The organism is Roseofilum sp. Guam (assembly GCF_017746735.1).
GTDB lineage: Bacteria > Cyanobacteriota > Cyanobacteriia > Cyanobacteriales > Desertifilaceae > Roseofilum > Roseofilum reptotaenium.
In genome coordinates, this window is the sequence record NZ_JAGHZN010000005.1 from 1 (window position 1) to 115,343 (window position 115,343).

Annotated in this window: 97 protein-coding genes and 2 pseudogenes; 58 read left to right on the forward strand and 41 right to left on the reverse strand. The window is 44.8% G+C overall.

Annotation, left to right across the window (positions count from 1 at the left end; translation table 11 throughout):
* Positions 1–42: 42 nt before the first annotated feature.
* From J7529_RS02355 to J7529_RS02370, 4 genes are all read right to left on the reverse strand, one after another.
* Entirely contained in the window at positions 43–216 is a 174-nt protein-coding gene (locus J7529_RS02355; protein ID WP_318727662.1) for a hypothetical protein, read from the reverse strand.
* Positions 209–469: a type II toxin-antitoxin system Phd/YefM family antitoxin gene (locus J7529_RS02360; RefSeq protein WP_318727663.1), complete on the reverse strand. Its 261-nt coding sequence runs from the start codon at positions 467–469 to the stop codon at positions 209–211. The genes J7529_RS02355 and J7529_RS02360 overlap by 8 nt, the downstream gene beginning before the upstream one ends.
* Before the next feature lie 80 nt (positions 470–549).
* Positions 550–1,785, reverse strand: coding sequence for a DUF4365 domain-containing protein (locus J7529_RS02365; RefSeq protein WP_318727664.1), 1,236 nt, complete (start codon positions 1,783–1,785; stop codon positions 550–552).
* A gap of 24 nt (positions 1,786–1,809) precedes the next feature.
* Complete coding sequence (locus J7529_RS02370) at positions 1,810–2,121, reverse strand: DUF29 domain-containing protein (protein WP_318727665.1); 312 nt, start codon at positions 2,119–2,121, stop codon at positions 1,810–1,812.
* 101 nt (positions 2,122–2,222) lie between these two features.
* Here J7529_RS02370 and J7529_RS02375 point away from each other — a divergent pair, with 101 nt between their 5' ends.
* Positions 2,223–3,179, forward strand: a complete 957-nt coding sequence (locus J7529_RS02375) for an MDR/zinc-dependent alcohol dehydrogenase-like family protein (protein ID WP_413038798.1) — start codon at positions 2,223–2,225, stop codon at positions 3,177–3,179.
* Positions 3,180–3,231: 52 nt separating this feature from the next.
* On the opposite strand, the gene J7529_RS02380 is transcribed toward J7529_RS02375, so the two are convergent.
* The 3 genes from J7529_RS02380 to J7529_RS02390 form a co-directional block, all read right to left on the reverse strand.
* Positions 3,232–3,990 carry a class I SAM-dependent methyltransferase gene (locus J7529_RS02380; protein WP_318727667.1) on the reverse strand — a complete coding sequence of 253 codons (759 nt, stop codon included), beginning with the start codon at positions 3,988–3,990 and terminating at the stop codon, positions 3,232–3,234.
* 78 nt (positions 3,991–4,068) lie between these two features.
* A complete protein-coding gene (locus J7529_RS02385; protein WP_318727668.1) occupies positions 4,069–4,530 on the reverse strand; it encodes a DUF29 domain-containing protein in 462 nt (153 codons plus the stop codon).
* Positions 4,531–4,557: 27 nt separating this feature from the next.
* Positions 4,558–6,801 (reverse strand): transglycosylase SLT domain-containing protein, encoded by a 2,244-nt coding sequence (locus tag J7529_RS02390; RefSeq protein WP_318727669.1) that lies wholly within the window; start codon positions 6,799–6,801, stop codon positions 4,558–4,560.
* 497 nt (positions 6,802–7,298) lie between these two features.
* On the opposite strand from J7529_RS02390, the gene J7529_RS02395 reads away from it, so the two are divergent.
* The 3 genes from J7529_RS02395 to J7529_RS02405 are packed head-to-tail and all read left to right on the forward strand — an operon-like array spanning position 7,299 to position 10,608.
* Positions 7,299–8,774 carry a leucyl aminopeptidase gene (locus J7529_RS02395; RefSeq protein WP_318727670.1) on the forward strand — a complete coding sequence of 492 codons (1,476 nt, stop codon included), beginning with the start codon at positions 7,299–7,301 and terminating at the stop codon, positions 8,772–8,774.
* A gap of 59 nt (positions 8,775–8,833) precedes the next feature.
* A complete protein-coding gene (locus J7529_RS02400; RefSeq protein WP_318727671.1) occupies positions 8,834–9,940 on the forward strand; it encodes an AAA family ATPase in 1,107 nt (368 codons plus the stop codon).
* Between the two features lie 11 nt (positions 9,941–9,951).
* Positions 9,952–10,608, forward strand: a complete 657-nt coding sequence (locus J7529_RS02405; protein WP_318727672.1) for a DUF3226 domain-containing protein — start codon at positions 9,952–9,954, stop codon at positions 10,606–10,608.
* A 53-nt stretch (positions 10,609–10,661) separates the two neighbouring features.
* On the opposite strand, the gene J7529_RS02410 is transcribed toward J7529_RS02405, so the two are convergent.
* Together J7529_RS02410 and J7529_RS02415 are read right to left on the reverse strand one after the other, a co-directional pair.
* The gene (locus J7529_RS02410) at positions 10,662–13,859 is read right to left on the reverse strand and encodes an efflux RND transporter permease subunit (protein WP_318727673.1); all 3,198 of its coding nucleotides are present in this window, start codon (positions 13,857–13,859) and stop codon (positions 10,662–10,664) included.
* Positions 13,860–13,985: 126 nt separating this feature from the next.
* Complete coding sequence (locus J7529_RS02415; RefSeq protein ID WP_318727674.1) at positions 13,986–15,494, reverse strand: efflux RND transporter periplasmic adaptor subunit; 1,509 nt, start codon at positions 15,492–15,494, stop codon at positions 13,986–13,988.
* Positions 15,495–15,690: 196 nt separating this feature from the next.
* On the opposite strand from J7529_RS02415, the gene J7529_RS02420 reads away from it, so the two are divergent.
* The gene (locus tag J7529_RS02420; RefSeq protein ID WP_318727675.1) at positions 15,691–16,761 is read left to right on the forward strand and encodes an ABC transporter permease; all 1,071 of its coding nucleotides are present in this window, start codon (positions 15,691–15,693) and stop codon (positions 16,759–16,761) included.
* 38 nt (positions 16,762–16,799) lie between these two features.
* A complete protein-coding gene (locus J7529_RS02425; protein ID WP_318727676.1) occupies positions 16,800–17,363 on the forward strand; it encodes a Uma2 family endonuclease in 564 nt (187 codons plus the stop codon).
* Here J7529_RS02425 and J7529_RS02430 read toward each other — a convergent pair.
* Entirely contained in the window at positions 17,339–18,091 is a 753-nt protein-coding gene (locus J7529_RS02430; RefSeq protein WP_318727677.1) for a hypothetical protein, read from the reverse strand. The two genes, J7529_RS02425 and J7529_RS02430, sit on opposite strands and share 25 nt — an antisense overlap.
* Positions 18,092–18,187: 96 nt before the next feature.
* On the opposite strand from J7529_RS02430, the gene J7529_RS02435 reads away from it, so the two are divergent.
* Together J7529_RS02435 and J7529_RS02440 are read left to right on the forward strand one after the other, a co-directional pair.
* Complete coding sequence (locus tag J7529_RS02435; protein ID WP_271941027.1) at positions 18,188–18,523, forward strand: hypothetical protein; 336 nt, start codon at positions 18,188–18,190, stop codon at positions 18,521–18,523.
* Positions 18,524–18,593: 70 nt separating this feature from the next.
* Complete coding sequence (locus tag J7529_RS02440; RefSeq protein ID WP_318727678.1) at positions 18,594–21,326, forward strand: efflux RND transporter permease subunit; 2,733 nt, start codon at positions 18,594–18,596, stop codon at positions 21,324–21,326.
* A 303-nt stretch (positions 21,327–21,629) separates the two neighbouring features.
* On the opposite strand, the gene J7529_RS02445 is transcribed toward J7529_RS02440, so the two are convergent.
* Positions 21,630–23,318 carry a DUF2079 domain-containing protein gene (locus J7529_RS02445; protein WP_318727679.1) on the reverse strand — a complete coding sequence of 563 codons (1,689 nt, stop codon included), beginning with the start codon at positions 23,316–23,318 and terminating at the stop codon, positions 21,630–21,632.
* 18 nt (positions 23,319–23,336) lie between these two features.
* On the reverse strand, positions 23,337–23,723 hold the full coding sequence (gene gloA, locus J7529_RS02450; RefSeq protein ID WP_271941031.1) for a lactoylglutathione lyase: 387 nt from the start codon (positions 23,721–23,723) through the stop codon (positions 23,337–23,339).
* A 113-nt stretch (positions 23,724–23,836) separates the two neighbouring features.
* On the opposite strand from gloA, the gene eno reads away from it, so the two are divergent.
* Positions 23,837–25,129 (forward strand): phosphopyruvate hydratase, encoded by a 1,293-nt coding sequence (gene eno, locus J7529_RS02455; RefSeq protein ID WP_413038796.1) that lies wholly within the window; start codon positions 23,837–23,839, stop codon positions 25,127–25,129.
* Positions 25,130–25,351: 222 nt separating this feature from the next.
* The gene (locus J7529_RS02460) at positions 25,352–26,116 is read left to right on the forward strand and encodes a phycobilisome rod-core linker polypeptide (protein ID WP_271941037.1); all 765 of its coding nucleotides are present in this window, start codon (positions 25,352–25,354) and stop codon (positions 26,114–26,116) included.
* Here J7529_RS02460 and J7529_RS02465 read toward each other — a convergent pair.
* A complete protein-coding gene (locus J7529_RS02465) occupies positions 26,105–27,049 on the reverse strand; it encodes an RluA family pseudouridine synthase (protein ID WP_318727680.1) in 945 nt (314 codons plus the stop codon). The genes J7529_RS02460 and J7529_RS02465 overlap by 12 nt on opposite strands.
* Before the next feature lie 730 nt (positions 27,050–27,779).
* Here J7529_RS02465 and J7529_RS02470 point away from each other — a divergent pair.
* Positions 27,780–30,506 carry a CHASE2 domain-containing protein gene (locus tag J7529_RS02470; protein ID WP_318727681.1) on the forward strand — a complete coding sequence of 909 codons (2,727 nt, stop codon included), beginning with the start codon at positions 27,780–27,782 and terminating at the stop codon, positions 30,504–30,506.
* A 58-nt stretch (positions 30,507–30,564) separates the two neighbouring features.
* Here the strand turns inward: J7529_RS02470 and purQ are convergent, their stop codons facing one another.
* Together purQ and purS are read right to left on the reverse strand one after the other, a co-directional pair.
* Positions 30,565–31,233, reverse strand: a complete 669-nt coding sequence (purQ, locus tag J7529_RS02475; RefSeq protein ID WP_318727682.1) for a phosphoribosylformylglycinamidine synthase subunit PurQ — start codon at positions 31,231–31,233, stop codon at positions 30,565–30,567.
* A 12-nt stretch (positions 31,234–31,245) separates the two neighbouring features.
* Positions 31,246–31,503 (reverse strand): phosphoribosylformylglycinamidine synthase subunit PurS, encoded by a 258-nt coding sequence (gene purS / locus J7529_RS02480; RefSeq protein WP_271941042.1) that lies wholly within the window; start codon positions 31,501–31,503, stop codon positions 31,246–31,248.
* Between the two features lie 105 nt (positions 31,504–31,608).
* Between purS and J7529_RS02485 the strand changes: the two genes are divergently transcribed.
* The 5 genes from J7529_RS02485 to J7529_RS02505 all read left to right on the forward strand — a co-directional run bounded on the left by J7529_RS02485 (position 31,609) and on the right by J7529_RS02505 (position 35,451).
* Positions 31,609–32,163 (forward strand): peroxiredoxin, encoded by a 555-nt coding sequence (locus tag J7529_RS02485; RefSeq protein ID WP_318727683.1) that lies wholly within the window; start codon positions 31,609–31,611, stop codon positions 32,161–32,163.
* Positions 32,164–32,298: 135 nt separating this feature from the next.
* On the forward strand, positions 32,299–32,508 hold the full coding sequence (locus tag J7529_RS02490; protein WP_318727684.1) for a type II toxin-antitoxin system HicB family antitoxin: 210 nt from the start codon (positions 32,299–32,301) through the stop codon (positions 32,506–32,508).
* A complete protein-coding gene (locus tag J7529_RS02495; RefSeq protein WP_318727685.1) occupies positions 32,501–32,728 on the forward strand; it encodes a type II toxin-antitoxin system HicA family toxin in 228 nt (75 codons plus the stop codon). The genes J7529_RS02490 and J7529_RS02495 overlap by 8 nt, the downstream gene beginning before the upstream one ends.
* 211 nt (positions 32,729–32,939) lie before the next feature.
* A complete protein-coding gene (locus J7529_RS02500; protein WP_318727686.1) occupies positions 32,940–33,488 on the forward strand; it encodes an NUDIX hydrolase in 549 nt (182 codons plus the stop codon).
* Between the two features lie 82 nt (positions 33,489–33,570).
* Positions 33,571–35,451, forward strand: coding sequence for an ABC transporter ATP-binding protein (locus J7529_RS02505; RefSeq protein ID WP_318727687.1), 1,881 nt, complete (start codon positions 33,571–33,573; stop codon positions 35,449–35,451).
* Between the two features lie 319 nt (positions 35,452–35,770).
* Here J7529_RS02505 and ppc read toward each other — a convergent pair whose 3' ends face one another.
* Together ppc and J7529_RS02515 are read right to left on the reverse strand one after the other, a co-directional pair.
* Positions 35,771–38,869 (reverse strand): phosphoenolpyruvate carboxylase, encoded by a 3,099-nt coding sequence (gene ppc, locus J7529_RS02510; protein WP_318727688.1) that lies wholly within the window; start codon positions 38,867–38,869, stop codon positions 35,771–35,773.
* Between the two features lie 290 nt (positions 38,870–39,159).
* The gene (locus J7529_RS02515; RefSeq protein ID WP_271941056.1) at positions 39,160–39,402 is read right to left on the reverse strand and encodes a hypothetical protein; all 243 of its coding nucleotides are present in this window, start codon (positions 39,400–39,402) and stop codon (positions 39,160–39,162) included.
* A 351-nt stretch (positions 39,403–39,753) separates the two neighbouring features.
* Here J7529_RS02515 and J7529_RS02520 point away from each other — a divergent pair, with 351 nt between their 5' ends.
* Both J7529_RS02520 and J7529_RS02525 read left to right on the forward strand, forming a co-directional pair.
* Positions 39,754–42,888 (forward strand): hypothetical protein, encoded by a 3,135-nt coding sequence (locus tag J7529_RS02520; RefSeq protein WP_318727689.1) that lies wholly within the window; start codon positions 39,754–39,756, stop codon positions 42,886–42,888.
* 60 nt (positions 42,889–42,948) lie between these two features.
* On the forward strand, positions 42,949–44,466 hold the full coding sequence (locus J7529_RS02525) for an MBOAT family O-acyltransferase (RefSeq protein WP_318727690.1): 1,518 nt from the start codon (positions 42,949–42,951) through the stop codon (positions 44,464–44,466).
* An 84-nt stretch (positions 44,467–44,550) separates the two neighbouring features.
* On the opposite strand, the gene J7529_RS02530 is transcribed toward J7529_RS02525, so the two are convergent.
* The 7 genes from J7529_RS02530 to J7529_RS02560 all read right to left on the reverse strand — a co-directional run bounded on the left by J7529_RS02530 (position 44,551) and on the right by J7529_RS02560 (position 49,059).
* Positions 44,551–45,156: a hypothetical protein gene (locus J7529_RS02530; RefSeq protein ID WP_318727691.1), complete on the reverse strand. Its 606-nt coding sequence runs from the start codon at positions 45,154–45,156 to the stop codon at positions 44,551–44,553.
* A gap of 201 nt (positions 45,157–45,357) precedes the next feature.
* Entirely contained in the window at positions 45,358–45,912 is a 555-nt protein-coding gene (locus J7529_RS02535) for a Uma2 family endonuclease (RefSeq protein ID WP_318727692.1), read from the reverse strand.
* Between the two features lie 31 nt (positions 45,913–45,943).
* Positions 45,944–46,498: a Uma2 family endonuclease gene (locus J7529_RS02540; RefSeq protein ID WP_318727693.1), complete on the reverse strand. Its 555-nt coding sequence runs from the start codon at positions 46,496–46,498 to the stop codon at positions 45,944–45,946.
* A 23-nt stretch (positions 46,499–46,521) separates the two neighbouring features.
* Positions 46,522–47,301 carry a photosystem II S4 domain protein gene (locus J7529_RS02545; protein WP_318727694.1) on the reverse strand — a complete coding sequence of 260 codons (780 nt, stop codon included), beginning with the start codon at positions 47,299–47,301 and terminating at the stop codon, positions 46,522–46,524.
* Positions 47,302–47,315: 14 nt separating this feature from the next.
* Positions 47,316–47,840 carry a hypothetical protein gene (locus J7529_RS02550; protein ID WP_318727695.1) on the reverse strand — a complete coding sequence of 175 codons (525 nt, stop codon included), beginning with the start codon at positions 47,838–47,840 and terminating at the stop codon, positions 47,316–47,318.
* Positions 47,841–47,908: 68 nt separating this feature from the next.
* On the reverse strand, positions 47,909–48,514 hold the full coding sequence (locus J7529_RS02555; RefSeq protein WP_318727696.1) for a paraslipin: 606 nt from the start codon (positions 48,512–48,514) through the stop codon (positions 47,909–47,911).
* Positions 48,515–48,555: 41 nt separating this feature from the next.
* Complete coding sequence (locus tag J7529_RS02560) at positions 48,556–49,059, reverse strand: NfeD family protein (RefSeq protein ID WP_318727697.1); 504 nt, start codon at positions 49,057–49,059, stop codon at positions 48,556–48,558.
* A gap of 228 nt (positions 49,060–49,287) precedes the next feature.
* Between J7529_RS02560 and arsS the strand changes: the two genes are divergently transcribed.
* Positions 49,288–50,274 (forward strand): arsenosugar biosynthesis radical SAM (seleno)protein ArsS, encoded by a 987-nt coding sequence (gene arsS / locus J7529_RS02565; RefSeq protein ID WP_271941082.1) that lies wholly within the window; start codon positions 49,288–49,290, stop codon positions 50,272–50,274.
* Positions 50,275–50,486: 212 nt separating this feature from the next.
* Positions 50,487–51,686, forward strand: a complete 1,200-nt coding sequence (locus J7529_RS02570) for a Coenzyme F420 hydrogenase/dehydrogenase, beta subunit C-terminal domain (protein ID WP_318727698.1) — start codon at positions 50,487–50,489, stop codon at positions 51,684–51,686.
* 74 nt (positions 51,687–51,760) lie between these two features.
* Here the strand turns inward: J7529_RS02570 and J7529_RS02575 are convergent, their stop codons facing one another.
* Positions 51,761–52,492, reverse strand: coding sequence for a hypothetical protein (locus J7529_RS02575; protein ID WP_318727699.1), 732 nt, complete (start codon positions 52,490–52,492; stop codon positions 51,761–51,763).
* A gap of 324 nt (positions 52,493–52,816) precedes the next feature.
* Here J7529_RS02575 and J7529_RS02580 point away from each other — a divergent pair.
* The 3 genes and pseudogenes from J7529_RS02580 to J7529_RS02590 all read left to right on the forward strand — a co-directional run bounded on the left by J7529_RS02580 (position 52,817) and on the right by J7529_RS02590 (position 58,137).
* Positions 52,817–55,224: pseudogene (locus J7529_RS02580) on the forward strand (CHAT domain-containing tetratricopeptide repeat protein).
* 145 nt (positions 55,225–55,369) lie between these two features.
* Positions 55,370–56,890: a cyclic nucleotide-binding domain-containing protein gene (locus tag J7529_RS02585; RefSeq protein WP_318727701.1), complete on the forward strand. Its 1,521-nt coding sequence runs from the start codon at positions 55,370–55,372 to the stop codon at positions 56,888–56,890.
* 371 nt (positions 56,891–57,261) lie between these two features.
* Positions 57,262–58,137 (forward strand): glycosyltransferase, encoded by an 876-nt coding sequence (locus J7529_RS02590; RefSeq protein WP_271941098.1) that lies wholly within the window; start codon positions 57,262–57,264, stop codon positions 58,135–58,137.
* A 25-nt stretch (positions 58,138–58,162) separates the two neighbouring features.
* Here J7529_RS02590 and cobN read toward each other — a convergent pair whose 3' ends face one another.
* Complete coding sequence (cobN, locus tag J7529_RS02595; protein ID WP_318727702.1) at positions 58,163–62,179, reverse strand: cobaltochelatase subunit CobN; 4,017 nt, start codon at positions 62,177–62,179, stop codon at positions 58,163–58,165.
* Between the two features lie 223 nt (positions 62,180–62,402).
* On the opposite strand from cobN, the gene J7529_RS02600 reads away from it, so the two are divergent.
* From J7529_RS02600 to J7529_RS02635, 8 genes are all read left to right on the forward strand, one after another.
* Positions 62,403–64,667 carry an ATP-binding protein gene (locus J7529_RS02600; RefSeq protein WP_318727703.1) on the forward strand — a complete coding sequence of 755 codons (2,265 nt, stop codon included), beginning with the start codon at positions 62,403–62,405 and terminating at the stop codon, positions 64,665–64,667.
* Positions 64,667–65,371 (forward strand): N-acetylmannosamine-6-phosphate 2-epimerase, encoded by a 705-nt coding sequence (locus tag J7529_RS02605; RefSeq protein WP_318727704.1) that lies wholly within the window; start codon positions 64,667–64,669, stop codon positions 65,369–65,371. The genes J7529_RS02600 and J7529_RS02605 overlap by 1 nt, the downstream gene beginning before the upstream one ends.
* A 24-nt stretch (positions 65,372–65,395) precedes the next feature.
* Positions 65,396–65,965 (forward strand): TerD family protein, encoded by a 570-nt coding sequence (locus tag J7529_RS02610; protein WP_271941109.1) that lies wholly within the window; start codon positions 65,396–65,398, stop codon positions 65,963–65,965.
* A gap of 185 nt (positions 65,966–66,150) precedes the next feature.
* Complete coding sequence (locus J7529_RS02615; protein ID WP_318727705.1) at positions 66,151–69,417, forward strand: SpoIIE family protein phosphatase; 3,267 nt, start codon at positions 66,151–66,153, stop codon at positions 69,415–69,417.
* 40 nt (positions 69,418–69,457) lie between these two features.
* Positions 69,458–69,874 (forward strand): hypothetical protein, encoded by a 417-nt coding sequence (locus J7529_RS02620; RefSeq protein ID WP_318727706.1) that lies wholly within the window; start codon positions 69,458–69,460, stop codon positions 69,872–69,874.
* A gap of 9 nt (positions 69,875–69,883) precedes the next feature.
* A complete protein-coding gene (locus tag J7529_RS02625; protein WP_318727707.1) occupies positions 69,884–70,363 on the forward strand; it encodes a hypothetical protein in 480 nt (159 codons plus the stop codon).
* Positions 70,364–70,476: 113 nt separating this feature from the next.
* A complete protein-coding gene (locus J7529_RS02630) occupies positions 70,477–71,574 on the forward strand; it encodes a HEAT repeat domain-containing protein (RefSeq protein ID WP_318727708.1) in 1,098 nt (365 codons plus the stop codon).
* 54 nt (positions 71,575–71,628) lie between these two features.
* Positions 71,629–72,255, forward strand: a complete 627-nt coding sequence (locus tag J7529_RS02635) for a transglutaminase family protein (protein WP_318727709.1) — start codon at positions 71,629–71,631, stop codon at positions 72,253–72,255.
* 188 nt (positions 72,256–72,443) lie between these two features.
* Here J7529_RS02635 and J7529_RS02640 read toward each other — a convergent pair whose 3' ends face one another.
* The 3 genes from J7529_RS02640 to J7529_RS02650 all read right to left on the reverse strand — a co-directional run bounded on the left by J7529_RS02640 (position 72,444) and on the right by J7529_RS02650 (position 77,426).
* Positions 72,444–73,256 carry a phytoene/squalene synthase family protein gene (locus tag J7529_RS02640; RefSeq protein WP_318727710.1) on the reverse strand — a complete coding sequence of 271 codons (813 nt, stop codon included), beginning with the start codon at positions 73,254–73,256 and terminating at the stop codon, positions 72,444–72,446.
* Between the two features lie 249 nt (positions 73,257–73,505).
* Positions 73,506–76,940 carry an ExeM/NucH family extracellular endonuclease gene (locus J7529_RS02645; RefSeq protein ID WP_318727711.1) on the reverse strand — a complete coding sequence of 1,145 codons (3,435 nt, stop codon included), beginning with the start codon at positions 76,938–76,940 and terminating at the stop codon, positions 73,506–73,508.
* 258 nt (positions 76,941–77,198) lie between these two features.
* Positions 77,199–77,426 carry a hypothetical protein gene (locus J7529_RS02650; RefSeq protein ID WP_318727712.1) on the reverse strand — a complete coding sequence of 76 codons (228 nt, stop codon included), beginning with the start codon at positions 77,424–77,426 and terminating at the stop codon, positions 77,199–77,201.
* A 275-nt stretch (positions 77,427–77,701) separates the two neighbouring features.
* Here J7529_RS02650 and J7529_RS02655 point away from each other — a divergent pair, with 275 nt between their 5' ends.
* The gene (locus J7529_RS02655; RefSeq protein WP_318727713.1) at positions 77,702–78,931 is read left to right on the forward strand and encodes a nucleotidyltransferase family protein; all 1,230 of its coding nucleotides are present in this window, start codon (positions 77,702–77,704) and stop codon (positions 78,929–78,931) included.
* Between the two features lie 2 nt (positions 78,932–78,933).
* On the opposite strand, the gene J7529_RS02660 is transcribed toward J7529_RS02655, so the two are convergent.
* Complete coding sequence (locus tag J7529_RS02660) at positions 78,934–80,727, reverse strand: ABC transporter ATP-binding protein (RefSeq protein WP_318727714.1); 1,794 nt, start codon at positions 80,725–80,727, stop codon at positions 78,934–78,936.
* Between the two features lie 5 nt (positions 80,728–80,732).
* Positions 80,733–81,371 carry a 2OG-Fe(II) oxygenase gene (locus J7529_RS02665; RefSeq protein ID WP_318727715.1) on the reverse strand — a complete coding sequence of 213 codons (639 nt, stop codon included), beginning with the start codon at positions 81,369–81,371 and terminating at the stop codon, positions 80,733–80,735.
* Between the two features lie 51 nt (positions 81,372–81,422).
* Between J7529_RS02665 and J7529_RS02670 the strand changes: the two genes are divergently transcribed.
* From J7529_RS02670 to J7529_RS02710, 9 genes are all read left to right on the forward strand, one after another.
* A complete protein-coding gene (locus J7529_RS02670) occupies positions 81,423–83,237 on the forward strand; it encodes an asparagine synthetase B family protein (protein WP_318727716.1) in 1,815 nt (604 codons plus the stop codon).
* 57 nt (positions 83,238–83,294) lie between these two features.
* Complete coding sequence (locus tag J7529_RS02675) at positions 83,295–83,459, forward strand: lasso RiPP family leader peptide-containing protein (protein WP_318727717.1); 165 nt, start codon at positions 83,295–83,297, stop codon at positions 83,457–83,459.
* A 137-nt stretch (positions 83,460–83,596) separates the two neighbouring features.
* The gene (locus tag J7529_RS02680; RefSeq protein WP_318727718.1) at positions 83,597–84,640 is read left to right on the forward strand and encodes a hypothetical protein; all 1,044 of its coding nucleotides are present in this window, start codon (positions 83,597–83,599) and stop codon (positions 84,638–84,640) included.
* Positions 84,633–84,977: a hypothetical protein gene (locus J7529_RS02685; protein ID WP_318727719.1), complete on the forward strand. Its 345-nt coding sequence runs from the start codon at positions 84,633–84,635 to the stop codon at positions 84,975–84,977. Before J7529_RS02680 ends, J7529_RS02685 begins: the two co-directional genes overlap by 8 nt.
* Entirely contained in the window at positions 84,974–85,171 is a 198-nt protein-coding gene (locus J7529_RS02690; RefSeq protein WP_318727720.1) for a hypothetical protein, read from the forward strand. The genes J7529_RS02685 and J7529_RS02690 overlap by 4 nt, the downstream gene beginning before the upstream one ends.
* A gap of 44 nt (positions 85,172–85,215) precedes the next feature.
* The gene (locus J7529_RS02695; protein ID WP_318727721.1) at positions 85,216–85,398 is read left to right on the forward strand and encodes a hypothetical protein; all 183 of its coding nucleotides are present in this window, start codon (positions 85,216–85,218) and stop codon (positions 85,396–85,398) included.
* Positions 85,399–85,406: 8 nt separating this feature from the next.
* Positions 85,407–86,477: a hypothetical protein gene (locus J7529_RS02700; protein WP_318727722.1), complete on the forward strand. Its 1,071-nt coding sequence runs from the start codon at positions 85,407–85,409 to the stop codon at positions 86,475–86,477.
* The gene (locus J7529_RS02705) at positions 86,474–87,247 is read left to right on the forward strand and encodes an SAM-dependent methyltransferase (RefSeq protein WP_318727723.1); all 774 of its coding nucleotides are present in this window, start codon (positions 86,474–86,476) and stop codon (positions 87,245–87,247) included. Before J7529_RS02700 ends, J7529_RS02705 begins: the two co-directional genes overlap by 4 nt.
* The gene (locus J7529_RS02710; RefSeq protein ID WP_318727724.1) at positions 87,244–88,479 is read left to right on the forward strand and encodes a cytochrome P450; all 1,236 of its coding nucleotides are present in this window, start codon (positions 87,244–87,246) and stop codon (positions 88,477–88,479) included. The genes J7529_RS02705 and J7529_RS02710 overlap by 4 nt, the downstream gene beginning before the upstream one ends.
* Here J7529_RS02710 and J7529_RS02715 read toward each other — a convergent pair.
* From J7529_RS02715 to J7529_RS02730, 4 genes are all read right to left on the reverse strand, one after another.
* Positions 88,462–88,677 (reverse strand): Nif11-like leader peptide family natural product precursor, encoded by a 216-nt coding sequence (locus J7529_RS02715; RefSeq protein ID WP_318727725.1) that lies wholly within the window; start codon positions 88,675–88,677, stop codon positions 88,462–88,464. The genes J7529_RS02710 and J7529_RS02715 overlap by 18 nt on opposite strands.
* 125 nt (positions 88,678–88,802) lie before the next feature.
* The gene (locus J7529_RS02720) at positions 88,803–89,990 is read right to left on the reverse strand and encodes an FAD-binding oxidoreductase (protein ID WP_318727726.1); all 1,188 of its coding nucleotides are present in this window, start codon (positions 89,988–89,990) and stop codon (positions 88,803–88,805) included.
* Positions 89,991–89,992: 2 nt separating this feature from the next.
* A complete protein-coding gene (locus J7529_RS02725; protein WP_318727727.1) occupies positions 89,993–91,450 on the reverse strand; it encodes a cobyrinate a,c-diamide synthase in 1,458 nt (485 codons plus the stop codon).
* 59 nt (positions 91,451–91,509) lie between these two features.
* A complete protein-coding gene (locus J7529_RS02730; protein WP_318727728.1) occupies positions 91,510–92,199 on the reverse strand; it encodes a pentapeptide repeat-containing protein in 690 nt (229 codons plus the stop codon).
* A 150-nt stretch (positions 92,200–92,349) separates the two neighbouring features.
* Between J7529_RS02730 and J7529_RS02735 the strand changes: the two genes are divergently transcribed.
* Positions 92,350–92,976: a Uma2 family endonuclease gene (locus J7529_RS02735; RefSeq protein WP_318727729.1), complete on the forward strand. Its 627-nt coding sequence runs from the start codon at positions 92,350–92,352 to the stop codon at positions 92,974–92,976.
* A gap of 156 nt (positions 92,977–93,132) precedes the next feature.
* Here the strand turns inward: J7529_RS02735 and J7529_RS02740 are convergent, their stop codons facing one another.
* The 3 genes from J7529_RS02740 to J7529_RS02750 form a co-directional block, all read right to left on the reverse strand.
* Positions 93,133–95,196, reverse strand: a complete 2,064-nt coding sequence (locus J7529_RS02740; RefSeq protein ID WP_318727730.1) for a pentapeptide repeat-containing protein — start codon at positions 95,194–95,196, stop codon at positions 93,133–93,135.
* A gap of 120 nt (positions 95,197–95,316) precedes the next feature.
* Positions 95,317–95,790, reverse strand: coding sequence for a nucleotidyltransferase family protein (locus tag J7529_RS02745; protein WP_318727731.1), 474 nt, complete (start codon positions 95,788–95,790; stop codon positions 95,317–95,319).
* A gap of 16 nt (positions 95,791–95,806) precedes the next feature.
* Positions 95,807–96,583: a DUF1350 family protein gene (locus J7529_RS02750; protein ID WP_318727732.1), complete on the reverse strand. Its 777-nt coding sequence runs from the start codon at positions 96,581–96,583 to the stop codon at positions 95,807–95,809.
* A 218-nt stretch (positions 96,584–96,801) separates the two neighbouring features.
* On the opposite strand from J7529_RS02750, the gene gmd reads away from it, so the two are divergent.
* From gmd to J7529_RS02775, 5 genes are all read left to right on the forward strand, one after another.
* On the forward strand, positions 96,802–97,830 hold the full coding sequence (gene gmd / locus J7529_RS02755) for a GDP-mannose 4,6-dehydratase (protein ID WP_318727733.1): 1,029 nt from the start codon (positions 96,802–96,804) through the stop codon (positions 97,828–97,830).
* Between the two features lie 19 nt (positions 97,831–97,849).
* On the forward strand, positions 97,850–98,800 hold the full coding sequence (locus J7529_RS02760; RefSeq protein WP_318727734.1) for a GDP-L-fucose synthase: 951 nt from the start codon (positions 97,850–97,852) through the stop codon (positions 98,798–98,800).
* A 119-nt stretch (positions 98,801–98,919) separates the two neighbouring features.
* Positions 98,920–99,285 carry a hypothetical protein gene (locus tag J7529_RS02765; protein WP_271941191.1) on the forward strand — a complete coding sequence of 122 codons (366 nt, stop codon included), beginning with the start codon at positions 98,920–98,922 and terminating at the stop codon, positions 99,283–99,285.
* A gap of 236 nt (positions 99,286–99,521) precedes the next feature.
* Complete coding sequence (locus tag J7529_RS02770; RefSeq protein WP_318727735.1) at positions 99,522–100,079, forward strand: 5-formyltetrahydrofolate cyclo-ligase; 558 nt, start codon at positions 99,522–99,524, stop codon at positions 100,077–100,079.
* Positions 100,080–100,182: 103 nt separating this feature from the next.
* Positions 100,183–100,551 (forward strand): 2Fe-2S iron-sulfur cluster-binding protein, encoded by a 369-nt coding sequence (locus J7529_RS02775; RefSeq protein ID WP_318727736.1) that lies wholly within the window; start codon positions 100,183–100,185, stop codon positions 100,549–100,551.
* A gap of 13 nt (positions 100,552–100,564) precedes the next feature.
* On the opposite strand, the gene J7529_RS02780 is transcribed toward J7529_RS02775, so the two are convergent.
* Entirely contained in the window at positions 100,565–101,095 is a 531-nt protein-coding gene (locus tag J7529_RS02780; RefSeq protein ID WP_413038797.1) for a class I SAM-dependent methyltransferase, read from the reverse strand.
* 276 nt (positions 101,096–101,371) lie between these two features.
* Here J7529_RS02780 and J7529_RS02785 point away from each other — a divergent pair, with 276 nt between their 5' ends.
* The 11 genes and pseudogenes from J7529_RS02785 (at position 101,372) to J7529_RS02840 (ending at position 111,727) form a co-directional block, all read left to right on the forward strand.
* Positions 101,372–101,875 carry a thermonuclease family protein gene (locus tag J7529_RS02785; RefSeq protein WP_318727737.1) on the forward strand — a complete coding sequence of 168 codons (504 nt, stop codon included), beginning with the start codon at positions 101,372–101,374 and terminating at the stop codon, positions 101,873–101,875.
* 45 nt (positions 101,876–101,920) lie between these two features.
* Positions 101,921–102,754 carry an inositol monophosphatase family protein gene (locus J7529_RS02790; protein ID WP_318727738.1) on the forward strand — a complete coding sequence of 278 codons (834 nt, stop codon included), beginning with the start codon at positions 101,921–101,923 and terminating at the stop codon, positions 102,752–102,754.
* A gap of 49 nt (positions 102,755–102,803) precedes the next feature.
* Entirely contained in the window at positions 102,804–103,724 is a 921-nt protein-coding gene (locus J7529_RS02795; RefSeq protein ID WP_318727739.1) for a J domain-containing protein, read from the forward strand.
* Positions 103,724–104,959, forward strand: a complete 1,236-nt coding sequence (locus tag J7529_RS02800) for an ATP phosphoribosyltransferase regulatory subunit (RefSeq protein WP_318727740.1) — start codon at positions 103,724–103,726, stop codon at positions 104,957–104,959. Before J7529_RS02795 ends, J7529_RS02800 begins: the two co-directional genes overlap by 1 nt.
* Before the next feature lie 167 nt (positions 104,960–105,126).
* The gene (locus J7529_RS02805; protein WP_271941213.1) at positions 105,127–105,357 is read left to right on the forward strand and encodes an indolepyruvate ferredoxin oxidoreductase subunit alpha; all 231 of its coding nucleotides are present in this window, start codon (positions 105,127–105,129) and stop codon (positions 105,355–105,357) included.
* Positions 105,317–106,537 carry a hypothetical protein gene (locus J7529_RS02810; RefSeq protein ID WP_318727741.1) on the forward strand — a complete coding sequence of 407 codons (1,221 nt, stop codon included), beginning with the start codon at positions 105,317–105,319 and terminating at the stop codon, positions 106,535–106,537. The genes J7529_RS02805 and J7529_RS02810 overlap by 41 nt, the downstream gene beginning before the upstream one ends.
* 49 nt (positions 106,538–106,586) lie before the next feature.
* Entirely contained in the window at positions 106,587–106,829 is a 243-nt protein-coding gene (locus tag J7529_RS02815; protein ID WP_318727742.1) for a hypothetical protein, read from the forward strand.
* Between the two features lie 212 nt (positions 106,830–107,041).
* Positions 107,042–108,949 carry an EAL domain-containing protein gene (locus J7529_RS02820; protein WP_318727743.1) on the forward strand — a complete coding sequence of 636 codons (1,908 nt, stop codon included), beginning with the start codon at positions 107,042–107,044 and terminating at the stop codon, positions 108,947–108,949.
* Positions 108,931–110,517 carry an AMP-binding protein gene (locus tag J7529_RS02825; protein ID WP_318727744.1) on the forward strand — a complete coding sequence of 529 codons (1,587 nt, stop codon included), beginning with the start codon at positions 108,931–108,933 and terminating at the stop codon, positions 110,515–110,517. Before J7529_RS02820 ends, J7529_RS02825 begins: the two co-directional genes overlap by 19 nt.
* 86 nt (positions 110,518–110,603) lie before the next feature.
* Positions 110,604–111,151 (forward strand): annotated as a pseudogene (locus tag J7529_RS24615) (Uma2 family endonuclease).
* 321 nt (positions 111,152–111,472) lie between these two features.
* On the forward strand, positions 111,473–111,727 hold the full coding sequence (locus tag J7529_RS02840) for a hypothetical protein (RefSeq protein WP_318727746.1): 255 nt from the start codon (positions 111,473–111,475) through the stop codon (positions 111,725–111,727).
* A 263-nt stretch (positions 111,728–111,990) separates the two neighbouring features.
* Here J7529_RS02840 and J7529_RS02845 read toward each other — a convergent pair whose 3' ends face one another.
* Positions 111,991–114,894: a GUN4 domain-containing protein gene (locus J7529_RS02845; RefSeq protein WP_318727747.1), complete on the reverse strand. Its 2,904-nt coding sequence runs from the start codon at positions 114,892–114,894 to the stop codon at positions 111,991–111,993.
* 42 nt (positions 114,895–114,936) lie between these two features.
* Positions 114,937–115,248, reverse strand: a complete 312-nt coding sequence (locus J7529_RS02850) for a hypothetical protein (RefSeq protein ID WP_318727748.1) — start codon at positions 115,246–115,248, stop codon at positions 114,937–114,939.
* Positions 115,249–115,343: the final 95 nt, after the last annotated feature.

A 115,343-nucleotide genomic window follows, 5' to 3' on the forward strand; every position in this document is an offset into this window, starting at 1 on the left:
TAAATCTACTGAATATGCTTTCATTGCCTCTTCCTACCTCTCCTATTTCTTCACCTTATATTGTACCTCATTACAGCGCTTCGCGCTGTAAGGATCTTCTTTAATCGCATCCAGAATCTTTGTCACTTGCTTTCCTAGCCCGGACGAGGCTATTTTTCTGGCATCTTTTTCTGCTTGCTTAGTAAACACGATCTCCCATTCATCTATTTCATCCATTTAAAATATCTCTAATTATTGATTCATCAATACAATCTTCTATGGGAGTTTGTCCACCCTCTTTAATAGATTCAGACATCCCAGATATAGATTGCAAATAAAGAGTTTCTTGAAGTGCATTCCAATCTTTTTCACTAATCACAATAGCATTACCGGCTGAACCTTGTAATAAAATCGGCTGATCATTTTGAATCGCTCGATCAACCAATTCATCAATTATATCAGCGTATTGATTTTGTGAAATGGTTTCCATTTAATTCCCCTTCTTGATAGACCAATGATAAACTAAGCGAAGCAACTCATTATATGGTAACTCATGATTCCATGTTCTCCTTAGTTAACTTTTTCAAGTTCAAATTCTAAACGAAGCCAGTCTTGTTGATAACCATTAATAGCTTCATTTACTAAATAATCTCTATTTCTTTTTGTCCAAGTTTCTAAACCTTTCTCTGAGAAAGGGAGTAAAATATTATAAGCCATAGTCATTAAGCATTGAAAGCGTTGACTCAAATCACTACATTCAGTTGGGGCTGCATCAACATGATTTGCCTGTAAAGATAATTGTTTCATGTCCATCTCTAGTTGTGACATACGATTTATATAAGCATCTTCATCTATTTGTTTTTCCTTAAAGAGATCTGTTAATTGAATTGATTCGTCCGCAATAGGTTTTGTGCGAATTAAGATATCATGGATTGTATCTAAGTAGACTTCCTTGGTAAGCTGATTGTTAGTAAAAAAAATCGCACGATCTGAATAATCTTGGTTCCAGTCAATAACAGTTTCACGATCAATGTCTTCTCCTTCTAGCTTAATAGGAGAGAACTGAGGGGCAAGTTTCTTGCAAATCCATTGGGTTCTACAAATCCAGTTTCCAGAGCTTACATCATCTGGAGAAAGATACAAGAACAACCAAATCACGTGAGCCTCTTCCCCTTGCCAGCGCCTCTTCATTTCCTTAGTTGAATGGTATTGGCTAACTCTTAACTCAGAAGTAGCTGTTTTCACAATTTCTATGATTTCAGATGTTGTATATTCTTTACTGAAAAGAATCTCCGCACGATATCTCTTTGCTTGAGCATGACTGAGATCTTTAAGTGAAAGTATTGTATAGTCGTTAGTTGCAGCAAATTTATTGATAAAACTTTTTATTTTTTCGAGGGATTGAGTATTGATTTTCTGCTCAAATGGAACCTTGAGCTTCCATCCTTTTGAAGTGTTTTCTATATTGGTCTTATTCACTGCTTGCCAATACGCATTTTCTCCTTCATCATCATATAAAATCACTAAAACCGGTAATGAATGCTTCTGCCAGTATTCTAAGTGTTCTCTCTTGCCACGAAAAACAAATCCATGAGCCGTTTTTTCCTTAAACCAACTCTTTCCAGATTTGATCTGGAGAGCAATTAGCTTACCTGTTGGTGTATTATTCTCAACAACTTCAACGTGAGCATCAATACCATAGTCCTCTATAGGTTGCTCACGAAAGATCCACCCTAAGCGCTTCAAGAGAAGTTGAGTCCCAGCAACTCCAATCCTTCCAGTATGAGAATTTGAATCAGTTTTCATAATTGAGGGAATATCTAGGATAATCTAGCCAACTTTTAAGAATGTCGCATGTGCGATATAATATTTATTGCCAGAATAACTATACTGAAAACTACGGATAAATGTCAAGCGATTATCATAGGCGCTATCAACATAACACCACTTGAGTAGATGTTCGAGCAAAACTTCTAAGCGATTTTCCAGTTGCTGCCGCTCGCTGCGTCCCAATGCTAAGATTTTCTCTTCAATATTTTCCCAATCTATTGCCTCTAAATCCCCGTTGGCAATCAAGCGAGATGGTTTCTCAGTCCAGAGGACAAAATCCTGTTCATATAGAGAAGTTTTGATGGCCTTCACTCTCTATGACTCCGAAACAAATTGGATTGTTAATTACTTCAATCTATTTTACAATTATTTTACCCATTAGCCATGACCAGCGCGAAGCACTTATATTAATGATGAAAGGAATCTGGCTCGAAAATCAAAACCTGCAACTGCGAACCGACTTACCCACCCCCACTCCTCCAGAGGGAGAAGCATTAGTCAAAGTGTTGCGGGCGGGAATTTGTAATACAGATTTAGAACTGATGCGTGGATACTATCCCTATACGGGGATTCTCGGTCATGAATTTGTGGGTGTTGTGGCGGAAGGGCCGGGAAATTTACTCAATCAACGGGTGGTGGGGGAAATTAATGCCAGTTGTGGAACCTGTCGTTTTTGTCAACGCGGAGAACCCACCCATTGCGAAAATCGGACGGTCTTAGGAATTGTGAATCGGAATGGGGCGTTTGCGGATTATTTAACGTTGCCGGTTAAAAATTTACACCCGGTTCCGGATACGGTGGACACCAATGCAGCCACATTTACAGAGCCGTTAGCGGCAGCTTTGGAAATTCAAGAGCAGGTATCGATTACTGCTGAAGACCGGGTTTTAGTGGTTGGAGATGGTAAGTTGGGGCAATTGGTGGCTCAAAGCTTGGCCCTGACGGGATGTGACCTATTGGTGATTGGTCGCCATCGGCAGAAGTTAGCCAATTTAGAAGCTTTAGGAATTAAGGTAGGGTTTGCAAATGATGTACAAGATGGTACATTTGACCGAAGTATAGAATGTACGGGAAATCCAGAGGGATTTGCGATCGCCGCCCGCGCCCTGCGTCCACGAGGAACTCTTGTCCTAAAAAGCACGTATGCCGGCAACCTAACCCTGGATGCTTCCACCCTCGTCGTCAACGAAATTACCTTAATTGGATCGCGCTGCGGTCCCTTTGACAAAGCCCTGGCTCTACTAGAGAAACATCAAATCGATATCAACCGTTTAATCCAAGCAGAATATCCCCTTAGTGAAGGTCTAGAAGGATTTAAATTGGCTCAACAAAAAGGAGTCTTGAAAGTGTTATTGAATATGGAAAACTAGGCAATAGTAAAGGAGTAGGGCGCGTTAGGCTGTCGCGAACGCACCTATGATATTAAAATCGAGAAGGACGATATAATACAGAAATATCTTGCAGTCGTTTTGCCTCTTCCATAAAATGGGGATTTTTAAACACTCGATTATTTTGATTCCATTGCGGATCTTTCACCTTAAATGTCGATAAGCAATCCTTGAGGACATCATCCTGATCTCCCCAATTAATCCATTCCTGGCTTAAACAGTGCAAGCCTGCCCGATCGCAATACTCTGCAAACAGTTGAGCGGTCATACTTTCAGCTCGCATATGGGGATTAGGAAAACTGAGATTTCCGGAACTATCCTTAAAATGACCAATATTAGAATGATGGAAAAATCCAGCTCCATTCGGCTTAAGCTTTCGCCCTAACTGCATTAAGTAAGCTTGCATCACATCAGATTCAGCATGAACCAGGGAATCAAAGCTGAAGACAAAATCAATGGAGCGATCGGGAATCATATCTAAAGACTTTCCATCATTCACATAATAGTTAATGTGGGAATAGTTGGCGAACCGTTTTTGACAAATTTCAATACAGGGTTCAGCTAAATCAACAAGGGTTAACTCTTGACAATAATCCTTAAAATAGGTGGTAAACCGACCATAACCTGGGGCAATTTCTAAAATGCTGCCCGTGGGAATAAAGGCTTGAATGCGAGGATACAGCGTTCCCCACCATAAAAACTCTGTGCCGCCCCAAGCATGAGACCATTCATCACCTCGATCGGACCAGCTATAATTTGACCAAAATTCTAGATTATATTCAACGGTTGGCATAGTTTAGGAATGGGTAAGGTTGGTTCAAGATAGTTGAAAATCAGTTCTCAAGAAACTTTCCTGATTTTACTATGATTTTTATGAATTCCAAAATTTTTCCGTTAGCAAAACCTCTAAATCTTCTGGGAACGGGCAGATTTCAGGAAAATCGATCTTCGGGTAAATATCTTCAACATCCGATCTCGCATCTTCCCAGATTTCCACGAAAATCTCGGCAAAATAAGTTTTGAGACTTGGTGAGCTACGCAACAAACGCCGGAGCTGTTTACGCTGCTCCTTAATGGTTAGCTCCCATCCGCGATTATCATAGGCACTATCCACATAACATCGCTTTAAGAGATATTCAAGTAAAACTTCTAAGCGATTTTCCAATTGATGCCGTTCGCTGCGTCCCAAGGCTAACAGTTCTTCTTCAATATTTTCCCAATCTATTGCTTCTAAATCACGATTACCAATAGAACGAGATTGTTCTTCAGTCCAGAGGACAAAATCTTGTTCATATAGAGAAACTGCTCTCCGATTTCGCACTTTATGATTCATGGTTTATCCAGTTAAAATATCCTTCACTTAGTTGATCTTTTCCATTTTTTGGATAATTTCTGGATTATACAAGCGCAAATAATTCCAGTAATTTCCAAATACGGATTTGACATAGCCATAGGTTTCAGGAAAGGGGATTTTTTCCACAAATTCATCAGGATCGCGGAAACCGAAACGGTTCAGCCAATCGGCCACATTTCCCGGGCCGGCATTGTAACTCGCTACAGCCAACAAGGAATTATTGCTATACTCGCTGTGGGTATAGTCTAAATACCAGGTTCCCAACTTTATATTATCATTGGGATTGTCCAACTGATAACTGGCAAGATTGATTTTACCGGCGATCCATTCCCCAGTTTCTGGCATCACTTGCATTAATCCGGTAGCGCCAACGACGGATTGAATTTGGGGCATAAACCGAGATTCTTGGCGAATGAGAGCCGTGACTAAAAGGGGATTGAGTTGCCGATCTTTTGACCAACTTTCAATGGATTCTAGATAGGGAAAAGGATAGAGGGCTTGCGAATAGGCGAGTTGTTGACGGAGCATTTGATATTGTTTTTGCTCTTCAGGATCGTCCCGCCATGCCAGGCTATTGAGCATGAAGATTCCGTCTAAATAATCGCCAACTTGCAAGCGCAGAATACCATCAGTAAACTGCTGGGCAACAGTGGGTTCCATGGTATTGGTAAATTCGACTTGCCACAGCATCCAAGCCTCTCGATCTTGTCCCAGTTGATGAAGTTCTTTCAGGGTTTCAGAACCGGCGGGTAATAGGGGGCGAGGGATGCTATATTCTACGTCGGGTTCGAGATAGCGAACGCTGGTAAAGTCGCCCACATTCCATCCAAGCATGAGAGCCGATCGCCAGGCATAATAGGATTCAGGGTAGCGCTGTAGCACATATTCAAAGGCAGCTTTGGCATCCCGCTCCCTGCCCAGTTTTTTTGCCCATTTTCCTACCCAAAAGGCGGCTTCGGGAGCGTACTCTGTCTCCGGGTTTTCTACGGTGATTTCCTGGGCAAGTCTCCAGGCTTGCAATAAGTTACCCTTGTCGGCTGCATCTTCGGCTTGTTGCCATCTGAGTTTGGCTGCTTCTTCTGATTGACTATATTGGGTTAAAATGGACTGCTGCGCCTGTTTTGCAGATTGGGAACTTTTGAGCGCGTCTAACACTTTGCCTTGTTCTACCAGGGCTGCGGCGGCTTTGTGGGGAAACCGATCAATGACAATATTCAGATACTCTTGTGCAGGTTGCAGATCGACTAACCGGGAAAGATGAATTAAGCCTTGGGCGGTTTCTTTTTCATTGGGATAACTACTATACAAGAATTTATAGGCGGCGATCGCCTCTTGGGTTTTGCCTCCAAGGTGTAATCCTCTACCAGCACGATATCGGTTTTTAGGCGTGGGAGGCGCTTTAGCATAGGCTGCACCAGCTTTGCCATACTCGATTTTTTCCCAATAACCAAAGGCAATAATTTCCCAATCTTCAGGGGTAAGTTGGGCGCTATGGGTTTTAGTGAGGCGATCCAGGAGTTCAGTATAGTCAGGTTTATAGAGGGCATGTTTCGCCAGCAGGCGCAATAGAGGTAACGAGTTGGGATTCGTCGCCAGTTGATTCGCCGCAATTTCTACGGTGCGGGGATGGGCAGGAAATTTGGCGATCGCCTCTTCCCACAGTTTAGGATTAGTTTTGCCTAACTCATAGAGTGCTTCAGCCGCCACAGGGTGATTGGGATGGGTGGTTAAAATCTTTTGCCAAGTCGCTGCGGCTTGCGTGTTTTCCCCTGATTGAGTATAAGCTTGGGCGCGTTCAGAAAGAATATGAGCCGCGAGGAGGGGGTAACGGGCTTCTAAATTCTCTAAACTGGCGATCGCCGCTTCGGGTTGATTTTGAGCTAACTGATCCATCGCCAACAGATAGCGAGCGCGAGCATATTCTGGATGAGTTGGTTGTTGGCTCATCGCTTCCAGATAGGGTTGGCGCTCAGTCGGCGAAAGTTTCACCAACTGGGCAATCTGGGACTTCTGAACCTCAGCAGGAGTAAGCTGAAACGTTGGTTTTTCAGACGGAACTTCGGGCAGCCAAGAGCGCACTTCATCAGCAATCTGGCGATCCAGATGGGTTTGATGGAGGACAAACCCTCCAAGAATTGCCCCTAGACTGACTCCGGCGATCGAGAAAATGAGAGGAAGATTAGATTTAGCCTTAGACATGATTGGGGTAGAAATAGCGATCGGATTAGGAGACGAACGGAACCGGGGCATAGGTTTCAGCCAGCATAAAAGATTAGCTCTACGCTGTATATTCCCCGATCTTAATCGCAAATTTACATCCGTGCCGATCTTACACCCACACTAGAGCGATTAATGCTTACCCAGAGGATTGGTGATATAGCCTTTCTTTATTGCATGAAGTATAGCCCTCGCCCCTAACGCTCGCTCTTACTGGAGAGAGACTATTTCTAGAACTCATGGAAGAAGCAAGCCAACAAGCTATTGCTAACGAAATAACTCTAGAATTTCTAGAGTCATTTCTCGATCGCGAAAACCAACAGAATTGTAATTGACATCAAGATTATAGTCAGCGCTTTGATACTCTCTGACTCTACGGCAAGGACAGCTTTTAGAGAAGCTAAAGCGATCGGCAAATGCGAATTATATGATCGCAATTTCTCCTGGTTAGGATAGTCTAAGGCATAGTCTAAGGCTCGCTACCCCACTATACTAAGTAAAAGGAAACGGTACACTTATTATCAATCACGATGGAATTCAAACCTACAGATACGCCACGGTTAGATTGGACGGGGGATGCACTTGCCCTGGGCTTTTTTGAGGATGCGGTGGAGCTGAGTGCGGATCTGGCACAACTGGATGAGAAGCTAGAGGGCGCTCTGGCTGAGTTCATTGAAGATGCGGAGTTTAAGGGTAAAGCCGGTAGTACAATATTTACTCGCTTAGGGAAAAAATACCCGATCCGCAAACTGATTTTGGTGGGCTTAGGGAAATCGGAAAAGCTCAGTGTAGATAGTCTGCGTCAAGGAGGAGCATCGGCAGCTAAATTAGCACAAAAGGAACGCTGCCAAAGTTTAGGTATTAGTTTTCCCCTGTTGCATGACGATCGCCACTTAACCACTCAGGCGATCGCCGAAGGAATTGAGTTAGGCTTACATCAGGATAATCGATTTAAGTCTGAACCAGAGGAGAAACCCCCAGAGTTGAAAAGCGTGGCGCTGTTGGGGTTAGGCGGTACGGAAGCGGCTCTAGAGAAAGCGAAGATGATCTGTTCCGGGGTAATTTTAGCACGGGAATTGGTGGCAGCTCCGGCTAATGAGGTGACACCAGTTACTTTAGCAGAAACGGCACAGGCGATCGCCTCCGAATATGGCTTAGAGCTGGAAATTTTAGGGCAAAAAGAATGTGAAGAACAAGGAATGGGAGCATTTTTGGGCGTTGCCCAAGCCTCCGATCTTCCCCCCCAATTTATCCATCTCACCTACAAACCCCAAGGTACACCGCGCCGCAAGTTAGCTATTGTCGGTAAAGGGTTAACCTTTGATTCTGGTGGCTTGAATATCAAAGCGGGGGCTGGGAGTAGCATCGAGATGATGAAAACCGACATGGGAGGTGCAGGAGCCACATTAGGTGCTGCCAAGGCGATCGCCCAACTCAAACCTGATGTTGAAGTTCATTTTATCTCAGCGGCGACCGAAAATATGATTAGCGGTCATGCCATGCATCCGGGGGATATCCTCAAAGCCTCCAATGGCAAAACCATTGAGGTCAATAATACGGATGCTGAAGGTCGTCTTACATTAGCAGATGCCTTGGTGTTTGCCGAAAAACTGGGTGTGGAGGCGATCGTTGATCTAGCCACTTTAACCGGCGCTTGTGTTATCGCTTTAGGCAATAAAATTGCCGGGTTATGGACAGCCGACGATACCCTAGCCGCCGACTTTATGAGTGCCTCCGAACTTGCCGGAGAACAATTTTGGCGGATGCCCTTAGAAGAGAGCTATTTTGACAGCATGAAATCCGTCGTTGCTGATATGAAAAATGCCGGTGCAAGGGCAGGAGGTTCCATTTCTGCCGCCCTATTTTTGAAGCAATTTATCAAGGAAACCCCTTGGATGCATTTAGATATTGCCGCACCCGTTTGGACAGATAAAGATTACCGCTACCATAGCGCTGGTGCAACCGGTTTCCCCGTTCGCTCTTTGGTGAATTGGGTTTTAAGTTAACCTGATATTTAGGGGTTGGATTATCCAATCCCTAATTGGATTGTATTCCCTTGGTGAATATGATGTTGAAATCTTTTTATCTCAAGAATTTTAGAATATTCCGCGAACTAGAAATTAAATCCCTAAGTCGTGTTAATCTGATCGTCGGCAAAAATAACGTTGGTAAAAGCACCTTTTTAGAAGCCATCCACATTTATGCCAGCAGAGCTTCCCAAGATGTCCTTTTTGACTTGACAGATAGGCGGCAAGAAAATTTGTTTAAAGAAAAACCGCTAGACGTTAAAAATTCAACCTTAGAAAATCTACGTCACTTATTTTTTAATCATCAATTACCAGAAATAGGTGATGAAGGAATTTTGCTTTCAGAAGAAGCTTACATACCTGAATTTCATATTAAAGTAATGCCATACCAAATACAACAAGAACAAGGAGTGCTGAGAAAAGTACCCGTTGCTCTTGATTCCCTAAAATCTGATGGAGAAATTCCAGATATTGTTTCTTCTATTGTTGTTCATGAGGAAGGTAAAAATCTTCGACTCATTGACCTGAAAGTTTTTGAAAACAAACTTTTCTCAATACCTCTAGAAGATAATACCATTCCTTGTCAATCTATACCAATGAAGCAAAAACGAGATCATAGCATTGCTCAATTATGGGATTCAACTAGCTTAACCCCTTTAAAATCAGAAGTAATTTCCGGCTTGAATTTAATTGAGCGTAGAATCACAGATATCACCTTTGTACAGCCGAATGGCAATCAAAGTGGTTCGCTACGAATTCCTTTGGTAAAGCTTGAAGGAGTTGATGAACCCTTACCGATGAAAAGCTTGGGAGATGGGGTTAATTATTTATTAGAAATTTTGCTTTCTCTTGTTAATAGTAAAAATGGATTCTTACTGATTGATGAACTAGAAAATGGGTTGCATTGGACTGTTCAGCCTAAAGTTTGGGAAGTAATTTTTCAGCTTGCAGAACGGCTCAATGTTCAGGTATTTGCCACAACTCACAGTTATGATTGTGTGAAAAGTTTTGGGAAAATTTGGAACCAGTATCCAGAGTTGGGATCGGCGTTTCGTCTAGAGTCTAAACAGGATAATATTAAAGCAACTGAATATACTTTAGAACGACTAATGGATTCTCTAGAGTCAGCAATTTATGTTCGTTAAGCAATACTCCTATGTCCGATCCTTGCAAACAAGATCTAACATCTTCTGAAATCAAGAAAATATTACTTGTAGAAGGCAATAATGATTGTCATCTCGTGATGGGATTGTGCAAAAAACAGAATGTTACTGAAAACTTTAGAATTCATGATTGCAACGGTATTGATAAAGCTCTAAAAATCTTAAATTCTCTGATTGCTCGCCCAGATCCGCCAGAAGTCATAGGCGCTGTTTTAGATGCTGATAAATCAATCATGACTCAGTGGAATCGTATACAGAAAAAGTTGCAAGATTATGATTACAATTTTCCTCAAAATCCGACGATAAATGGCACAATTATTCAAGGTTACGAAGATAAGCCTAAATTAGGGTTTTGGCTAATGCCAAATAATATTGATGCGGGTATTGTAGAAGATTTTTGTATTGAATTAGTTCCGCAAAATCGTCAGGATACCTTCCGATTTGCCCAAGAGTGTGTTGCTGAAGCTAAAAATCGTAAATTGACAGATTTTAAAGACCAGGATTATAGTAAAGCGGAGCTTTGTACTTATTTAGCTTGGCAAGATGAACCCGGTTTTCCTCCAGGAAAAGCGATAGGCACGAAAAAGTTGAATGCTGATGCTGAGTTAGCCAAGCATTTTACAGATTGGTTAAAACAGCTTTTTGGTTAAAGGAAAGTTAGCGTAGGGTGCGATCGCGAAACCGCAGGGCACCCTACTATGGCTTAATTAAATTGGCTCTTTTTCCCTTCGGAAGAAAGTGCCAGGCGAGGTCGTTGATAGGGTTTGCCTTGAACTAAACGCAATAACCAACGACTGAAACCATGAACATAGGTAAATAAGGTTGGCACAACCACCAGGGTTAATAACGTTGCCGTCGTCATACCGCCAATTACCGAGATAGCCATAGGCGATCGCATTTGAGCGCCTGCTCCTATCTCGAGAGCAATGGGGGTCATCCCAGCAATGGTAGAGAACGTTGTCATAAAAATGGGTCGTAGACGAGAGATCCCAGAAGCAATTAATGCGGGTTTGAGGCTCATTCCTTCCTCACGCATATTAGCCAAGGCACAATCGACCAACAGAATCGCATTTTTAGTCACTAATCCCATAAGCAGCACAATCCCAATTAGGGCATAGAATGCCAGTTGTTTTTGGGTAATCATCAAAGCCAGTAAGGCTCCACCCACAGATAGGGGAAGAGCGACCATGATCGTAATGGGATAGAGAAAATTGTTATACAACAGGACTAAAATAGCATAGATTCCCAGAATTCCAAGGCCGAGAGCAGTAGCAAACCGAGAAAAAATATCGATCATAATCTCCACATCCCCAGAGGGTTGTTGCTGAACTTCGGGGGGCAAATTGGTTTCTAACCACTCATTAATCGGTTCCATGGCTTGGCCCAGGGAAATACCTTGTAAATTACCGGTTAGGGATACTTGACGCAGGCGATCAAAGCGGTCAATTTGGGAGGGACCGCTACCAATATGAATATCAGCCACTGCCATTAGAGGAACTACCCCCCCATTTTGACTGGGGACGCGCAAATTCCGCAGAGTTTCTATATCATTGCGCTCTTCAGTGCCAATTTGTATGCGAATGGGAATTTGGCGATCGGGGAGATTAAACTTAGCTAGGTTAGCCTCATTATCACCTATCGTGGCTAAAGAGGCAGTACGAGCGATCGCCTCCACCGATACTCCCAAATCTGCTGCCCGCTCTGGGTCTGGAGTAATCAACAACTCAGGTTTCACCAAGCTGGCACTAGAAGTAACCTCTACTAATCCTGAAATCCCACGCATAAAGCGCTCTAACTCATCTGCCGTACTCTTGAGCAATTCTGGAGTTTCACTACTGAGAACCACTGAGACATCAGTTGCATTTCCAGCCGCTCCTGCCGCTTGGAAAGTGACCCGCGCTCCCGGAATTTGTACAAATTTCTGGCGCATCTGTTGCTCAAACTCTTTCTGGGGCATTCCCCGCACTTCTGGGGGTAAAAGATTCACCGTAATTAAGGCTTCATTAATGCCAGAGTCTTCTTCTCCTGCACTGGCTAGGGCACTTCTAAAGGCTGGGTGATCTTGGAGCATCTCGGTGGTTGTCTGCATCACCTGGTCCGTTAAACTCAAAGGAGAGCCAGGAGGCAACTTAATGGTTACCCGACTTAAACCCCGGTCATATCCCCCAAATAATCCTGTGGGAATTAAGGGGATCAGTTGCATCGATCCAACAAAGAAAGCTACTGCAATCATTAAAGTAACGATCCGATGGGATAGGGCCCAGCCTAGCAGTCTGCGATAGGGATGAAATGTACGTTGACCCCAACGAAACCCCCGATGAGCTAATTCTGAATTCAGGTGATAGGACGGTGTATCTGGGTTATGTTCTTTCGGCAATGACGTATCTTCTACTTTCTTCCCTTTTAACAGATAAGCGGCCAACATAGGAGTCATAGTCGTCGCCACCAGAGTAGAAAACAAGGTGGCCACTGAAACAGTGATGCCAAAGGGTCGGAAAAATTTACCCGGAATTCCTCCCATAAAGGCCACTGGGAGAAAGACCGCGACAATAGTAGCAGTTGTGGCTAAGACCGCTAAACCAATTTCATTGGCTGCATCTAAGGCCGCTTGGAAGGGTCGCTTACCCATCTGAATGTGCTGACTAATATTTTCAATCATACAGATGGCATCATCAACCAGGTTTCCCATTGCTAGAGCAAACCCCAGTAAGGTCATATCATTGAGCGTATACCCTAGAGAACGCAGAACGATAAAAGTGGGAATAATCGATAGAGGCAAGGCGAAAGCGGTAATCAGGGTACCCCGCCAATCTCTTAAAAATATACCCACGGTAACCACAGTTAGGAGAGAGCCTACAACTAGGGCATCAATGGAGGCTTGATAGGAGAGGCGAATATAGTCGGCGTTGGTGAAGATCAGCTCCAGTTGAATATCTTCAGGCAGAGTTTCTTGCAGTTGGGCTACTTTTTTCTGCACTCCTTCTTCTACGCTGACTAGGGTGGAGCCACTACTGCGCGAGACAGAGAAACCCACCACGGGAGCTTGCTGAACGTCCGGATTATCTTTGATGGTTAAGCGGGAAACTTGACGCGGTTCAGCAAATCCATTGTTAACCTCTCCTAGGCTGGTGAGGGGGACATCCTCGCCATTGGGGAGAACAATACGATAGCTTTTGAGGGTCTCTAGGGTAGCAGCACTCCCTAGGGTGCGGATGCTTTTTTCTGTGCCCCCAGTTTGAGATCGCCCTCCAGGGAGGTTGATGTTAAAGTTGCGAATCTGCTGGTTGACTTCGCTGGCGGTAATTCCCAGGGCTTGCAGACGGGTGGGGTTGAGGTCAATACGAATTTCTTCGTCAACTCCACCAATGCGGTCTACTCTGGCAACACCAGGAACAGAGAGTAGGTCACGAGTGAGATCGCGGTCTACCAGATCGCTCAGTTCTGCGACAGAGCGTTGGGGCGAAGTAACGGCATAACCGATCACCGATTGACCCATAAAATCAATTTTTTGAACAATAGGGTCTTCGATGTCTTGGGGAAGGTTTTGCCGAATTTGGGCGATCGCATTGCGAACGTCGTTGGTTGCTGTATCGCTGTTGGTTTCCAGCTCAAACATAATCCGGGTACTCGACTGACCATCGGTTACTGTCGAGCGAATCTCATCGACTCCCTCTATAGAAGCTATGGCATCTTCGACTTTCTTGGTCACTTCAGTTTCCAGTTCTGTTGGTCCGGCTCCGGGTTGGACAATGGTCACAGAAACAAACGGGACATCAATATTGGGATTTTCATCAATACCCAATTGGGTAAAGGAAAACAGTCCCACGATCGCTAAAATCAGGAAGACAACGAGGGTGGGAACGGGTTTGTGTATTGACCAGGAGGAAATTTTGAAAGACATTTTTGTTTAAAGGCAAGAGGCAAGAGAGGGGAAAGGCAATAGGCAATAGGCAATAGGTGGAATAGGAAACAGGGTATGGGTAATAATCTCCCCGTGTCTCCGCGTCCACCTGTCAGGAGCATCTCACTAATTGACAGTAGGATTAAGGGCACTGCTTTCTACGACGCGGACAATATCGCCTTCGCTGATAAATCCTGCACCGAGGACGACGATACTATCTCCTAAATTCAGACCTTGTTTAACTTCGACATGAGTCGAGTCTCCTCCTAGAGGGGAACCCACTTCTACCGTGCGGGCGATCGCCTGATCGTTTTCATCAACTTGATAAATCAGGGCGCTGCCATCAGCTTGGGGTTGAACCGCTTGTGCGGGAACCACTAGTCCTTGCAACGTTTGCGCGGTAATACTTGCTTGTAAAAACATCCCCGGTCTCAAAAGGGTAGAGGAGGGAAGGTCAATCTTCACCGTTGCTTGGCGAGTATTGGCATCAACTAGGGGAGCCACTTCTCGAATCGTTCCCTTGATATTGATCCGACTATCAGCATCCGAAGTTAAGGTGACTGGGGCCCCGATGTTCACCTGACTCAGTTGGGTTTCGGGAATTTTCAGTTCTAATTCTAGAGCGCCTTGATTGATAATCCGAAAGAGGGGCATCTCTGCATTAGGCAAATCTCCTACCCGTGCGCTACGTTCGCTGACTCTACCACTTGATGGTGCGGTAACCTGGGTTTGGGCAAGATAGGTTTTCTGTTGTTCTACCCTCGCTTGTTGACTTTGCAGTTGGGCTAAAGCGGTATTTACATTCGCGGTCATACTGCCGATAGTGGCTTGGGCACTATTCACATTGGCGGTGGCACTACTGATTCTAGCTTCAGCGCTATTCAGATTTGCCTTAGCCACTTGCACCGCTTCCCGAGCATTCTTAGTTCTTGTGCGGCTTAAATCTACTTCTTGGATGCTAATGGCTCCTTCTGCAGCGAGGGTTTCCGATCGCTGCAAATCCCGTTCTGTCTGTTCGAGTTCTGCTTGGGCTTGGGCTAAAGAGGCGATCGCCTGTTGCTTGCCCGCTTGAGCTTCTGCTTTCGCTGCCAATGCTCCCTGTAGAGCTGATTTGGCTTGTTCCACTGCCGCTTGCCGCTCTTGTACCACAGCGCGACTCGCTTCTACATCTGCCTGGACTTGGCGGATTTGGGTTTGCAAAACCGAATCATCTAATACCACCATCAATTGCCCTTTTTCCACCCAGTCCCCTTCATCTACTAGAACTTGAAGGATTTGCAAGTCCAGCACTTGCGGTAACACGGGTAGTAGATCATATGCATCAACTGTTCCAGTAGCCGTAAATGTACGGGGTATTCTCGCCAATTCTACCGTGGCTAGGGTAACCGTTTGTACGGGATCTGCTGCTGCTTGAGAAGCGGTAACGGGTTGGACGGGAGTCGGTTCAGAGCGGTTCAGACTATTGAAGGCATAGGTGGCGAATGCACCGACTGCTAGGCCAATGCCTAAACCCAAAAGCAATCCAGGCTTGCTCTCCCTACTTGTTTGAGGATCTATGTTTTCAGTCACTAGAGTATCTTGGGGTTCAGTTGGTGTGGATGAATTTTCTATCTCACTGACTGGGTTTTCGCTCATGATCAACCTCGGATATGGACGCTGCTTTAGGTCTAGGCCTTGGCTGTGCCTAGGGTCGAGTAATCTTTATCTCTCCTTTATATTATTACGCATTGTAAAGCATGTGGGGCAACTCTATCTCTATCCCCCTATCTCCCTATCCCCCCATTCCCTATCCATGGCACAATAGGGAATCCAAAGGTGAAGAGGTACAGCCGTGGATTGGTGGCAGAAACTACGCAAAAATCCCCTCGCTCAGGTGGGAGCGGTGATTCTGATAATATTCTATATTGTGGTGATTGGTGCGGGTTTTTTTGCCCCCTACAGTCCCTACAGTTCCCAGCTTGATGGCTCTCTATTACCACCTACGCCCATTGAGTGGTTGAATGAGCAAGGACAATTCTCACCGCGTGTCTATCCGGTAACCCAGGGAGCTACGGATTTAGATACGGGCGATCGCCCTCTGATTATAGACCGGAGTCGTCCCTCACCTCTACGTCTGTTTGTCCAGGGAGATGACTATAAACTCTTGGGTATCATTCCCGCGAATCTCCATCTTTTTGGCACACAAGGAGAAGGACGGCTCAATCTCTTGGGCACAGATCGGCAAGCGAGAGACCAGTTCAGTCGTCTTCTGTACGGCGGTCAGATTAGCCTCAGTATCGGTTTAGTAGGAATTTTGATTTCTTTTCCCCTGGGGATGCTTGTGGGCGGTATATCGGGCTATTTTGGCGGTTGGACAGATGCGATTTTGATGCGACTGGTGGAGGTGTTAATGACCATTCCCGGTATTTATCTATTGGTTGCTCTTGCTGCGGTGATTCCGCCTCAACTCACTAGCGCTCAACGGTTTCTCCTGATTGTCATTATTACTTCTTTTATCAGTTGGTCGGGATTAGCACGGGTGATTCGAGGTCAAGTACTATCGATTAAAGAGCAACAATTTGTACAAGCGGCGAAAGCGATGGGAGCTAATCCGGTTTATATTATTGTTCGCCATGTCTTGCCCCAAACGGCGACCTATGTGATTATTTCCGCAACTCTTGCTATTCCTGGGTTTATTGTGGCTGAATCGGTTTTAAGTCTGATTGGTTTAGGGATTCAACAACCCGATCCCTCTTGGGGTAATCTGTTATCAGCGGGAACGAATGCCTCGATTTTGGTCTTGCAACCTTGGTTAGTTTGGCCGCCTGCGATCTTGATTATTTTAACGGTTCTCTCGTTTAATCTTTTGGGAGATGGCTTGCGCGATGCCCTCGATCCCAGGAGTTTACGGGAGTTTAATTGATATTACGAATGCCCATTACCACGCGAAGCGAACTAAACATGGTTGTTGCCTTTCAACTTTCTTTAGAAGAGTTTCTGAAACTCCCAGAAACTGAACCCGCACAGGAATATAGTCAGGGAAAAATCTATTCTAAACCCATGCCCAAAGGACAACATAGCCGGTTACAAACTCGTTTAGCTACTGCACTCAATCAGGTAGCAGAACCGGAAAAGATTGCCCTGGCATTTACTGAACTGCGCTGTACCTTTGCTGGACGTTCTCTGGTTCCCGACATTAGTGTCTTTTCCTGGGAACGGATACCCTTAAATCCACAAGGGGACATTGCCAATTCATTTAGCATCGTCCCCAATTGGGTGATTGAAATTCTCTCTCCTGAGCAAAGTTCAACCCAAGTGATTGAGAAGATTCTATTTTGTCTAAATCACGGGACAGAGTTAGGCTGGTTAATCGATCCAGAGATGCGGTCTGTGATGACATTCAAGCCTCAACAACAACCCCAATTTCACGAAGGGGAAGCCATTCTTCCTACCTTAAATGTTTTACCAAATTTTCGCCTATCCTGTGACGTTTTGTTTAGTTATTTAAAATTGTCATCCATATAGAGTTGGATTGTTATCTTCGAGAGAATGGGCAATGATTTCAGCGATCCGTGGATGAGGTTGATCGCTCTGATGGGATGTTTGAGCATTTCTAGGGTGAGGGGAAGGGGAGCGAGTTGACCTTGGGCGTTTATGGCATGATTGAGATTAGGCAGGTCTTGATTGTGGCGATCGCCAATTACCCGCACCATTCCCACCGCAATGTCTGCGCTCTGTAAGGTTTTCAAAATCGCAAATCCTTCCATATCGACAACCGAAGCCTGGTAGGTTTGACTGAGGTTCTGTTTTTTAGTTGCTTGAGTAATAATATGAGTGCTGGTTAAGCCAGTTACGGGTTGGGTATGGGGAGTGAGTCGATCACTCAGGAATTCAGTTAAGGCGCGATCGCACCCTAGACTCTGTAGAGGGGATTCTGGAGCTAAATTACAGCATTGTTGATACACAACCACATCACCCACCTGGTGTTGAGCAGATAAACTACCTGCTAATCCCAGGACAACAAGAGTTGGGCGATCGGGTATAATTTCTGTAATCCACTGTTGTAAATACTTGCTGACGGGTTCACTTCCCATGGGAATGGGATAGACACGTGGCAACTGAGAGGATAAAGGCAAAGCACCCATACCTCGACGAACAGCATGATATTCAGCCCCTTGAGGGACTAAAATTACATTCGGTGATGAGAATTTAGGGCTGGCGATCCGATCCAAGGTATCTATTCTCAGTTGCAACGGCGGAAATGGCGATCGATGGGGAACTTAGAGCATGTCCCAAACTTCGATACTGCCCAGCTATTTTAATTGATTGAGGATTCAAGGAAAAGAGTAATGATGGATTCATGGAAAAAGGGGTTAGCAACCCTGATCGGTTTAGGATGTTTAGGGATAACTCCCCTCACCAGAGCGCAGTCAACTCCAACCCCAACGCCTCATGTCTATCCCGAAGACGCAGTAAATGAGATTCTAAAGAACTGTCGTGAAGAAACTGAGACGTTTTTACCCCCCGATTTAATTGAACCTTTATGTGAATGCGTACTCACTGAGTTTCAAGCTCAATTCAGTCATAGTGAGTATCAAAAGCTGATTGCTGAAGCGGAGAAAAAAAGAGAAGATCCTCTCCAATTCCTAGAAATTGGGCAACAGTGTGCCGTTCAATTATTTTAAGATAAGGTTTGAGTCTTTTTAATGTTAGCGTCCCCATGATTTGGGGATTTTTTATGGGCACTTCAGGGGTATGGCTGTGAATGAAGGGAAAGGAAGATCGGCAAAAGGGACAAAACGCCAGCAGAAATGGCGGGAGCGGTTAAATATTTCTCGCTGGGCGATCGCCACCCCCCGCATCACGCTGGGATTTTGGATCGCGGTAATGGTAGCGGGGATTTTTGCGTTTAGTTCCCTCAAGTATGCTCTTTTTCCGGATATTACGTTTCCGGTGGTGGTGGTTCATGCTTCTGCTCCTTTATCTACCCCTTTAGATATAGAAGCTGAACTAACGGAACCGATTGAAACTCAACTGCAAGATCTCCCTGGATTAAATCATAGCCGCTCTTTAGTTTATCCCGGACAAACGGTGGTGAATGGCATTTTTGAAGTGGGGGTGAATTTGGAGGCGATCGCGCCCCAATTGCAAACCGATTTAAACCAATTATCCCTACCCCACCAGACAAAAGTTGAGGTCATTCCTCTCAATTTAAATGAGTCGAGCGTAATTAGTTATGCTATCCTCAGCCAAACCCTTTCTTTGGAAGAGTTGCGTGAAATCGCGGTCTCATCTTTTGTTCCAGAATTATCAGCCGTCGAGGGGGTATTACGAGTAGATATATGGGGAGATGGTTTAGATCGCAACCGGGAAACCCTACCCGATCCTCAATTAGAAGAGGTTTTGGCAACCCAAAATCCCCCAACGTTAGTACGATTTAATGGAGAAAATGCTCTGGCGTTGAGTGTGGTAAAGCGCCGCAATGCGAATACGTTGGATGTGGTGAATCGCATTGAGGATGAAGTTGCCCAATTACAGGGGAATCACACGGATTTACAGTTGATTTTAGCTGATACAGATGCAGAATATATTCAAGAAGCGACACAATCAACCATTGATGCGTTATTTTTGGCGATCGCCTTAGCGGTATTGGTGATTTTTGCCTTTCTCTGGAATATCCCCGCCACGCTGATCGCCGCTTTAGCCATCCCCATTTCCCTGTTAGCAACGTTTATTGTGATGGCGCTTTATGGGTTTAATCTGGAAACGATTACCCTGTTGGCGTTAGCCTTGGTGATTGGGATTATTGTCGATGATGCCATTGTCGAGATTGAAAATATTGCTCGCCATGTAGAATTAGGAAAATCTCCGTTAAAAGCGGCGATCGCGGCTACGAATGAAATTGGTTTAACGGTAGCTGCCTCTACCCTTACCATTGTCGCCGTTTTCCTGCCGGTTGCCTTTATGGGGGGCACAGTTGGACAGTTTTTCAAACCCTTTGGCTTAACCATTTCCGCAGCCGTGATCGCCTCTTTGTTCGTGGCTCGCACTCTCACGCCAATTTTAGCTGTAGATTGGCTCAAACGAGAAAAAACGTTTCAACAGAAGCCCGTGCGCCGATATGGGGTTTCTCGCGCCTATGGTCGGCTCTTGGGATGGTGTTTACACCATCGATGGATAGTTGTGGCTATTGCCCTGTTCAGTTTCATCGCGGGTATTGCCCTAATTCCTTTTATTCCCAAGGGTTTTATCCCCCAACTCGATCGCGGAGAGTTTAACATCGTCTATACCTCAGAACTGCCGAAATTTAGCGCTCCTCCCCCCACGGAAACGCCCGAAGATCGGGGATCGTTCAGTTGGTTAGCGAGTCTTGTTCAATCTCCCGAACCGATTCTTTTACGCAAGTCTCGCAACGTGGCGGAAGAGTTGGAGGAAGTGGTGTTGAGTCTTCCGGATGTGGAAAGAGTCTATAGCATCATGGGGTTGCGGAGAGAAGCAAATAAGGGACAAATGCGGGTGATGTTGAAGGGCGATCGCCAGTTAAGCACGTTAGAAATGCAGCAACACCTGCGGGAAAAACTCCCGAAAATCCCTAGAGTTACCCTCAGCGTGGAAGATATCCAATTTGTAGATACGGTGGATCAAAAGCCCGTGCAAGTGATGTTAGCCGGAGAGGATTTAGTTGAGCTGAATCAAGCCGCGCAAGGATTTCAAAAGCGTTTAGCGCAACTGACTGGATTGGCCGATTTAGAGGTTACCGAAACCGGAGTCCATCAATCTGGCGATATTCCTGGGCGCATCGATCGCTACCAGGGAGAGCGGGTGATGATCTTCAGTGCCAATTTAACCGATGGGGCGGCGATCGGCAACATTAGCGATGAAATCACCCAAATTGCTGATACTATGCTCCCGGAAAATATCCGCCTCATTATTGGTGGAGAAGGGGCATCCAGTAGCGAAGTATTTGGCAGTTTTGGCACAACCTTAACGTTTTCAATTCTCTCCATGCTCTTGCTCCTGTGGCTCTTATTTGGTCGTCTAGAAGAACCGATTGTTGTCGGTTTATGTCTCCCTTTATCCATTGTTGGAGCGATGTTAGCCTTACTCATTACCCAAAGTGATTTTGGCATGATTTCCCTTTTGGGTTTAATCTTCCTTCTGGGACTGTTAGATAAAAATGCTCTACTTTTAATGGACTATGCCAATCAATTGCGCCAGAAAGGAGTTGATCGCTATACAGCTTTATTAGAAACCGGAAAAGTGCGCCTCAGACCGATTTTAATGACGACTGGCTCGACTTTGTTAGGAATGCTCCCCATTGCCCTTGGATTTGGTGCAGGCGCAGAATTACGCCAACCCATGGCAGTTGCAATTATGGGGGGATTAATTACGTCTACTTTATTAAGTTTAATTGTTGTCCCTGTTTTGTATACGTTGCTCGAAGATGCTTGGAAATGGATGATTCAGAAATTAACACTTAACACTTAACAAATATTACTGTAGTTTGAGCCAATCCCAATCTCATAAATACTGGAAATCAATTAAAGCTGTCACCGCCAAAATCATTGTAATATCACATCCTTAAATGTTTGCTACGCTGTAGGGGCGAGCGGCCGCTCGCCCCTACTAGGGTTGTCGATTGATATGTAGCATTCTCTTTTGGATTTGATATAAATTCACATGAGCATAGCCTTAGGGATCGCCAATTTGGCGGCGATCGCACTTTACAATCTGAGTGCTATTGCCTATTCCCTGACTTCTGCAAGAACTCCATTAACCTCGCTCTTGATTTCAAACGGGTTGAATGGATTGTTCATACGCTTGCCATTGCTGCAATTTTTCCGGCACAGAATTCACGTCTTTTTCCATTAAAACCACTCCATTGATAAATTCGGTAATCCCATACTGGGAAGTAGTGAGCAGATGATTAATTAAACCCACATGGATGTTCAGGGATTCTCTATCCTCACCAAATGCGGGTTGATAGCGCACTAAACGCCATAAATCAACCACCACATAATCGACGGTTTCTACTTGCCCATTATCATCTTTAATAAATACGAAGGGGGAACGAATAATTTCGCGGCGACTGGACAGATGGGGAATGATATAGGTGGTTGCTGCAACACTGGCATCTTCGGGAATTCGACCGATAATATTATGGATTTCCTGGCTTCTTTGCCATTGTTGTAGGGGAGAGACATAAACCCATGGCTCTACAGAATCGGGCACAATAAAGTATAAGGTGCGATTGGGATTAGCGGCGATCGCCAAAAAAATAGAAATACTCAGACATATGGCCCACACTCGTTTCGAGACACGACTCAGAGCGCGAGGTTGACGTGGCTTATTCGGCTGAAAAAAGTTATTGAACCCTTCTCCAGACCACCATAAAATAGCCCCATAACAGAGTCCTGGAACCACAGCTATGGCATAACGCACATTAACCGAGAGCAGCGAAGTGGTCTGACCTGAAAATAATTTGAGCAAGGGAAAACCCGTAATGATCCAGGCAGTTGGTGCGACAACAGGGACAAAGGCAAACGGCAACCATTGAGCAATAATATACCTGAGAGTGAGCGAAAATGGGGTGACTAATTCGATCGCCAATTTCCCAGGACTCATTAACATCCCCTTAATAATATCCAGGGTTGAGGCTTCCTGGGCATCCGTAAATTGGCCAAACTGCTCCAACATAAAGCGCTTGGAAATATCATCGGAAAACAGGGGCATGATTAGATTAGTCAAGGCTAAAATATACCCGAAACTCAGCACACAAACCATTGCCCCAATCCGAGGAAACCGGCGGCTCAAAATCATGTACATGCCTACTCCAAACAGAGCAATCCCTGTATCCTCACGAATTGCTAAAATCAAAGGACACATGAGCGCAAACAGCCACCACCACCGTTTTTCCATCGCCAGCAGCAGGGTAAACATAAATAGGGGCAACTGAAAATTATCGTGAAAATTACATAAAGTCGGCCCAATGACCGCATGGGCCCCATAATAGCTACAAGTAATCCAGCGAGCCGGAATCGGTTCGAGATATTGCCGGGCTAGCACGTATAGCACCATCCCTGCCGCAGAAATCACAGTCACCAATAATATGGATAAGGTCGCAGCTTGGGGAAACCAGGAATAGAACGGCAACCACAGGAGCAAAGCCGGAGTAAAATGTTGTCCCAAACGGTGATAACTAACATCAGGCATTTCCCCAGCGTGAACCACATTGGTAGAAAGCTGAGAAGACAGGCTACTTTGGAAGAAATTTCCTTGAGTGCCATTCCACATCACCTGATTAAAAATGCCCTGATCGTAGGACGAATAAAAGGTGAAATGGCGATGCAATACCAACGCCATACAGACCGTAAAAAAAAATCCCCCCACCATTAGCAGGGGTTTCCATTCATGCAGTTGAAGGGGAGTTGTGCCCTTACTTTGCTCTTTGATGTCCGCTTGCGGAAAATTGGTAGTCATGCCGTCATGCTGGTCTACTTAAGACTTCGTTTGAATCAGTTCTACTTTATAGCCATTGGGGTCTTCTACAAAAGCAATTACCGTAGATCCATGCTTCATCGGCCCGGGTTCGCGCACCACCTTACCGCCTTTATCCTTAATTTGGTCGCAGGTTTGATAGATATCTTCTACTCCTAGGGCAATGTGACCGTAGGCATCTCCGAGATCGTACTGGTCTTGACCCCAGTTATAGGTGAGTTCTAGAACCGTATGATCGGACTCTTCCCCATACCCGACAAAGGCCAAGGTAAACTCTCCCCCTGGATAGTCCTTTTGACGCAGCAGTTTCATTCCTAAAACGTCGCAATAAAACGTTAGAGACTCTTCTAAGTTTTTCACTCGTAACATGGTGTGTAGAAATCGCATGGTTTAATCTCCGAGTTTCAATCCCAAATACTTTCCAAAATTCAAGGCGGATCGGCGATCCATGGCGTATTCTAACAAACGTTCCCTATATACAATAAGGACACAGTAAGATTATGCCTGAACTTGATAGTGCGATCGCCGAAATCAACGCCCGCGAGATTCTCGACTCTAGAGGTCGCCCCACGGTAGAGGCTGAAGTCTATTTAGCTAATGGTGCCATGGGTTTAGCCCAAGTCCCTAGTGGCGCATCAACTGGGACGTTTGAAGCCCATGAACTCCGAGATGATGACCCTGAGCGTTATGGGGGTAAAGGGGTCTTAACCGCAGTTCGCAATGTCCAAGAAAAAATTGCTCCAGCACTCGTTGGAATAGATGCTCTCAATCAACGGTTGGTTGACCATCTGATGATTGACCGAGATGGCTCCAGTAATAAGAAAGAATTGGGCGCAAATGCTATTCTCGCCGTTTCTCTAGCAACCGCCAAAGCCGCCGCAGAAACCCTAGGATTGCCCTTATACCGCTATTTGGGCGGCCCTTCCGCTAATGTGCTTCCTGTGCCGATGATGAATGTGATCAATGGTGGGGCCCATGCGGATAATAATGTCGATTTTCAAGAGTTCATGATTGTCCCCCATGGCGCGCCAACGTTTAAGGATGCTCTACGCTGGGGTGCAGAAGTGTTTGCTTCGTTGAGCAAGGTCCTCAAAGACAAAAACTTACTCACGGGGGTCGGAGATGAAGGGGGATATGCTCCCAACTTAGAGTCGAACCAGGCAGCCTTAGATATTCTTATGGATGCCATTCATAAGGCGGGATATGAACCTGGAAAGCAAGTTTCTTTAGCCTTAGACCTGGCAGCGAGCGAATTCTATGATAATGGCAATTATGTTTATGATGGGTCTTCCCACTCGGCTGAAGAATTTGTTGGTTATCTGGGTAGTTTAATCGATCGCTATCCCATTGTTTCGATGGAAGATGCTCTCTTTGAAGATGATTGGGATAATTGGAAACTGGCAACGGAGAAATTAGGCGATCGCATTCAGCTCGTTGGTGATGATTTATTCGTCACTAATCCTAGTCGTTTGCAGCAAGGGATCGACCGCTCTGTTGCCAATGCCATTTTGATTAAACTCAATCAGATTGGTTCTTTGACCGAAACCCTAGATACCATTGCTCTCGGAGCGCGATCGAGCTATCGCTCCGTCATCAGTCACCGTTCTGGAGAAACGGAAGATACGACCATTGCCGATCTATCCGTTGCCACTAACGCAGGACAAATTAAAACGGGTTCCCTCTCCCGCAGCGAACGAATTGCCAAGTATAATCGCTTATTACGCATTGAAGATGAATTAGGTGAAATGGCAGTTTATGCCGGAACTGTTGGTTTAGGCCCCAAGATTAGTTAGGGAAATGGGGAATGGGGGAACACTCCAGAGACAGGGAGGGAGATTCCCTATTCCCTAACACAAAACGCTATATATTAAAAAATATTAAGAATTCTTGCATTAAAACCATAATTACTCATTAAATTTTCTCGATCTACCTTTCTACAGGATTGGCCCAAAGTCTGATATATAGTAAATAGTTAAGGAATGTAAGTTTTTCTAAGATTCGGGAGATATATCAAGGTGGCAATTCCTTTATTAAACTACTCTCCAAAAACACAAAATGAGCGTGTTTCCGGCTATGAAAAAGGCTCAGAAGAGCAGCCCATCATTTATTCCACGGAAAATCTGCCCGCTGGCAGTGACATGGATGAAGTAATCTGGGCTGGTTATCGCCAGGTTTATAGCGAACACCAAATTCTCAAGCAAAATAAACAAACCTTCCTAGAGTCTCAACTCCGGTATGGTCAAATCACAGTTCGGGATTTCATTAAAGGTTTAGTGACCTCCGATCCCTTCCTGCGGCTGAATTACGAAACCAATAACAACTACCGCTTTGTCGAAATCTGCGTTCAACGCTTGTTAGGGCGCGATGTATACAGCGAGCGGGAAAAAATTGCTTGGTCCATTGTGATCGCGACTAAAGGGGTAATGGGATTTGTCGATCAACTCTTAGAGAGCGATGAATACCTGGAAAACTTTGGGTATGACACGGTTCCCTACCAGCGTCGTCGGTCTATTCCCCAACGGCCAACTGGAGATACCCCATTTAATCTCAAGACTCCTCGGTATGAAGCCTATCACCGTTCTCAGTTGGGCTTCCCTCAATTGGTTTGGCAAAACCAAATCCGCAAGTTTACTCCCCAAGAGAAAGTACCAGGCGCTGGCAGCCCTTCCTATTTCTTGGATATGGCTAAGTCCATTGGTAGCGCTCGGCCCGGAGGAGCAGGACGGGTTTCAACTGCGAATCTTCCGATCGCGGCTCCTTACCGTAAGTCAAAGTCCTAATCTTTGTCTAAGCACTTGTAAAAGTTTATTAAATTCTGGGGGTGGTGGAGCAATAGCTTCTATCCACTCCTTTTTTATTGGATGTTCCAGGCGCAGTCGCCAAGCGTGGAGGGCTTGCCCAGAGATGTTAACGCCTACGGAGCGGTTGCGACTATAGGTGGCATCTCCCACGAGGGGATGACCGATAAAGGCACTATGGACGCGGATTTGATGGGTACGGCCGGTTTCAAGTTGGAAGTGCATGAGGGTATAGTTACCGAGGCTCTCTTGAACCTGCCAATGGGTGATGGAGGGACGACCGCCTTTTTCTGGGGGGACGATCGCCATTTTTTGGCGATCGCCAGGATGTCGCCCAATGGGTTGGTTAACGGTTCCGCTGTCGGTGCTGGGAGAACCATGGACAATACCGAGATAGTCGCGACGGGCAGTTTTTTCTTTCAGTTGAGCTTGGAGATGATAAAGGGCGGTTTCAGTTTTGGCGATCGCCAGAGCGCCAGTGGTATCCTTATCGAGTCGATGGACAATTCCCGGTCTCTGCTCACCACCAATGCCTTTTAAGTCAGGACAATGGGCTAAAATGCCATGGACTAATGTCCCCGTTTCATGACCAACTGAGGGATGTACCACTAAGCCAGCCGGTTTATTAACAATCAAAATTTGATCGTCTTCATAGAGAATATCCAGGGGGATGTCTTCTGGGATCAGGTCAACCGGTTGCACGGGAGGCAACTCTAAGATGATGCGATCGCCCGGTTGCAGAGTCATTTTCTTCAGTTGACATACCCGATCATTGACTTTCACTTGACCGCGATCGATCAATTTCTGGAGCCGGGAGCGAGAAAAATCCGGTAACTGATCCGAGAGATAGCGATCGAGGCGATCGGCCTTCTGTTTAACCTGAAGATTAATTATTTCTGATAAATTTACAATCACAACTATAGCCCTACACGCTGTTCATGGGTAATGGGTAAAACCAATCGATTGAATCATTACTTTAAAATAAGTGGTTTTCCCCCCTAGGTCACTTGATAAAAAAAGCGGTAAAGTAAAGATATTAAGAGTTCAAGGGTGCATAGACACAATGAATTATCTACCGAAATTGCTTCAGATCCTTTTGATGATCGTGGCTATCCAGAGTTTTGGCTGTTCCCAGCAAAACCCAAACCTCATGAAACAGAACTTAGCCATTGATTGCTGCCAATGCTGTGATGACGATGGAAATAATTGTAAATGCTGTTTATGTGGATGACCTCTTGATCGCCTAAAAATTAGTGCTGATTCTTTAGCTATTACCCCACGAGTCATTTCCCTGACTCTATTTTTATAAGTCATTAAATACACTGAATAAACAACCGTTTTAAACGACTATTATGCAGTATAATTAGTCAGTAAATATCTAGAGCATTTCTCGCATAAGCTAACCAGCTTCGTATTACTTCACTGCTGCCACAATTATATCTTTTATGGAGGGGTAATCCATCAATTGCCCCTCCGTCAGTGTTCATCACTGTCCACTCTCAACTCTAAGCTATCCAATCAACTGATGATAGCAGGGGTACACTAGAAATAAGGTCAAAATGGAGTCAACCGTCCATAGAGCCTCAAGAGAAACCTGATGGTGGGAAAAGTCCTTAATTGATAGATTGAAGGGATGTGGGCAACGTTGAGCAGTATAATCAAGCGATGGGGTAAAGTCTGGCTCACTGCTACTAGCATGACTGTAGCGATCGTTGGTGTGCGGCTTACAGGAGTATTACAACCTTTAGAGCTAGCGGCATTCGATCAAGGGTTTCGCTTGCGTCCAGTAGAAGCTAGAGACGATCGCATTATCATTGTTGGCATTAATGAGACAGATCTGCAAAGTGTGGGAACTTGGCCAGTTTCGGATGCCATCTTAACAAAATTATTACAAAAAGTAAAAGCTCAAAATCCTAGCGTTATTGGGTTAAATTTATACCGTAACTTGCCCGTTGAGCCAGGTTATGAGGATTTAACCGCTCTATTTCGAGAGACTTCCAACTTAATTGGGATTGAAAAAGTAGTGGGAGAAAGTGATGGGTTGGCGATCTCCCCCCCTCCTGTCCTCGCTGAACTCAGTCAAATTAGTGCCAATGACTTACCCTGGGATGTGGATGGTAAAATTCGCCGAGGGTTCCTCTATCTCGATGATGCTCAAGGTAATACAATCTTAAGTTTAGGCTTTCGTTTGGCTATATTATACTTAGAGACCCAGGATATTTCCCCTACAATTACCGAAGATTTTCAGATTACCCTGGGTGAAGCAAGCTTTTACCCCTTTTCCAGCAATGATGGGGCCTATATTCGCAGCAATGATGGCGGTTACCAGATTATCTTAAATTATCGGGGTAAACCGGGCAGTTTTACCACAGTTTCCTTGATGGATGTCCTAGAAGATCGAATTCCCGAAGATTTAATGCGCGATCGCATTATTTTAATTGGTTCCACTGCTAAAAGCTTAAAAGAATCGGTCTTAACTCCCTATAGCAATGAGATTCGAGGGATTCCTCAAGCCATGGCAGGAGTAGAAGTAAATGCTAATTTAATCAGTCAGATCATCAGTGAGGCCATGAACGGCCGGTTATCCATAAAAATTTTACCCGATATCTGGGAATATCTGTGGATTTTTTCTTGGTCAATCATCGGCGCACAATGTATTAGTCAATGGCGGTTCATTGACGGTATTGCTAAACTTTATATTTGGCGAACTATCCTTTATTTTATCATCAGTGCTACTAGTATTATTGGCATCAGCTATCTTCTGTTTCTCTATGGCTGGTGGATACCGATGATTCCCTCTGTTTTAGGCTTAACTAGCTCGGCACTGCTGGAAACCAGCTATACCCTCTGGAGTAATCTGAGAAAATCCCAACAACAACTGCAAGACTATTTACACACTTTAGAATTAAAAGTTGCCGAACGGACCCAAGAATTACAAGCCGCTAAATTAGCAGCAGATGATGCCAATAAAGCCAAAAGTGAGTTCCTTGCCAACATGAGTCATGAACTGCGCACCCCCTTAAATGGCATTCTCGGTTATAGTCAGATTTTAGGTCGAGATTCCAGCTTGAATTCTCAGCAGATTAATAACATCAAGATTATTAATCAATGTGGAACACATTTACTCAATTTAATTAATGACATTCTTGATTTAGCCAAAATTGAAGCCCGCAAAATGGACTTAAATCCCATGGATGTTCATTTTCAATCCTTTTTGCTTGGAGTCGCTGAAATTTGTCGTATCAAGGCAGAACAAAAGAATATTGAGTTTATCTATAAAATTGATGATGAATTACCAGAAAATCTATTTTTTGATGAAAAACGACTCAGGCAAGTTTTAATTAATTTAATTGGTAATGCTATTAAATTTACCCATCAAGGGGGCGTGATTTTCCATGTTTATCGCCGGATACCCCTAATTGATTTAGATTCTAATTCTACAATTCACCCCTTAGCTTTTACTATTGAAGATACTGGCGTAGGAATGACTGCCGATCAATTAAATACTATTTTTTTGCCCTTTGAGCAAGTAGGGAGTAAAAGTCAAAATGCAGAAGGAACGGGTTTAGGCTTGGCAATCACACAGCAAATTATTGATTTAATGGGAGGGGAAATAAAAGTAACAAGCAAGCTGGGACAAGGGAGCAAATTCCAGCTTCACCTTGACTTAAAAAGCCACAATAAATTTAGTCATAAAACCAAATATTTCCGAGCCAATCCTATTCATGTTAAAGGAAAACCACCTCGTATTTTAATTGTTGATAACCGCTGGCAAAATCGTGGAATTATCTGTGAAATATTATCGCCTTTGGGATTTGAATTTGCTGAGGCAGAAAATGGTCAACAAGGTTTAGAGATGGCAGAAAAATTGAATCCAGAATTAATTATTAGTGATGTGGGAATGCCGGTAATGGATGGATTAGAGATGATTCGTCATTTACGACAATCGCCCCAATTTGAAAAGACGATTATTTTAATTTCATCGGTGCGAGCATTTGCATCCAATCAAGATCAATTTTTACAGTCAGGGGCTAATGATATTTTGTCTAAACCGGTTCAAATTGACGAATTGTTAGATAAATTGGAACATTATTTGCAGCTAGAATGGATTTATGAAACTCATGATACAGAAACTGAGGTACATAATTCTGCTGATTCTACGATGATTACGGAACAAAAAACACCGGAATCTACTGAATTAAAACAATTACACTATGCGGCTAAAATTGGCGATATTGAAGGAATAAAAGTAGAACTAGACCGAATTCGAGAACTCGATTCAAGTTATCAAAGTTTTATTAGGAACTTAGAAGAGATGGCGGCGAATTTTGATGTGGAAAGTATTGAAGATATTTTGCAAAAATATGTCTAGTATGGGTCATATTATAAGGTGGGGTATTCGTACCCCACCTCTATCTTGATTGTGAATTTTAACTATTCATTCTCTCCAAAAGTCCCTTAAACAGAGCTAATCCATCGGTTCCTCCTAAAACTGGATCGCTGGCACGCTCGGGGTGGGGCATCATCCCCATGACATTGCCGTTCTGATTGCAAATTCCAGCAATATTATTGAGGGAACCATTGGGATTTTCTCCGACATAGCGGAAGAGAACTTGCTGATTATCTTCGAGTTGGTTAAGCGTTTCGGAATCGGCATAATAGCGCCCTTCGCCATGGGCAATGGGGAGGGTAACGTTCCGATCTTTAAGGTATAAATGGGTAAAGGGGGTTTGATTATTTTCTACTTTCAAGGTGATGCGATCGCACACAAAGTGAAGTCCTTGATTGCGTGTTAAGGCTCCCGGTAATAATCCCACCTCGGTTAACACCTGAAACCCATTGCAGATACCAAAGACGAGCTTACCTTGGTTGGCATGTTCGACGATCGCCCCCATAATGGGAGAAAATCGGGCGATCGCCCCGCAGCGCAAATAATCTCCATAGCTAAATCCCCCCGGTAGTACCACCACATCCACATCATCTAATGTCGTTTCTTGATGCCAAATTAACCGAGTTGGGCAACCTAACACATCGCGCAATACATACACCATATCGCGATCGCAGTTAGAACCGGGAAAAACCACCACCCCAAACTTCACGATCTTTCCCCCCTACTCTGGAATTAAATCAAAACGATAATTTTCAATCACAGGATTGGCTAACAGGCGATCGCACATTTGATCGAGCTGCTCCTGAGCCTCCTGTTCTCCCTCTGCTTGCAGTTGTAAATCAATATATTTACCAATTCTCACCCCTTCTACGGTTTCATATCCCAACTCTTTTAAGCCCGACTCCACCGCAACCCCCGCTGGATCGAGAACGGAAGGGCGCAGGGTGACAAAAATTTTCGCACGATAGGTTTGAGCCACGATTGACTTGCCTTTAGGGTACACCACTTTTAAGAGTACACCCCCTGTCCTCAGAAAGAAACTGCTACAGTGTGCAATTGAACTCCTAATTCAACATACATCCCCATGAATCCATTGAATCGGCGATCGCTCTTCCGCCTGATCCTCACCAGTTTCCTCCTTCTGGCGCTCTCCCTACCCTTCGGAGCGCCCACCTTCGCCCTAGGAGGTAAACTCCCCGACATTGGGCAACCTGCCCCCTCCTTCCAACTGCCCACCAATACCGGAGAGGGGGAAATTTCCCTTTCTGATTATCAAGGACAATGGATTGTGGTTTACTTCTACCCTGCTGACTTTACCCCAGGTTGTACCCTAGAAGCGCGGCGCTTTCAACAAGATTTACCTGAATACTTAGAGCGTAATACCCAAATTTTAGGCATTAGTGCTGATGATATTAAATCCCATGCTGATTTTTGCGACAGTGAAGGCTTAAAATTTCCCTTACTTGCCGATACCACCGGGGCAGTGAGCAAAGCCTATGGTTCTTGGTTACGATTTATCTCCATGCGCCATACGTTTATTGTTGATCCTGATGGCATTCTCCGCGCCACATTTACCGGCGTTCGTCCTGCAATTCACTCCCAAGAAGTTCTCACTCGTTTGGACGAGCTGCAAGCCTAAATTAACTGTTTGATTACAGATAATCTTGCACAGTATCAACCGATAAGGATAGGATTTGGGCGATCGCCTCAGCAGCAATGGGACTTGATGCTGAGGCGATCGCCACTACGATGATTGGCTAAAAGAGGTAGTATTATGAACAGTCGTCACTTAACTGTAATTGTCTATAAAGAAGATGACCTGTATATTGCCGAATGTCCAGAAGTCGGTACAGTAGATCAAGGAGAGACCATAGAACAGGCGATCGCCGGTTTAAAACAAGCCACACAACTCTATTTAGAAGAATTTCCCCTCCCGAAAACTTCACCTCGCTTTGTGACGACCATTGAGGTTAACTATGCCTAAGTTACCACGAATTTCTAGTAGAGAAGCAATTCGGGCGCTTGAGCGTTTAGGTTTTGAAGTTGTTCGTCAAACGGGAAGTCATATTGTTATGAAACAGACAACTGAAGAAGGAAAAATTGGTTGTGTCGTGCCCTTACACAAAGAGTTAAAAATTGGGACATTAAGTGGTATTCTCAGACAAGCACAAATTACCGTTGAAGAGTTTATTGAAAATTTGTAGAGGCGGGTAGGGTGGACAGGAACATAAGCCATTTATTCAACTTCGACAACTTTATACCCTGCCCACCCTACAGACTACGGGCGACAATATGCAATCTTTAGCGGCAATTGCCCCCAACCCCTACCCATTTTTAATTTTTATATTGATCTAACTTGCTCTTCCTCTAAGACTGTGGCAAGGTTTGAAACAGACTTTAACCATACACCCAACCATGCCGTTGCAACCGGAACCCGCAGAAAAAATCCAACAACGCTTCTTCTACCAAGGACGTAAATTCAGCTTCGAGGGCGCAACCCTGCGCCTTCCCAATGGCGTTGTCGGTGACTGGGAATGCATCCATCATCCTGGAGGCGCTCTTGCTGTACCCGTCACCCCAGAAGGAAAATTAGTCCTGGTGCGTCAATACCGCTTTGCGGCACAGGGACGACTGCTTGAATTTCCTGCTGGAACCGTAGAAGTGCATGAAGATCCCGCCGAAACCATTAAACGAGAAATTGAAGAAGAAACCGGATATCGAAGTCATAAATGGCGTAAACTGGGTGAATTTTTTCTGGCTCCTGGCTATTCCGATGAAATTATTTATGCCTTTTTAGCCGAAGATCTCGAACTCTTGCCTAACCCTCCCGAGCAAGACGAAGATGAAGATATAGAAACGGTGTTAATGACTCCACAAGAATTAGAACAAGCCATTGTAGACGGGGAACAAGTCGATGCCAAATCCATTTCCGCCTTCGTTTTAGCCCGTCCCTTCCTCCGCTAAGTAGGTAGGCTAAAGTATTTGTAAAATAGCCAGCAGTATCCAATTACCCATTACCCATTACCCGGGTGAAGCGCTATAACCTATGACTTCTCCTCCCCCTTCCCTAGAGAAACCCCGCCGTAAACAAAATGACTGGCAGCTTTTAATGCGACTGGCTCCCTATGCTCGTCGCCATGGAAAATTGCTGACAGCATCCTTAATCCTTTTATTGCCTCTGTCGTTGGCTGGCGCAGTTCAGCCTTTGATGATTGGACAAGCGGTTTCTAAACTTAAGAGCGAACCCACTTGGTCTATTTTAGATTCCTTATCGGTGTCTACCAGTATTAATCTCTTAGGGGGTTTGCTTCTGGTTACGATTCTCTTTCGCCTCCTATTTGCTGGTATACAAGGGTTTATGATTCAAAAGGTGGGACAACAGTTAACCGCAGATATTCGCGATGATTTATTTGACCATGTTACTGCCTTAGCCGTTAAATTTTTTGACCGAACCCCCGTCGGTAGTTTGATTACCCGGTTAACCAATGACGTAGAAGCCCTCGGAGAGGTCTTTTCCACAGGAGCGATCGGCATTATCAATGATATTGTCTCCATTATGGTCATTGGTGTAGTGATGTTTCGCCAGCAATGGCAATTGGCGCTTCTGTTAATTGGTCTACTGATTCCTGTCACCTTACTGATTATTTACTTTCAACAGCAATATCGAGCTGCCAACTATATCGCTAGGGAAGAATTATCCAAGCTCAACGCCCAATTCCAAGAAAATATTATCGGCATTGATGTCGTCCAACTCTTTCGCCGTGAGCGGTTTAATCAAGAACTCTTTCGTAAAAACAATCAACGGTTTATTGAAGCTATTGATAAAACCATCTTCTATGATTCCGGAGTTTCTGCGACCTTAGAATGGATTGCCCTCGTCGCCGTTGCTGGCGTTCTCGGTTTAGGCGGAATGCTCATTCTACAAGATCAACTTACGTTTGGTATCCTCTCTGAATTTATCCTCTTTGCACCTCGTTTTTTCGACCCCCTGCGGCGGTTCGCGGAAAAATTCACCATGTTTCAATCGGGATTTACTGGCATTGAACGGATTAATGAACTCATGAGTCAACCCATTGATATTCGCGATCCAGAAGTCGAAAAACGCCAAAATCTACAAATAGGGGTAGCTTCACCCAGATCTGCATTGGAAAAGGAAAAATTGGCTCAATCCACCGCTATAGAACTATCAGAACCAAAAATAGGTGAAATTCGCTTTGAAGAGGTTTGGTTTGCCTACAAAAAAGATGAATTTGTGATTAAAAATCTAGATTTTACTATTCGCCCTGGTGAAAAAATTGCCCTTGTGGGACCAACGGGAGCTGGTAAAAGTTCGGTGATTCGCTTGTTATGTCGCCTCTATGAACCCACCTATGGGAGGATTTTAGTTGATGGTATTGATATTCGCCATTTACCCCAACAAGAGTTGCGCCGTCATTTAGGCGTGATTTTACAAGATGGATTTCTATTTTCTGGAGATGTGAAAAGTAATATTTCCCTGGGTGAATCCTATCCGTTATCTCAAATTCAAGCAGCAGCAAAACTGACCAATATTGACCGCTTTATTGAAGAGTTACCCCAAGGATATAATACCCAATTACGGGAAAGAGGTACAAATTTATCCAGCGGACAAAAACAGTTATTAGCTTTTGCGCGAGTCGCGATTCGCAATCCAAATATCTTAGTTTTGGATGAAGCAACATCGAGTTTAGATGTGGGCACAGAAGCCTTAGTCCAAGAAGCCCTCGATCAGCTTTTAATCAATCGCACCGCCATTATTATCGCTCATCGTCTATCCACTATTCGCAATGTAGACCGAATTTTTGTCTTAAAACAGGGGGCTTTAGTGGAAACAGGAACCCATGAATCCTTATTAGCTCAAAAGGGATTATATGCGAGTTTGTATCAGTTGCAAATGTTGGGGACTTGAAGATAGACTTTAGCTATAATTTATGAAAATGGTAGAATACGAACTCTTAATTTAGATTCATTAATGGTTACTATAGCGCTTCGCGCTAGGCTTGCTTTGCAATAGGCTTGCTTTGCAATAGCTTGTATGGCTTAGGTTCTAAGGCTTAAAGCTGTACCTCATAGAAGAGAGAAACGCTATAATGCTCCAGATTCTAGGAAATCTCTGCTTTTCTCAATGGCTGAAATAACAATATTTTCTAAGTGACTCGACAGCGCAAAGCGCCATAACGTCCTGAGAGTGGAGGAGAGAGAAAACCCTCTCTCCTCGTAGGGGGGAATCAACCCGTGTTTCGCATTCCCGCAGCAATGCCGTTAATCGTGAGTAGAGCGCCTCGCAGTAATTCGCCCTTACTATAGCGAGAAATCACGCCCGATGAACCACCAGTATTATGTTGACGTAGGCGGCTTAAGAGGGAGACTTGTAACATGCCTAATGGAATGATAGTACGATTGCGTAACTGAACCGATCGCTGAAGCATGGGGTCTCCATCCAAAAGTCTCTCATGATTCGTAATAGCCAGAATCACTTCACGAGTGCGATAGAATTCCTCTTTGATTTGATCAAACACCAGTTCGAGTCTCCCTAACTCCTCCTGGGGACAAAGTTTTTCCAGGTAGTGCCTGGAAATATGCAAATCTACCTTAGAAAGGGTCATTTCTACTTTCGAGACCACCATCTTGAAGAACGGCCACTTAGCATAGAAATATTGCAGCAGTTTCAGATGTTGTTGGGGTTCTTGATCGATAAATTCCTGGAGAGCTGTTCCTACTCCATACCAACTCGGCAGTAAATACCGAGCCTGAGTCCAGCTAAACACCCAAGGAATGGCTCGCAGTCCCGAAAGACCTTTCTTTTTACCTCCACGACGAGCAGGACGGGAGCTAATTTGCAGTTGACTAATTTCCTGGATGGGGGTGGCGTAGTGGAAGAAGTCGAGAAAATCGGGTTGTTCGTAGATTAGAGAACGATAGTGCGATCGCGCCTTAATCGCCAATTCTTCCATAATCTCATTCCAGGGGTCAATATCATCAAACCCACTGCCGAGGACTCCCGCTTGCACCACTGCAGAGGTAATTGTTTCTAGGTTATACAGGGCCAACTCCGGTAAGGAATACTTAGAGGCCAACACCTCTCCCTGTTCCGTGATTTTAATCCGTCCATTAATACTACGGCTCGGTTGGGCTAAAATCGCTTCATAGGCTGGCCCGCCCCCTCGACCGACAGAACCCCCGCGACCATGGAAAATCCGTAATTCTACTCCAAATGGAGTGCCGACTTGCTCTAGTGCTTTCTGGGCCTTATGAATTTCCCAGTTACTACTTAAGAAACCCGAATCTTTATTGCTATCGGAATAACCAAGCATGATTTCTTGCAATGCTGGTTTTTGCTCTTTTAAGGCTTCATATCCACCAGAAATGGAAGCTCGATAGGGGAGTAATTCAAACAGTGCTTGCATCACTATTGGCGCTCGTTTGAGGTCTTCGACGGTCTCAAAGAGGGGAACTACTTGTATCGTACTCACACCAGTGGCTGGATCATAAAGTCCGGCTTCTTTGGCTAACAGCAGTACTTCGAGAATATCGCTGACATCATTACTCATGCTGATGATGTAAGTTTGACAGATTTCCCGGCCAAATTCCTGTTGCAGTTGACGCACCATGCGTAGGGTTTCGATGGTTTCACAGGTTGTTTCCGAAAACGGTAATTCTCCTGGAATCAGGGGTCGCAAGGTTTGCAGCTCTGTCGCTAACCATTCAACCCGTTCTTCTTCGCTCAGGTCGTCATAGGATTGGGGTAGAATCCGCAAGTATTGGATAATTTCGTTAATGGCGCTGCTATGGCGAGAACTTTCTTGACGGATGTCTAAATGGGCAAGTTTAAACCCGTAAATTTCGACTTGGCAAATGAGATCTTCAAGTTCCCGACAATAAAAACCGGTTTCGGTTAGGGAGCGATGAATCAGTTGCAGTTCTTTCAGGAAGTCTTCACTAGAGGAATAACTGTGTGTGGTGAGGTTACTTTCGGGAAACTTGGGTCTACCGTCTTGGCCAATTAGGGGCCGATGGGTGACTTGAATTTCGGATTGCAAGTTGCGATCGCGGGTTTCTTCTAATCGTTTTAGAATATACGACAACTTTAGACGATAGGGTTCCTGACGATAGCGAATTGACAGTTGCTCATAAACTACGGGAAGCTGTTGCTGGTCTTGCTCTAACGATTCTAATAGCTCAGGTAGCACATCGCTCCAGTGCAAGGATAGACTCAGGATATCCGTTAAGTATTTAATCGAAGTAATATACTTTTCTAACACCAGGTTTCGTTGATAGCAAGCGGTTTGCCACGTCACTGAAGGGGTGACAGATGGGTTACCATCTCGATCCGATCCGACCCAAGACCCGAAGGTACAAAATTTATATTGAGGAGGAGTTAAGTTGGGGAATGTGCCCTTGAGAGCCTGCTTAAACCTCTGATAGAGTTTGGGAATGGCATCAAATAGAACTTCCCCAAAGTAGTGGAGAGTATAATCAACTTCATCTAAGACCCGAGGCTTAAATTGATGCAATTCGTCGGTACGCCACCAGAGGCGAATTTCTTGGCGTAGTTGTTCCGTTTTTTCATTAATTTTGTTGGCTACAGCCGAGGGAATAGAGGCAGAATTGCCCTTAGTCGCCACTAATCCTTCTTCCCATTGATCCAGTTGTTGCAGCAATTTCGCAATCCGCCGTTGCTTATCCCGAATGGTATGGCGAACAATTTCCGTTGGGTGAGCGGTAAAGACTAAGCGCACATCGAGTTGATTAATCAACGTTTGAATCTGTCCGGGGGGCACATTCAGTTCTTTTAGTTTGGGAAATAGAGAATGAAATGTACCTAAGTCACGACGGATTTTACTGAGATTGCCACTCCAAGGTTTGGGTTGAAAATGTTCTGGAGGCGAAAGTTCTTCTGGTTCACTTGAGTCTAAAGAAGGGTTAGCGGATGTAGGGGAATCCCAATATTGCTGTTGTTGGCCCCTTTGCTCATAATGCTGTTCAACGATATTAATAAGTTGGAAATAGAGGGCAAACGCCCGAGTTGCCCGGATGGAGGCGTTCAAATCTAAGTTTTCAATTAAGGCTTGGGTTTGGGTGTTGACCACATTAGGGGCTTGACCTTCTGGGGAGCAGAGGGTACGCATTTCCCTGATTAAGGTGATTAGCTCACTGCCACATTCTTGTTGGAGTACCGACTCCCACAACTGTTCGACTAATTTCAGACGCTGACGCAACAGCAACTCAGAGGTCAGAGTCGCCACGACTTCATTGGAGGAGGAGGGCGAACTATTAGCGGATAGGTTACTCAAGTTAGGGTTTGAGGGGTGAAGTGTTGAACTCATCGAATTCTGATCCAGCTAGTGATACTCAACCATTCTAGGGGGTGAAGGTTGCTTTGACGGGAGTGATGATTGATCGATTCACCGATCAATCGACTTCTTGCAGAAGTCAGGCAAGAGACAATAGTCATAGAAGAATCTTATGATTACTGCATTACTATTTCGTTTTCTGCCCACTGATGCAAGAGGTCTCAATATTTCGCGGGCGGTTGGTCTGCTTTTGATTGTCAAGGGGAGATGGAGAACAAACTGTCCATAATGAACAGTTTTCCCGACAAGAGTGGTTTAGATTTCTAGGTTTCTCGATTCGATTCGGATGAGGTATGCGGAGGCTCAGTGAGTAAGGGTAGGCGATCGCCGCGAAAAATCTCTTCTGAGTCTCGACCAACTTGCTGCCAGAATTGACTCACATTCTTTAAGGCTAAGAGGCCAACGACCACAGGCAGGGTCGATAAACTTAAGAGGATAGAGATCCCTCCACTAGAAACGGTAGGGGAAGACTCTCGATCAGATTCAAGGGAGTTAGAAGGTTGCATATTTTTTTTGTAAAGCGATATAAAGTGTCTAGGGAGCAAGCCCAATCCCATGAATTGGATTATGGGGTTTGATCGCCCAACTCATGCCGTTCCAATGGCATCCAATTCGCTCAGTCTATCCTGAAAAAGTGGCTTTATCAAAGCATAATCCCCTATTCCATCCCATTGTGTAATACCATGCATGGAGACTGGTTTGATAGCAACCGCTAAAGCCGTTAGGACAGGTTTGAATCCTGAAACCTAGCTCCCATAATCTGTTGCCTATTGCTAGAGTGCCTATTCCCTACTCCCTAGCGTTCAACGCTATAACGCTTCCCACTCCCCCTTGATGTCATCTTCCCTATGCCGCCCATGAATTCTACTCACACAATCGGGACTTGGACAAGTTTATCCCAATGGGCCCAAGATCGGATTGGGCCAGAGGTGGGAAAAGTGAAAGTCCGAGTACGGGGTAATATTCTCCATATTCTTTGTGAAAGCGCTCCCCATTCTCCTTCGCAAGATTGGGTGGAATCAAGTTTAATTGAAGGACTATCCGAGATTTCCCTAGATCGTTTACTGCCAGACGATCAACCGCCAATTTACCAAATCTGGATTTATGGTCGGGTGAGTGGGCCGAATTATCCAGAGTGGACGAAACAAATTGATTTGAATAAGCTGGAGATCGCCTCTGTTCCTAATCCGAGCGATTATGGCGATCGCCCGCCAGAAAACGCCCCTCCCCCCCGAGGAGAACGACCTACCCCAACGCCAGAAAACGGACGTTCAGTAGCGGCGGCAGCGGTTGCTGACCCCATTGAGACTAGCTCTGGAATGGGGATGGTGGTCTCGAATCGTAATTTAGCGGCTGAGGGTAATCCCCATGCGATCGCCCGTTACCTCAGTGAAAGTCTCAGTCCTCTGGGGATTGGAGTCAAGGTTAAGGTGAAAACCCTGAAGCGCTACAATCAACTGGATACTCCCTTTAAACGGCTCCATGTGGGTATCTATAGCAACTATAGTCCCGATTCCAGCTTACTAGGGCCGAAAATTGCCGGGCAATTGCGGGAATTAGAGCTATCCGGATTTCGGGATGCGGCGATCGCCTGTCAAGTTCATGGCGAACCTTCCCCAGATTGGGTGTTGCTGGTCGATCTGACTCCCCGCTCGGTGATGCTCCGTCAATGGGCGCGATGGGGAGATGTCCCTGCAATTAATCGCCTGATTGACCAAATTTTAGCCCCAGAAACCCAACTACATATCTCCGCTATTCTCAAAGAATCGACCCTACACCTGTTTTGTCGGGGGACAATAATTCCCCAGCAAGACCTGGTCATCCAAAAGATTCAAAGTTTACTCAATGCGATCGCTCCCCAAGGTATTCATGCCGCCACAATCTATGGTCACCTGAATAATAAATCGACCCCGGCTTGGGTAGATTGGCTGGATCTGCCCGCCAAAAGTGACCAGGATTTGCATCCCTCCACCCTAGAATTAGCCCAAAAGGGTCATCAAGTCGCCCTACAATTTCTGCTGAATCGACTGCTCAACCCGGAAATTGAGCAACAACTCAGCACTGGAGGAATTCGGATTCAAATTCTGCTCAAGCAAGACCTCTTGCATGTGATGAGTGATGCTCCGGTTTGCCCCAACCAACGGCAAGTCGCTCCCCTAGTGGCGAAATTCCTGCGTCAACTGAAAATTCCGGGGATTGCTGGCGTGCGGGTTTATGGACGTAGAGCGGGTCAAAAACTGCCCCGTTGGAACTATGGGGTTGACTTTAAGTCCAGAAAACGGTTGGTTCCGGAAGCGCCCCCAGAATTCGCCGCCAGTAGCGCCTATGTGGGCGATCTAATTGCCCTCGATCGCGCTCCCCATCGCTGGCAAGATTCCCCCTCCTCGGTGAATTCAGAGCCTCACTCTTCTTCAGTGGCTGTCCAGGAAACGGAGGATCGATTCGCTTCACCCCAGCATACAGCTCCAGCTTCTCCCCCTCAACCTTCGGTTGCCCCGAAGAAGCATCCGAAAATCTCCTTAGTACAACGCTGTCAACAAGCGTTAGTCAGAAGTGGACTTTTGGCTCCTGATGCCCAACCTGCCCCCATTGAAGGCACGCTTTCCCCCTATTCCCCACTGCAAACTCCCCGATCGCATCCGAGTTGGAGGGATCGCCTGACTCCTCAACTGATGATTGCCCTAGTTTGGTCAGCTCTGGGGTTACTGCTAACGTTGGAAATTGATTGGTTATTGGGGTATAAATTAACCCAATTAGCGAGTCCAAATCCCTCCAGTGCGGCGATCGCCCCAGGCTATTTGAATTTAGGTACAGATCCAGCCAATGCCAGTGATGAGAGTGTGTTGGGGAATCAGGAGGCGACATCAGAGGAGTGTGCAGATAGTTCCTGTTTAAGTCCCCCGTCTCCCTATCCCACGTTTAATAATCAACTGATTGATGAGCATTTGGGGCGATATCATGCCTTGATGTTAGAATCGGGTGCGCCCGATGTGATGATTATTGGCTCATCCCGTGCCCTACGAGGGATCGATCCGCAGCAACTGCGAGAGGATTTGGCCGATCAAGGCTATACGGATGTGAGTATTTATAATTTTGGCATCAATGGGGCAACCGCTAAGGTGGTAGATTGGGTGATTCGGGAATTGTTGACTCCTGAACAGTTGCCGAAAGTGATTATTTGGGCCGATGGGACCAGGGCATTTAATAGCGGACGGGAGGATCTAACCTATGAGGCGATCGCCGCTTCTGAAGGATATCAGCAGTTACAAGCGCAAACGCTAACCCGACCGGAGTATGGTACACCTTGGTCTGGAAATTCATCACCTCAGACCTCTGAGGATAAGCAGGAGGGTTTACAGCGTTTTTCCATTACCCAGAGCTACGAACAAGCGAATGATTGGCTAGAAGCCGGTTTGGGGTCGCTCTCTGCGGTGTATCCCCAGCGCGATCGCCTCCATAACCAGATTCAGAAAAGTTTATCTAAGCTTCTCCCTGAAGATACCTCTCAAAGTGCTTTGGTTGAAGACCAGGAAAAGCTCCAACCCGCGATTCTCAATCCGGATGGGTTTCTGCCCTTTAAAATTCAGTTTGACCCCGATACCTACTATGAGAATCATCCTCAAGTCTCTGGGGCTTACGATCGCGATTATGAGTTCTTTAGTTTAGAGGGCGAACAGGACGAAGCTCTTAGAAATACGATGGCTTATACCCAAGATATGGGCGTGAGTTTGATGTTCGTCAATATGCCCTTAACAGATGTCTATTTAGATCCAGCCCGCACAGACTTTGAATCCCAGTTTCAGGACTATCTTCGCACCCAACAAGCCTTGGGTTTACAGGTTCAGGATTGGATCTTGCTCTGGTTGGGGGGAGAATACGGTTATTTTTCCGATCCGAGCCATCTGAATCGTTATGGTGCTGAGGCGATCTCCACGGAACTCGCTAAAAATACAGAGATTGATTGGACGAAACAATTAAAAATTAAAAATTAATAACTAAAAATGATTCTACACCCATTTCCCTATTGCCTAGCGCGAAGCGCTATATAACCGATGAGCTTCACGTCCCTTCTCTATGGTGTATTTTTATTCAGCGTCTGCATCCTCTATTGGTCAAGTCAATCCGGGAAAACGCGGTTTTTGTTACTGGCGATCGCCTCATTAATCTTTTACGCCTCTTGGCAACCCCAATATCTGCCGCTGCTTTTAGCCATGACTTGGGTTAACTATAGTTTAGCCAAAGTCCTAGTTCCCGATTCCGTCCAAGGTTCCCACGGTCAAGATTGGCAGTTATCTAACCAAGAATGGCAGTTCGCCCAAGCGGGTTGGAATCAGCGGCGCTTTTTTATTCTCGTCGTTGGAATCGTCTTAAATGTCTTTCTGTTATTCGGCTTTAAGTATATTCCCTTTGTCCTCGGTTCCGTCGGCCAGATCTGGCAAATCCCCACTGCTACGGCTTCTGCCGACTGGGTGAGCGACAATGTGATCGCACCCTTGGGGCTGAGTTTCTTCTGTTTTGAGGCGATCGCCTATTTAGTCGATGTCTATCGTGGCGCACCCGCTGCTAAAAGTTTTACCAAGTTTGCCGCCTACAAGCTCTTTTTTCCCAAACTCATTTCTGGCCCCATTACCCTGTATCAGCAGCTCACCACCCAACTGAGAACTCCCCAATTTCCCTCCATCGAAATGTTCACAGAAGGGTTATGGCTCATTGCATTAGGAGCCACCAAAAAAGCCCTCGTTGCTGACCGTTTGGGACTGATTGTAGACCTCAGTTTTACTCACCTGGTTCGCGCCGGAAGTTGGGATTTATGGTTGGCAACCCTTGCCTATGGACTACAACTCTTTTTAGACTTTAGTGGCTATGTTGATATTGTTCGCGGTAGTGCCATTTTACTCGGCTTAACTCTACCCGAAAACTTTGAAGACCCCTATTTTACGACCAGCATTGCCGACTTTTGGCGACGCTGGCACATGACATTAGGAAATTGGCTGAGAAATTATCTTTATTTTCCCTTGGGAGGTTCCCGTTTAGGACTATTCAGAACTTGTTTAAATCTGCTGATGGTCATGCTCATTGCTGGAATTTGGCATGGTGCAGCCTGGGGTTTCATTGTTTGGGGTGTTTATCATGGATTAGCCTTAATTGTCCATCGTTTAGTCGATACTATCTCCAAACAAAGTCATGCATTAAAGGCCTTTTGGCAAAGTTTACTGGGTACACTATTCGCTTGGATAATCACTCAATTTATGGTCTTTAGTGCCTGGATCTTTTTCCGCCTCCCCAACTTAAAAGACTCCTGGTTTGCCATCTCCCATTTATTGGGAAAACAGGCTGACCCCCAATTTACCCAGAAAATTTATCTCGATACTCTGGGTATCGATCGCCTACAATTCACCTGGATATTATGCGCTCTAGTCAGCCTTATGACGCTTCTCTTTTTATTGCAGCGACGCTTGAATTTACAGCTCAATTGGCCCATCAAGTTAGTCTTAATTCCTGTCAGTTTATATTTGGTGTGGTTACTCGCTCCCCAAGGAGCACTACCCTATATTTATTTTGATTTCTAAACAGCGTTTAAGTTGATTTTAGCGATCGGATTTATTATTCTAAAACGACAGTGCGATCGCTTATCTTTTTGAAAAGCTCTAGATCTACTTACCTAATCTCTTTTTATATCCTTCTAAAAATAATTTCCTATACTTTCCAGTGAAACCCATTAAATTGACAGCACAAACTTCATCAGAACTGTTCAGTTCTAATGCCAGATCTTCTGACATCAATATCTGATGACAGATCGGTTCATTAAAGAGTTCAATACGAAGCTCTTCTGATCCTACTTGAATCTGGGGTTTTCCTGGAAAGTCAACAAACTTTTCAGCTCTGGGAAATGGTAACAGTTCAGCCATTGGGTGGACATCTTTATATTCTTTTGGCCAAATATTAGTATCTATTTTGACAGCCCCAATCCTCGTGGAAATGGAGTGAGTTTTATGATTTTCATTTTTTCTTTCCAAAGTTCCATTGTAGACGATAAGTTCAATCATTTCAATTAGACCGCTATAACGGTTTATATCAAAGTTGATAAGATTTTTACCTGCTGGATCGTCTAATCTCCAATATAACTTCCCAAAAGATTCATTCAGATTAGGGTAATCAATTGCAATATACAATGAAAGATGAGTTTCAACAGACCATTCTACTTCAACCTCTTCAGCAATAGTCTCTTGGATAAGTAACTTCTTTTTGATTATTGTCATCGCTCAAAATCCTGAAAAATCACACCAAATATATTAAGTGTTGATATAATATTGTAGTCGGGTTGTATGATAGCCGGATATAATTTGCTTCTATAGCAGAGAAAGAGTTCGTGAGGACATGGTTCAAGAGTGAAACCTAGCTACCATCACCTATTCCCTATTCCCTAGCGCGCAGCGCTATAAACTTCTATCGGGTGTGGATTATCCGAGTATTTCTTCCACTGTAAACGAAGTATCTGGAAACGATTGAAGCGCAATTTCTCCTGCTTCTAACCGTTGAACTTGCTGATAACCTTCCGGGGTGGGTTGTCGATACACTTCTAAACACTGTTCGGGAATATTAACGAGCCAAACTTCCGGTATTTGCGCTTGTGCATAAAGGGGAATTTTGATTTGTTTATCCCCTCGAAGCGTTGAATCCGCCACTTCTACCAGTAAAAATATATCCTCCGGTTGCGGATGTCCATCCCGATACAAACCAGGACGGCGATGCAACAGGCATAAATCTGGTTGAGGTTCAGAGGTATCATTTAACTGTACCGGATTTTGTCCTCTCAACCTGACTCTTCCCCATAATTTCGATAGGAATAATTCAGTTAGGCGATCCACGTAAAAGGAATGAATTGGGCCAATAGGTGACATTTTGATAATTTCTCCTCGGATTAACTCTGTGCGATCGCCCGCAGACAGAATCCCAGCCATACCCATCATATGGTACTCTTCGACTGTAAATAACCGCTTCAGTAACAGTGACATCGCTTCCTCCTAAACCTATATTAGGTGTAGACTATCTAAAGATTTCCTCAATTCTAAACCGGATATCTGGCAACAACTGAACCGAAATTTCTCCTGCTTCCAACCGTTGCACTTGTTGATAACCTTCTGGGGTGGGTTGTCGATACACTTCTAAACACCGTTCGGGAATATTAACGAGCCAAACTTCGGGAATTTGCACTTGTGCATAGAGGGGAATTTTGATTTGTTTATCCCCTCGAAGCGTTGAATCCGCCACTTCTACCAGTAAGAATATATCCTCCGGTTGCGGATGTCTTTCCTCATAAAAATCATCACGGGGACGCAGCAGGCATAGATCGGGTTCGGGTTCGGAGGTATTATCTAAGACTATAGGACTTTGCACTCTTACCCATGCCTGTTCGCCTAATTGCAATACAAATAACCGCATCAGGCGATCGACGTAAGAGGCATGAGGTGGAGTAATACGCAACTTTTGAACAATTTCTCCTCGAATTAGTTCTGTGCGATCGCCCGCAGACAGAATCCCAGCCGTACCCATCTTATGGTACTCTTCGACTGTAAATAACCGCTTCAGCAACAGTGACATCGCTTCCTCCTCTGCTTCTAACCCTAAACCCATCGAACCATTTGCACTCGATAGCGCTCTTTTTTCGTCATCGCTACATCCTTGACTTCCAAGCGTCCCTTTCCGCGAATGGCGATTAAATCTCCCGGTTTTACCGTATGACTGGCTTGGGTAACCTCTTTCCAGTTCACCCGCACATCCTTCGTTTCAATCATCTGCACCATTTTACTACGGGAGACACGAAACCCAGCCGAGGCGATCGCATCCAAACGCATCGAAGCTTCCACTGTCGTCATTTCTTGGCGCTTCGGTTCTCTTACCTTCAACTCCCCGATATCAATAGCTTGGGTTTTCACCGGAACCGAGCGCACCTGAATTAAATTCATCTGTAGAAATTCCACCAATTCAGGAACTACAATCACTTGCGCTCCCCGCTCTCCCAAAACGATCACATCTCCGGTTTTTTCCCGCACAATTCCGGTTCCTAACATTGACCCTAAAAAGTCCCGATGAGTCGCCGTGTCAAACAGAAAATTACCCGCAATTTCCAATACCGATACTTCCACATTTTCTAGCTCTAGGGGCACTTCTTCCCGTGCAATACCTAACCGTTTGCGTTCTGCTTGCGGATATCCTCCCCAAGCCACTAAATGAACTTCCGTCAATCCCTTAAACACCGTTTCGCATTCGGCTAAAATCGCAGGCGATAAAAAGTCCGTGGTGATCACTTCCCAAGTTTTGATCGCTCGTTCTGCCCGATCCAAAATTTGGGCCATTTCTTCTCGATTTTCAACGCCTTTGAGCAAATCGGCTTTAGGTAGCATAACGGGAATTGAGTTTAATATTTTAAGTTCGGGAGCGGTTTGCGCCAGGTTCCCAGATTCAGACCCAGAAACTGGTGAATTTGGTTAACTGTTTGCATTTGTTCCTGGGAATTGGGCTGAATTCCCAAATTTAAGGGAAACGATTGCCCATTATTTAAGATTAACATAATTTGGTATCTTTGGGCAGATCTTGCGGACCAACCCAGGGGTTCCAATTGAATATCCCAGATCTCAGCTAAGGAATATTCCTGGATCTCCGTTCCCAAAATTCCTTGAGAAACAATCGTCAGGCGATCGCGGGTTTTACTAAAGTCGTAGACTTGTGTTTTGCCGTTGGTTAATAACAGACTCACTCCGGCAATCATCATCGTCAAATAGAAGAGGGGAAGTGCCCAAATATAGAGTATCCAGGAAGCCATAAAACTGGCAAGTGCCATAAAAACCGGAAATCCAAAGATTAGCCCCAGAATCATCATCCAAAGTTTGTATGGATGGTAGCGAAATTTGAGTTCAGTTGCTGTGTTTTCTAACATAACCATGATGTTCACCAAATTTGATGTGGGATTCAGAAGCCGGGTTGCTTCAACAAACCCAGCTTCTAAGAGGATTACGAATTGCTATATGTGGACTGAAGGGAAGGGTTAACTGATGCGTTGTTCACCGGTATCGGTTTTAGTGCTTGATGACGTAACTGATCTCCAATTTGGAATTGTCGCAGTTGTACTCTGGTGATTTTAACTCCCCAAGGTTCTGTCGCCACATCTAATTTTTGCACCAGAGTTTCATTGAGTTGATCTCGTACGGTAAACAGATCGTTCAATTCAATAGTGGCTAGTTCAGTGCGAATATTAATCTCGATTAGATCGATTATCGCTTGACGCAAATTCTGGACTTTATAGCAGGATTTTTCCAGATCGAGAATTTGCCAATAGACCACCATATCCAGGGTGACGCTAATACGATCGCTGGTCAAGCAGACCAAAGGCTTCGTGTCTAAAGGTTGTTCGCGCAGGGTTTCTTTATAAGCAACTTGTTCAAAAATAGGAACCAAGAATGTCAGTCCAGGTTCTAGTTTTTTGCCATTATATTTACCCAGGTGTTCAACCAAGGCTTGATCGCCCTGTTTGACTACTTTCAGACTCGCGGCGATAGAGGTTCCACTTAAAGCAAAGAACAAGAACAAGAACCATTGATATAAGAAAACTTCAATCATGATTAAATTCCTAAACAAAGTTGACGGGACAAGCAATAGACTTAAGCATCCAAGAGGTGATTGGGGACAACAATTAAAGTGTTGCCTTCTCGACGCAGGACATAGACTTTAGTGTGTGCAGGAATGGCTTGGCGACGGTTTTCACAAGAGGCAGACCAAGAATTGCCTTCAAAGCGTACTCGACCCATTTCTCCAGCCGGAATTTCCGTGAGGGTAATCGCTTCAGTCGTTTCAAATAAACTCGATGTTTTTTTCTGTCTAAATAGGGGTCTGATCCATAAGGTGCAAGCACCAGATAGAGACATCCAATAGAGAATTTGTAAGCTATGGGGAATGCGGTAAAAGACATTGCTGCGCCAGAGAAGAAAGGCGACAATCAAGGCGCAGATTCCCATAATTAAGGGCATAAATTTAAAGGCTTTAGGCACTGTTTTGGGTAATAACAGTTCGCTCGATCCAAGAATCACTCCAACAACGACCCAAATGATGGCAGGATGGAGTGGGGAAACGGTTTGAGTTGCTAATAGAATTTGAGTGGTTAGCATGTTGACCTCCCCTTGTGGTTAGGGAGTTATCAGGCGATCGCCCCAAGATACGGCAATTCGTTACAAAACTTCATGATTCCTGCCCCGCCTATCTCCATTGACTCCTCACCTGTGCGTGGCACGATATCTTCAAATAGGATAGAGTATCTAAGGGATAAAACAGTTAAGACACAAATGGTATAGTCGATTTCCCATTCCCTATTCCCTATTCCCTATTCCCTTTTGCCCATGCTTCAGACTAACGTTACCCCCTTTGAGCGTAAACTTCAGGCTCCCCTCACCAAAGAGAAAATTACGGTATTACAAATTAATTTAGGTAAACGCTGCAACCTTGCCTGTACCCATTGCCACGTCGAAGCAGGGCCTAAACGCACGGAAGAACTCACTCCAAAAATCTGCAATCAACTGATTGAACTGATTGAAAGATTTCCCCAGATTAAAACGGTCGATCTCACGGGAGGAGCGCCAGAACTGAATTATGGCTTTCGCTCCCTGGTCGAAGCAGCGAGAAAAGCGGGTAAAGAAGTGATTGTGCGCTCGAATTTAACCATCTTTTTTGTCGAAGGTTATCAAGATTTACCCCAATACTTCGTAGATCATCAGGTGCGTGTAGTTGCCTCTTTACCCTGTTATCTGGAAGATAATGTGGATAAAATGCGTGGAAATGGAGTTTATCAAGATTCAATTCGCGCTCTACAACAGTTAAATCAACTCGGTTATGGTCGAGATCCACATCTCATTCTAGATTTGGTTTATAATCCGGCAATTCCGAATTCAGAGAAGTTTTCTTTAACGCCGGATCAACAGAACCTAGAGAGTGCCTATAAACAGTATTTACAGGAACATTTTCGGATCGAGTTTAATTCCTTACTGACGATTACGAACTTACCCATTGGGCGTACCAAGGTTCATCTTCAAAGAAGAAATATCTATGAACCGTATCTGAATTTCTTGGAAGATAATTTTAATCCTCAGACTATCTCTAGTCTGATGTGCAAACCAGAATTATCGGTGGATTATTTAGGGCAAATTTACGATTGTGATTTTAATCAAATGGAAGGTATTCCCGCACGGACTGCCACCGGAGAAACCTTAACCGTAGCCCAACTGTTAGATTGGGGAACTTTAGATGTAATTCAACAGGTGAGAACCGCTTCCTATTGTTACGGTTGTACAGCAGGAGCGGGTTCAAGTTGTGGGGGTTCTTTGGTTTAATGAGGTGGTATGGCGCTTCGCGCTAGGGAATAGGGAATAGGAAAAACCAGATTTTGCTCTTTACGGGTAGCTTAAATATCTGCGATCTCTGTTTCTAAGAGAGCATTTAACAGGACCTCTCAATCTCTCCATCTCCCCATCCTCTAGCGTAAAGGCTCTCCGTAGCGGTATGGTAATAAGAAGTTGTCCTCTTGCGATCGCGTGTTGCCCTCATGACTTCGACTGCTCCCAAGCACCATAAAGCTAAAGCCCTCAAACCCGGTAGCGTGCCTCCGGCGAAAGAACTCTGTAGTCAATGTGGGCTGTGCGATACTTACTATATTCACTACGTTAAGGAAGCCTGCGCCTTTATTAATCAGCAAATTCCGGGACTGGAAACGGAAAGTCATGGTAGAGCGCGTGATTTGGAGAATGAAAATGAACTCTATTTTGGCACTCACCAGCAGATGATGGCAGCTCGGAAACTAGAACCCATTGAGGGGGCGCAATGGACAGGAATTGTGAGTGCGATCGCCATTGAAATGTTGACTCAGGGCAAGGTAGAAGGGGTTGTATGCGTCCAAAACACCCCGGAGGATCGATTTCAACCGATGCCCGTGATTGCCCGTACTCCAGAGGAAATTCTCGCGGCACGGGTGAATAAGCCGACGCTTTCCCCGAATTTGTCGATTTTGGAGCAGGTGGAACAGTCGGGGATGAAGCGTTTGTTGGCAATTGGTGTAGGCTGTCAAATTCAAGCCCTGCGAGCGGTTGAGAAGGAATTAGGGCTAGAGAAACTTTATGTGTTGGGAACCCCTTGTGTGGACAATGTGACTCGTGCTGGGTTGCAAAAGTTTTTGGAAACCACCAGCCGATCGCCAGAAACCGTCGTTCACTACGAGTTTATGCAGGATTTTCGGGTACATTTCAAACACGAGGATGGCTCTACGGAAACCGTACCCTTTTTCGGACTGAAGACAAATCAACTTAAGGATGTGTTCGCCCCCTCCTGTATGACCTGCTTTGACTATGTGAACTCCCTTGCCGATTTGGTTGTGGGCTATATGGGCGCACCCTTTGGTTGGCAGTGGATTGTAGTTCGCAATGATACAGGTCAGGAAATGCTGGATCTGGCCATGGAGCAAATCGAGACGCAGCCAGTGATGTCAAAAGGCGATCGCCGTCAAGCCGTGCAACAAAGCATTCCCGCCTACGATCAAGGCGTTACCCTGCCCATGTGGGCTGCCAAGTTAATGGGCGTAGTCATCGAAAAAATCGGCCCCAAAGGGTTAGAATACGCCCGCTTTTCCATCGATTCCCACTTTACCCGCAACTATCTGTATATGAAACGCAACTATCCCGAAAAATTAGAGCAGCACGTGCCAGAGTTTGCCAAGAAAATAGTCGGTCAGTATCAGTTGCCGGAAGATTAGTACGTTCTCGTTCTTTGAGGGTGGGAGGATTGGGTTAGTGGCTAATGATTTGTTTCTCACTCAATAATTAATGATCAGAAAGGTAATCCTGGGACACTCGGAACAGAAACTGGAGGTGCAGGAACTGGAATACCTTGAGCCGTACAGGTAAAGCCTAAATCTCCAAATAATTGTAGGCAAACCGATCGCAAAGCCCCTTCTACCGTCACCGGCACAGTAAAGCCCTGAAACAGCTCCCCTGCAACAATTTGGGCGAATTCTTCCGGGGTAATGTCTTGGATTTGGCCTAAAACATTGCCTACGACGGGCAACTTTTGACCAGCGCTTAAAATTATAGGTTCAGCGGCTTCCAAAGCACCTTGGGGAGTTACCAATACCGTGCCTTCTAAAACCTTGATATTGCCATTATTTTCAGCATCAACTTCTAGGAGGTAGAGCGTTCCTTGGACATTGACTAAAAAACCGGCAATACAGCCATCGATAGGACCGCTGACCAGAAGTTGACCGTTTTTAACTTCCACACATTGACCGACGGTAACCGAAGAATTGCTGCCCAAACGACCAACAGCTCCATTATTAAACTCTAAACCAGCTCTAGCTTCTTGGGTGATCACCGCTTGACCAAAATCTGCTTGATCTTCGACTTTAGCGGGATTTTCTTCGATGAACACTTCTTCGCTGTCTAAAATTTCGTTCACTTCGGCTTGGTTAATTTGAGCTAAAGTCGAGAGGGGAGAATAGAGCATTGCTCCACTCGCGAGTAGACTGCTGAGAACAATACGGGAAATTCTGGAGATAGAGTTCATAGTAAAATTATGAGTTTTTTTCATTTAACCCCAACCCATTTTAGGCTGAGGATCGTTAGTGCCATCGTCGGGATAGTTTGGGGGGTTGGGGGCGAAATGGTTTTCGTCCCTACTCTGTTTGCTCCTCACATGCCTCATGCAGAACCCCTAGCCTGGGGAGTGGAAAGTTCCCCAGAGGCAATGGAGATATTCCGAGAGGGAATGAAACACTATAGCCAAGGAACAGCTAAAGGACTGCGGGAAGCGCTAAAGTCTTGGGAAGTGGCACTCAAGGTTTCACAAGAGACTGAAAATACTGCCCAGGAAATCATTATCCTCAATTGGATGGGGTTAGCCTATCGCGAGTTGGGGGAATTTGACCAAGCATTTTCCCTTTATAACCAGCTTTTACCGAGAACGGCTAGTCATCCCCAAACGGAAGCCAGCGTCCTGTTGTCTTTGGCACAGGTGCATACGAAACTATCTAACTACCAAGAGGCGTTGGATTTGTATAATCAGGCGTTGGGGGTATGGCGCAGTGTCAATTTTAGAACGGGAGAAGCGGCAACTTTAAATAATTTGGGCGTAGTGTATACGGAGTTGGGGGACTATAACCAGGCGCTTGCCACCTATAACCGCGCTTTGGAGTTCGTGAAGGATCTGGGTAACCAAAAATCGATCGCCGCTACGTTAAATAATATAGGTGGCAGCTATAGTGACTTGGAGCGGTATTCCCAAGCCTTGGTTCATTATCAAGATGCCCTGAAACTGTGGGAAGATGAGGAGGATCGTCGGGGACAGGCGAGTACGTTGAATAATATTGGCTTTGTGTATGGGAAGCTGGATAAACCCGATAATGCTTTAGCGACTTATGTGAATGCTTTGCCGTTATGGGAAAAATTAGGCGATCGCGCCGGAAAAGCGAGTACCCTAAATAATCTGGGCTATGTTTATGCCCAACAGGGAAATTTAGAGTTAGCCCTAACCTACTATAATCAGGCTCTAGACTTACGGCGACAGGTGGGCGATCGCCCCAAAGAAGCGCTTACCCTCTATTCCATCGCCCAAGCGCAGCGCCAACAAGGGAAGCTTGAACTCGCCCAAACCACTATAGAAAGCGCTCTTACTCTGATTGAAGATCTCAGAACCCGTGTCAGTGTGCAAGACCTCAGAAGTACGTTTTTCGCCAGTAAGCAGGACTATTATGAGTTTTATATCGATCTGCTCATGGAGCGTCACCGTAATACCCCCGATCGCGGTTATGATACTCAGGCCCTAGAAGCTAAAGAACGAGCCAGTGGGCGATCGCTCCTAGACCTCCTCACAGAAGCTAAAGTTGACATCCGCACGGGTGTAAATCCGGATCTAGTCCAACAAGAACAAACCCTCAGTCAGCAACTAGCTGCCCTAGAAGAGCGCAAACTTAGGCTTTTGCGAGATAACTATCAAGCCGCTCGAGCGGCCGAACTCGATCGAGAAATTGAAGATTTGCTACTGACCTACCGGGATGTTCAGGCTCGTATCCGCGCCACCAGTCCGAACTATGCTAACCTCACCCAACCCCAACCCCTGAGTGTGACTCAGATCCAACAGCAAGTTGTGGATCGGGACACCACTCTAGTGACCTATTCTCTGGGAAAAGAGCGCAGTTATGTGTGGGTAGTGACTTCTGATGGCTTGCATAGCGCCGAACTGCCCAGTAGAGATACGATCGAAAAAGCCGCCCAAGCGTTCCGAGAAGCCGTGATTTCCCCCAGGCTGAGAATTCGCCGAAGACGGGCAGAAGGGGCAGCTCATATCCTGAGTACGATGATTTTAGACCCGATCGCTGACCATCTGGAAGGGGAACGGTTAGCCATTATCAGTGATGGTGGCTTACAATACATTCCCTGGGCAGCGATCGCCGCTCCTGCTTCCGTGAATACCTATACCCCCCTGATCGTTGATTATGAACTGATCACCCTCCCCAGTGCTTCTAGTCTCGGCCAACTGAGGCAGGATATTGCCCAACGCCAAGCCGCTCCCAAGACTCTGGCAATCCTCGCCGATCCGGTGTTTAGTCCCCAAGACAACCGTCTTAATCCTGACATTCAACCACCAGAAAATTTTTTACCACCGGAATTAGAGCGATCGGCTAGAGAAGCGGGACTGATCTTCGATCGCCTCCCCTTTACCCAACAAGAAGCCGAAGAAATTCTCGCCCTATTGCCCAAAGGACAAACCATCCAAGGTTTTGGCTTCCAAGCGTCCAAGGCGATCGCGACAAGTCCCGACATTAGCCAATATCGTATCCTCCACTTTGCTACCCACGGACTGCTCAACAGCATTACGCCCGAACTCTCTGGCTTAGTTCTGTCCCTGCTCAACCCCCAAGGAGAAGCCATCAACGGCTTTCTCCGTCTCCACGATATCTATAACCTCAATCTTGGTGCTGAACTTGTGGTTCTCAGTGCCTGCGAAACTGGACTTGGAAAAGCCATTCGCGGTGAAGGATTAATTGGACTCACCAGAGGCTTTCTCTATGCTGGTGCAGCCCGGACAATTGTTAGTCTGTGGCAAGTTGATGACCGTGCTACCGCCCAATTAATGATCAATTTGTATCAAAATATGCTGCAAAAAAACTTTCGCCAGCGGCTGCCCTCCGAGCTGCCCAACTCGAACTTTGGAATAGTGAAGCATACAAACTTCCCTATTTCTGGGCAGCATTTACACTTCAGGGAGAATGGCAACTTTCAGAATTACTTTCCAATTGATCTACATAAGCCCGGTAACCCCAGAAATATGATAGAACAGAACGAATGTCGATACATAGCAATACGCGCTGATATCGGAGTCAATTTCGGCGATCGCCAAACACTGAAACTTCTTTCCTCAGAGATTTTTCACCTCTGATTACCAATGACCAGCGCGATGCCCGATGTATCGGTAATATACACCTCATACTGGGCCGACATGAGTAGCACGATCGCCAGACTTTGGCAAACGATAGTTAACCTGATCGATCATATTTCAAATACCTCCATTCTCACCATTGGTAATGAAAAGATCACCATTATTGCCATTATCAATATTCTCTTTTCCTTAGTTATTGTCCTCGTCTTTGCCAGACTACTCAAAAACTTCCTCAAATATCGTCTGCTCCAAAAGCTCAAAATTGATGAAGGAAACCGCCAGGCGATCGCCACTATTGTTGGTTACAGCTTTTCTACCATTGGTTTTCTAGTTATTTTGCAAACCAATGGCTTTGATATTGCCTCTTTAACCGTACTCGCTGGTGGTTTAGGCGTTGGTATTGGTTTAGGTCTGCAAAGTATTACGAAAAACTTTACCAGTGGACTTACCCTATTAGTTGAACGCAAACTACGCATCGGCGATTTTGTCCAATTTGATGGCATGGATGGCTATGTCAAAGAAATTTCTCTGCGCTCTACTTTAATTCGCACCCGACGTGGCGGTTCGGTGATTGTTCCGAATAGCCATCTGGTGGAAAATATGATTCTCAATTGGGATTATGAATCCCCCACCAACCGAATTCATATTCCTGTTGGTGTGGAATATGGCAGCGATCCAGTTCTGGTGACTGAAGCCCTACTCAAAGCTGCATATATGGAGCCTTCGGTTAGCTCAGAACCTCCACCCAAGGTCATTTTTATTGGTTTTGGAGCCAGTTCTTTAGATTTTGAACTCTGGGTTTGGGTCTCCCGTATTGATTTAGAACCTCATATCACCAGTTCCCTGAATTTTTTAATCGAATATCACTTAAGACAATACAATATTACCATTCCCTTTCCTCAGCAAGATTTATGGCTGAGAAATCCAGAAGTCCTCTATCCAGTCGGACGCAGAAAATCAGAAGTTCAGGAATTTTTAGCAGCTAATCAAAAGCTAGAAATTCAAGACTCTAAGCCGCTGGCACTCCGGGATTTACTTCCCCAAGTTACCTACTTTAAGAATTTTACCGAACTGGAATTAAGGCAACTCATTGAAGTCGGCTGTCGCAGACGTTTAAGGGAATCTGAAGTGCTTTTTCGAGAGGGCGATGCCGGTGATAGTTTTTATATTGTCTTAGCCGGTACAGTTGAGGTTTATGTAGAAAAAATCAATAAGCATTTAACTAATTTGAGGACAGGCAGTTTTTTTGGTGAACTCTCTTTAATGTTAGGCATTCCTCGTACTGCTTCGGTTCGTGCCGTTGAAGAGACCATTTTATTTGCCATTAATCATAAGGGCTTTGAAAATTTGTTGCGCGAACACCCAGAACTTTCCGAAGTCATTGTCCAAGAATTTGCCAAACACCAAGACGAACTGTCTGAACGCCAAAAGCAGTTGCGTGAATTGGGGCTAGTAGATGCTTCAGAAGATGATAAAAATCCGGTGGTTTGGGTGAGAAAACGACTCAAGAATTTGTTTGGTGTTTGATACAGTACTTGGCGCTGTGGTGGGCAATAGAGGAGTGGGGGAGTGGGCAACAAACTCAATCTAGCAAGTGAGCTATTCTGGCTATTTTTAAAAACCACCATTGATCCAGGGCATAGCAGAGGCAACTACTGTAATGATCGTTGAGAATTAGCCGCAGTTTTGAACCAGGTTCATGGATAAGGAAACTTTTAGACGACTCTTATAGTCTCATCTCCTGCTAACCTAAACTACTCTAGCATTCACTCAACTTAATCTAGAGATCATCTCTAGGAATATTCTTTAATCAAGATCTATTCCTAAATTCTGCTGCGTGGCAGTTTACGGGGTGCAATACCAGCAAATCATTGGTATTTAATTTTCCATTACCCAGCATGACTTCACTGATCTATAGTCATTTTGTTCCTGAGCGCAAACTTAATCTTCAGGCTCCTTTAACTTTAGCCTGCGATCGAGTTTCTGTGGTTATCCCTGTGAAAAATAATCAACCAGGGATTGATCGATTTCTGACCTCTTTTTTTGATTCCCATCTCCCAGAAAACTATCCTCGTGAGATACTTATCGTTGATAATAATTCTTCTATTCCCATTGTCATTAGGGAAGATTTTGGTCATTTCAACCTACCGATTAAACGCTTTGAATGTCAAGCGCTCGGTCCAGCTAGTGCGAGAAATTTAGGCATTCAAAAAGCTCAAGGAGAATGGATTTTATTCACGGATAGTGATTGTATTCCTACAGCCAGCTTTTTAACAGGTTACCAAACTATGCTCAATGGTGCAGTGGGTTATGCAGGCAATGTGCAACCCTGGCAACAAGATCAACTCTCTGCTTATTATGGCTCTCAAAAAATTCTGATTCCCCCTTCAGTCCAGGATCAATTTGGGGATCTGCGTCCCCATTATGTGATTACTGCCAATACTCTAATCTGGAAACCTGCTTTAGAATCAGTGGGTGGATTTGATGACCAAATTCAAATTGCAGCAGGTGAGGATATTGATTTGGGGTTTCGTCTTTCGGAAGTGGGTCAACTCTCCTATGCTTTGTCTTCCTTAGTTTATCATGATTTTGGTCAAGGTTTATTCTCTTTTATTCGCCGATTTAAGCGATATGGAAAAGGGAATCAGTTGGTGGGATTGAAGCATGAGGTGGACTTGAAACCACGACCATTTACACCAGCAGAAAAAAATGGTTTGAATTGGTTCTTGTCCACTCTTCAATATGGGGCTTTAATGTGGGGATATTGGGATTAAACCAGTAGCGAAGCGATCGCCTGTTCTACTCAATACTCGCTTCCGCTTGATGGACAATCGCCCTCAACTCATCTACCCGTTCCGCACTTGCACTTGTCCACAATCCGCGCTGATGTGCCTCTAATAACCGTTCTGCCATATCTCGGAGCGCCCAAGGATTGTGCTTTTCCACAAACTTCTGTACCTTTGGGTCGAGTAAATAGGCTTCGCTTACGCCCTCATAAATGTGATCGGCAACGCAATGAGTGGTGGCATCATAGGCAAACAAATAGTCCACCGTTGCCGCCATTTCAAAGGCTCCTTTATACCCATGACGCATGACACCGGCAATCCACTTCGGATTGACCACTCGCGATCGATAAACCCGGTTAATTTCCTCTTGCAGCGTGCGAATTTTCGGATGATTCATAATGGCATGATCGCCAAAATAAACCGTGGGATTTTTCCCAGTTAATGACCGTACTGCCGCCGTTAATCCCCCTTGAAACTGATAATAATCATCCGAATCTAATAGATCGTGTTCGCGGTTATCTTGATTGTGAAGAACCACCTGTAAATCTTGTAAGCGTTGGGCAAACACTTCCGGTGCAGACTGACCTTCTCCTTGCCCCGTATAGGCATAACTGCTCCAATTGAGATAGGCGCGGGCTAAATCTTCATCGGTGCGCCAATTTTGGGATTCAATTAAGCCTTGTAAGCCTGCGCCATAGGCTCCTGGTTTCGAGCCAAACATGCGATAATGCGATCGCCCCCACGCCTGCTCTTCACTTAACCCTAACTCTTGCCATTTCTGGGTTTCCCCTCTTACCGTCGCCGCTAAAGGGTTGTCCTCTTCCGGTTCATCCAACGCTGCAACCTTCTCCACCACCTGATTAAACAGATCGATCAAATTCGGGAAACCATCCCGGAAAAACCCCGAAATTCTCAGGGTTACATCCACCCTCGGCCGTCCCAAAATAGACACCGGAACCACTTCAAAATCAACCACGCGACGAGACGGCCCATCCCAAACCGGTTGTACCCCTAACAACCATAAAGCCTCAGCCAAATCTTCTCCTCCCGTCCGCATGGCTGAAGTGCCCCACATGGACAATCCCAAGGTTTTTGGATACTCTCCATTTTCCTGGGTATAGCGTTCAATCAGAGCTTCTGCTGCTTTTCGGGCCATTCCCCAAGCCGTTTCTGTGGGAATCGCCCGAATATCAACCGAGTAAAAATTCCGACCAGTGGGCAGCACTTCCGCCCGTCCCCGCGTAGGAGCGCCCGACGGCCCGCTGGCCACATAGTGTCCTTCTAGTCCATGCAACAAATTGGTGATTTCCTGGCTCGTGGCTTGCAATTGAGGATAAAGGGTTTGGGCGATCCAGGTTAGTTCTTGTTGGGTAGTGGGGAATAGGGAATGGGGAATAGGGAATGGGGAATGGGCCGGTTCCGTAGTGGCAGGTTCTGCGGTGCGACATGAAACACCAACCATCCCGTTTTCCCACCCAGATCTGGGTGAACCCGCCTCTACAGACTGTTTGTCTCCCAACAATCGGTCTATATAATTTGCGGCTAATGTTTCCAATTGCTCCACTACATCGCCCACTTGTTGATAAACCTTATCTTCAATGACTACTGGAGGGTCTAACTGGGTAGTCGGATCTGTGGTGAGGGGGTCAAACTCTACACCTAAGTCTTCCGCTAAAGCACGAGTAATTCCCTGGGGACGGGAGCGGGAAATGGCAATGATCAAATCCCGCAGTTGTCGTCCTTGGGGACATTGGCCGAAAATATGCAGACCATCGCGAATTTGGGCTTCTTTGAGTTCGCACAGATAGCCATCAATGCGGGTGGAGAGTTGGGAGGTGACTTCAGTTAAGTCCTCTGGAGTTAAGCCTAAATCTTGGTCGAGATGTTCTTGACGGATCAATTCTGTGATTCGAGATTGGATAGCGGGTAGCCTGGAAGGGTCTAAACTATCTGCTTCATAATATTCATCAACTAGGGTTTCTAGTTGTTGCAGGGAGCCATAGAGTTCGGCGCGAGTCAGGGGTGGGGTAAGATGGTCTAGGATAACAGCTTGCGATCGCCGTTTGGCTTGCGATCCTTCCCCCGGATCATTGACAATAAACGGGTAAAAGTGTGGCATTGCCCCGAACGCCACTTCCGGATAACAGCACTCAGACAGGGCTAAACTCTTACCGGGTAACCATTCTAAGTTCCCATGTTTGCCCACATGAATGACTGCATCTGCTTCAAAGATCTCTTTAATCCACTGATAAAAGGCTAGATAATGGGGAGTGGGTTCTAAATCGGGTGCATGGTAATTTAAGCTGGGGTCTAGATCGTATCCCCGCGACGGTTGGATACCGACAAACACATTCCCCAAATTTAAACCGGCAATGGTAAACCCTGTACACCCCGACTCTGTAGGGGCGGGTTTACCAATATTTTGCTCTCCCAACCCAGATTTTTGTAAACCCGCCCTTACAATATTCGTATCTACACCAGCAAAACCCCATCGGTTATTAATGCCTTGTTGCACCTCAACCGGTAACTGCTCAAACTCCCGTTCATAATCATCTTGAGACAGGTATATTCCCCCCATCCCTCTATCCCCCCATCTCCCTATCCCATTTACCATCCGTATCTCATTCCCTTCTAAGTCATTCGTCACCCCTGCGGTTAAGCGACTCATGAGATCCTCTGACGTTGCTGGAATATCGTGTAACTCATATCCTGCCGTTTTCAGAGCTGCCAGAATTTCTACACAACTGGCAGGAGTATCTAAGCCGACACCATTAGCGAGTCGTCCGTCACGGGTGGGATAATTGGCGAGAATAACAGCAATTTTGCGATCTTGGGCAGGTTTTTGCCGCAGTTTCACCCAATTGGCAGCTAAGTCAGCGACAAAGTTAATTCGGTTGGCAACGGGTTCATATTGCACGACATCGGTTTGCAATTGCTGATTATAGGTTTGTGCGGCTTTGAAGGAAATGGCGCGGGTGATGATTCTCCCATCTACTTCTGGTAGGGCAATATTCATCGCCACATCTCTGGGTAGGAGTCCTCGGTTGCCGTCTTGCCATTGCTCGACGGTGGAGCTACTGAGGATAACTTGTAGGGTGGGTACATTGAGGGTGGAGAAAAATGCAGGAGTTGAGTCCTTGCTTTGTAGGGAATGGATCGCGAAGCTGGTAGTATTGAGCAGAACTTGGATGGGTTTGTTGTCTGGGGGTTGGAAAAGCTGTAGAATTTCCTCTTGACATTGGCGATCGCGCAACGAAGACACAAACACCGGCACTGGCATTAACTGGCGATCTCTCAAAGCATGACATAGCGCCTCTATTGGAGCCACGTTTCCAGCACAATAATGGGCGCGATAGAAGAGAATCCCCACTTTTGGCCAATTTTGCCCTAACTCCTGGTTTAGCGGCAATACGCCCACTTTAGGAATGGGCTTAGGTTCAGCAATCGTCTGATTTTCGCACCGAAATGCTGTAGGGGCGAGTTCACTCATCTTCTCCTTTTCCCACCGAGATATTGGTGAACCCGCCCCTACGGAACCCTCTCCCACAAAACCCGCTAAACACAACAACCCATTGCGAATATTTTCAACTCCCCCCTCATTCCAATAGCGCCATAATTGGTTAACCTGTTCCAAAGACACCGTGGAATGGCTCATTAGCTCCACATCGGGGGAATCATCTCCAGGCATCACCACCAAAGCAATGCCCTGATTTTGGGCTAATTCTTTCACTACTTCCAAACCATAAGACCAATATGCCCTTCCGCCCAACAGACGAACCAGAATCACTTGGGCGTGCTGCAATACTCGTTCGGCATAGTCATCAATCGACAGTTGCTGTACCAAGTGTAAGAGACTGGCGACCCGAATCTGAGGAAACTGGGCAGGAAGATGGGGAACCGTTGCGGCTAAGGTTTGAATATCTGTATCTGCTGCGCTGAGAATAACGATAGGGGCTGAAGTTTGTTCGAGGATAACAACCCCTTCGTCTTGGGGGTTCCATCCTCCGGGAGTTGCGGCGATTCGATGCATCGTGAGTCTAAACCTAATATTACGCTAAAGAGTCAAAACCTAAAAGTTTCCCAACGTTTCAGGGGGGTGGGGATCAAAAACAGAATACGATAAGTAAACCGGAGAATGGCAAGCCCTCTGAGCAAGAGACAGGAGTAGGATTCATTACTTGTGGAGTCCCATATTCCTCTGTTATCTGCCGTATCTTCATGTATCCTGAGAACCCTCCTGTCAAGCAATAGTAATGCTACCTCATCGAATTTTAGATTACAAGACCTTTAAGCAGCTTTATGTCTTGTTACAGGGTAAGGCCGATACTTTGGGAGAGGCTGCGATCTGTATCACTGAGAAGATTTTAGAGCAAACGGAGTCTTCTTGGAATTATGGGCGATCGCAGTTTTTAGTTTTAGTGTCTCCAGCATTGAGGGTGCTGTTAATTGGTACGCCCCTAGGTCAATCCTCCGTGCATGAATTGCCTTACCTTCAAGTTGAGTTGACTTTTGATACTCAACCGATTGCTGTCTTTCTTAAACAATTGGTGCGGGAACTATCTAATCCTTCGTTAGCCACTCAAGCTTTAAAGAAAGTGATTCGCACGCCTCAAGTTAATTCCGCTTATTTACAAGGGGAGTTGATGCTGCAAATTTTAAGCCGCATTGAAGAGTCGGAATCCGGATTCCAAGAAGGTTTTGCCGGTACTTTTATGCATCCGGCTAGGCAAGAGAGACTTTTTTATCAAATTATTGCCCAAATGCAACAGGGGGTTGAGTTACCGACGATTTTATCTACGGCTATGGAGGAATGGCGTAGTTTATTACAAGTCGATCGACTTTTAATTTATCAATTTGATGTCTTTCCCAACACAGAGGAGAGTTCTATTCCGTTCCCCCAAAATTGGGGATACATCACCTATGAAGCCAAGGGGGGGAACTCCATCACTCCAGTTCTTCATTTAACGGAAGAAAAGTCGTGTTTTGCCCATGGATGTCAAGGAAGGGAAAAATATAAGCAAGGATGGATGGCGGTAATTTCAGATGTGGAGATTAGTTATCGAGATTCGCCTTGTTTATTAGATTTATTACGCCATTATCATGTCCGCGCTAAGTTGGTAATTCCTATTTTGGTGCGTAAACAAATTTGGGGATTAATGATTGCCCATCAGTGCCACTATCCTCGACGCTGGTTGGAATGGGAAAAACATACTCTGAAACGCTTGGCTGATTATTTGGCGATCGCGATCGATCAATCCCAAACTCAAAAAGATATCAGTCTAATTAGTGTAGACTCTGAATCCGTTAGTGAAGAGCCTGAAAAATCTTTATCCGATCTACAGTCCGATCTCTTGAAAAGTCAAATTCAAAATCGGATTAAAAGTGAGTTTTTGGCAGCGATTAGTCATGAACTGCGAACCCCCTTAACCTATATTATTGGGATGTCTGCGACGTTGTTGAGATTGGCATTTTCCCCGGATAGTGATGGACATAAATTAAGCATAGGAAAACAAAGAGTCTATTTACAAAAAATTCAGGATAGTGGCAGAAATTTATTAGAATCTATTAATAATTTACTGGATTTGTCTCAATTGGAAGCTGGGAAAACAGTTCTCAACATTCGCAAGTTTTCATTAATAAACTTAGCTCGTAACTGCAAGAAGTCACTCCAAAGCTTGGCTGAAGAAAAGAAGATAAGTTTAGTCGTTAACATCGATGGATTGGAGGGTGAAGATACGTTTCTTGCCGATCAGTACAGAGTTCAGCAAATTCTACTCAATTTAATGAACAATGCCCTTAAATTTACGCCAGAAGGAGGAGAGGTTATATTAACGATTTGGCGGGAAGAAGATCGAGCTATTTTCCAAGTCGAAGATACGGGGATTGGGATTAACAAAAATGCTTTTTCTTTCTTGTTTGAAAAGTTTCAGCAATTGGAAACTGCCTATGAACGTCAATATCCGGGTATGGGATTAGGATTAGCGCTCACTCGCCAATTGGTAGAACTTCATGGAGGACTGATTGAAGTCGATTCAACTTTGGGTGTTGGGTCGATATTTACGGTGAGTTTGCCCTCTCAACCCCAAGGTACAGTGAGCTTAAAGTCTTCTGGACATACGCCATTAAATCCCTGGGCAACCACTATCCCTCTAGGACGCTTGGTTTTAATTCAAGACAATGAACAGATGGCTTGGGAAATTTGTGATTTACTCACAGCAGCAGGCTATCAAGCAATTTGGTTATTAGATGGCTCAACGGTCACCCAACAAATTGAAGTGTTGCGTCCTTTGGCCATTATTACAGAAACTCAATTGCCCGATATGAGTGTTCAAGAATTAATTACGATTTTGCGAAATTCGACAACGACCTATAAAATTAAGGTGATGGCGATCGCCGACTCCTCTGAACAACAAGAGTTATCTCAAGATCCCCTTACCGAACCCGATGTGTATCTGAATAAACCCTTACAACTCGAAGAACTTCTGCAAACCCTTAGCCGAATCCTCATGCCAAAGTAATGCAGCCACTCAATAGATTACCCCTACACGGATTAATTGTCTCTTGCCAAGCGCCAGTCTCCTCACCTCTCCATGACCCTTCGGCGATCGCCGCTATGGCTAAAGCTGCTCTCAATCAAGGAGCCACCGCAGTTCGTATTGATACCCCTGCCCATATCCAAGCAGTCCGAGAACAGACAGATGCGCCTATTATTGGGCTGTGGAAGCGCCAATTCCCCGATTCTGAGGTGTATATTACACCCCAGTTTTCCCAAGCCGTAGAACTGGCGCAAGCGGGTGCAGATTGGATTGCGATAGATGCAACCAACCGACCTCGCCCAGGAAACGAAACGCTACACACCCTGATCGCTCAAATTCATCAGCAGTTAAATAAACCCGTGTTCGCAGATGTCGATACACTCGAGTCGGCAAACGTTGCTTTTGATGCCGGAGCCGATCTTCTGGCAACGACTCTCTACGGATATACCTCCGAAACCCGTCACCTCACCCCCCCAGGTTACGCTCTCTTAGAGCAACTGGTGCAAAACTTCAGTTGTCCCATGGTTTGTGAAGGGGGCATTAGTTCCCCAGAAATGGCACAGAAAGCGCTAGATTTAGGGGCGATCGCCGTCGTCGTCGGGACAGATATTACAGGAATTGACCAGAAGGTTAAATCTTATCAACAAATTTTGTCTACAGCTAAATCCGTGAGATATGCTGAATAAAGTCGTCAATTGACTTAAAGAATTATGGCCATTTCTCTAGCGAAAGGACAAAAGGTTTCTCTGGAAAAAGCATCCCCAGGGATTGAAGCGGCTTTTATTGGCTTAGGATGGGATATTAAAGCCACCGATACGGGTGTGGATTTTGACCTTGATGCCTCAGTTTTTCTCTTAGGGGAAAATGAAAAGTTGGTTTCCGACAAACATCTGATCTTTTACAATAACAAAAAAAGTTTAGATGGGGCAGTGGAATATATGGGGGATAACCGCACAGGTGCGGGTGAAGGAGATGATGAAGTCATTATTATTGACTTGCGAAAAATTGCCCCAGAGGTCATGAAATTGGTCTTTACCGTGACCATTTATGAAGCAGAACAACGCAAACAAAATTTTGGCCAGGTGAGTAATGCTTATGTTCGCTTGGTCAATGTGAAGACGAAGGAAGAGGCGATACGCTATGACTTAGATGAAGATTATTCCATTGAAACGGCGATGATTATCACCGAGTTATATCGCAAAGATGGAGAGTGGCGGATGAATGCTGTAGGTGCGGGCTATGGAGGTGGATTACAAGCTCTTTTAGACCGCTATAGTTAATTAGAAAAGGGCTAGGGGCAGGTTTCAAACCTGCCCTTACTTATTACTTATTACTGATTGATCAAGACCTTTGCCACAATCAAAAATGGCTGGCTTTCTCACTCTCTGTTCCCTCATCTTCCCATCCCCCATTTTCCCATACCAGGGTAATATGGTGGGTAAAGGATCTCTATTGTCCTTCCCCTATGGTCTGGAAATTCTGTGGTCGTTTAATCAAGCCGCTGGTTTATCATCTTTCCCTGCGGACGCTACTAACGGTTCCCTTCATTCTGCAATTGGGAGTAGTGACAGTCGTGATTACAGGATTATCTTTCCGCAGCGGAAAAGAAGCAGTCGATGTTTTGGTCAAGCAATTGGGACGAGAAACGAGCGATCGCATTGCCCAAGTTTTGGCAATGGAATTGGCCCAACCCCATTCTGTGTATCAAACGATTCAAGGAGCCATTGACACCGATCAAATTGATATTGAAGATTTTGAGCAACTGCAATGCTATTTTCAACGGTTAGTCAAACAAGATAATGGGGTAGACTATTTACTCTTTGGTCGTCCCACTGGTGAAGTCTTAGCCGTTCAGCAACTAGCCAATGGGGAAACCGTGGTTAAAGTGCGGGAAGGGAGTATTCCAGAGCGAAAAACCTATCGCTTAGATCGGATGTGCGATCGCCAAGAACTTTTAAGCATCCAACCCTATGATACTCGGCTCAAAAATTGGTATAAAACGGCCGTCGAAAAACGAAAGCCCACTTGGAGCGATATTTCTATTTCTTCCTATCCCTATCTCAACACAGGGGAATATTTTCTCTATGCTAAACCCGTCACCCCTGTGGCACGACCTACCGGTGAAATTCTAGGCGTATTAGGGGCAGAAATTTCATTAACCTATATTAATGAATTACTCAAAAGTTTAAAAGTGAGTCCATCTGGAATCGCATTTATTGTCGATCAATCGGGAGCGGTTGTTTCCTCTTCAACGGACGAACTTCTGTATCAATTTAACCAAGATAAACCCAAAAGAGTTCAGGCAATTCACAGTAACAATGCTCTGATTAAAGACACCAGTCAGTATCTTCTCCATCGATTTGACAATTGGCAAAACCTCTATAGTCAAAAACAGTTACTTTTTGATCGTCATTCTCAAAATCACTTAGTTCATATTGCCCCATTAACCGATAATCACGGTTTGGATTGGTTAGTGATTGTTGTGATTCCCATATCGGACTTTATGGGCCCCATTTATACCAATCTATCTCATACACTGATCCTCTGTTTAAGCGCATTATTAGTCGCTAGTTTAATCGGCAGTATCACTGCACAGCGTGTAATTAATCCGATCAAGAAACTCAGTGAATCTGCTAAAGCTGTGGCTCAAGGAGAATGGTATAACCGGGTAACTTTGCGGCGATTTGATGAGTTGCGAGAATTGGCCGATTCCTTTAATCGAATGGCCGATCAAATTCAACTGTCATTTTCTGATTTGGAGACCAAAAATCAAGAATTAGAACGGATCGATCGGCTCAAAGATGAATTTTTAGCCAATACATCCTATGAACTCAGAACTCCCTTAAATGGAATGATTGGTTTGGCCGAATCGATCTTAGAGACCGCATCTGTAAAATTATGCGAACACACTCAGTTTAATTTATCTTTGATTGTTTCTAGTGGTCGTAGACTCGTCAATTTAGTCAATAATATTTTAGATTTATCACGGCTGAACTATGATGAATTGACCCTCAACTGTAAGGCGGTTGAGTTACGAGCGATCGCCGAGGTTACTTTAACCCAATGCTATCCCTTAATTGGGACTAAAAATATTAAAATTAAGAACCAAATCCCCTCCGATCTCCCTTTGGTTGGCGCTGATGAAAAACGACTGGAGCAAATTTTTTATGAACTCATTAATAATGCAATTAAATTTACTGACTATGGATGTATACTCTTAATTGCTACTCGCGTTGACGATTATTTAGAGATTACAGTCCAAGATAGTGGTATTGGAATTTCTGAAGATAAAATCGATCGTATCTTCAAGCCTTTTGAACAAGAAAATGAACAGATCGCGCAGATGTATGGTGGTCTAGGATTAGGTTTAGCGTTAACAAAACGTTTAATTGAATTACATGGGGGAGAGTTACACGTTGTCTCTACCCTAGGATTAGGCTCAAGTTTTATTTTCACTTTACCTATTACTGATAACGTAAATTTTAAGGAGTCAAAATCTCAACAGGAAAGAATATCCGACCTCACTCAGGTTTCCTCAATGGCACAAATCTGGCAACCCACAGATTGTCAGAATGAAAAGCACAAAATTTTGATCGTTGATGACGAATTGACCGATCTTCAATTCTATACGAGCTATCTAAATTCAGGAGATTATGGAATTATTTTAGCTCAAAGTGGCGAAGAGGCATTAGATCTTTTAGCCCAAGGATTAATCCCAGATTTAATGGTTGTCGATGTCATGATGCCTCGAATGACTGGATACGAAGTTACTCGCCAAGTTCGCCTCACTCAAAGTCCCACAGAGTTACCAATTATTTTGTTAAGTACAAACAATCAAGTGGCTGATTTAGTGATGGGCTTAGAGTTAGGGGCAAATGACTATTTGACTAAACCTGTATCTAAGGATGGATTTTTGGCACGAGTCAAAATGCATTTAAATCTGAAATCTCTAAAGTTGGAAAATTTGCGGTTAGCCACGGAAGTTGAAATTACCAGTCGCCTGCAAAAAATTCTGTTGCCTAAAACGGAATCTCTCCCTGTGATTGAAGATTTGGAGATTGCCGGTTTTATGGAAACAGCCGATGAAGTCGGAGGAGATTATTATGATATTTTCTTACAAGATCAAGGTATCATTGTCAGTATTGGGGATGTGACGGGACATGGACTCGAAAGCGGTGTTTTAGCGATTATGGTACAAACGGCAATTCGGTGTTTGAGTTATAGCCAGTTTGCCGATATAAAGGATTTTTTCACGATTTTAAATCGGACTATTTTAGAGAATATTGAGCGCATGAATTCTGATAAACACTTAACGTTGTCCCTTCTAGAATACAATGAGGGCGTTTTAAGGTTGAGTGGACAACATGAATCGTTAATTATAGTACGCTCAATGGGTGAAGTAGAATGTATTGACACTCTGGATTTAGGCTTTCCTATTGGGTTAGATCGGAATGTGGGGACGTTCTTTCATCAACTGGAATTAGCTCTAAATCCTGGAGATGTGGCAGTTTTGTATACGGATGGAATTACGGAAGCGGAAAATCTCGATAAGGTACATTATGGAATCGATCGCCTCTGTACTATGATTAAGAGCGATCGCCATCAGAGCGCCGATGAGATTAAAACCGCTATTATCACTGACCTCAAGCACTACATTGGTACGCAAAAGATTTATGATGATATCACTCTCGTCATCCTCAAACGCAAAGAGATAGCGCTCTCAGAAGGGTAATGGGTAAATTCATTTATATTAAATTTCATACATTAAAAGAATGAAAAAAGTAGAGATAATCCCTGATATGCCCGATCATGCTGCCCTAAGCTATCCTTGGACAGCTCGCTATGCCAAGTTTTTGGCGTTAGTTCTGCTCTATGGCGCAACCGTTCACATAGGCAATATGGCTGGGTTGACAGGGACTCCCTGGTTATCGACTCCCCTACTCTGGCGTGGCATGGATGTGGCTCTGTTAAGTTTTGATATCGTAGCGGCGATCGCCCTCTGGCGAGGTTTAGGTTGGTCAGTGTGGCTCGTATTTTGTGGGATTATGGTACTACAATTCTTACCCTATACGATCTGGCGATCGCAGTTTATCCTCCAGCCTGAAGATGCCCAAACCTTAAATGGACTCTTGGGAACCGAAGCCTTGCTCTTGGGGATGTTTGCGCTGTTGCTGTGGTTGAAGAAATAGAGTTTCCTAATGCTAAAAGAACTTGACACAGATATTTGGGCTGCACCTGGTTTAAACCTGAAAAAACCAGAATTGCCGATTGATCGGACTATTCAGGGAGATAGGGGTGAGTTATTCGCTGGGTTAGAGTTCGTCTTTTTCAATGGCTTTAAGATTTTCGGCTTAAACGGAGTTGATGAACTCAATGAATGTGTCTTTTTTCATGCATCCAGCCGCACTTTAATTTTGACAGATATAGCATTTTACTTTGACGAAAGCTTTCCATTCCTCACACAATTTGCAGCTAGAATTCTTGGTGGATATAAACAATTAAGTCCATCCTTACTAGAGCGCATTGCCACCACCGAATTAGAACAAGTTAGAGCATCGGTTAAACAAGTTCTAAAATGGGACTTTGAGCGAGTTGTTGTGGCTCATGGCAGTATCGTTGAGCGAGATGGCAAAGAAAAGTTTAAGGAAGGTTATGAGCAATTTTTAAGGGGGTTATAAAATAGGATGAGTTAGTATGAGTTGTCTAAGGGCGATCGCGCACACAAAACGCACTAGTTTCGTTAAAAGTGGTATGATTTAGTTCGGATCTTGGTCGAATCCAAGGAGAAGCAATGGATATCCCAGACATTGAGCTACAAGAATTAGAAGCTGAATTCGGCCATGAGTTCGTGCAAGAACTGCACAAGTTTTCATCAGATGACCATAATGTTCGAGAAGAAGCGCTAGATAAAGTTCGTGACCGTATATTTTATCAGGGCGATGTACATAATAAAGTAGGTCTGGTTTTGCCATTTTTCATTAGACAAATTTATAAAGAGACAGATACAGAATTTCTTTTTAGTATTCTCTGTTGTATTGCTTCGATCGCTATATCTGACAATTTATCATGTTTAGATTCTCTTGACGAGTCCGATGAATACGATCGGAGTTATCAAAAATGGGTTAATTCTGTTCGCAAACCCATTTATCAAGCTTTGGATTTTTATATTGGCTTGCTCGAACACGAGATACCGAAGATGAGAATAATTGCTGCCGATATTCTCGCAGCTTGTAAACCACAATCTACCAACGTCTGTACAAAATTTTACGATCGCCTGAGACAAGAACCCGAACCGAACATTAGAGCATCGCTTCTCTTGCTACTAGCGATATTAGATGGAGAAACGCCTCTAGATAAGATGTTCTGCGAAGAAATATTACAATCTGATGACGCAGAAATAGTCAAACTGGCTGCTGCCATCTCACTCATGTATGTAGCTAGAGAAAATCCATCACAGGAACTGTTAGAACAATTCATAGAGCTTGGAGATTGTCCTGATATATTATTGCAGTTAAGCAATCATTTTGACTCATGGTATGCAGATGGACGTGGATTGTTTGTCAACTTTTTTGATCGATTGAGTAATCGTGTTCTAGAACAATTGATGCCGACTTTGACCTATCGATGGGCTTTCTTATATTACTATAATAACTGTAATTTATTGTTTGAGCTTGTCTTTCCAGAGGGTGTGATGAAACCGGGAACAGCAGTCAACACTCTTACGAACAGTCAGCAATTTCTTTTGCGGGCGATCGCTGATAATAAAGAGGCATGGGAATCAGGATTTAATATACGTTGTACTATTGAATATTCATTGATATACATTGGTATTAAGGAAAAACCAAAACGAGAGAAGTTGATTCGATTTCTCAGTGGCGAAGCGCTCTAAGACGATCTCAATTTATCCTTATTTTGTTCAAGAGTTGTAAATACTATGGAAACTATGAAAGAATTCTTGCAAGCGACTGACGTGATTGACTGGAAAAATCCAGAAGTTATGGACTGTGCCACAAAAATCACCTTAGACTGTAAAACTGTATTAGAAAAAGCTCAAGTTTGTTTCGAGTGGGTGCGAGATGAAATCTATCATAGTTTTGATTATCAAATGAATCCTGTGACTTGTCGTGCATCTGATGTTCTGAGGCACAAAACAGGGTATTGCTACGCTAAGAGCCATTTACTTGCTGCGCTTCTTCGAGCTAATCAAATCCCGGCAGGCTTTTGTTATCAACGATTGAGTATTGATGATCAAGGTGCCCCCTACAGCTTACATGGTTTTAATGCGATCTACTTACCAGAAACAGGTTGGTATCGGGTAGATCCCAGAGGGAACAAAGAAGGAGTCAATGCTCAATTTTCTCCTCCCCAGGAGTCTTTAGCATTTAAGATTCAGTTGCCTGAAGAAGCAGATTTTCAGGTCATTCTCCCCGATCCACTACCTATTGTTGTAGAAGCTCTACAGTCATACAGAACCTGGGATTCAATGCTGGAGAATCTTCCCGATCTTTCGATAGAAATGCTTCCTGATTCCTGTCGAGAGAATCGTACGCAGTACCAATCGATTCAATAGTCGCTATAATACAGCGCTTTGCGTTGCGATGGGAGGATAGGGAGATAGGGGGGATAGCCAATAGACTTCTTGCATAAATGGGCAGAAAATGAATAGTAATGCAGGAATCCTGTATTCTAATACCTATTCCCCATTCCCTATTCCCTCACCTTCTGCAAGAAGTCTAATCTCTCCATCCCTCTATCCCACTACCTTGTCATCTGTTGAATCAAGGTTAACACCGCAGTCCGAGAGAGCTTTTCCTCTCCTGCTTGCAATACGTCTAAGGTTGCATGAGCTAGAGCCAGAGGAATCTTACAAAACTCCAATGCTGGCCCAGCAGGCAAAGCTTCTGTATACTGATTGGCTAACTCTAAATTACGACGGGCATAGGCTTGCATCTGAGAAATTGTCCAATCTTGGGGAAAAAAATCTACTCCACGCTGGCGATCCTCGTGGTGATTGCGGAGAATGTTCACGGCTTGTAACCCTCGTCCAAAGGCGATCGCCTCAGTCCGATTCGTCTGCGTGCCATCATACCATGCCCACAGATCCGAAAGCATCAAGCCCACAGCCCCAGCGACACTAAAGGTATAACAGTCTAAATCCCGCTCAGTCAGGACATTCCAGTTACACTCAGCCCAAGAAGCCATCCGGTTCGCCATCGCTGCGGTAGCATCCCAAATGCGGGGAGAAATATCTTGGGGTGCTAAGGTTGCCCACTCATATAATCGTAAACTCACCTCTGGAATCTCGGACTCATACCTGCCCCAATTCAAGCGAGCTTGTGCCAATGTGCCATTATTGACCCCAGACTGTAATCCCCAACTCATCTGACGCAAAATCTGGCTTTTTACCTCATTGTCCAGAGTTGGATGATCCTCAACCTCATCAATGGCACGCATACATAAATAGGCAGAAGCCACTGCTTCTTGTAGATTAGGAGGAAGACGGATAATCGGAATATAAAATGTCCGACTCGTTTCTTCCAAAATCTCTAAGGCACTTTTAAGGGCGCTCATCCATTCAACTCCTCACATTTGCTTGTTACTAGCTTATAATTCATCAAGAGCAGACAAGCAAGTTTTTTAGATCGGTTTTAGGGTAAATGGGGAGAGCAGAGGATCGGGAGTACCGGTTAACTGATGGGCAAACCGGAAGGCGATCGCCAGCAAGCAGTAAGTCACGATTCTTAACTCCTTTCTTCTCTGCTATACAACAATCAAAGTGGAGGAGATTACCCCCACTCGATTGAGTTCTTCTACTATGGATTATACGCTCAGGAATAGGTCGGGAGTTAAGGCACTCACATTGGTTTGTTCCACCACTGCTAGGATTTGATTTCCAAATGAAAGAGTAACATTGGCTCCAGTTTGGGTAATTTGTAACTGTTGGAAGGTTAACCCTCCAGCTAACCCAATCCGATCGCCTGTACCAAAATCAGCGATGCGATCGGTTCCACGACCATTCTGTAGCACAAAGACATCACTCCCGACTCCACCGACGAGACTATCATTACCGATATCTCCATAGAGGAGATCATCGCCAGTACCACCGAGGAGAGTATCGCTGTCTCGACCTCCACGCAGAGTATCGTTACCCACACCGCCATCTAAGTAATCCGCGCCTTGATTGCCCAATAACCGATCGTTACCGGCATCTCCACGTAGACCATCATTACCTAAATTACCGATAAGGATATCGTCATTTTGACCGCCACGCAGCAGATCGTCCCCTCGTCCGCCATAGGCCAAGTCGTTACCCGGCCCTCCATTGATGTTGTCATTACCGCTACCGCCAAAGAGTTGGTCATTACCCCCATTTCCTTGCAACAGGTCGTTACCGCGATCGCCACTTACCAGATCGTTCCCATCACCACCACGGGCAGCATCGTCACCTTGACCACCAAAAATCACATCATTCCCAGCATCACCACTGATAATATCGCGACCTTGATTACCAATTAGCAGATCGGCTCCAGCCTCTCCATTGACGTTATCATCTCCACCACCAGCAACAACGATATCCGGGCCCCCTCTAGCATTGAACGTCTCATTCTGGTTGTCTCCCAGAAGAAGATCAAACGTATTGATTCCCGTGATAGTTACGCTGGCTAAATTGGGCGAGGGGAAAGGAGGAGGATTATCCAAAGCTGCCACTACAGCAGCAACCTGTTCCGCATTCAGACTAATTTCAACCGTTCCATTCCCAGGAGTCGGGGTTGGCGTTGGGGTGGGAGTCGGGGTTGGGGTGGGAGTCGGCGTTGGCGTTGGTGCAGACGCTCCTAGATTAAGACCAACAATTACGGGGTCGTGATCGGAGTTGCGGAAGGGAACTGATCCATCAAAAATACCAGTATTTCGACCAAAGTCCGTATTATAGTCGATCGCATCGGGTTCATCTGCATTGACGTGCCACTCCGTCGTTCCAGTCACCTGCGAGAGCAAGCTGGAATTCGCCAGAGCATAGTCTAGGGTTCCCGTTTGTCCGTCGAAGACGAACGAATAGGCATCAGAGCCGAGAAACTGTTGGGCTAAATCTGTATATCCTGCGTTTTCCAGGTTAGTAATCGCATCTTCTTGAGCATAGGCGTTGAGATCGCCCAAAATCAAGAAATCACTATCGCCGCTATTGGTGGGGTCAGTATTGAGCCAATTGGCCAGAGCAGTAGCCGCATCAGCGCGGGTATCAGACCAAAATCCTTGACCATCCAACTGGTCAAAATCTGGATTACTGGTATCAGTCAGGCCAGAACTGCCCTTAGACTTGAAGTGATTGACAACAGCGGTAAAGCTTTCCCCAGAAGTGGTTTCGGTGAAGGTTTGGGCTAAAGCAGCACGGTTGCGGTTCTGTCCAGAATTGTTCGGGTCGAGGAAAGCGGCTGTATTTAAGATGCTGCTATTACCAGAGAGAGACACTTGACTCGGTTTGTAGATGAATCCTACCGCGATCGCATCATCCCCCACAAACTGAGTTCCCGGATTCACCCAATCATAGGTTCCGGCACCAACCGAGGCATTTAACTCATTCACCAGATTTTCAATCGCATTACCGCTACTTCCGGCTTGAAAGTCATTTTCAACCTCCACTAACCCAACAATATCAGCATCTAAAGTACTTAACGCTGTAACCAGTTTTTCCGTTTGCCGAGTAAACTCTGTGGCATTATCTGCGCCACGAGGGTTATTACCATTAGCAGTGGTGTTGCTGCCTTCATCTAGAGTAGTGAAGTAATTGAGAACATTGAAACCAGCAACTTTTAGGCTGCCACCAACAGCATTAGGCGTTGCCGGCCGGGGGTTAGTCGATACGAACGTCGGCGTAACCGTCGGATGAATGCGGTAGTTTTGGTCTCCAGAACCCCCACTCCCCCGACTAAAGTTGACTACTCCAGTCAAATTAGTTACGGTATCTCCCATGCGGAAGCCATCAGCAGTAGAGAGGCTACCATCAGGAAAGATAATGGGGTCAGGATTTTGAACCGTTTGACCGTCATCAATAACAATGTTACGCCGGGCAATATCTTGCTGGTGAGTAGCAAATCCGGCCACATTGGGAGCATTATTTTGCGTAAACTGTTCTAAGCGTCCTCCTTGGGAAACTCTTAGCTCTCCGAAGCGATCGAGCTGAAACATTTCCGTTACACTCAAGGTATCGGTAAAGCGGACTAACATCCCTTCGTATTGTTCCAGATCGGGGATGAGTTCGCCATCCGCATTAGTTACCGTGGAAGCAACGGGAAGGGAGATATCCGTCGCAGTAGGTAAAGTATTTCCAGAAGAAACAACCGTAACGTTGCTGACGTTAGTTAGCTCCGTCAGACCAAAAAATTCCTCAACTTCTCCAGTCACTTGCACTTTATCGCCCACCTGGACATTAACCGCAGGACTGAAACCGTCAAAGACAAAAATTCCTTCTGAGGTGGCGGCATTTCCATCAGCATCGGCATCTTCTTCTTGGACAAAAAAGCCATTGAGATCGCCATTGGTTCCAGCTCCAGCTCCGTCTTGGAAGTTGCCAACAACAATACCTTCAATCGTTACCGTATTGCCATCAAGGGCACTAGCCGCGCTGCTTCCCTGGATGTCGTGAATTGAGGTGATGGAGGGAGCAGGTGAAGGTGAGGGAGAGGGAGAACCACTAACAGTAAAGCTTCCAGAGAAGGTTTGAGCTGTACTATTACTACCCGTCCAATTGGCAGAATTATTGATAGCAGCGAGTAATTCAGCTTGAGTCCCAGATGTAGTGCCTACGTACTGGGCATTATCGATTTCAATCAAGGCTACAGCATTAGTGCCGTTGGTGAGTCCTTGAGGTAATGCTGAGGTATTACTACTGGTGGCATCAGCTTGCCATACTCCTGTCGTCCCTTCGTTATTCAGAGCGGCGATAAAGTCAGATGCTCCCTGATAGGCGAGGATCTGGTCTCCACTGGTACTTAGTGCAGGTGTAGTTGCACTGAGTGTCCCGGAAGATGCTGTAGTTCCGGTAATGGTTACCACCGTTCCCGCAGTGATGCCGCCAGCAGGGGGAGTCCAGGTAATAGTATTTTCATTAGTACGAAAGGTGTTGTTAGATTGCCAACCGTTATCGGTGAAGAGAATAGATTCGCTATCGGCAATATTGACAAGAGCAACGAAAGCGAAGTTGTCTGGGTTATCGGCGTTGTATTGGACAAATGCGATGTCCCCTGGATTGAGTGCCATTGTTTTTTACTGTGCTTAGTTTGCTGTGATTGAGTAGATGGGTAAACGAATGGGTATCGCACTCTGGAGAAGTTCCGAAGGCGATTAATCCCGGCTTGACTTCTGAATCATTTGTCTCTTAACTTGCGTCAGTACCCAAGACTAGGAGGAAGCCACACAGCTTTTTACAGTAAGGTGCGATCATTTATATTTCATAAAGCTCTGGTCAAGTGTTGCTGAAGACGAGATAAACTTTAGGTAAAGAATATCCCTCTTCTGTCACTTTGCTTTTAACTTGAATCGCCAGCCAAGAAGCAGTGAGTAACGATTCTTAACTCCCCCCTTCTCTGCTACATAACCGTCAAAGAGGAGGAATTTGTCCCAACTGCCTCTTCTTGAGAGCATTCTTTGGTTGACATACTCCACCGGCTCAAGCCGAGTGTATTCTCCAAACATCACTGCTTTGGATGAGCGATCGAGCTGAAACAGTTCCATTACACTGAGCATAACGGTAAAGTGGGTAATGTTGGTTCACTCTGTGAGACCGAATAATTGATCGACGACTCCCGTGACTTGCACTTGGTCTCCCATCTGGACATTAATCCCAGAACTAGAACCATCAAAGACAAAAAGAGGTGGTGGCGTTCCCATCAGTCAATATCGGCATTCTCTTCTTGGACAAATAAAGCCATTCAGGTTACCCGTTTATATTCCATAACGCTCTGGTAAAATGTTACGGAAATTGTCAATCAATAGCTTGATAAATCTTACCACCGTAAACAATGATTCAAGAACAAACAGAACATCACATAGACTCTCAAATCGCCAGTCAGAATCAAAGCGATTTAGCTGAAAAGAACTTGCTTTTGTGCTGTATTCGTTATCAATTAAATTCAGCTACTTCCTCTGATATTTGCGGTTTGCTCCGGACTAATTTACACTGGGATATTCTGGTGCAAAATGCAGTTCAGAATAATGTCTTTATGATCCTGGTTCAAACTCTAAAAGCAACTCATCCAGAGGTCATTCCTTCATCTGTATTGGAGAGAATAGAACTTAAAGTTCAACAACGAATGACCTATAATTTGTTTCTGACCAATAAACTGTTGCAAGTGCTGAACTTATTTGCAGAACATAATATTCAAGCCATTCCTTTTAAGGGGCCAATCTGGGCAAATTTGGCTTATGGAAATATGGGATTACGAGACTTTTGTGATTTAGATATTTTAGTTCGTCCTCAAGATTTCTCTAAAGCTAAAGATGTTCTCATTGAGCAAGGGTATTATGACAAACACTTTGGCGCAATTGAAGAGAGTATTGGAGAAGCTCATATGGTATTACCCGATCGCCAAGTGAACATTGACCTACATTATAAGTTAGTGCCACAACACTTTTATCTAAAGATTGAACCAAAATCCTTTTTTGAGGGCTTGCAAACTTTATCTTTTTTGGGCAAAAAAGTAGAAATTTTTTCTCCAGAAAGTTGTATTGCTCTTGGCTATTTTCATGGCACAAAAGAAGGTTGGAACTCATTAAAAAGAATCTGTGATTTTGGGGCATTAGTTCAAACTTATCCAGAAGCAAATTGGCGGAAAGTTATGGCTCAATGTGGAACGGATGAGAAGGATCGCATATTTTGGCTCGGAATTGCGATCGTGCAAACTTATCTGCAAATTCCCCTTCCAGAGAGACTTTCAGAAAAGCTGAAGGAGTTTCCAGAAGTGGTGAAAGTTGCCAGACAACATAAAGAGTATATGTATCATAAAAACAGGGAATATAGCTATATTTTCTATATTATCAGTTTGTGGGAGAAAAGAGAAACGAATTTATGGAATAAGTTGCAATATTTTCTAAAGATTGTTTTTCGTGTAAATGCAAGCGATCGAGACTCACTTCCCCTGCCCAAGCTTTTGTTTTTCCTCTATTATCCCCTGAGAATTGTCAAGTTGATCGGAAATTATAAAATCAGCAAAGAAAAAATATCGTCTCTCTGGAATTTATTCAAAGGTTGATATTATTGATAATACTTGGCTTGAATTTTAAATAAACGCGCATAAGTTCCCCCTAGTTTTAATAACTCTTCGTGGGAACCTGTTTCTACAATTCTACCTTTTTCTAGGACAAAAATGCGATCAACCATCTTGACTGTAGACAGACGGTGGCTGATGAGAATAGCGGTTTTCCCTTGAATCAGTTGACGGAATTGTTCAAATACTTCATATTCTGCCTCAGCATCCAGAGCGCTGGTTGGTTCATCAAGAATCAGCAGTTGAGCCGGACGCAGGAAGGCACGAGCGATCGCCACTTTTTGCCATTCGCCAATGCTTAATTCTTCTCCTTCATCAAATTGCGTTCCTAACATGGTATCATAGCCTTTCGGCAGTCGAGAAATAATTCCTTCCGCTCCTGATTTTTGGGCAGCATTGATGATATCTGGGTGATTATCAATATGGTCAATGTTACCAAAGCCAATATTTTCTCGAACCGTTAAATTGTAGCGCACATAATCTTGAAATACAACACTGATGTTTTGCCGCCAATCGATGACAGAAAGTTCGCGCAAGTCAATGCCATCAATTGTAATTCGTCCATTTGTCGGATCGTAGAGACGACATAATAATTTAATTAACGTGGTTTTTCCTGCACCATTTTCCCCTACTAAAGCGACGGTTTCTCCTACGGGAATCGTCAGATTAATGTCTTCGAGTAAGGGACGACGACTATGGGGATATTGGAAGGAAACATTTTCAAATCTTAAACCTTTTTGGAAAGGTTGAGGAAGCCATTGAGGATGGATCGGATTAGCAATAGTGGGTTTTAAGTCCAGGAATTCGTAAAGATGGGAGAGAAACAAACTATTTTCATATAAACTCGCTATATTAGACAGAAGCTGTCCTAAAAAGGCTTGACCTCGTTGAAAGCCTTGGTAATACATGACCAAACTTCCGAGCGTGATTTCTCCTTGGATGGTTTGATAGGCAATAAAACTAAATACGGCAAAAATCGCGAGAATACCACTCAATTGAGTCAAAAAATCGGCGATCGCCCGTTTTCTCGCTAAACCTAATTTTTCTTGACGAATCTCCTGGCGTAGGTCATAATAGCGCCTACGAAACAGCGTTCCAAGATCGAATAACCGGATTTCTTTGGCATAGGTATCTAAGGTGAGCATCCAATGAAAGTACCAAGCAATCCGTTCTTTTCCCGTCCAAGTCTTTTGCTGTCGGTACAGTAGTTTACTATGCTGTAAGCGAACGAATAAAACTGGCAGTGCTGCGGCTAATAAGACGATACTAATCGACCAGTGTAGGGAAAGTAGCAATCCCGCGATCGCCACCAGAGAAATTGCATTTTGGGCCAACTGTAGCAAACTATTCAGTAGGTTTTGCGGTCGATAACTGGCTTCCTGTTGAGCGCGGTGCAGAGAATTATAAAAATTAGCATTTTCGTAATATTCTAGGTCAAGCTCAATGGATTTGCTGTGTAGAATATCATTGACAAAATCAGTAACAATTTGCGATTGAGCTTGGGTGGCATACCCGGAGAAAGCCCGTAGTAGATTGGTAATCAGTGCTGTTATCCCCACCAGCAGAACAATGGTGAGGACATCATAAAAAGCAGAAATGCCGTTACCGATACCCGCAGTCACTGTATCGATCAGTAGCTTCATTAAATACAGTGAAGCTAATGGCAATAAGCCTTGGAAAAACACCAAAATAATCGTACAAGATGTCCAAAATCGTGTGCTTTGCCAAACTAAACCGATCGCTCTTTTCAGATTTTTGAGCAGTTGTACTTGAGATTGCATCGGTGTTATTCTTCTCCCAAGAACCAACTGACAATCGTCAATCTCTCTCCGGCTGTCACTGGCTTCACTTCATGCATCAGATCGCTCTCAAACGCCACAAACAAGCCGGGTTGGCCATTGAGCGACAAGCCTAACTTATTTGCTTTCTCATCTTTCAATAAACCATAAAACATTAATTCTCCACCTTTATAAGTATCGAGACTGCTACTGTCTGATTTTTCGGTCTGTTCTTCACCATTCACGAAAATGACGACAGAAATCCGTCGCCTTTGGTTAATATGTTGGTAATTCTCGTTAAAATTACGATCTTGGTGGGGCAAATAAAAGTCACCTTCTCGGTAAAACAAAAAGTTAAGCCCTTGACAATCCACTAATTTTACTTGAAATTTGGCTTCCAGTTGTGGGGCGATCGCTCTGAGCTTATGACCGACAGTTTCAACAATGGATTGGGATAACTGGGTTTGTTGAACTTTGCGAAGGGTTTCATTCACTACAGATTCGCCTTTATCGTTCACCACACCACCGAGATCGATTTTCTGGGCTTGACGAGCGGCTGCTAGGATTTGCTGACAAAGTTGGCGATCAAGGAAGTCTCGTACTACGAAGACACCCAAGCGCTCAAACAGGGTTAATTGATCGAACATTGACAGATTTTGGTTTAATTGAATAGCAAGTCAAATGCAGTATATGACTTTATGAGTGGTATTGTCGGTATTTTCAATGGGGACGGTCAACCCATTGATGCCAATCTTTTACAGCAAATGACCGATTTGATGAGACCTCAAGCTCCTGATGCTCAGAATATATGGAGTGAGAGTCATGTGGGTTTAGGTCATTCTCTCTTGCGGACAACCTGGGAATCGGAAAATGAACAGCAACCTCTGGGTTTAAATGGGAAGATTTGGATTACTGGGGATATCCGCTTGGATCGCCGTCAGGAGCTAATCGAACGCTTGCGTGCTTCGGGATGCAATCTAGAGAACGATACACCTGATGTTGACTTGGTTTTACATGCCTATCAGGTTTGGGGAGACGCTTGTTTAGAACGACTGAGCGGGGATTTTGCGTTTGCGATTTGGGATAGCCACAAACAACGTTTATTTTGTGCTAGAGACCAGTTTGGGATTGTCCCCTTTTATTATGCAGAAATGGGTCAAACTCTGGTGTTTAGCAATCATCTCAACACCGTGCTATTCCATCCCGAAGTATCCGATCGCCTGAATGAGAGTGCGATCGCCGATTTCCTCCTCTTTAGCATGAATATGGATATGGCGACCACCACCTTTGCCGATATCCAGAAATTGCCCCCCGCTCATACTTTAATTTACTCCGAAGGGAGAATTAACATTCAGCGTTACTGGCAATTACCCGAAGATGTGGAATACCTGAACTATCAACGTCCAGAAGAATATATTGAGCAATTTCAGGAGTTATTTGAACGCTCAGTTGCCGATAGACTAAGAAGCCACAGTGTGGGAACCCATTTAAGTGGGGGAATGGACTCGACGAGTATTGCTGCCACTGCCTATAAATTAATGACAGCAACCGCTTCACCGGTTGATTTTCGGGCTTATGCGATCGTCTATAAACATCTGATTCCCGACGACGAAGGAGACTATGCCACACAAGTTGCTGAAATGGCCGGTTTCCCCATTGAGTACCTGGTGGTGGAAGACTACATCGGGCAGGCCCCAGGGGAATACCCAAAATACATCTATCCCGAACCTCTATTGATTCCCGATCAAGCTGCGGAAGTAGAAATTATGCGGCGCATAGCTGGGTACAGTCGGGTTATGCTAGTTGGCTTTGGTGGCGATCCTGCCCTCTATCCAAGGCCATCTTCCCCAGATAAGTCACTATTGGGTTACATCCGCTCTCTTCGTGCCCAACTGAGGTTGCGTACCCGGTTGCGCCAGTGGCTGAAAAGAGGGAAAGAAGAACAATTCGACTCCCCTAACCGCAAGCAGCAAACTATGGATTTTCCTGACTGGTTTAATCCAGAGTTCGCCGAACGAATGCAATTGAAAGCGCGACTGGAAGAACAATTGACTGCGCCAGGACAGAGAGACCGCTACGGCATGACTTCTGCTCCCTTGTGGTCTAACATATTTGCTTGGTCCAATCCGGGCTTCACCGGTTTTCCCATTAAAGTGCGCTTTCCCTTTTTCGATTTGCGCTTAGTGCTGTACTTGCTGTCAGTGCCGTCAACACCCTGGTTAGACAATAAATTCTTGCTCAGGGAAGCGATGAAAGGCATGTTGCCAGAATCTGTACTACAGCGGCCCAAAACAGCCCTGCGGGGGTTTCCCCACTATAATCTCATGCAGCAGCGCGGAATCCAGCCCTGGATGGTAGAGTTGGCAGAACATCCAAAATTGTCCAGCTCTGTCAATAGCAAAGGTCTGTTAGAAAGACTGCAAGCCGTTGCCGAACTAACTCCTGCCAGCTATAATCAGTGCGCGACGGTGATGCAATTGGGATACTGGTTTCGTCATCAGCAGCATGTATAGCTTAGACTCCAACTCATCTTATCCCTAACTCAATCTTGAATAATGAGGAGAAAAACAATGTCCCAAATGACTTCCAACCCAGGTAATAGTGCCAATCAAAAGAAGTACAACACTCCCAAACTGCGGAAATTTGGCAATGTCAGCGATCTGACGTTGACCGGGCCTGGTGCTCCTGGCGATCCCACCGATGGTGGGGGAGGCTTTAGTCAATATGCCTCGTAATTGCTAACTTCTCAGTTGTGTACTTTGAATGTCGCAATTCATCCAGGATTTTACTCTGGCGAGCGTTCTAAAAACTCTAGAGTCAGCTTCTGGGTGAATTGTGCTTAACCAGGAATAGTAGGGATAGAATAATTGTCTTGAATGAATTAGGTCACTCGTTTAAGTATACAGCTTATGGCTTAACGGTACAGGCGAATAAACCTGTACCGTTTTTAACTCCTGCCAGGAAAAATGCTCCGGTCGATGTCTGGGTAGAGTTGATGACAGAGGACGAAGAGGAAGCGCGATCGCCAGAAACACCTTCATCAAGACCGAAAGTGTACTCCAATGGAGTGAAACCCATATACAAAGGCGATCGCACTCATTTCCATTTGTGGTTTCGCGGTGACGGACAAATCGATTTTCAGGTCGATGCGGATGGCCGTCATATCGGAGTAACCTGGACTCGTTCGGTTTTAGAAGAAGTGACAACCCTGTTAGTGGGATCGGTGTTGGGCTGTGCTTTACGCTTGCAGGGTGTCCTTTCTCTTCATGCTTGTGTGGTGAAAATGGGTCAGCAGGCGATCTCGATCGCCGGGGAAACGGGAGCGGGAAAATCCACGACAGCAGCAGCCCTGGCTAAACGGGGATACCCCATTCTCGCCGATGATATTGCGGCGATCGGCGATCGCTCATCCCATTTTGTTGTACATCCAGGTTATCCACGCCTACGATTGTGGCCTGAATCAATTACAGCCCTGTACGGTTCAGAAGCTGGTTTAGATCGGGTCTTTGACTTTATGGACAAACGGTTTCTAGACTTAAGTGGAAGCGTTAATGATAACGAGGGCGAGACTCAATGGCAGTTCTATCAGGAACCCCTCCCCTTAGCAGCAATTTACATTCTTGGAAAACGCCAGCCAGAATTAGCAGCACCGCAGATTGAATCCATTCCCTCAGCAATGGCACTGATGAAGTTGATGGAGCAGCGATCGGTGAGCTATTTAAAATTAGATAAGGATAGGCAAGAGCGGGAGTTTACTGGTTTTAGTCGTGTAGCAATGAAAGTGCCGATCAGAAAAGTAACTCGCGGCGATAGTTTAGACGCATTGCCCCAGTTGTGCGACGCTATTTTAGAAGATTTAGCGAGTCTTACCCCATCAGAGAACAGCACTCAACTTTCCAAAACAGCCGATGGCTAATTTACCTGATGACATATTAACCACTATTTTTCACTTGCAGCGGCGACTGTTCCAAATTATAGATCGGGCGAAAGCAGCCGAATTTAATTTATTGCAACAGTATGGTGAGAGAGAGGCAACACTTCCCGAACTAGAACAAATCGATAATGCCCTAGAGCGGGCCAGGACTTCTTATACTCGTCTTGGCAAACTACTACTGTTAGTTGCCGAATCTCAACCAATAGCTAATTCTGCTACTCTGAAGTTATTGGAGCAATCTATAGAAATAGCAGAAGCAACAGCAGATGCTATAGAAGCAACTATCCAAGAAACAAAAAGGAATTGGAATCTGCCATGAATAGCCAACCCCAAATCCCCGATCCGGAAACAAGAACAAGGTCTATTGCTCGCTGGCGAGAAGTGTGTCTAATGTTTGACGATCTTAATATGCTATTAGATGAAGCGATCGCCCTTGCCGAAGCTGATATTCGCAATAGTCCAATTAATGTTGAACGACGACAGAGAGCAAGGAATTTACTAGAAACTAAATGAGGTCATTCCATCCGAAATATGGAACTCAATTACTGGAGATATAGATGAATCCTAAAAATCCCCCCCTTTCGCCACTGCATCAAAAAATTTATGCTGGTATAAAAGAAGCGATTGCCGAGGCGATCGAGAGACATCGCAAACTGGGCGAATCCATTAGTATTTGGCAAGATGGAAAAGTTGTTACCATTTCCAGCGATAAAATCCCACCTCTGGAAAAAGATGTCTAGCTGTAGCCATGCCCTCAACTCTAGCAGAGTCCATTGAGCTACTTTTACCCGATCTAGTGCCCAAATTAGTTGCACCCGATCGAGTTTTGGGATTAAAAGGATTAGCAGATCGTCTCGCTCCCATTCTGCGAGGTGGTTTTGAATGTCGCCTCAATTTCAACACTGCTCAAGTCGATTTCCAGCAGTGCATTGTACCCAACGAGAATGAGTTAGCGTTGTTGCAAGAACAGATATCTGCTGTTACTTCAGAGGATGGAGTCACTCATTCGGGGTGGCTGCAACTGCAAGATTTTCTGGCACAATGGCAATTATCTCTTCAGTCAATTCCAGAAATTTGGTTAGAGTATGATATTGACAACTCATCAGTTTTTTTTCCCCTCCCCGCCATTTTCTTCGGGTTGCCACAGGAGGTATCTCCAGCACTTGAAACCTATGCTATTGCTACTCAAGCCCTGGATTTACTTCTAGGTTTTTCGGGTTGGCACAAGTGGCAGGATAATCTAGAGCAATGCTTTAGGGCTTGTCCTGATGGGGTATTTATCAGTCATATTGGTGTGATGCTCTCTCGTAACTCACCCGCTTTGCGAGTTAATGTTAAACGTTTGCCACCCGATTTGTTAATTCCCTATTTGCAAGAGATTGGCTGGCAGGGGGAAACAAAGGAACTAGAAGCCTTGATGATACAATTATTCGGGTTGGTCGATCGCATAACGGTATGTTTGGATGTCGGTCAGATTGTTTATCCCCAAATTGGCTTAGAATGTATTTTACTCAAACAGCCTCCAGATGAATCTCGTTGGGTTATGTTCCTCAATTATTTAGTAGAACGAGGGTTATGCTTGCCTGAAAAACAAGAGCCTTTGTTAAGCTGGCCGGGTCAAACTAATCCTCTAAATGCTAAAGCCTCTTGGCCGAGTGACTTAATTGCGGCTTCTCTTTTGCAGCCGAGGGATCATTTTACAATATTCGATCGCCGCTTAAGTCATATTAAGGTAGTTTGGCGATCGCCAGATTCCTTAGAAGCTAAAGCTTATCTGTGGTTTGAACATCAGTGGTTATCTGGGAAAAGCAAACAATGAATAGCAGTTCTGAAACAAATTGCGATTTAGATCGGTTTTATTCTGCCGAATCGGTTGCTGAATGGAAAGAAATTATTGGTGGAGATCTACATTACCATTTTGGCTATTTTCGCGGCTCCGAAGATTTAGAAACCGGTTTAAGGCAAACCGTGAGAAATTTTTATCCTTATATCCCTACTGGCACACGGGTTTTAGATATCGGCTGTGGTTGGGGAGGGCCCGCCAAAATGCTAATTAGCGATCGCAATTGCTCGGTAACCGGAATATCATTGAGTAGAACCCAAGTCGAGTATTGCCAGAGCCTGGGTTTAAATGTGTGGCAGCAAGACTTGGAGCTAGAAACAGAGGAAATCAGAGGGGAATACGATCTAATATTTTCCCTGGAAATGATATCTCATATCAGAAACAAAGCGAGACTACTGGAGCGGCTGCGATCGTTAGCCCCACGCCTGCTCATTTCAGTCAACTGTGTTACAGATAACTATTGGGGAGAACGGACGACTTTTGGCGAATCAATGGAACTTTGTACGGTTTCAGAATTGACCCAATATCTCGAGCAAGCTGGCTGGCGAATTGAATATATGAAAAACAAGCGATTTCAATCATTGCGGACGATCGCACTGTGGAAAGAAAATCTAGATCGCGTTTATGGCGATCTCCAGCCTCCCGGACAGCTCGCTATCCTTCGTTCTCTTGTAGATACAGCACTGCGAGATCCAGTGGGCTGGTGCCAGTCATTTCCCCTAATCGACATTGTGGCAGAAAGATGAGTGAAAAAATGCCTTTACCCTTTAATCCGCGATCGCCAGAATTTCGCGCTAACCCCTATCCTACCTACGATTACCTGCGAACTCACCAGCCGATCTACTATCGACCCGAACCAAAAGATTGGGTGCTGACGCGCTACGCTGATATTGTGGAAGCTCTGACCAGCCCTAGCTTTGGGAGAGCGGAATCGGGACTAGCAGGAGTGACAACCGCTAACCAAGAGGCAATTCACCATTTTTTGTCTTTGCGTCAGGATAGTCAAAGACTGATGGCGCTGTGGTTGGTGCTTCGCAATCCACCAGATCATACGAGAATCCGTCAATGGTTAGTGGCTCCTTTCAGCCCAGCACGAATTAAAACATGGCGATCGCGCATTCAGGAGAAAGTTGACGACCTCATTGAGCGCGCGAAAGAGCAGGGCACAATGGATATTATCCACGATTTTGCTTATCCGCTTACCCTTGATGTAAATTGCGAGATATTGGGAATTCCAAAATCAGAATGGCATCCGCGCTTTCAGCAATGGTCAGAGGGCTTGTCCGCAGTCGGAGACTTGGACGCAACTGCGATCGCTAACGAGAAAGGTTTGCTGGCAATCGCTGGTTTGGCCCAATATTTCCGCAGCTTAATTGCTAAACACTACAGCGATCGCCAACCGCAAGAGAATCTAATTAGCACCCTAGTTCAAGCACAAGCTGAGGGTCAATTGAGCGAAGAAGAACTGATTGCCAATTGCATCCTCCTATTTTTTGCTGGAGATTCAACAACTAAGCATTTAATTGGCAACAGCATCTTAACTTTGCTCGATCATCCCCAGCAGCTAAGACAGCTACAAGCAAATCCGTCTTTAATAGAAACGACTATATCTGAAGTTTTGCGCTATGAAGGCCCGTTTCAAGTCGTCTCGCGCACGGCACTGTCCGATATTCAACTCTCAAATACAACCATTCATCGGGGTGAAATCGTCAATTGCATGTTAGCTGCTGGTAATCGAGACCCTGCCAAGTTTCCCAACCCAGAGAAGTTTGATCTTCAGCGCCAACCCAATCCCTATCTTTCTTTCGGTCGAGGAATTCATATTTGTCTGGGGAGGCATTTGGGTAAATTATTGGCAGAAATTGCCGTGGGTACGCTGGTAAACCGCTTGCCTGAATTATCCATAGCAACCGAATCCCTTGAATGGGAAGATACTTTTCTAGCACGCGGTTTGAAATCATTACCCGTCGTCTTTTGAATACAGCAACCCGCGCATTGCCCAGTCATATTTGTGCGCCTCTTGCAGTTCAGCCACGGTGAAATGGAGTCCCAGTTCAGAACCGAGTTGAACAAAGCCTTCTAAGTTCGGGTTTTTATTGAGGGCTAAAAGTCGAGTTTTGAATTGTTCATCTGCACGAAATTGCTCGATAAAGTGTAATGCTACTTGGACAGACATGAGTTTTATCTTATCCCTCTTCTATCACTCTTGGAAATTGTGAGAACGGTCCGTCATTACAGCCCACGATAATCATAACTATAGTCGATGATTAGTCTATTGTAGGGGCAAGTTTCAAACCCCCTCTAAAACACTGTCTCATGGTTAATTGAATTCACTATAAATGGAGATAGCAGAGGATCGGGAGTACCGGCTAACTGACGGGCAAACCGGGGGGCGATCGCCGGAACTAAGGTAATAGGAGCAGTAAACCCGGAAAAAACATATAATCCTTCTTGTTTGGGTATCGCCCCCATAATGGCAAAATTCTGATGCACAAATGCCACTAAACAAGAATGCCAGGTTCCCGGTTCTTGAGCTAAAGAGGGTAAGATTTGGCCAACTTTTTGGCGAATTTCTTTCTCACTCCTTTGGGGATTAATCTGAGCCTGGGGATCGGTTACCGTGCGGCTTAATTGTCCTAATAATAATCGTCCCCCTAGAAACTGTACCGCACTGGTATCAACAATGGCAGGGGCTAACTCGTGTCCCGGTTCATCCCAAAGGAATTCCAATTCTGGACGACTTGAATAGGTTTCAAGCTGATAGAGTTGGGTTTGGGAAGGGATGACAAAACTAGATAAACGCTTGTCAGTCTCGACAATTTCTACCAATTCTGCATGGGTAAAATAAATAGGAATATCAATTCCAGCTTGTTTGAGCAGTTTTCGAGTCCATCCACCGGCACAAACCACTACGTTTTTCGACTGATAGGAGGCTTCAGAAGTCCTGATGTGATAGGACTGATCCAGCTCCTTTCCTAATTCCAGGACTTCCCCAATTTCCATGACTCCCCCTTGACGGATCGTCGCCTGTTGATAGGCTTGATTGAGGAGAATGGGGTTAACCTGAGCTTGCTGTAAGATAAAGGCACTAACGATCGCCTCTGGATTGAGCAAAGGTTCGATTTCACAGGCTTCTTGGGGGGTTAACATCTGAAATGGAGCGCTCATCTGCTGGTAAGCAGCGATCGTTTGTGCCACATCTTGCCCTGGATCGACGGTAAACAGAAACTCTACCGCTCGAAACTCGGTATCCATGCCTAATTCATTGGATAATTGCTCGTGTCTGGCTTTTCCTTCATGGAACAATCTTCCTATGTCTCCTGAAGTGCCATACCAATGAATGCCTCCATAACTATAGCGGGTGGCGCGATCGCCATCAGCGCTTTGATCTAAAAGAAGTATCTCTAATCCTAGCTTACTGAGTTCATAGGCTAGAGCGCTACCGGTAATGCCTGCCCCAATTACGATCCAATCATAGATTTTCGTCATACTCATCTAATCCCCTCCCTAATTGCTAACATATTTTGCACAAAACGCCGAGGAATGTCTGGGCGATCGCCCCAGTGTAAATGCAAGTATGATGCATGAAGATTATAAATTTGCCATCCTTCGCTTACCGAGAGTGTATGGCGATCGTAGCCTTTTAATTGAAATAAGGGAAGGGCTTGGTCTTCTGAGGTGGGGAAAGGAGGACTGAGTTGGGAGCGATGAAACTCATGGCCTTGAAGGCTTCTACCGGCTGCCACCAGGGGACTATCATGGAGAGTGCTGGCTTTTCGATAGCCGAGGGTGAGCTTTTTCTCCATCGTGACGTGGGAGGGTAAAATTCCCACCATCTCCCAAGTTTTCCCTTCAAATGTGGTAAGACTTTGGCACAATACCATTAAACCGCCACATTCGGCATAGGTGGGCAGTCCGGCTACAATCGCTTGGTGTATGGCTTGGCGAGCGGGTTGATTTTCTGTTAATTGCTCGGCGAACATTTCTGGAAATCCTCCCCCGAAGTAGAGTCCATCAATAGCAGGGGGAAGAGTGCGATCGCCCAGCGGACTCCAGGGAACGAGTTCTACGCCTAGGTTTTGCAGGATATCTAAGTTATCGGCATAGTAGAAGCTGAAGGCTGGATCTTGGGCGATCGCTAATCGGACTTTAGGCTTATCGCGCTCCGCGCTAGGGAATAGGGAATAGGGAATAGGGAATAGGGTTGGGGTAGATGGATTTGAGGATGCGACAGTGTACTCCATAACAGGACTGTGCCCTTTTTCAAGGAGCGGTTGTAGCGCTGGCCAATTAAAATGATATTTGCCTAAGTGGGCTAATCGGTCTAAAATCCGGTTCAACTGGGGTAATTCAGCGGTGGGAATTAGCCCTAGATGGCGGTCGGGAATGGTAATTTGAGTTTGACGGGGAAATACGCCTAAAATGGGCAGATTGAGGGGTTCTAGCGCCGCTTCCAGGTATTCTTGATGGCGATCGCTCCCCACCCGATTGAGGATAATTCCGGCTAAGTTGAGGCTGGGGTCGAAGGTTTGGAAGCCATGGGCGATCGCAGCGACAGAATTGGACATGCGCGAGCAATCTAATACCAGCATCACCGGTAAGTTTAGCAGTTTGGCTACATGGGCGGTAGAGCCGAAATGGCGATCGTCCGGGTGGCAATTATAGGGCAAGCCATCAAACAGTCCCATCACCCCTTCTACCACGGCACAATCTGCGGTTTGCCCATGGTGCAGATAACAGGTTTTCACCCATTCTGGAGAGGTTAACACCGGATCTAAATTGCGGCAGGGGCGACCCGTAATATAACTATGAAACATGGGATCGATATAATCCGGCCCCACCTTAAACGATTGCACCGCTACCCCTTGTTCTCGTAAGCTGGCCAAGAGCGCTAAGGTGATGGTTGTCTTCCCTACTCCGGAGCGATCGCCCGCAATGATTAATCCCATAATTCCTTAAAAATCAAAATTGTCCGATTTCCACCCATTCCCAAAGCTAATCTCTCTTCCTATGACTGCTCGCAGTTGTCGCTGCGAATACTACCATCTGGCATAATTGTCCGGCAAAAAATAGCATCAGTTAGATTAAGTTCTTCAGCTCCTTTTAGGTTAGCTTCGGTAAGATCTGCGCCTCTAAAGTAAGGCTTATATTCATCTTCAGAGCCATAACTATTGGTTAGAATAGCTTTAACTAAACAAGCATCTTCAAAGGTAGCATAATCTAAAGAGGTATTTTCCAGATTAGCTTCTCTTAAATTTGCTCTCGTCAAAAAAGAACCACTTAAATTGCAATTTTTAAGGTTAGCTCCCGTTAGATTAGTTTCAATTAAATCAGTAGACGTACTGAACTGTGTTCCTTCTAAATTGACAAAACTTAAATTGGCTCCATAAACTTCATTGAAATAACAGTTTTTCAAGTTAGCTCCAGTCAAATTCGCATCGCGCAACTGGGCATCTTCTAAATCTCCTCCTTCTAAATTAACCCAGCTAAAGTCAGCACCGGATAAGTCTGCTTTTCTTAGCCTGGAATTCTTCAAGTTAGCACGCGCGAAATTACTTCCTCTAAGATCGCAATGGCTTAAATCAATATCTTCCAAATCAGCCGAAGCTAGATTAATCTCTCTTAGATCTAACCCGCTAAAATCTCGTTCTCCTGCCGCGTAACGTTCTAACAACTCTTCCGCACTCATTTTTTCCATTTTGGCTTTTTCTCCTCAGTTTTGTGCTAGTTTTATGACTATTCTGGCTTGCTCTGGCGGAAACCAGGCAATCTATCCCCCATTCTCAATACCCTAATCAGACGATGTTAAGCTAAGAGATAGTAATATTTTCTGGGAGATTAACAGAAGATGACAGTTGCAGTTGAGGCAATAAAACCCCTTCAGAGCATGAGTCTAGAAGAGTTTCTATCCTACGATAACGACACCGATATCTTGTATGAATTAGACAATGGGGAATTAGTTGGGATGGCTCCAGAGAGTGACTTGAATGAACGCATTGCGATCGCCTTACTCATCTATTTTTCTCAGATTGGCGTGGCTCAAAGCTGTCTGCGGGTGAAGACGGAGGTCGTCGTCAGTGGAACGAAGCCAACGGTGCGTATTCCAGATCTGTCCATCTTATCAGACGAGGGAGCGCAGTCCCTAGAGGGAGCTAGTCGTGCAACCGTGACCTTGGATATGCCACCGCCTCAGTTAGTGGTAGAAGTCGTATCACCAGGAAGTATTAACCGGGATTATCGTTATAAATTGTCACAATATCAAGCCAGGGGAATCCCGGAATATTGGATTATTGATCCCATGGAGGAGCAGGTAACCCTGTTCCTACTCGTTGACGGGTTATATGAGTCGCGAGTGTTTACTGGTGAAGAAATCTTAGAGTCACCGTTTTTACAAGGAATGGGAGGCGATACTCCTGTGGAGTCGCTTCGCGATCGCCGTTTGTCTGCGGTTCAGGTGTTGAGGGGTAGGCAGTGATATCAAGTCTGGTTAAACTGTTGTCATGGCGATCGCCCCGTTTCGCGCAAGCTTTGCTTTTCATGTCGGCACTCTGCGATCGCAATAATCAACCCCATAATCAATTAACAACTAAAATTTCCAGATTGCCACAAATGCTCAAGGTTAATCTCTGATTCAGAAGTCTGCATCAGTTAAAAAATATAAAAAGCCGGTTAGTGTACTTCCATCAGGCATAGTTGTATCTTTCAAAACTATTTCGCAATCAGAGTGTGCATCCTTGGTAGCGCTTAATTCATAACTGTAAGGCCAACTATATAATCTAGCCCCTAATAAGTTGGCTTTGGTTAATATCGTGCCTGTTAAGGTTGCGTCAACCAGATTTGCATTACTCAAATTGGCATTGTCTAAATTTGCATATGCTAGATTAGTATGATGCAATTTAGCACCACTTAGATTGACTCTAGTTAAATTAGAATTCCTCAGATCGGCATATCTCAGATCGGCATGATTCAGATCGGCTCCTGTTAAATCCACACAACTAAACTTTCTCTCTCCCAATGCATATTGACGCAACAGTTTGCGGCCATCTATTGAGCGGATCTCGGTTCCCATCTCAAGATTGGGCATTTGGGTATTACAGTACCAAATATTTTCTAAATTAGATTTTTTTAATTTTTCTTTTTTCAAGTTGCGGCTATCTACAAACAGACGAGGTATCTCTGTTAACTGTGATTGGCTCAAATCAATATGGTTTAATTCCACATCATCATATAATCCAAAATCTGATAACTTCGCTTGATGTAAATTCAAATGACTCAGAGTGTAATTCTCATATAGATAAAAGTTAATCTCACTCAAACTAGCTCGGCTTAAATTTATATGGGTTATATGAATCTCCTGCTTGATGTCAATATCATTCAATTTTGCTTCAGATAAATCGCCATTCTCTAAAATGACATTAGACAACGTTATTCGATCTAAAAAACACTGATTCATCTTCAGATTCCGAATTTTATTATCTGCGAATTTTATTCCTATTAAATGAGACTGGTTAAAGTTAGCGAGATCCAAAATTGCTCGAGCAAAAGAAACCCGTTTTAGCAAACAAAAACTAAAATCTGCTTGTGTAAGATTAGCCTCAATAAAACTTGTGTAGATAAAACCAATAACAGGAAAACTATATTCTTGAAAAATAGCTCCCTGAAAATTAGCGCCTTCTAAATTAGCACCTTGAAAATTTACTCCTCTCAAATCTGCACCTTGAAAGTTAGCTCTTCTCAGATCGGCACTTTGAAAGTTGGTTCCTTGTAACTTAACTTCAGTTAAGTTAGCATCTCTTAGATTGGCTTGGCTTAAGTTTGACCAACTGAAGTCTATGGCGCATGAGTTACTTTCTTCTCCTTCCAAATTTCTTAAATTGAATCCTTGCAAATTTTCACCACTCAAGTCTAACAAAGAAAAGTTACGCTCTCCCTTTCTATACTCTTGCAACAATTGTTCTGCAGTCATTCTCAATGGAATACTCGATAGCTTGACTAGAAAAGGGGTTTCACAATTGGGTAAAATTGTATTCCAGAATAACGCTCCTTCATGTCTGATGCTTTCCCAAATTTGTTCACTCGTGTTGGGAAAAATCATCCCCGTCAAATTCGCTCTTCTGAAATCGGCTCCAGATATAATTGAATAGCTGAGATCGGCAAGTGCTAGATTAGTTCCACTTAAATCGGCTTCAGTTAAGTCAGCATTCCAAGCCTTAACATAGCTTAAATTAGCATGTCTGAAGGTGGCTTTTACTAATGTCGCCTGACTCAAGTTACTTTCTCGCAAATCGGCTGCCCAGAAATTACTGCTATTTAGACTGGCTCCCTTCAAGTTAGCTTTGGGTAAGACAGCATACTGCAAATTAGTACCGATGAGGGTAGCTTTTTCTAAATTAACTTCTTCACCATTCGCTCCCTCTAAGTTAGCAAAACTCAAGTTTGCTGCACTCAAATTACTTCCCGATAATCGAACATTGATTAACTGGGCAGCAGTTAAATTAGCCTGCATGAAGTTAGCTTCCCACAATTGGTTAGCATCTTTCAAATTTGCTCCTACCAAGTTCGCACCACTTAAGTTTGTATTACACAAAAGCGCTTCACTCAAATTAATTCCAGGTAATTGTTGCCTTTCGCTTTCACTCATCTGTTCCAACTCTTCCTGAGTTCCTTGAAAGTCACTCAAATTAGCTCCATTCAAATCTAACCCTCTCAAATCTTCTCCCGAAAAGTCTCTTTCTCCAGCATTGTAGAGCGCCCAAAATTGTTCGATATCCATAGTCTTAACCGTTAACGACTAATCAGATTATACTTCTTATCCCTAAGTGAGACAGACATACTCCACCTCCTGGAGAATCTTGTTGCCAAAGTGAGGACTCAGGGATTCTGGCGTGACCAAATTTATCCTGCGCCCAAACAAATCTTCTAGAAAGAAACAGAGATCCATAAAATTCCGAAAGGTTTTTTGTTCTGGCTCAAACACCACAAAAACATCCACATCACTCTCGTCATCTGCCTCCCCACGCTGAAACGATCCAAACACACCAAAACTTCTGACTCCATAGGTTTTAATTGTCTCACGGTGTGCCAAGATGGAGGACATGAGGTCTTGCTTCGTTCGTAGCGGTGTGATAGGATCATCCCCAGTTTTTCCTAAAGATGAACGTTCAAAAATCTGCTCTGTAACTTCTTCTAACCGGTCTTCAAAATCAGTGAGATCCTGTGTATCCCAGAACTCGGCTAACTCTTTAAGAGAGTCTGTTTGAACAATTATAGTCTTATCTTTTTCATGCATATCTAGAACCTCTTCATTATCTACTAAAGCCTGGATTCAGCCATCGCAAAATTTCGGCTTTTAACCGAGTAATATCTTTGTAAATAAACTCCTGTTTGACCCATTGTCCCATGGCATCTAAAGGACTAAATTCCCGTCCGGCTTGCCAATTAATATCTTGTCCCGTGGGCGTTAAATGATTACCGGTAAGTCTTTGTAAGGTCACCATATTGGCAAATCTAGCTCGTAAAATTTCAATTAATCGGGAACTTTGATCGATATTATCGTTCTGAAAGCGAATTAACAGATTGCGGCGGATCTGATAGTCTTTCTGGATCAAAACTTCCGTTTGTTCTGGAGAGGGGGTGAATTCCAATTGGAACATGGTGGCCAGATTGAGTTCTTGACCCAGGGGAATGGATTGATTCACGGGATAATTATTGTAGGCAATGAAAATATTTCCGGCACGATTAATTTTGGGCAAACTGCCGATGATCAGGTGCAGTTTACAGCCCATACTATGGCCTAAACCGTAAAGGGGTAAATAGCGCCGCCGTAGTTTTCCTAAACGCTCTAATTGAGTTAAGGTCTGATTGAATTGCTCTAGAACCGATCGCGCAATCTGATAATGATCGAAGGTATTGATAAAGGGCGTGGTGACGATAATATAGCCTTGAGCAGCGATCGCCTCCAACAACCAGCGATAGGCCACATGGGGCGCTGCACCTATAAATGCCCCCCCCAAAAAATGAACGATCGCGATCGGTCTTGGGGGCACTAATACCCAATTTTCATCAATCTCTAACCAGTCCATGATTTTATTTTTTACTTATAGATTAACAGGGCAGATTCGGGTTGGGAACATCTAGAACCTGACATTCTCAGCAGTGACCTGGGATGAGATCACCTTAAGAGCCAAAGGCAAGGTGTTAAGCTAGATGGGGCGTTCTCTGAATGCCCAGAACTCATAGGTTTTAGGGTCGGCATCAGGTACCATTAACTCTAATTTAAACGACGCAAGGAAGATTACCGATGACACAACGCAAGCGATCGCTGATTACAGGAATTACCGGTCAAGATGGTTCTTATTTGAGTGAATTCTTACTCGAGAAGGGGTATGAGGTTCACGGAATCATTCGCCGCAGTTCCACCTTCAACACCGATCGCATCGACCATATTTACATCGATCCCCATGAAGAACGAGCTAGATTTTTCCTGCACTACGGCGATCTTACTGACGGGACAACCCTCCGCCGGATCTTAGAAGAAATTCAACCCCATGAGGTCTACAACTTGGGCGCTCAATCCCACGTGCGCGTCAGTTTCGACTCCCCCGAATATACCGTTGATACTGTCGCCATGGGAACCCTACGGCTCTTAGAAGCCATTCGAGACTACCAACAGCGTACCGGTAATCAGGTCAGATTCTATCAAGCCGGATCGTCCGAGATGTTTGGGAAAGTCCAAGAAGTACCTCAAAAAGAAACCACCCCCTTCTATCCCAGAAGTCCTTACTCCTGCGCTAAAGTCTATGCCCATTGGCAAACCATTAACTACCGGGAATCCTACAAATTATTTGCCTGTAATGGCATCCTGTTTAACCATGAATCCCCTCGTCGAGGTGAAACCTTTGTAACGCGTAAAATCACCCGTGCAGTGGCTCGGATTAAAGCTGGACTGCAAAAGAAACTCTATTTAGGAAACTTGGATGCCAAACGGGATTGGGGATATGCCAAAGACTATGTACGTGCTATGTGGCTCATGCTTCAGCAAGATGAACCGGATGATTATGTCGTCGCCACCAATGAAACCCACTCCATTCGCCAATTTCTTGATATTGCCTTTACCCATGTGGGTTTAAGCTGGCAAGATTATGTGGAGTTTGACGAGCGCTATTTACGTCCTGCGGAAGTGGATTTACTCATTGGTGACCCTAGTAAAGCTAAAGACAAGCTGGGTTGGGAACCCTCCGTTACCTTCGAGGAGCTAGTAAAATTGATGGTGGACTCTGATCGAGAAGTGCTGGAAAAAGCCAAACAGTTGGGCAATGGATTTGACTAAGGCAGATTGAGGAAAAAAGATGACCACCATAGAATTGCAAGATAAGCGGATTTTGGTCACGGGAGGCGCGGGTTTTCTCGGTCGTCAGGTGATTGAGCAGCTTGAGGGGGCAGGAGCAAACCGAAATCATATTACCGTTGTGCGATCGCGCGAATACGATCTTCGGCAAATGGCTGCCTGCGAGCAAGTTGTCCAAAATCAAGATATCATCATCCACCTGGCTGCCCATGTGGGAGGAATCGGTCTCAACCGGGAGAAACCGGCAGAACTGTTTTACGATAACTTGATGATGGGAACCCAGCTTATCCATGCGGCTTACCAAGCGGGTATCGAAAAATTTGTCTGTGTTGGAACCATTTGCGCCTATCCGAAATTTACCCCCGTTCCTTTCAAAGAAGAAGACCTCTGGAACGGCTACCCGGAAGAAACCAATGCTCCCTATGGCATTGCCAAAAAAGCGCTCCTGGTTCAGCTCCAATCCTATCGGCAACAATATGGGTTGAATGGCATTTTCCTCTTGCCAGTAAACTTATATGGGCCAGAAGATAACTTCGATCCGAGTAGTTCCCATGTGATTCCCGCCTTAATTCGCAAAGTCTACGAAGCTCAACAGCGGGGAGATACAACCCTTCCTGCTTGGGGAGATGGATCGCCGAGTCGTGAGTTTCTCTATTCCACCGATGCCGCACGGGGCATCGTGATGGCCACTCAGAAGTACAATGACTCTGAACCCGTGAACTTAGGAACTGGTTACGAAATTACCATCCGCGATCTAGTTGAACTCATTTGTGAGTTAATGGAATTTAAGGGCGAAATTGTCTGGCAAACGGATAAACCCAATGGTCAACCCCGCCGATGCTTAGATACCCAACGGGCAAAAGACTGGTTTGGGTTTACAGCGAATATGGAGTTTCGCGAAGGGCTGAAACGAACCATTGACTGGTATCGCACTCATGGAGAGGCGGCATAGTGTCGTGACCACCTAAAATGGTGCTTTAGAAAAAGATGGGGGAAAGGGGGAAAAGGGGGCATACAGAAAGCCCACTATCCCCCCATCCCCTATCGTTTTGATGTTTAGGAATAATACGAATGAATCCTTTCTTAAAAAATATAGTTACTTTGACCGCTCTGGCAGCCGTTGTTGATGGTTCTGCCAATGCTGAAGAAAAGGAATTGATTGTCGATCGCCTGGCCCATAAACTAGAAGTGTCTCCCGATCTGGTTTATGAGGAGCTGGATCGGGCGATCTCTAAGGTGCAAGAAGCAGCTAATAACCCCACTATGGCACTCCAGTTAGCCTATAAAGCCTTACGCACGCTCCCCTTCCATCAACAAACATTTGCCTTTGATGTGGCCAAAGAAGTCATTGATGTCAATGGCATAGAACCCGATGAAAGCACGTTTATTTGGGCCTTATTTCGGTTAGTTTTCCCCGAATCATCAGGAGAAGCATAGACGGATTATGAAGGATAAACTTCTTGCAGAAGGTGAGGGAATAGGGAATAGAGATACAGTGCTTTGCTTGCGTTATGGAGTACAAGACCGAATCCCCAAAGCCATATACCACAATCCTATTCCCTAGCACAAAGCGCTATAAGAATACAGGATTACTCTATTCCTCTTCATGTTCTACCCACTTATGCAAGAAGTCTAATGAATAAATGGTTAATGATTAATTGTTAATAGATTGAATGGATAAACGCCAACTTCGTAAACAGCTCCTCATTGCTCGCGAGTCCCTATCTTTAGAAGACTGGAAAACGAAAAGCGATCGCCTCTGCCAAACCCTGAAACAGGCTCCCCTATTTCAGCACGCTCAAACCATTCTCGCCTATTGGAGTCATCGCCGAGAACCGGATCTGAGTACTTTGTGGGGCGAGCGGGAAGTTTGGGGATTACCTCGAACCGTGGGTAAATCCCTCTCCTGGCATGCCTGGAAGCCTTCAGAACCCCTACAAGCGGGAAAATATGGCATTTTTGAACCTCATCCGGATTCCCCCGTGCTACAGCCCCAGGATGTGGATTTGATTTTGGTTCCCGCCGTGGGCTGCGATCGCCAGGGATATCGTTTAGGCTATGGGGGTGGATACTATGACCGGTTACTGAGTTCAGAGGATTGGCAGTCTATTCCCACGATGGGTATTCTCTTTGATTTTGCTTGGGTTGAGCAACTGCCAGCAGATGATTGGGATATCCCCTTAAAAGGGGTTTGTAGCGATCGGCAATTTTGGCAAAAAACCGATTCTTGAATCCTCACCGGACGCTGTTGCCAAATTTTTCCCTCTTTGATATCGAGATCAATGAGCTTCAATGAGATAATAGATTCCACAGATAAAAACTTCAACGGTAACCATGACCCAGATTTACACCATTAAAATTCATAATCGCCACACTGACCAATACCACACTCTGCAAGTCCCCGATGACCGCTATATTCTCCACAATTGCGAAACTCAAGGGGTAGATTTACCGTTTTCCTGTCGCAATGGTGCTTGTACGACCTGCGCGGTGCGTATCCTCTCTGGAGAAATCTATCAACCGGAAGCTATGGGACTCTCTCCTGACTTACAAAAACAAGGTTATGCTCTCTTGTGTGTCAGTTATGCCAGATCCGATTTAGAAGTGGAAACTCAGGATGAAGATGAAGTATATGAACTGCAATTTGGGCGCTATTTTGGCAAAGGAAAAATAGAAATCGGCTTACCTCTAGAAGATGATTAAACTCTAAAAAAGATTATTTCTGGCATTCAATTAATCGCATGGGGGGATGATCTAAGAAATCCTGCCAATACTCTTGACCCCATTTTTCAATTCCCTCAGGCGAAACCATGGGTTTATACCAGTTTACTCGCTTAAATCCGACTTCTTGGAATGCCCATTCATAAGTTTCTTGACTCAAATAACAGTCATCAATTACAACCGGCTCTCCATTCACTTCAAAAGCCAAGCTAGGAATGGGCATTCCTTCTTCAAAATCACCAAGATCCTTGTTCCTGTAATAGCCGTATTTTTCCAGGCACTCATAGGATTCTGGAGATAAGCCAAGATTATTGTTGAGCGCCACAAACTGGCCCCCTGGTTTTAAGTTGTCATAGATAGTTTGGCACATTTGGCGCAGGTGCTCTTTGGTTTGTGCGTGGTTAATGGAAAAAGCTGCAGCAACTACATCAAAAGCATCTATTTTGCCCAGTTCGCACATATCGCTAAGGATATATTCTATTCCCAGGGGTTCTTTGGCTTCTTCTGCCCTAGCCAACTCGAGCATTTGGGTGGATATATCGACTCCAACGACTCGTGAGGCACCTTTTTTTTAAGGTTGCGGCTGTGTATCCCGTCTCCACAACCAAGATCGAGAATGGATTTGCCGGATAGATCTCCTAATTGGCTCAAATAAGTATAGGTCTCAACATAATAATAGATGTCGTAGATTAGGTTTTCGCGAAATTGCTTGTATTGTGTTGCTATGGGATCATAAACTTCCATATTTTAGTTTGATGGTGTCGATTGAAACTCAATTAGTCTATTATAGATCAATTAGTCCATGAAGATTAAAAAACGGATTATACTAGCGTGCAGTGTTATTTATTTCTGGGGCTGTCAATCTTCTCCTCTGGAGGGAGAAATGGTGAGTGTGGTGAGAATTATCAGTGGAAATACCCTAGAAGTAATCGGCGATCGTTCCACTTCTGAAACCATAAGACTGATTGGTATTAGTGCCCCATCCGCAGAACAGAAACCTTGGGGAATAGATGCGAAGGAATATCTAAAAGATCGTCTTGAAAAACAAGCTGTAGTCCTAGAAAGGGATCGAGAAATTGAAGATAAATATGGGCGGACCTTGGGCTATATTTGGCAGGATGGAGAGTTGATTAACGAAGAATTGGTCAAAGAAGGGTATGCTTTAGCTCAGGAATGGTTTCCCAATACCCAATATAGTCAACGTCTCCAGTATGCCGAACAAAGAGCAAGAACTCTGGAGCTTGGTATTTGGAATCGAGAAAACCCGATGCGGTTGACTCCCAGTGAATTCCGTTATCAACAGTAGGAGCGAAAAAAATCGCCCCACCCATTATCCATTACTCATTGATCCATGACCGACAATTTACAAACCTACTTAGAGATTGCCACAGAAGCCGCTTTAGCTGGTGGTGCGGTGGTGATGTCTTACCAAGGAAAATTAACAGATATCCGGGAAAAAGGCCGGCCGGGAGATATTGTCACGGAAGCAGATAAGGCTTCGGAAGCGGTGATTTTAGAGATATTGCAGCGTCATTTTCCCGACCATAGTATTTTAGCGGAAGAGTCGGGAAAGTTGGGCGATCGCCAAAGTCGATATCTCTGGGCGATCGATCCCCTTGATGGGACAACCAACTACTCCCATGGCTATCCCAATTTCTCCGTTTCCATAGGCTTATTAATCGATGGAGTGCCCCAAGTGGGGGTCGTCTTCGATCCATCCCGTCAAGAACTCTTTCGCGCCGCACAAGGCTTAGGAGCGACCCTAAACCGCCAGGCGATCGCCGTTTCCACAACTCCAACCCTAGCGGATAGCCTCCTCGTTACCGGTTTCGCCTACGATCGCCGAGAAACCGACGATAATAACTATGCCCAATTCTGCCATTTTACCCATCTTACCCAAGGAGTCCGCCGGGGAGGTTCCGCCGCTATTGACCTGGCCTACGTTGCCTGTGGACGTTTAGATGGCTACTGGGAAAGGGGGTTGTCCCCCTGGGATATCACCGCGGGTACGGTTCTGGTCAAAGAAGCGGGAGGGAAAGTGAGCGCCTATGATGGCAGCAGATTCGATATAACAACCGGTCGGATTTTAGCCACCAATGGGCATCTTCATGACCCCATGATTCAGGTCCTCTCGCAAATTTCCCCTTTCCCCCCTCAATGGAGGGAATTTATAACAATTAGCTAAGAGTACACTAAAATGATAAATCATCCCTTGGCACAGTCAAACAGCGAGTATGTCTTTTAACATTAATCAAGGTCTGTTTCAACTTGACTTCACCGACTTTCACGCCATCCTAGGAGTTCCCATCCAGGCAGACAGTCGGCAAATTCGCAAGCGCTATATGCGCATTGCAAAAAACCTCCATCCAGACAGTAGTTCCACGGGAACCCCAGAAGAAAAACAACAAGCTAGCCAAATCCTCTCCAAACTGGTGAACCCAGCCTATGAAAAACTTTCCCAGGAGAAAGAATACAAAGAATATATGGTAATGTTGCGCCTCAAAGGCCAACAAGCGACTCAGCAAAACAGGAGTGAAACCTTACAAAGTGAGGCAGCAAAAAAACTTGCCCAAGCGAAGGATGTGGAAGTTGAGTATAAAAAAGCAATGGAAGATTTGGCCACTCAACAATACCAATCCTTAGATGACTTCGGTAAAATTACTGGGGAAATTAGCGAACTGAATATGGTTTACCTGATGCAGGTAGGGAGTTCAGGCGCAAAAGCAGCAAGTAAACCGAAAGCGGCGGCGCCTCCCCCTCCTAAACCTGGAAACCCTCCACCGGCTCCTCCCCCGAAAGAGGAGAAAAAATCGCCGATTGATGGCTATTATGGACGAGCCAAGGAACTGACAGAAAAAGGCAACTTCCCGAAAGCAATTCTAGAATTGCGGGATGCTCTGAAGTTAGAACCAACCAATAGTGATTGCCATAGCTTAATGGGTCTGATTTACCTCAAACAAGGGCAGAAAACCATGGCTAAAGTCCATATCAACAAAGCTCTCGAAGGCGATCCCAAACATGCGGAAGCTCTAGAATCCCAGAAAAAACTAGAAGCGTTGATGAAAAAACGCACGGATGCGAGCAAAACCGATCAAAAAGCCAGTCAAGGGATTAAGATATTCGGGATTACGATTGGTGGTGGAAAGAAAAAGTAATGGTTTATCAGTCTGCTCCAGGGGCTAGGGATTTACTTCCCCTGGACGTTGCCCAAAAAAACTGGATTGAAGACCGTCTGTATCAAGTGTTTCATCAGTGGGGTTACCATCGGATTATTACCTCAACGTTGGAGAGATTGGATACATTGATGGCAGGAGGCGCGATTAATCGCTCTACTGTGATTCAACTTCAGCAGGGTCAAGAAGAGTTAGGTTTGAGGCCGGAAGTGACGGCCTCCATTGCCCGGACTGCGGCAACTCGTAAATATTTTAACCGGGTGACTAATCCCAAGCGATTTTATTATAGTGCTAATGTTTTCGTGCGATCGCCGAAAGGAGACTATGGTCAGCAGCAGGAATTCTATCAAGCCGGAGTAGAATTGTTGGGTGCTGGTGGAGTAGCGGCTGATGCTGAGATCTTATTATTACTGGCGGATTGCCTACAAGCCCTAGAATTCAGTTTAGATCAATGGGTTTGGGTGATTGGAGAAGCCGGATTAACCCAGTCTCTGTTATCCTCATTCCCAGCAGAATATCAAAAACCGATCCGAGAGGCGATCTCCAGTCTAGATTATATTGCCTTACAACAGCTCAATCTCCCTGAAGACTTACAGCAACGGGCACAACTACTTTTCAACCTTCGAGGAGAACCCTCCCAAGTCTTCCAGAAATTAACCGCCCTCGATCTGACTCCAGAAGAACAGAGTAAATTAGAAAACTTAAAAACCTTAATCGACCTGCTACAAGAGAGTCGCCCCAATCAACCCCCTTTACCGATTATTGTGGATTTGAGTTTAATTCGCACCTTTGATTATTACAGTGGCATTGTCTTTGAAGTGGCCAGTCGCCAGGGTACAGAGGTAAAAATCCTCGGTCAAGGGGGACGCTACGATCAATTGGTAGCTGTGTATCATCCTCAACATGAAAGCTTGCCCGGTATTGGCTTTTGTCTGAATATCGAAGCCTTGCAACAAGTGCTTCAAGGGGGCGATCGCTTGCCGACCGAAATTCCCGCCAGCGACTGCCTCGTGGTTCCCTTAACTCATCGAGCGTTGGGCGCTGCATTCACCTATGCCGAAACCTTGCGCTCTCAAACGCCCAGTATTCGAGTCCAGGTAAACTTACTAGAATGGGAAACTCAAGAAGCGGTTAAAAACTATGCCAAAGAGCGGCGGATTCACCAAATTGCTTGGATAGATGCCCAAGGTAACCCCCAGATTGAATCGATTTCCTAGAGTAGGGGTGAAAAATCTTTCGCCCCTACCATACCTTCGCCTTTTTGCCGTGGGTTAGCTTTCACTGGGCTGAACAAGGGGCAACCCGTCCCTTGCCTTCTAAAGATTGGCGAAGGTATTGCCCGACTCACCCTATTGATGAACCTTACCCGATCGACAGAAACACCATGCCTCATACCATTGTTACTAATATTTGTGAAGGAGTCGCCGACTGTGTAGAAGCGTGTCCCGTGGCTTGCATTCACCCCGGCCCGGGTAAAAATACGAAAGGAACGGATTGGTTTTGGATTGACTTCGATACTTGTATTGACTGTGGAATTTGTTTAGAAGTTTGCCCAGTAGAAGGGGCAATTCTGGATGAAGAAAAGCCAGAATTGCAAAAAACGCCCTCTCTCTGATGAGGAGATGGGGGAATTATCCATTGCCTACTGCCTGTTGCCTATTGCCCATTGCCTATTGCCTACTGCCCATTGCCTATTGCCTCATATGACTCTTGCCCAATTTTGTCAAAATTTAGGAGATCCGAAAGTCTATTATTCCCAAGTGGCGACGGCTACGGGTGGGGTGGTGGCTAGTATTTTGGCTTGGCATATTCTACAACGACAGGGCGATCGCTCTGACAACTGGATCAGAATCAATGGTCAAGACCTCACAGCTCAAACGGGCTTAACTGAGGCAGAACAGCAACTAGCTCGCCAACAGTTAGCCCAAAAAGGATTACTCGAAGAGCGGCTTGTACCGGGTAGAGGGGATGTAGTCGATATGCGCCTCAATCTGAAACAGCTAGAAATGGCTCTTCAGCCTGGAGAAACGCGTGCTTCTTCACCTCCTGCTGACCCTTATTTTCCGGCAAAACGCCAGCCGATCGCAGTTAGTGTCACTCCCCATTACCAATTTACCGGCCCTTGGACTTCTCAAGAACAATTTGAAGCCTTTCAGTCCCAACTTCTGGAGTATGCCAAACAAAAAGGCTTAGACAATCCATCGGGATGGATGTTTAAGATTGTCGATGGACTCACCAAAGGCATGATTTCACCCTTTTGGGAGGAGTTTATCAGCGATCGCCCCTTGGGGTCGAGTCAGCAAGTCAAACGGGATTGGGAAATTGAACCGGGAGTGCCTTATCCTGCCTTTGAAGAAGAACGGATTCAATATTATGTCCAGAAGAGAGAACCCCTAGAAGTCGCTGTTTCCAAAGCACGAGCTGACTTAAGAAAACCCGTATTGGCTCAAGATTTATGGGCAGGATTTCTGCGAAAGTGCGATCGCCTCGCCGATCGAGCGCTGAAAGCCAAACAACAAGGCTTAAGCACGCCCTATCTACCTCCTTCGTTTACTCAACGACCCGAAATTACCAAAGAACAGGTGATGGAGAAATTATTACAAGTTTCTGCCCCGAGCGCCTTACCTGAATCTGAACCTTCTGGCGATCAAGACAGTTCCCCCTCCCTAGAGCAATTGCAAAAAGCCTATCAAAGTCCCCTGGGACGCAGTTGGGTCAAACAGCAACTCCAGCAACATCCCGAATGGGGATATGAGATTATTGATAATCAAGTGCAACCCTCGTTGCCCTTTTAGGGGAGATGGGTCGATTCCCTATTCCCTATTCCCCATTCCCTATGGAACTATGAAACCGTTACATCAAATCGATTCCCTACTTCCAGGCAGACCCAAAATCGCCCCTGAGCAGCGTCAAAACCAGGCTCAGGAGCGTCGGGAGCTGGAAAAACAAGAAGGATATCAAAAGTTGCTCGACTTGTGCGCGATCGCCGAACCAGAAGCCGCTCAACAACTGGCAGCCGCTAATCCCCATTGGGGATATAAGATTATCAACGGTTGGGTGCATAACCAGACTGAGGACATAGAATAGTCGCTTCAGGAGAATCCAGTGTGTTTTACAATAGAGAAAACCTGAATTTAAGTTGACTTTTCTCAGATACTCCCTTCAAGAGAGATAAAATTACTCTTGGATAACTGTGGCGATCGCTGGCTCCATAATCTAGCCTTCATTCGTACAACCGCTCCTGAATGTTGTTCTCGTCTTCTTCCGTGTCTAGATCATATCCATCTGCCAATGAACAAATGGATCAGATTCAATTATCTTTGCCTCTCGGAAATATCTTACTGGTCGATCGCCAATCCCAAGGATTTGAGGATTTAGCTCACCGATTCAGTCAAGAAGGATATACGCTGCGCCATATTCCTAATCCTCTGATGGCGCTAATGATTGCCCGATCCACTCAGCCGGATTTGATTATTCTTAAAGTGAGCGAGATTCAATCGGAAGATCGCGATCTGTGTTTAAAACTGAAAGAAAATATCAAAACCTGTGAAATTCCGGTCGTTTTAATTGCCGATCATCGGCTAGAGGTTCAATCAGAAACCTTGATTGCTATGGGGGTTTTTGATTGTATTTTTAGTGGCTATAATGAACCCGAAACGATTATTCGATTGAAAACCCAGCTTAAAATCCAGAGCTTAAGTAAAAAGATTAAACAGCAACAAGCGTGTTTGCAGCAAGAAATCCGCGATCGCCAAGCGGCCCAAGCCCAAGTCGAACAACTCAACCTGGAACTAGAACGACGGGTGCAAGAGCGGACCGCACGACTAGAGGAAGCCAATCAAGAACTGAAAAAAGAAATTATTGAACGTCACAAAGTTCAGAAACGCCTCCATCATCAAGCCTATTATAGTAACTTGACGGGATTGCCCAATCGGACGTTATTCTTAGAGCGATTAGAAGATGCCGTCAGCCGGCAAAACCATCAACCTGATTATCGATTTGCTGTCTTGTTTATTGATGGCGATCGCTTCAAAGTCATCAATGACTCTTTAGGTCACGCGATCGGGGATCAATTGATTGTTGCCATGGCTCGCCGCTTGGAAAGCTTAACCCGTCTAATCGATACGTTAGCCCATTTAGGGGGAGATGAATTTGCAATCTTACTCGAAGAAATTCGCAACTTAGAAGAAGTTACCGATATTGCCCAACAAATTCATCAAGAATTCTTGGCTGCCTTGCATGTAGATCAACACACAGTCTACCTTAATATCAGTACTGGGATTACCTTCTATATTGGAGAAGAACGCCCTCCTCAAGAAATTCTCCGAGATGCAGAAACGGCGATGTACCGGGCAAAAGTTTTAAAGCAAGGAAGCTATCAGATTTTTGACTCAGCCATGCACGCCAATGCTGTATCTTTGCTGCGGCTAGAAATGGATTTACGGCAAGCCCTAAAATGCCATGAGTTTTACCTGCAATATCAGCCGATTGTTTCCTTGAAAACGGGTAGAATAACCGGTTTTGAAGCCCTCGTGCGCTGGCAACATCCAGAGCAAGGATTTAGACCTCCCAATGAATTTATTCCAGCGGCTGAAGAAACCGGGTTAATTGTCCCCATAGGCCGTTGGATCTTAAAAGAAGCCTGTCAACAACTGAGAATTTGGCAAGAGCGTTATCTCCAGTATTTTCCCATCACAATTAGCATTAACCTTTCTACCAAGCAATTCTTACAGGCAGACTTGGTTGAGCAACTCGATAAGATATTGCAAGGGGTGGAAATTGATGGCAACTTAATCAAGCTGGAAATTACGGAAAGTGTGATTATGGAAAATGATAAATCAGAAGGGTTGATTGAACAGTTTCAAGACCGCCAAATTCGCGTATGCTTAGATGATTTTGGCACGGGTTATTCTTCTCTGAGCTATCTTCAGCGCTTAAAAGTAGATACCTTGAAAATTGACCGCTCGTTTATTCGAGATTTGGATCAAAATGAAGATAATTTGAAAATTGTCGAAGCGATTATTACCCTAGCTCATCAATTGGGTATGGATGTGACGGCTGAAGGGGTGGAAACCATAGAGCAAATCAAACAATTACAAGTTCTAGGGTGTGAAATGGCTCAAGGGTACTTTTTTGCCAAACCCTTGGATCATGAGCGCGCTGCACAGCTTATTGTTAACCCTCCCCAATGGTTGCAGGAGGAGTAATGGTGAATATTGCCTATCGTCTTCAAGAACAGTGTAGTCAGTCGGGGAATTGTCCGGCCATTATTGCCCAGAAACAGTCGATTTCTTTTTCTGAATTGGATATCGCTTCAAGTCGTGCGGCGGCTTATTTGCAAGAGTTGGGGTTAAAAGCAGGGGAGCGGCTTCTGGTATTTTTGCCCATGTCTATCGATCTCTACATTGCCCTACTTGCGCTCTTCAAACTGGGCATTATTGCTATGTTTCTCGATCCTAGCGCCGGTCAAACTCATCTGGAACAATGTTGTCAGATAGCCCCTCCTCAAGGACTGCTGGCAACGCCAAAAGCTAGCTTGCTGCTGTTAAAATCTCCTGCTCTACGGCAGATCCCTCTGAAACTGGTTCCCCATATTTTTCTTCCGGGGCTTAAAAATTGGCAGCGTTGGCGGAGTTATCCTCCTTCACCAACTGTGCATCCAGCGACGGCTGAAACGGCTGCCTTGTTAACGTTTACCAGTGGTAGCACGGGGAAACCGAAAGCGGCTTTGCGTACCCATGGTTTTCTGCTCACCCAGCATCAAGTGTTAGCGCATCATCTGCATCATCAACCCGGAGCGATCGATTTGACGACACTGCCGATCTTTATTTTGGCGAATCTGGCTTCTGGAGTCACGAGTCTTATTCCTGCGGGGGACTTGAGAAAACCAGGATTTGTTAATCCTGCTCCCATTTTGCGGCAAATTCAAACTCATCAACCCACAAGTACGGTTGCTTCTCCGGCATTTCTAGAGCGTCTGGTGAGTTATTGCGAACAGCAGGAGATTGGGTTGGAAAGCTTCCAGCGTATTTTTACAGGGGGCGCTCCGGTTTTTCCTCAATTGTGCGATCGCCTGCAAAAATGCGCCAAAAGTGCCCAAATTATCCCCATGTATGGCTCCACGGAAGCCGAACCCATCGCCCATACTTCGACTTCGCTCAGTAACCATACTTCTTCTCCTTGCTCCCTAGGAGGACTATACGCAGGTCATCCTATACCAGAAATCAACCTAAAAATTATCCCCGACTCCTGGGGAAAACCCATTGCGCCCCTGACTCCTGAAGCCTTTGCTGACTATACGTTACCGCCCCTGACTCCGGGAGAAATTGTGGTCAGTGGAGATCATGTTTTACCCGGTTATGTCAACGGAGAGGGGGATTTAGAAACCAAATTTCGTGTTGGTGATACTCCTTGGCATCGTACTGGAGATGCGGGGTATCTCGACGCTGAGGGGAATTTATGGCTGCTCGGCCGCACCCGTGCCAAGATTGAGGACGATAAAGGGATACTCTATCCTTTAAGTGTAGAGGCGATCGCCCATCAATTTCCGGCGATCGAACGCGCCGCCCTAGTTAAGTATCACAACCAACGCTGGCTAATTTTAGAATTAAATCCCCTACATCCGGCTGATGAACATCAATTCTCCCAGCTCAAATCAGCCCTAGAATTCGCCCAAATCGACGAAATGAAAATTGTGCCCAAAATCCCCATTGATGCCCGTCACAACGCCAAAATCAACTATCCGGCCTTGGAAAAAATCCTAGCTAAACTCTAGGCAAGCCTGAATGAGCACAAACTGTTAACCCATGATTTAGAATCGCTATAGTTAAATCAATTGTCGTTCCATAGCTCCTTACTTCTATGACAAACGTTCAAATTCCCTGGACATCAGCCGATTTAGAACTGTTGCCCAATAACAATAACCGCTATGAAATTATCATTGTACATAACCCACGCCCCCATTGGAAACATCAAAAAACTATAGGTAAAATTTGCACAGTCCTAGAAAACTGGATAGCAACAACAGGAACAGGTGAATAATATTCAATCCAGGGCTAATCTTTACTGAGACCGATAATGTTATCCCCGATCTAGTTTGGATGACGAATGAGAGGTTAAACCACTCTGTTGATTAATCGGGTCATTTTATCGCGGCTCCAGAGTTAGTGGTTGAAGTGTTATCGGAAAGTAAAGCTGATGTTCGTCGGGATAAAGAAAGCAAGTTTAAATTGTATTCTAATCAGGGCGTTCGGGAATATTGGATTGTGGACTGGCAATTAAAGACGGTAGAGGTTTATCGACGGGAACGAGCGAAGTTGGAATTAGTGATGATCTTATTAGAGGAAGATGAGATAACGTCTCCTTTGCTTCCGGATTTTTCTTGCAACGTCAATGCCTTTTTTACCTAAGCGATCGCAATTCAAGTCAACTAGATGACAGCCAATCGACTGCCCAACCCTGAAAGTGCCATTATTGAAGATGCAAAACTGGCTAGCTATTGTCTTAATCCTAATCATGTAGATGGAAACCCTAAAATATTCCTCGTTTAGTGACTTGCTATATTCTGTAATGGAGCATAGACATAGCTGTTTAGAGCGATCGATTCTTGTCTGGATTAACACAAACATTTGAAGAGTGCGATCGCTTGACCATCCCCATCTGCTATTTGCTCGATGGAGATGCTACAATAAAGAATCATTGTCGTACAGTATTATTCCTACGAAAAGAGTATGACTCACTTAAATCTAACTCTGCCAGAGTCTATCAATAACTTTGTTTGCCAGCAATCTACAAAAGAAGGTTACTCAAACGCCAATGACTATATCTTGAGCTTAATTACTCAAGCACAGAAACAAGCGGAACAACGGTATTTAGAGCAACTCTTACTGGAAGGATTGAATAGCGGTACACCCATTGAAGTTACGGACGAATGGTGGGAGAAGAAAAGAAATCAGTTAGTCGATAAAATCAATAATTTGTCCTAGTTACATGATATGGCTTCAAAGATTGCGATCGCCTGTAGGGGCGGGTTCGCCAACGATTTACAATACCAACCCATAACCTCTGTAAACCCGCCCTAACCCCACCAAACAGCGATCGGGCGGGTTTACAACATTGATTTTTGAGTGGCGTAAATATGGGTGAACCCGCCCCTACAAGAACTAAAATATTGTATTATTCATTGTTCATTGATTCGTACTCAATCCATTGATAAGAAATTGTTATTTTCCTGTGAATCCCTTATCTGTTAAAGCCTAGAGAGAAGAAAGTGCAGTATCACATCCATAAACACTCTCCTTTGCAATACTATCACACCTCCTCCATGGTGAGGGAGATAACCCCCTAGAGAGTTTGTATTAAAACTATATTCGGAAGGATAGGATAAGTAAGAACCATGCTTGTACCAACCGACGCGCTTGGCTAACTTCTTGTAAGTATCATAATCATACTCTCCTAATTTACCTCCCAAGTCAAGCCAGATTTCTTTTTGTACGCTAAAGCCAAACTGTCCATGGCTATACTTGAGCCACAATTGATTGATCGCCTGTAGGGGTTCACGAGGAAAGTTTCTGTAGAGATCGTAAAAATCTTCTTCCTCTTCTAACACCATAACTTGATAAAAAATAAACGTGGTTTCTTCATTTGCTTCATACCACCGTTCTTGTTGTAATAGATTTTCTAGTCTCTCACAAAGAGCCTCTCTAGAAAGCTCATTGATAGCCTTTCTCAATTCCCGCTCCAAGCCACGATCTGCTTGATAGCTTGACAGAAAATAACGCATTTGCTCGAACCCTTCTCGAAATCGTTCTGGATTCCCTTTATCGGCAAACTTTAAGCGAAATATCTGTTGCCATTGCTCTTGATTTTGATTGCCTATATTTGCCCACAATTGAGTTAACGCAGTCCAAGCTTTTTGGTATAGAGGATAAAGTTTATCTGTGTCTTCTGATAGCCGGACTGCTGAAAAAATCTGGGATAAGTTCTGTGAAACTCGATACTCGCGCTGGTCTTCTTCCAGGTGATAGCTAATTTCAATTAATCCCAAAGCCATCGCTCGCCTAATTTGGTCTCGCTCCTCTTCTCTACTGGACAATTGTCCCTCGCAAACTGCTTCTAAAGCCGCCATTGGTACGTGAATGCGATACACCAAACAGGTACTGAGAATTTTGGCTAGAGGTTTGTCAATGAGCGGATTTAACGCTTCCCAGATTACTTTATATTTCCACTGCTCCGGATGGGTTTCCCATTGAGCCAACAGTTCCTCGGCATTTTCTTGGGCGAGAACTTCATCGTTGATTTTTTTCAATAAACGAGGATTGCCACTGGCCAGGGTTAGGGCGCGGGGAATTAACTCCCGGTTCTCCTCTGAGTTAAAATGGGGCAAGCGCTGCAAGATTTTCAACAGGTCGGCATGATGAAAACTTTCTAAGGGCTGGATAAAAAATCCCTCTAAAAGATCTGATTGAAACTGATAGCGACAGGTAATAATCATCCGATGTCCGGCATTAGTCCTCTGCATAGCCCAGACTAATGCTCTTAAAACTCTGGCGGTCTCTGGCTTGAGTCTATACTGTCCGGAAATGAGTTCCAAGTTCTGCTCAAAATCATCCAACACCAATAAAAATGGCTGAGAGTCAGATGCAGCAAATAGATTTCGCAGTCGATATTTGAGTTCTTCTTGTCCCTGGAGCAGTTGGCGTTCTGTTGCATCCTCTAGCTCATCGCTCAATTTACTGACAATACTTTGTTCGTTGATGGGTTGTTCTTTCCAAGTCCAAACTATGGGTTCCTTAAACCAAGGTAATAGGCGCTGGCATAATCGAGCGGCAATAGCACTTTTCCCCCAACCTCCCATTCCGGTTAAGAGAACTCCTACCTTATCCTCATCCATTTTCAGACTGCGTAAACAATTTTGTAACTGGCGGCGACGGCCGACAAACTCTTTGGGGCCGAGGGGAGATTCTTGCTCTCGCGTGGGAATAAAATTTTTAGTGTTACTTGGGGGTGCTGGTTGTCGCCGTCGTTTTCGATTCTTGGGTTTGGTCACCAAAGCACCAGGCAAACAGGCAGCATACAGCCGCAATAGATGCCATTGGTGATAGCCACCTTGACCCGATACGGAATCCCAAATAAGAAGATTAAACATACCTTCGCGCCCTAACAGGCCCTGATAGGTGAGTCCCAAGGCCTGCACCAGGGTTTGGCCAGCCGATAATTCTCGATACAAGGTGGCCGCAACGGCGGAAGCTTCCTTATCTTGAATTCGGTCTCCCCAACCCAAAACGGCTGGCGCTCCCTCAAGGACTAATTCTTCCGCCATTGAGAGTACAGTTTGGTTTGCTGAAGACCTCGAATATCCCGTTTGACACCCGGATAAAAAGACTAACTTGGGATAATTCAGTTGTAAGGTTTTGGCAATATCTGCCGTACTGCTTTTCTGACAATATCCGTATTCATCTTCGGTGAGAAAATACGGTTTCTTACCGTTAGTGGTTGCATGACCGGTTAAATGAACCACATCAAATGGGTCTTCTTCGGCATTAAAAATCTCTTGAAACTCCTCCAGACATCCGCTTTCTTCAACAGTTAAGCACAGGTCTTTGGTAATTCCTTTGGTTGCCATTAAGATCTGGCCTTCTTCTGCCTCAAAATCCAGCACGGGTTTCACATCTTGGGGAGAACAAGCCATAAATACCATATTTAAAAAACGGGGTTTTGCTTCTTCCTTCACGATCAATCGCTCGCCATCTAATCCTTCTGTTACCCAGCGAACGGGAACAATAGGCGGCTTGTACTGCACCAAAAATTTCGTGCCATCGTGCAAAATCTCCCAAGGAAGATTGGCGAGTTTCCCTGATGTGGAAATCGCCAGAACAATTTGCTCGCCTCGATGCTTTGTCCGGGATTCATTTAGCGCAGATTGCAATAGTCGGTCGTTTCCATCAAGCCAGTTAAACAGTTCTTCTCCGGTTTCTGGATAGGATAGGGGAATTAATGTGTAATAATCTGTCTCGCTTATTTGGAGTAATTCCTCAATCTCGCTCAGAGCTAGAAACCGTGGCTCAAATTGGTTGGGATTATCCCAGAAAAACTGAAACCTAGCCTGGTCTTTCCCTACAGGGGTCAATTGAATGTGTAGAATCCGAACCATGGGAAAATTAACAATTAACAATTAATAATCAACAATTTTTATTTACTCCAAGAGTTCTTTAATCTGCTCGATTGTAGCATCTTTGAGCAGTAAACGCCGCCCGTCATCGGTGACAATCATCACTTTCTCCAGCTTGCGTCCTGAGTCTTTCTTCTGGGATTTCTGATACCATTCGTAAAGTTGATTGGCGATCGCCATTGTACCTCCCACAATACCCACAATAGTGGCGATCGTCGTTAATACCTCGGCTCTCTGGGGTTCATCCAGGGTTTCATAACTCCCCTCAATTCCGGTAATCCTCAGTAGCTCTTCGGTTGCGGCTTCTGCGTCTTGACCAACAATTTCAATCTTCATGGGTTAACTCCGACTCATCTCTCTAGTTAAGTATTTTCTCTCCATTTTAGAAGCGATAGAAGAAGCTAGGAACATTTACCACTGAAGCGTTCAGA

Bases quoted from the DNA above. Each gene is read 5' to 3' on its own strand.
- J7529_RS02355 (WP_318727662.1), bottom strand. From the start codon at position 216: ATGGATGAAATAGATGAATGGGAGATCGTGTTTACTAAGCAAGCAGAA.
- J7529_RS02360 (WP_318727663.1), bottom strand. From the start codon at position 469: ATGGAAACCATTTCACAAAATCAATACGCTGATATAATTGATGAATTG.
- J7529_RS02365 (WP_318727664.1), bottom strand. From the start codon at position 1,785: ATGAAAACTGATTCAAATTCTCATACTGGAAGGATTGGAGTTGCTGGG.
- J7529_RS02375 (WP_413038798.1), top strand. From the start codon at position 2,223: ATGAAAGGAATCTGGCTCGAAAATCAAAACCTGCAACTGCGAACCGAC.
- J7529_RS02380 (WP_318727667.1), bottom strand. From the start codon at position 3,990: ATGCCAACCGTTGAATATAATCTAGAATTTTGGTCAAATTATAGCTGG.
- J7529_RS02385 (WP_318727668.1), bottom strand. From the start codon at position 4,530: ATGAATCATAAAGTGCGAAATCGGAGAGCAGTTTCTCTATATGAACAA.
- J7529_RS02390 (WP_318727669.1), bottom strand. From the start codon at position 6,801: ATGCCCCGGTTCCGTTCGTCTCCTAATCCGATCGCTATTTCTACCCCA.
- J7529_RS02395 (WP_318727670.1), top strand. From the start codon at position 7,299: ATGGAATTCAAACCTACAGATACGCCACGGTTAGATTGGACGGGGGAT.
- J7529_RS02400 (WP_318727671.1), top strand. From the start codon at position 8,834: ATGATGTTGAAATCTTTTTATCTCAAGAATTTTAGAATATTCCGCGAA.
- J7529_RS02405 (WP_318727672.1), top strand. From the start codon at position 9,952: ATGTCCGATCCTTGCAAACAAGATCTAACATCTTCTGAAATCAAGAAA.
- J7529_RS02410 (WP_318727673.1), bottom strand. From the start codon at position 13,859: ATGTCTTTCAAAATTTCCTCCTGGTCAATACACAAACCCGTTCCCACC.
- J7529_RS02415 (WP_318727674.1), bottom strand. From the start codon at position 15,494: ATGAGCGAAAACCCAGTCAGTGAGATAGAAAATTCATCCACACCAACT.
- J7529_RS02425 (WP_318727676.1), top strand. From the start codon at position 16,800: ATGGTTGTTGCCTTTCAACTTTCTTTAGAAGAGTTTCTGAAACTCCCA.
- J7529_RS02435 (WP_271941027.1), top strand. From the start codon at position 18,188: ATGATGGATTCATGGAAAAAGGGGTTAGCAACCCTGATCGGTTTAGGA.
- J7529_RS02440 (WP_318727678.1), top strand. From the start codon at position 18,594: ATGGCTGTGAATGAAGGGAAAGGAAGATCGGCAAAAGGGACAAAACGC.
- J7529_RS02445 (WP_318727679.1), bottom strand. From the start codon at position 23,318: ATGACTACCAATTTTCCGCAAGCGGACATCAAAGAGCAAAGTAAGGGC.
- gloA (WP_271941031.1), bottom strand. From the start codon at position 23,723: ATGCGATTTCTACACACCATGTTACGAGTGAAAAACTTAGAAGAGTCT.
- eno (WP_413038796.1), top strand. From the start codon at position 23,837: ATGCCTGAACTTGATAGTGCGATCGCCGAAATCAACGCCCGCGAGATT.
- J7529_RS02485 (WP_318727683.1), top strand. From the start codon at position 31,609: ATGAATCCATTGAATCGGCGATCGCTCTTCCGCCTGATCCTCACCAGT.
- J7529_RS02490 (WP_318727684.1), top strand. From the start codon at position 32,299: ATGAACAGTCGTCACTTAACTGTAATTGTCTATAAAGAAGATGACCTG.
- J7529_RS02495 (WP_318727685.1), top strand. From the start codon at position 32,501: ATGCCTAAGTTACCACGAATTTCTAGTAGAGAAGCAATTCGGGCGCTT.
- J7529_RS02500 (WP_318727686.1), top strand. From the start codon at position 32,940: ATGCCGTTGCAACCGGAACCCGCAGAAAAAATCCAACAACGCTTCTTC.
- J7529_RS02505 (WP_318727687.1), top strand. From the start codon at position 33,571: ATGACTTCTCCTCCCCCTTCCCTAGAGAAACCCCGCCGTAAACAAAAT.
- ppc (WP_318727688.1), bottom strand. From the start codon at position 38,869: ATGAGTTCAACACTTCACCCCTCAAACCCTAACTTGAGTAACCTATCC.
- J7529_RS02515 (WP_271941056.1), bottom strand. From the start codon at position 39,402: ATGCAACCTTCTAACTCCCTTGAATCTGATCGAGAGTCTTCCCCTACC.
- J7529_RS02520 (WP_318727689.1), top strand. From the start codon at position 39,754: ATGAATTCTACTCACACAATCGGGACTTGGACAAGTTTATCCCAATGG.
- J7529_RS02525 (WP_318727690.1), top strand. From the start codon at position 42,949: ATGAGCTTCACGTCCCTTCTCTATGGTGTATTTTTATTCAGCGTCTGC.
- J7529_RS02530 (WP_318727691.1), bottom strand. From the start codon at position 45,156: ATGACAATAATCAAAAAGAAGTTACTTATCCAAGAGACTATTGCTGAA.
- J7529_RS02535 (WP_318727692.1), bottom strand. From the start codon at position 45,912: ATGTCACTGTTACTGAAGCGGTTATTTACAGTCGAAGAGTACCATATG.
- J7529_RS02540 (WP_318727693.1), bottom strand. From the start codon at position 46,498: ATGTCACTGTTGCTGAAGCGGTTATTTACAGTCGAAGAGTACCATAAG.
- J7529_RS02545 (WP_318727694.1), bottom strand. From the start codon at position 47,301: ATGCTACCTAAAGCCGATTTGCTCAAAGGCGTTGAAAATCGAGAAGAA.
- J7529_RS02550 (WP_318727695.1), bottom strand. From the start codon at position 47,840: ATGGTTATGTTAGAAAACACAGCAACTGAACTCAAATTTCGCTACCAT.
- J7529_RS02555 (WP_318727696.1), bottom strand. From the start codon at position 48,514: ATGATTGAAGTTTTCTTATATCAATGGTTCTTGTTCTTGTTCTTTGCT.
- J7529_RS02560 (WP_318727697.1), bottom strand. From the start codon at position 49,059: ATGCTAACCACTCAAATTCTATTAGCAACTCAAACCGTTTCCCCACTC.
- arsS (WP_271941082.1), top strand. From the start codon at position 49,288: ATGCTTCAGACTAACGTTACCCCCTTTGAGCGTAAACTTCAGGCTCCC.
- J7529_RS02570 (WP_318727698.1), top strand. From the start codon at position 50,487: ATGACTTCGACTGCTCCCAAGCACCATAAAGCTAAAGCCCTCAAACCC.
- J7529_RS02575 (WP_318727699.1), bottom strand. From the start codon at position 52,492: ATGAACTCTATCTCCAGAATTTCCCGTATTGTTCTCAGCAGTCTACTC.
- J7529_RS02585 (WP_318727701.1), top strand. From the start codon at position 55,370: ATGACCAGCGCGATGCCCGATGTATCGGTAATATACACCTCATACTGG.
- J7529_RS02590 (WP_271941098.1), top strand. From the start codon at position 57,262: ATGACTTCACTGATCTATAGTCATTTTGTTCCTGAGCGCAAACTTAAT.
- cobN (WP_318727702.1), bottom strand. From the start codon at position 62,179: ATGCATCGAATCGCCGCAACTCCCGGAGGATGGAACCCCCAAGACGAA.
- J7529_RS02600 (WP_318727703.1), top strand. From the start codon at position 62,403: ATGCTACCTCATCGAATTTTAGATTACAAGACCTTTAAGCAGCTTTAT.
- J7529_RS02605 (WP_318727704.1), top strand. From the start codon at position 64,667: ATGCAGCCACTCAATAGATTACCCCTACACGGATTAATTGTCTCTTGC.
- J7529_RS02610 (WP_271941109.1), top strand. From the start codon at position 65,396: ATGGCCATTTCTCTAGCGAAAGGACAAAAGGTTTCTCTGGAAAAAGCA.
- J7529_RS02615 (WP_318727705.1), top strand. From the start codon at position 66,151: ATGGTCTGGAAATTCTGTGGTCGTTTAATCAAGCCGCTGGTTTATCAT.
- J7529_RS02620 (WP_318727706.1), top strand. From the start codon at position 69,458: ATGAAAAAAGTAGAGATAATCCCTGATATGCCCGATCATGCTGCCCTA.
- J7529_RS02625 (WP_318727707.1), top strand. From the start codon at position 69,884: ATGCTAAAAGAACTTGACACAGATATTTGGGCTGCACCTGGTTTAAAC.
- J7529_RS02630 (WP_318727708.1), top strand. From the start codon at position 70,477: ATGGATATCCCAGACATTGAGCTACAAGAATTAGAAGCTGAATTCGGC.
- J7529_RS02635 (WP_318727709.1), top strand. From the start codon at position 71,629: ATGAAAGAATTCTTGCAAGCGACTGACGTGATTGACTGGAAAAATCCA.
- J7529_RS02640 (WP_318727710.1), bottom strand. From the start codon at position 73,256: ATGAGCGCCCTTAAAAGTGCCTTAGAGATTTTGGAAGAAACGAGTCGG.
- J7529_RS02645 (WP_318727711.1), bottom strand. From the start codon at position 76,940: ATGGCACTCAATCCAGGGGACATCGCATTTGTCCAATACAACGCCGAT.
- J7529_RS02650 (WP_318727712.1), bottom strand. From the start codon at position 77,426: ATGCTCAGTGTAATGGAACTGTTTCAGCTCGATCGCTCATCCAAAGCA.
- J7529_RS02655 (WP_318727713.1), top strand. From the start codon at position 77,702: ATGATTCAAGAACAAACAGAACATCACATAGACTCTCAAATCGCCAGT.
- J7529_RS02660 (WP_318727714.1), bottom strand. From the start codon at position 80,727: ATGCAATCTCAAGTACAACTGCTCAAAAATCTGAAAAGAGCGATCGGT.
- J7529_RS02665 (WP_318727715.1), bottom strand. From the start codon at position 81,371: ATGTTCGATCAATTAACCCTGTTTGAGCGCTTGGGTGTCTTCGTAGTA.
- J7529_RS02670 (WP_318727716.1), top strand. From the start codon at position 81,423: ATGAGTGGTATTGTCGGTATTTTCAATGGGGACGGTCAACCCATTGAT.
- J7529_RS02675 (WP_318727717.1), top strand. From the start codon at position 83,295: ATGTCCCAAATGACTTCCAACCCAGGTAATAGTGCCAATCAAAAGAAG.
- J7529_RS02685 (WP_318727719.1), top strand. From the start codon at position 84,633: ATGGCTAATTTACCTGATGACATATTAACCACTATTTTTCACTTGCAG.
- J7529_RS02690 (WP_318727720.1), top strand. From the start codon at position 84,974: ATGAATAGCCAACCCCAAATCCCCGATCCGGAAACAAGAACAAGGTCT.
- J7529_RS02695 (WP_318727721.1), top strand. From the start codon at position 85,216: ATGAATCCTAAAAATCCCCCCCTTTCGCCACTGCATCAAAAAATTTAT.
- J7529_RS02700 (WP_318727722.1), top strand. From the start codon at position 85,407: ATGCCCTCAACTCTAGCAGAGTCCATTGAGCTACTTTTACCCGATCTA.
- J7529_RS02705 (WP_318727723.1), top strand. From the start codon at position 86,474: ATGAATAGCAGTTCTGAAACAAATTGCGATTTAGATCGGTTTTATTCT.
- J7529_RS02710 (WP_318727724.1), top strand. From the start codon at position 87,244: ATGAGTGAAAAAATGCCTTTACCCTTTAATCCGCGATCGCCAGAATTT.
- J7529_RS02715 (WP_318727725.1), bottom strand. From the start codon at position 88,677: ATGTCTGTCCAAGTAGCATTACACTTTATCGAGCAATTTCGTGCAGAT.
- J7529_RS02720 (WP_318727726.1), bottom strand. From the start codon at position 89,990: ATGACGAAAATCTATGATTGGATCGTAATTGGGGCAGGCATTACCGGT.
- J7529_RS02725 (WP_318727727.1), bottom strand. From the start codon at position 91,450: ATGGGATTAATCATTGCGGGCGATCGCTCCGGAGTAGGGAAGACAACC.
- J7529_RS02730 (WP_318727728.1), bottom strand. From the start codon at position 92,199: ATGGAAAAAATGAGTGCGGAAGAGTTGTTAGAACGTTACGCGGCAGGA.
- J7529_RS02735 (WP_318727729.1), top strand. From the start codon at position 92,350: ATGACAGTTGCAGTTGAGGCAATAAAACCCCTTCAGAGCATGAGTCTA.
- J7529_RS02745 (WP_318727731.1), bottom strand. From the start codon at position 95,790: ATGCATGAAAAAGATAAGACTATAATTGTTCAAACAGACTCTCTTAAA.
- J7529_RS02750 (WP_318727732.1), bottom strand. From the start codon at position 96,583: ATGGACTGGTTAGAGATTGATGAAAATTGGGTATTAGTGCCCCCAAGA.
- gmd (WP_318727733.1), top strand. From the start codon at position 96,802: ATGACACAACGCAAGCGATCGCTGATTACAGGAATTACCGGTCAAGAT.
- J7529_RS02760 (WP_318727734.1), top strand. From the start codon at position 97,850: ATGACCACCATAGAATTGCAAGATAAGCGGATTTTGGTCACGGGAGGC.
- J7529_RS02765 (WP_271941191.1), top strand. From the start codon at position 98,920: ATGAATCCTTTCTTAAAAAATATAGTTACTTTGACCGCTCTGGCAGCC.
- J7529_RS02770 (WP_318727735.1), top strand. From the start codon at position 99,522: ATGGATAAACGCCAACTTCGTAAACAGCTCCTCATTGCTCGCGAGTCC.
- J7529_RS02775 (WP_318727736.1), top strand. From the start codon at position 100,183: ATGACCCAGATTTACACCATTAAAATTCATAATCGCCACACTGACCAA.
- J7529_RS02780 (WP_413038797.1), bottom strand. From the start codon at position 101,095: ATGCTCGAGTTGGCTAGGGCAGAAGAAGCCAAAGAACCCCTGGGAATA.
- J7529_RS02785 (WP_318727737.1), top strand. From the start codon at position 101,372: ATGAAGATTAAAAAACGGATTATACTAGCGTGCAGTGTTATTTATTTC.
- J7529_RS02790 (WP_318727738.1), top strand. From the start codon at position 101,921: ATGACCGACAATTTACAAACCTACTTAGAGATTGCCACAGAAGCCGCT.
- J7529_RS02795 (WP_318727739.1), top strand. From the start codon at position 102,804: ATGTCTTTTAACATTAATCAAGGTCTGTTTCAACTTGACTTCACCGAC.
- J7529_RS02800 (WP_318727740.1), top strand. From the start codon at position 103,724: ATGGTTTATCAGTCTGCTCCAGGGGCTAGGGATTTACTTCCCCTGGAC.
- J7529_RS02805 (WP_271941213.1), top strand. From the start codon at position 105,127: ATGCCTCATACCATTGTTACTAATATTTGTGAAGGAGTCGCCGACTGT.
- J7529_RS02810 (WP_318727741.1), top strand. From the start codon at position 105,317: ATGAAGAAAAGCCAGAATTGCAAAAAACGCCCTCTCTCTGATGAGGAG.
- J7529_RS02815 (WP_318727742.1), top strand. From the start codon at position 106,587: ATGAAACCGTTACATCAAATCGATTCCCTACTTCCAGGCAGACCCAAA.
- J7529_RS02820 (WP_318727743.1), top strand. From the start codon at position 107,042: ATGGATCAGATTCAATTATCTTTGCCTCTCGGAAATATCTTACTGGTC.
- J7529_RS02825 (WP_318727744.1), top strand. From the start codon at position 108,931: ATGGTTGCAGGAGGAGTAATGGTGAATATTGCCTATCGTCTTCAAGAA.
- J7529_RS02840 (WP_318727746.1), top strand. From the start codon at position 111,473: ATGACTCACTTAAATCTAACTCTGCCAGAGTCTATCAATAACTTTGTT.
- J7529_RS02845 (WP_318727747.1), bottom strand. From the start codon at position 114,894: ATGGTTCGGATTCTACACATTCAATTGACCCCTGTAGGGAAAGACCAG.
- J7529_RS02850 (WP_318727748.1), bottom strand. From the start codon at position 115,248: ATGAAGATTGAAATTGTTGGTCAAGACGCAGAAGCCGCAACCGAAGAG.